Raw genomic sequence first — 90638 nt, forward strand, 5'->3', positions numbered from 1 at the left:
GCCGGCGTGATGCATCGCCGCTTTCCACTGGCCGAGACGCGCGACCGCGCCGAGCATGCGATGGAGCTGCTCGGCCTTGCCGGCAAGCGCAACAGGACCGCGGCGACGCTGTCGCATGGCGACCAGAAGCTGCTCGATATCGCGCTCGCGCTGGTGCTCGATCCCAAGGTGCTGCTGCTCGACGAGCCGACCGCGGGCATGGGTACCGAGGAGCGCTGGCGCATGATCGACAAGGTGCGCGAGCTCTGGGAGAAGCAGAAGATCACCGTCGTATTCATCGAGCACGACATGGATATCGTGTTCAAGATTGCACCTGAGATCGCCGTGCTGTGCTACGGGCGAATTCTCGCGACCGGAACGCCGGACGCGATCCGCAGGAACGAGGCCGTGATCGAAGCCTATCTCGGCAGCGACGACCACGCGGGAGCGGTGGCATGAGCGCGCTGCCGGTGGTGCAGGTCGAGGACCTCGATGTTTATTATGGCACCAGCCAGATCCTGTTCGGCGTCGGCCTCTCCGTGCGCAAGGGCGAGACCATGGCGCTGCTCGGCCGTAACGGCGCCGGCAAGTCGACCACCATGAAGGCGATCATGGGGCTGGCGCCGCGCGCCGGGGCAGGGTCACCTTGCGGGGCAATTTGGTCTCCGGGATGAGGCCGCATCATATCGCCCGCGCCGGGCTCGGCTTCGTGCCGGAAGACCGCCAGATCTTTCCAGAGCACACGGTCGAGGACAATCTCGTCATCGGCCAGAAGAAGGGGCCTGATGGCGAGGACGAGTGGTCGATCCGCCGGGTCTATGACGTGTTTCCGTTGCTGGAGCCGCTGCGGCACCGGACCGCCGGACGGCTGTCCGGCGGCGAGCAGCAGATGCTGGCGATCGCCCGTACGCTGATGGGCAATCCGGTGCTGCTGCTGCTGGACGAGCCGAGTGAGGGGCTGGCGCCGATCATCGTGCAGCGCATCGGCGAGTTGCTGCGGCAGCTCCGCGGTACCGGTGCTACAGTATTGATCGCCGAGCAGAACATGCATTTTTGCCTTGGCCTTGCGAGCCACGCGACGGTTATCGACAAGGGACAGATCGTCTACACATCCTCCATCGAAGAGCTGAAGGCCAACGACAACATCCGGCAGCGCTATCTGGCGCTGTAGGGCTCTTCGACAGAAGTGGGAGGACAAATGGCCGGCGAACGCAGGCTGACGCCGACGCACGAGGCGCCGTATCGTGGGCTGAAAGTGCTCGATTTCGGGCAGGGGATCGCCTCGCCCTATTGTGCGATGCTGCTCGGGGTCCATGGCGCCGATGTCATCAAGGTCGAACCGCCGGAAGGCGACTGGTCGCGTTATCTCGGTACGACCTACGGCAATCACACGACGCTGTCGGCGGTCTACAACCGAGGCAAGCGCAGCCTGTGCCTCGACATGAAGCACAAGGATGGCATCGCGGTCGCGCAGCGACTGGCGCGTGAGGCCGACGTGCTGATCGAAGGATTTCGCCCCGGTGTCGCTGAGCGGCTCGGGCTCGGCTATGAGAGCCTGTCGCGCGACAATCCGGGCCTGGTCTATCTGTCGGTCAGCGGCTTCGGGCAGAGCGGGCCCTATTCAAAGCGGCCCGGCTCGGATTCGGTGGCGCAGGCGTTCTCTGGGCTGGTCTCGGTCAATGTCGGCACCGATGGCGTGCCGCATCGGGTCGGCACCACGATCTCCGACGTGGTCACCGGCGTGTACGCATTCCAGGCCATTGCCACCACTCTGTTCGCGCGCGCGACGGTCGGCACCGGTCGCTGGATCGACGTCAATCTCTGTCAGTCGACGTCGGCGCTGCTCGGGCACAAGGTCGCGGAGTTCATCCTCGAGGGCGGCGCGCCGCGCGCACTCAATGTGCCGGCCGGAACCTACCAGACACGGGACGGCTGGATGATGGTGACGCTGGTGAACGAGCCGCAATACAAGCGGCTGTGCGGCGCGATCGACCGTGAGGATCTCGCCACCGATCCGCGCTTTGCCGACTTTGCCCGGCGCGCCGATGCGGCCGACACGTTGATCCCGCAGTTGCGCGAGATGTTCTTGACCGAGGCGACGGATGCCTGGCTGACGCGGCTCCATGCCGCCGATATCATCGCGGAGCGGATCCTCAATCCCGGCGAATGGCTGCGCAACGCCCATGTCGAGGCGACCGGGGCCTCGGTGCGCCAGGATACGCCCGGTGTCGGCGCGGTCTATTCGCCGCGGACGCCGGGGATCGCGAGCCGGTCCGAGGATCATCTTTGTCCCGCGCCGGATGTCGGGCAGGATAGCCGCGCCGTGCTGACTGAGGCTGGTTTTGGTTCGACCGAGATCGACGGCCTGCTGCTGTCGGGCGCTGTGCGTCAAGCCAAGGGATGATGGGAGACAGGACAATATGAGCAGGGACCTCGTTCGTTACTCGGTCAGCGATCAGATTGCGGAGATCGTGCTGGACCGCGCGCCGGTGAATGCGCTCAGCATTCCCTTGATCGACGCCTTGCTGGCGGCGCTGGCGAAAGCGCGCGACGACGATGCAGTGCGCGCCGTCATCATCAGCAGCGCCCACAAGGTGTTTTGCGCTGGCCTCGACCTCGACATCGTCAGGGGCAAGCCCGCGATCGAGACCAAGACATTCCTCGAGCGGCTGTATTTCGCACTGAACGACACGCAGTACCGCATGGGCAAGCCAACCATCGCGGCGATCGATGGCGCTGTGCGGGCCGGCGGCATGACGATCGCGATCTCCTGCGACATGATCATTGCCGGGGACAGCTCGACCTTCGGCTATCCCGAGATCGATGTCGGGCTGATCCCGGCGATCCACTTCGTGCAGCTGCCGCGGTTGGTCGGAAAGCACCAGGCGTTCGGCCCGCTGTTCCTCGGCGAGCCGTTCGATGCGGCAACCGCTTTCCGCATGGGGCTCCTCAGCGAAGTCGTGCCGAAGGGCACCGCGCTGGAGCGCGCCCGCGAGATTGCGCGCAAGCTGGCGGCAAAATCGCCCATCGTGATGAAGATCGGCCGCGACGCCTTCATGCGTGCGGTCGATGCGGATTTCCGTCGCTCGGTCGAAAACACCGCAGAAAGTTTCGTTGTGGTCGCCTCGACGGAGGACTGCCAGGAAGGTCTGAATGCGTTTGTCGAGAAGCGGACGCCAAACTACAAGGGACGATAAATGGCTGGATTGTATTTCGAAGAGTTTGAGGTCGGGCGGGAATTCCATCACGAGTTCAGCCGGACCGTGACGGAGATGGACAACACCATGTTCAGCCTGCTGACCATGAACCCGCAGCCGCTGCATCTCGACGCGCATTTCTCGGAGAAGACCGAGTTCGGCCAGCGGCTGTTCAACAGCCTCTATACGCTCGGTATCATGATCGGCATGAGCGTGTATGACACGACTCTGGGAACCACGGTCGGCAATCTCGGCATGACTGACGTCAAATTTCCAAAGCCGGTGTTCCACGGCGACACGCTGAAGGCGCACACCAAGATCATCGGCAAGCGTGCCAGCAAGTCGCGACCGACACAGGGCATCGTCGAGTTCGAGCACACCATGACCAATCAGCGCGGCGAGGTGGTGGCAAGCTGCCGCCGCACCGGCCTGATGCACTGCAAGCCGAAGGCATAGCCGATGCGATCGTTCCTGTTCGTTCCCGGCGACAGCACCCGGAAATATGAAAGCGCCAAGAAGACCGCGGCCGATGCACTGATCCTCGACCTCGAGGATTCCATTGCTCCGGACCAGAAGGTCGTCGCGCGCGGAATCACGCGCCAGATGCTCGATACGCACAATCCCGAGCAGAAGCTCTATATCCGCGTCAACGCGCTTGATACCGATCTGACGCTCGGCGACCTCGCGGCCGTGATGCCCGGCAAGCCTGATGGCATCGTGCTGCCGAAATGCGCCGGTGCCGCCGACGTCAACAAGCTCGCGCTCTATCTCGACGCATTCGAGGCCGCCTCCGGCATCGCGCAAGGGTCTACGCGGATCGTCACGGTCGCGACCGAGACGGCGCAGGCCGTCCTGAAAATCCTCGACTTCGAGAACATGAGCCCGCGGCTGTGGGGCATGATGTGGGGTGCGGAAGACCTCGCGGCTTCGCTTGGCGCAACCCGCAATCGCACTGACGGCCGCTATCATTCGCCTTTCATCCTGGCCCGCGATCTCTGCCTGATCGGCGCGGCCGCGGCCGGCGTGGTCGCGATCGACACCATCGCCACCGACATCAACGATCTCGATGCGTTGAAGGCGGAGGCGATCGCCGCACGGCAGGACGGCTTCCTGGCCAAGGCCGTGATCCATCCCAAGCATGTCGACGTCGTCAACGCGGCCTTCATGCCGACGGAGGAGGAGATCGCATGGTCGGAGCGGGTGATCGCGGCATTCGCCAACAATCCATCGGGTGTCGCCAAGATGGACGGCAAGATGCTGGATAAGCCGCATCTACGCGCTGCCGAGAAGATACTGGCGTCGCGCAGGAAATAGTCAGCAGGAACCGGGCTCGATCAGCGCGCCCTCCGCGATGAGGGCGGCAATCTCCGTTTCCGCAAGCCCGGCCTCGTGCAGGATTTCCCGGCCATGCTCGCCGAGGTTCGGCGGATAGGTCCGGATCGACGGTGGCGTCCGGCTCCAAGTCGCAGCCGGGCCTGCGACCCGCAGCGTGCCTTCGGTCGGATGCTCAAGCGACTGGATCAGCCCGACGGCCGCCAGGTGTGGATCGTCGATCAGGCCGTCGAGGTCGTGCAGCGGCGCGTGCGGAATGTCTGCCTCTTCGAAGAAGCGCATCCATTCTGCCGTGCTGCGGGTCTTCATCATCTGCGAGAACCAGTCGTAGACGAAGTCGTAGTTCCGGGTTCGCGCCGAAATACTGTTGAGCCGCGGGTCTCGGTCGGCTTCTTCGGCGAGGCCGATCTTGGCGAAGAACGCGTTCCACTGCTTGTCGGAATAAACCAGCGCGCAGATGTAACCGTCGCTGGTCTGGTACGGACGGCGATCCGGCGACAGCAGCCGGGAGTAGCCGGGCGGCCCGATCGGCGGCTCGAAGCTGCGGCCGGCCATGTGGTCGCCGAGCACGAACTGCGCCATGGTCTCGAACATCGGGATTTCGATCGCCTGGCCTTCGCCGGTGCGCTCGCGATGAAGCAGCGCCGCCAGGATGGCGTGGACGGCATTGAGGCCGACGATGCGGTCGGCCATGGTCGCCGGAGAGTAGCGCGGCTCGCCCGTGATGCTGCCGGTCAGCGCGGGCAGGGCCGTCAGTCCCTGGATCAGGTCGTCATAGGCGGCCGGCCCGCATAGGGCCCGGTCTCGCCGAAGCCGTGCAGGCTGGCATAGACGAGCCGCGGGTTGGTCGCGAGGAGATCGTCGGCGCCGAGCTTCAGCCGCGCCATCCCTGCGGGACGGACGTTGTGGACGAACACGTCGGCGGCTGCGGCCAGCCGAAGCACCGCCGCGCGGCCGCCCGCCTTCTTCAAGTCGAGCACGATCGAGCGCTTGTTGCGATTGCCTTGCAGGTACATCGCGCCCATCGCGGGATGGCGCATCGGAGCGGCGTGGCGCATCACGTCGCCATCAGGGCTCTCGACCTTGATCACTTCGGCGCCGTAGTCGCCGAGGATCATGGTCGCGTAGGGCCCCATCATCACGCTGGTGAGGTCGATGATCCTGACGCCGGCGAGCGGGCCCGCCGGCGCAGATGATTTGTTTCTCGTCGGTGCCTGGCTCAATGGGTGGCGGCCAGTGCTTCGGTGAAGGCCTTGAAGACGTCGGTGCCCGGCTTGCCGCGCTTGTCGACGTCCTTCACCCAATCCTGCGCCACCGACTTGAAGGCAGTGTCGAACACCTTCTTATCGTCGGCGCTGAAGTTGATGACCTTCATCCCCTGCGACTTGATCTTGTCGGCTGCGGCCTTCTCGCCGTCCTCGAACCGCTTGCAGGCCTCGCGCGTGGTCTGCTCGCCGGCCTCGATCAGCGCCTTGCGCACGTTCTCGGGCAACGATTTGAACTTCAGCTCACCCATCGAATAGGTGAAGATCGCGGTGCCGAAGTTCAGCCCTTCGGTGCCCGACTTCAGGATCTTGCCGAAGTCGTAGGACGCTGAGCTCTGGTAGGAGAAGATCAGTCCGTCGAGGGTGCCGCGGGTCAGCGATTCATAGATCTCGGGCGCGGCCATCCGCACCGGCACGCCGCCGATCGAGCGCATCATCAGGTCCATCGCGCCGCCGGTGGTGCGGATCTTCAGACCTTCGAGATCCTTTGCCGTCTTCACATCGCGGCTGGTCGCAAGCTGGACCTGGTAGGCGGGCAGCGCGAGCGTCACCAGCGGCCGGAGCTGGTTGGGCGCGAATTCCTTGGTCTCCAGGACGCCGCCATTGTGCGAGATCTTGTAGAAGGCGAGCGAGCCCTGGCATTCGCTGTCGAAAATGCCGGGCAATTCGGCAACGGCGGTCAGCGGAAACTTGTCAGAGGAGTAAGACGGCACGATGTAGGACACGTCGGCAACGCCAAGCGCAGTGAGCTGCGCCATGTCCTTGGCCTTGCCGAGCTGCTCGGCCGGGAAGTGCTGGAACGTGACCTGACCATTGGTCAGCTTGGTGACGAGCTCGGAAAACGGCTTGCCGACGAGTTCATGGATCACGTGGCCGGAAGGCAGGCTGTCGGCAAGCCGCAGGGTGATCTTCTCTTGGGCAAAGGCTGCTGATGCGGAAGCCGCCAGCAAGGCGGTGCCAAGGCCTGCGCCGGCGAGGAAACGGGAATAGAGATTCATAATGGTCTCCCAGAGATGGCCGTCTCGACCGACGGCTTCTTCAATGTTGCATGTGGTTCGGCAGCCAGAGGATGATCTCCGGAAATGCCACGAAAATGGCGATAGCGATCAGATGCGCGATGAAATGCGGGAATGTGCCGTGGAACACCTCGCCGACGGGGCGATGTGCGTAACGCGCCACGATGAAGCAGTTCAATCCGATCGGCGGCGTGATCATGCCGACCTCGGCGGTCACGATCTTGATGACACCGAACCAGATCGGATCGAAACCGAGCGACTTGATCAGCGGCAGCACTATCGGAACCGTCAGCACCAGGATCGCGATCTGATCCATGAACGAGCCGAGCACGATGTAGCCGCACAGGATCAGTGTGATGATGATCCAGCGCGAGACGTCGAGCCCGCCGACCCAGCCGACGATATTCTGCGTCACCTGGGTGAGGGTGAAGAAATAGCCGAAGATATGCGCGCACATGATGATCAGCACGATCATGCAGGTGCCCTGGGCGGCGTGCCGTAGCGTCGTATAGAGCGACGTCAGGTTGATCTTGCGCTTCCAGCAGGCGAGGCAGAAGGCACCGAATGCGCCGAAGGCCGAGGCTTCCGTCGGCGTCGCGATCCCGAGATAGATCGTGCCGGTCACGATCGAGAACAGGACCACCATCGGGCTGACCTGCCAAAGCAGGCTGAACCGTTCCGACCATGTCACCGCCGATATCGTCGGTGCGCGCGAGGGATCGAGCAACACCAGGATATAGATCGTCGACATAATGATAACGGTGACGAAGATCGCCGGGATGATGCCACTGATCAGGAGCTTTCCGATGTTCACCTCGGCGAGCAGGCCGAAGATGACCAGCGCCACCGAGGTCGGCAGCAGCATCGCAAGCGTGCCCGAGATCGCGACGACGCCGGCGGCCATTTTCGGCTCGTAACCCTGGCGGATCATCGCGGGAAGACTGGTCGAGGACAGCGTCGCGGCAGAGGCCGTGCTAGTGCCGCAGATCGAGCCGAAGCCGGCACCGGCCAGCGCGGTCGCCATGCCGAGACCGCCGGGGATGCGCCCGACCCAGGCCGCGGCGGTCTTGAACAGATCGTCGGCAACGCCTGACAGCAGCACCAGGTCTGCCATCAGCAGGAACATCGGGATCGTGATCAGCTCATAGGAGGTGACGGCCGAGAGCGGCGTCGTCTGCAGCACGCCGAGCAGGATCGGCAGGCCGCCGGTCAGATAGAGGCCGAGCCCGCCGGAGAAGGCCATGGCGAACGCGACCGGCGTTCCGATCGCCAGCAGGAAAAACAGCAGCGCGAGGATGAAAGTCGGGATCATTCGAAACCTCCGGCAGCCTTCTCCGAATGGCCGGAGATGGCCGGCAACGGCAACAGGTTTTCGCCGGTCAGGAGGCTCGCGACATTGGCAATGAGGTGCACGGCAAGGCGCAGCGCGAGAATTCCCGCACCGACCGGCACGAAGATCGAGGACGCCCAGGTCGGCCACGGGATCGCACCGGCCATGACGTCACCCGAGACATAATTGTCGAGCGCGCGCTGATAACCGAGCCAGGTGATTGGAACGAAGATGGCGAGGCCGACGATGTTGGAGATGATGACGCAAAGGCGTTGGATGATCGCCGAGAAGCGCGGCAGCAGGATATCGACGCTGATATGCCCGTTCACCGCGTAGGTGCCGGAGAGCGACAGGAAGAACACGCCGGCCATCACGTAGAGCGAGATCAGGTCATAGGCCCAGGAGAACGGCCGGTTGAAGACGTAGCGCATCACGACATCGGAAAAGACGATGATCATGATCGCAAACATCATGACCGCGGCAATGGCCGAGGTCACCTTCTCGATGGCAGTCAGAGCCTTCAGGCTTGTCTTGATCAATTTGGGCTCCGTCCTTGCTACTGGGCCGGCACCGCAGCAACGGCGGCGCTGAATTCCTTCAGGGCGTCACTGCCGTGCTTGCCGCGTCCGTCGAGCCCGTCGGCCCATGCCTTGCCTACGCCCTTCGTCAGCTCCTTGAGCTTTGCGACGACGTCGGGCTGCAGGGTGTCGAAGTGAACACCTGCGGTCTCCATCGACTTCATGGTCTCGCTGTCCTGCTTCTGCACTTCCTTGCAGGCGGACGGCAGGATCTCTTCGGCGACGTCGATCATCGCCTTCTGGATATCCGGCGACAGTTTTTTCCAGGCGGTCTCGCTGATCGAATAGGCGACCACGAAGCTCGCGAAGCCAAAGCCGTCGGTGGAATGCTTCACGAGCTTGTCGGCGCCATAGGCGACGACGCTTTCGAGCGGAAACAGCAGGCCGTCCATCGTGCCGCGCGACAGCGACTCATAGGCGTCAGGCGCCGCCATGCGTACCGGCACGGCGCCGATCGCGCGCAAGGTGAGGTCTTGCGCGCCGCCGGTCGATCGCAGCTTCAGTCCGTTGATGTCGGCCGTGTCCTTCACCGGCTGCTTCACGGTCAGGATGCGATAGGGCGGCAGGCTCACCGCGAGCAGCAGGCGTATGCCGTTCGCGGTATAATCCTGCTGCGCAATCACGCCGTTCCGCGCCGTCTTCCAATAAGCGAGCGTGCCTTGGCAGGAATGCTCGAACGCGCCGGGGAGCATCGCGACCTCGGAGACCGGCATCTTGTCGGAGACATAGGCGGGCGCGACATAGCCGATGTCGGCGACGCCGGTTTGCGTCAGCTTGAGCATGTCGGCGGCCTTGCCGAGCTGCTGGGCCGGATAATGCTCGAACGTCACTGCGTTGTTGGTGCGCTTCTGCACCTCGGCCATCCAGGGCTCGAGCACGAGGCGGACGAGGTAGTGTCCCTTCGGAAAGGAGTCGGCGACCCGCAGCTTGATCGGCTCCGCCGCTGCCGCGAGATTGATCGATGCGATGAGGAAGCCGTAACCGGCCAGCGCCTGCCGAAGCCCGCCCATATTTCCTGCCCCTGAGTAGCCTTGTTGTTTTAGGCAGCTGCGCACAAACGAATTTGCACGTCAAGCAGGGCTCGGCTGAGCATGCCTGATCGGACAACCGGAGAGCGCGCAGCGCCATGCGTCGACGCGATTGCGACGATGGTAGAGGCACGCGAGACGACGTCCTTGTGGGCCTGGATATTGAAGGCGAGAAGCGGGCGGCAACCGCTATCAAGGGGCGGGCACGTCGACGAAAGTCTTGTTCCGGTCTACCGCGAGAATGGAACGCCTGCGCTTTGTCCACCACGCGGGAAATTCCCTCAGGTGTGGGACCGGCGGCAGCGCCGGCGATCGTCATCGAGCCGATCCGACCCGATCAGATTGCGGGAAACTCCAGCGCGAACGCGACGTCCCGGCTGGAGGGCACGAGACGGATCGTGCCGCCATGGGTTGCCATGACGGCCTGCGCGATGGCTAGCCCCATTCCGGTGCCGCCGCTATCACGACGGGTGGTGAAGAAGGCGTCGAAGATCTTGTCGCTGTTGGCTTCGGAGACGGGGGCGCCGTCGTTGCTGACCGTCATTTTGACGGTGGAGACCTCGTCGGTCGCCTCGATCCGGACGGACGTCGCATTGTGACGGAACGCATTGTCGGCCAGATGCGCCAGAACGATCAGCGCCTTCTCGCCGGACATCCCGATCGGGCGGTCGAGGCAACCGCTGGCCACGATGAGCCGCCCGGGAAAGCGGCTCTTCAGGTTCTCGATGACGGCGGAGAGCGTGGTTTGCTCGTTCTGCGGAGCGCTTTCCGCGCGGGCCAGCTCGCGTAGCCGCTGGCTCATCGCATCGAGCCGCTCGACGTCACCAAGGATGTTCGAGATGAAGCTTTGTTGCTCGGATCGGGTCAGCGTATCCGATTTGCTTTGAAGCGAGTCCTGCAACAGCTCGGCTGCGCCCCGGATCGATGTCAGCGGCGATTTCAGTTCGTGCGTCAGGTGTGCCGAGAAGGTAGCGATGTAGTCGGAGCGGTGCGACAACTGCTGGGCCATGTCGAGAAAGCTGTCGGAGAGCTGGGCCAGCTCGCGGGTGCCATAGTGCTGCAGCGGCTTGAATGCATCGCGGTCGCCACGGCCAATCCGCACGGCGCGGTCGACCAGCTCGCGCATCGGCCGCGTGACGGTGCGCGAGAACACCAGGCCGATGGCGATTGTTGCCATGATGACGGCCATCGCGGCCAGCAGGAACTTGCCACGCTCCCGATAGAGATGCTCGAAGATATTGCTTGGCGTCCGCGACGCATAGATCACGCCGGCGACGCGGTCATTGACGATGACCGGCATTGCCGAGAAGACGTGAACGCCGACGCCGCGGCTGATCGAATAGATCGGAGGCGGAGGTTTGTCGGGGACGCGGATGCGCAACGCTGCGCTATACTGGCCGCGTAGCGCTGCGGCCACCTCTTCGATATGGGCCAGCGATTGTCCGGCTTCCTGGCGTCCCGCGATGACGACGCCCTGCGGATCGAGAATCCGGAAGCCCGCGAGCGTCACCTTCTGGGTGTCCAGCACAAGGGGCATCAGCCGCGCACCGATTGCGACATAGACCGGGTCTGCGGGCTTGGTCGCCGGCAGCGCGTCGGGCCGTCGCCTCAAGAGGTCGTTGCCGGCAAGATCGAGCTCGGGCCGGATTGGCGTCACCTGATCGCCAGGGTCCGGCAGCGCCTCCGTTGGAACTGCGGCGCCGAGCGGGATGTCATTGCGAAGCTGTGCGCGGACGTCCTGCGCATAGACCACGGCCAGCACACGACTTTGCGCGATCAATTCGGCCTGAGTTTGACGAATGAGTTGGTTGTCGTAGAGACGGAAGAAGAATAGCCCAAGTAACGGGAGGACCGCGACAAGGGCGAGCACGGCAAAGATGATGAAGCTGAGCGACGGTCGCCACTTCTGGCGGGCGCGGAAGGACGTCATGCCTAAGGCTCGCACCGGCCGAGCTTGAACCCGACGCCGTGCACCGTCTCGATGACACTGTCACAATTCACCGCGGCGAGCTTGGCTCTGATGTTGCGGATATGACTGTCGATGGTGCGGTCGGAGACCTGGATATTGAGCTGATAGGCGGCGCTCATGATCTGTTCACGGTTGAAGACTGCCACCGGTCGCGTCAGGAAGGTCCGTAGGATGCCGAACTCGATCGCGGTCAGGTGCAGTGGCATACCGGCGAATGTTGCGACGTGCTGCTCAGCATCGACCGAGAGCTGTCCTTTGGACAGCGCGCCAGGCTCCGGCGCGCCAGGTCGCGGCGTCAGCCGCCGTAGGATCACATTGACGCGTGCGACAAGCTCGCGCGGGCTGAACGGCTTGGTCACGTAGTCGTCGCCGCCGATCTCGAGCCCCAGAACGCGATCGATCTCATCGTCGCTGGCGGAGAGGAACAGGATCGGCACGTCGGATGATTTGCGAATCTCGCGGCAGATATCGAGGCCGTCGAATTCCGGCATGCCGATATCGAGGACGATCAGATCCGGCCGGTCATTTGAAAATCTGACCAGCGCTTCCTTGCCGTCGCGCGCCTCGACCACGTTCATACCCGCTTTCTTGAGTGCGACGCGGATGACCTCCCGGATATGCAGGTCATCGTCCACGATAAGAATGCGGTGGGTCACGCGTCCACTCCGAACCGAACGTAATCTAGCCTGCCGCCGCTCCTTGCTGACGATCCAGGAAGCGCTGGAGCCGCCAGCTGCGGAAGCCCCAGCTGCGCCATGAGGTCATCTGCTCGCGTTGCTCTTGTACAAGGCAATTGCGGCGGTAAACAAGGTTCGGATCGAAGGAGTGGAGCTGGAGCCCCCTGTCGATGGCCGGGAGCGCCTGCGGGCCGAGCCGGATCAGATAATCCATATCCAGGTTGACCCCGCTGCCCGAGGCTTCCCGGCTGTGACCTATGTTGTAGTCGGCAATAATAGCGGCAAAATTGGTCAAGGAGCAGGTGTAGAGGACGATCGCCAATGTGACCAGGTTGGCGTGGATCAGCCATTCGTTCGAGCGGCGCTGGACGATACGTACCAGGATCAGGACCAGCCCGAGCACGACCAGCAGCATCCAGACGAACGTCGCGATACGCCAATAGGTGAGCAGGTAGATCTGGACGTAGAGATCAAGCCGCAGCATCGCGGAGATGACCAGCAGGACATTCTGTCCGATCCAGAGGTAAACGAGCGATCGCATCACACGCGATCGCTCGGCAGGGCCGCCCGGTCGCATGGTCACCAGAACGAAACTCGCGGCGAGCAGCGCAGTGATGATCAGAGGATATGCGCCGCGATGTGCATAGGAGGCATAGGTGACGTCGGCGGGCAGCGTCCCATTGCCCCAGAGATAGATCAGGTCGAGGATGGTCTGGATCGAAAACAGCAGGTTGAACAGGATCAGCGAGCGCGAGATGGTGCCTGGGCCGAAGAAACTCAGGCCGGTCGAGCGGGGCGGATCGTTCGCGGTAGATCGGGGCCGTTCGTCCATCACCTCGATGTGGTTGCGCCATCGGATGTGGATGAACGGCCGGACCAGCGCCACTGCCGCGATCCAGAATAGCGCACGGCTGATGCTGAGATAGGAGGAGGGATCGCCCGGGTTCAGCTGACTGATCGAGATAAGGATTGGTCGTCAGCATGAGGGCTGCGCCGGGGGCAAGCGCGATGATGACGAGCGAGGCCGCGCTGAGATCCTCGAGCGCTGGCAGTAGCCCGGCGAACACGATCGTCCCGGCAAGCAGCAGTCGGCGATGCTCGAGATTGCCGAGGTTGACAATCAGCGACGAGCAGGTCAGCGCGATTGCGAAAATGACGACCGAGAAGCCGAGGCGCTGGTCGTAGAACAACCAATCGGCCAGTGCCGCGAGGGCAAATATCACCGCGATTTTCGCCGGCGGCAGGTTGCTGTCGATTGATTGGGGCTTGGTCTCTGGTGGCGCAAGGCTTGTCATGATGACCTCGGGATCGAAGGGATGTGCAGGTTGAAGCGGGCGGAGTTCCTTGCTCCGGTATGGGATCCGGCCCGCTGCTTGGCTGACCTTGACGCGTGCATGTGCAAACGGCTGGAGCGCGACGAGCAGGAGTTCAGGATTTTTATGCAGACGGCGTGCAGACGCGCCTTGTCGGCTCGCGCCGACGAATCTCGTCTGATAGGGACGAAGCCGTTCGGCCTCTTCAGTCCCTCGTGGTCCCCATGCAAGTCAGCAAATGCGTCGGCATTACCCTGCTCTGGATCGCAGGCCTCGTCTTCGTCTTCGCGGGCATCAACAACAACGATCCGTATCTGGTCCCCTTGCGTGGGACAGGCAATGTCCTCTTCGTCGTCACAAGCAGCGCAGTCGCGCTCCTGCTGGTTCGCCGCGGCGCGTGGCGCCGGCGGGCGTCGTCAGGGAAGTTACTGGTGATCCTGTGGTGCCTGCCGCCGCTCGCGATGCTGGCCGCGCACGGAGTGTTCGAGGTGCGGAAGCATCGCGTTCTCCAGACCGAACCGGTTCTCGCGCGGTCCCTCGGGCAGCATTTCATCGTGGGCTACCGATCGTTCGACGAGGTCGCGCAGCTGGCGGAGCAAGGATTCGTTGCGGGCATCTATGTGACCCGGCGCAACATTGCCGGCAGGACGGCTGACGCCTTGAAGGCGGAAATTGCAGCGCTGCAGGCCAGGCGCCGTGCGGCGGGGTTGCCGCCGCTGACGGTCGCGACGGATCAGGAGGGCGGCATCGTTTCGCACCTCGCACCGCCGTTGACGAGGCTACCCGCGCTTGCCTCGCTGGCCGAGCTGGCGCCGGACGAGCAAAGGGTAAAGGCCGAGGAGTTCGGCCGCATCCATGGACGGGAGCTGGCGTCGCTCGGCATCAACCTGAATTTTGCGCCGGTGCTCGATCTCCGGCCAGCGGCGAAGCGCAACCGGCTCGACTTCAATACGCTGATCAATCAGCGCGCGATCTCCGATGATCCGGCCAAGGTGAGCGCGATCACCGGCGCCTATATTCAGGGCCTCGAGTCTGCGGGCGTGGGTGCCACCGTGAAGCACTTCCCGGGATTAGGGCGCGTGCGTACCGACACGCATCATTTCACTGCCGATCTCGATACGCCGCTCGCCGAACTCGAGGCGTCCGACTGGCGTCCGTTCCGCGACGTGCTGGCAACGACCGGTGCTCGCCTGATGGTCGGGCACGTTGCGGTGAGTGCGCTCGATCCCGGACGGCCTGCGTCGCATTCGAAGGCCGTCGTCGATGGGCTGATCCGGAAGACCTGGAATTACCAGGGCATCGTCATGACGGATGATCTGGTGATGGGCGCGATCTATCAACACAATGTCTGCACCGCGGTCGTGGAGGCATTGAACGCAGGCGTCGATCTCCTGCTGGTTGCCTATGACGGCTTGCAGTTCGACCGCCTGTTCGCTTGCGCCACCGATGCAGCTGCGCGCGGGGACCTCGACGGTGCAATGTTGCACGACAGCGAGACGCGGCTGCGGCGCGCACTGCTGATCGATTAGGCTCCAGATTCAGGAATGGGCGCCGACGGCCGATTTGTTGTCCTGCTGCTTCGACCACGAGACGTAATAGGCGACGGCGGTCATAGCAGCGATACCGGCGATGCTGACGGCGACCTGCCTTGCCAGCGAGTACGGGCCGGTAATCAGGATCAGATGCGCGGCGAAGGAGAGGAACACGCCGGCGCAGAACACGGCCAGCCATTCTTCGCCGCATTTGACGACAGGCTGCAAGGCGTAAGACCGCAGGTATTCCCAGTCTCGCGGCACCAGCCAGGTGAAGAGGAATGTCAGGGTCAGGAAATGCAGGATGCGGTGAGGCGCAACATCCTCCCGGTCGTTCTGCAGGAGCATGTCGCTCAGCCCGCTCGGCACCATTTGGGCGAGTGCCGGAATCTCGCTGCTGGACACGATCGTCAGTGCGAACAGCAGGTACAGCAAGGCCGTGGCGCGCAGCGCGGGAATGGCCTGCATCGCGCGGATCGCGGGAGCATAGCGCGTGCCGATGAGCGCGAGCCAGCCGCCCATCACGAACAGCAATTGCCAGCAGAATGGATTAAGATACCAGGATCCGTACTGATCTGATGTCAGGTTCCAGTCGAGGAGGCGGGCGGTAGCGTAAAGCGCCACCGACGCGAGAAGCGTCGCATTCGGTACGTACAGCAGCCCGAATACGACAACCGGCTGGAAGGCCATCAGGGCGATGATGAGTTGCAGCACGTCGAGATTGAGCGGCTTGGCTTGCAGGAACAAGCCGTAGATCAGGGTCCGGACCGGGTGGTCGATGAAGCCCGTGATGTTGAATTCGCTGATGATCTCGGGTGCCGCCGTCCGCGCGGCGACATAGCTGATCAACTCGACATAGATCACGAACAAAACGATATAGGCAGCATAGAGCTGCCATACGCGTTTGAAGATGCGGGTTGCAGCCACCACGAAGCTGCGTTCCAGCGCCATCCTGGCGTAGATGAGCGTCACCGCGTAGCCGCCGATGAAGACGAAAAGGTCGGTCGCGCCGCTGAAGCCGAAATTGCGCATCGTCAGCGCGCTGACGAAATTGTGCGGAACATGGTCGAGGAACAGAAACCAGTTCGCGATGCCAAGCAGCAGCGCGATCCTGAGATCGCCATCGGCTCGCGCGATCTCGGGATTTAATGTCGAAGTCATCTGAAGCTGAAAACTGCCGGCCCGAGAAAACGAAACGCCAATCTAAGGGGAACCCGCGCCCGGTCCGAATAGACTCTGCGTGAACCCTATCTAGTCCGTTTCGGGTTCCGGCCAAGTGGCCGGTTCAAGAAAGATCACGTTTTCGCAATCACCAATTGAGCGACCTCAGACCGGCTCGTGCTTGCGCAGATCGCGGGCGTGATCCAGCGTATTTGCCTGCAGATTGGTGCCGGTCAGGGGGATTTCCGGCAGGGCAGCCTCGGCAAGGATGTCGTCGGTGACATCCTCAACCGAGCACTCCGCGACCTCGTGGATGAAGCTGATGTTGGTGTATTCCCCCGACGCAACGCGCGAGACGACCTCGCGCCGCGTCATTTCGGGATCGACGATCGCCTCGCGGCCACGGCGGCCATAGTCGATCATCACGACAAAATACTGCATTGCCTGATAGTTCGATGCGTTGACTTTCATCGACTAGTGTTTCCGATAATCGGAATTAAGTCAAGAGAAATTGCCGATAACCGGAAATTTCGGCGTGGGTGCTCTGACGATTCGGGCCGAAGGCATCCGAATCGGCCAGGCCGCCCCCCCCCCGACGCAGCCCCGCTATTTCTCGGACGACCGCCCGCCCTGTGACCGGCCAGATTTGCGGCCTTTCGCCGCCGTCTTGCCGCGCAGCCGTTCGATCTGACCGCGGGGCAGGGTGACGCAGATCTCGCCGATCCATTCGAGCTTTACGCCGTTGATCGGCTTGGCATTGAAGCTCTTGAGGTTGACGGTGCCGGAAGAACTGCCGCGTTCGATCGTCTTCAGATAGCGCTCGCCGCTCTTCAGCCGAACCGCGGCTTCCTCGCCGTAGAAGCTCGACAGCGGATAACGCTGCTCGCGGTACACCACAATGACGTCGCCGTTCTCGTATTTCGGCAGCATCGAATCGCCTGAAACCTCGAAGGCGACGGTCTCTTCCGTCATCGGAAACGGAAGCTCGATCTCGCCGAGCCCCTCCGGCGGGACCTGCTCAAGCTCCGGCTGGATCGAGGCACCGGCGCCGACCCGGCCCACGATCGGCACCGAGTTCAGCTCCAGATATTCCATGATCGGGGCGATTTCCGATGCCTTGATCAACCGTATTCCCGACAGGATTTCGGACACCGCCCCGGCCCGAACCCCCATTGCGCGGGCAAGCCCGCCTTTGCTCTTCCCGGTCTTTTCCAGTGCCCGTTCGATCAGTGCCGCGTCCAGCATGTTTCGTCCTTTCCAAACCCGGATACATTACTACCGTTACGATTATCAGAAATCAAGCTTGACTTTTTCTTCGGAATATCGGAAGGTATGCGAGGCGCCGGCGGAATGACAAAAATGGGAATTTGGAATGGAAATGATGAACTGGCTGCCGGAGCATTCGGCAGCCTTGCAGGACCTGCGCGCCCGCGGCTTGTCCTATTCGGAAATCGCTGACGCGATCAACGCAACCTTCAATACGGCCTACACACGCAATGCGGCCCTCAGCCGGGCGCAGCGCATGGGTTTGGTGGGGCTCGACCGGTTCGAGCCGTCCCTGCCTGGGCACCTCGATCCACCCAGGCCGTCCGTGCCGGAGCTTCCGTGGATTGGGCGACTGCGTGAAGGGCAGGCCGAGCTGAAGGCCGATCTGCTTCGCTGGCCAAAAAACTTCACTGAAATGGTGGAGATGCCGCAACTTCGTTGCGCTGCGGTCGCGCCGCGGCACCTTTCGCTGCACGATCTGAAACGCGGAGACTGCCGCTATCCCTATGGCGGGGATGTCGAAGGCGAGACCATGACCTTCTGTGGCCATCCATGTCGGCCGGGCTCGAGCTACTGCGCGCCGCATTTTGACTTGAGCAGGGATCCCGAGGCCTCGGCGAGGCCGGTCCTGAACGACGCCTGGCTTCAAGCCGTCGGGACTAGCTGAGGCAAGATCATCTCTCGATCGACGGGACTTCGGTCCGCAATCGCAACCGCGACCGCGCGGAAGATGCCGCGCGCTCATCATCAGACATTTTGGAGGTCACCAATGCCGCGCGCAAAACGCCGGAAGCCGTACGATCCCGCTGGAACGCACGATCGACGCTCCCAGGATCTGCCCTTTAATGCCGAGGTGGCGACAGTCGCGGTCGACGATCCCCTTGCGCTCGAGTCGGGCGAGAAGATCGTTGCGTTCCGCTCGATACGTAACGATCCGCTCGGCCGGTTGCACGCGCACCGACAGATCGACGACACACAGTATCGCAGCGGTCGGGCCTTCCAGAACGACTGGGAGAAAGCCGAGCGTGGCCCTCGTGCGGTGGACACGACACGGGAATACGTCGATGGCGGTCAGCAGCGTGAGCCGATCACTGAGGGGCAGCGCCAGGCGACCCTGCGCTTGAATCGCGCCGAGCATGAGCTCGGTGCCGATGGTTCGACGCTGGTGCATGACGTCCTGATTCTCGGCATGACCATGGAGCAGGTTGGGCAACGGCGCGGACTGCGCACGCAGCGCTGGCAGGACTATTTCGCGCGACGTCTCAAGGAATGTCTGGATCGGTTGGCGCTGATGTACGGGCTTGCGACGGCGAACCGGGTTCCCGCGAAGGACCGGCAATGCTGATCTGGAGTGATGTGCTCACGTGCCGGTTGCCGGGCAGGCATCCGGCACAGCTCGTCACATCGTATCACTGTGCTTTGCCTCACACGGAGCTCCATATCTGTCTGCAATGAGCGGTACGCCCGACCGCGTGTGTCGAAGGTGGTCGACAGCGGCGCGGACTCTCATGTAACTTCGCGCGCGTCGACGACCTGCCTGCATTCGAGCGCGGTGTGATTGCCTCCTGTGCGGGGATGGTCTGGTACGTCCACAAGGGAGTTCGCAGCGGCTACGCCCGCCTATGTCTTATCCTGCATCGCGAACATCACGAGTAACGTGGGTCGATGCCGGTGCGGAGCCCGATCAATTCACCCAAGGAGAAGCGACCGATGAATCACACTGGAAACTGCTTTTGTGGCGCCGTCGAACTCAAGGTCACGGGGGAGCCTGAGGCGATGGGCTACTGCCATTGCCGTTCGTGCCGTTCCTGGTCCGGCGGTCCGGTGAATGCGTTCAGCCTCTGGAAGCCCGAGGCGGTCGAGGTTACCAAGGGCGCCGGTCATATCGCGACATTCGAAAAGACCGCGATGAGCCAGCGCAAATATTGCACCAAATGCGGCGGTCACCTGATGACCAACCACCCGACTCTCGGGCTTGTCGACGTGTTCACTGCAACAATCCCGACGCTGAAATTCAGCCCCGGCGTTCACGTCAACTATTCCGAGGCGGTGCTACCGATACGCGATGGTTTGCCGAAGCTGAAGGATTTCCCGGCCGAGTTCGGCGGCTCCGGCGAAGTGATCGCCGAATAGAGCGACTGCTCCCGATGACGAAAGCGGGTAGCGACAGGGCGTCGCTACCCGCCGATGTACGTTCCTTTCAACGGCCGGCCTCGACAGATGTCCGGCGTTTCCCTGACGTGCCGGTCGTCCGACCCGTGCCGGTGCTGCTGGCACCGCCCGATCCTCATGGTCCCTGACAGCCATGTCAGACGAAGGTCCCGCCCTGCAAAATCCGGGTTTGGTTTTGGTGATAGCCTTCCGCTAAAAGGCGAACAGTGCCGGTCTTGCCAATGGCCGCGGTATTTCGCCTGACAAAATAACAGAGGAAGCGTCAGATCATGACCAGACCAGAATTGCCGGAGCGCGCGCCGCGCGGGGAGGGAGTTCCGACGGCGCTCGATGGCCTGCTGGTTGTCGATTTCACCCGCGTCGTCGCCGGCCCGGCCTGCACGCAAACGTTGGCCGACTTCGGGGCCGAGGTCATCAAGATCGAGAATCCCGACGGGGGTGACGACACGCGCGCCTACGAGCACGCCGAAATCGGTGGGGAGAGTGCGGCGTATCTGAGCCTCAACCGCAACAAGCGCGGCATTGCGCTTGATTTCAACAATCCGGCTGCGCTCGACGTTGCGCGCGCATTGATTGCCAAGGCCGACGTCGTAGTGGAGAATTTCTCCGGCGGCGTGATGAAGAAATTCGGTCTCGATTATGCGTCGGTGGCGCCGACCAATCCGCGGCTGATCTATTGCTCCATCTCGGCCTACGGCCGCAAAGGCGATTTCGCCCTACGACCAGGCTTCGACCCGATCACACAGGCTGAAAGCGGCTTCATGTCGCTCAACGGCTTTCCGGATGGCGAGCCGGTGCGTACCGGTCCGCCGATCGTGGACATGGCAACGGGCATGTCGGCCTGTAACGCCATCCTGCTGGCGCTGATTGCGCGCGACCGGCTTGGTCGCGGCCAGCAGGTCGAGGTCGCGTTGATCGACACCGCGGTGTCGATGACGGGCTTCTACGGTATGGCCTATCTCATTAACGGTAACAATCCCGGCCGTTTCGGCAACTCTCCGAACGGCTCGCCGACCGTCGGCGTCTACCGGGCGTCGGATGGTCCGCTTTACATGGCCTGCGCCAACGACCGGCTCTATCGCCGGCTCGTGACCGACGTATTGGAGCGCCCGGATCTCGTCACCGACCCCGAGTTTGCTCACCGCAAGAATCGCACCGCCAACAAGGAGAAGCTGCGCGCCATTATTGCCAGCGTGTTTGCGAGCGACACGCTCGAGAACTGGATGGCCAAGATGAAGAAGGCCAACATCCCGGTTGGCTATCTGCGCACGGTCGAGGAAGGATTCAACGCACCCGAGGTGCGCGATCGCGATCGCCTGAGCAACATCGCGCATCCAACCGCCGGCTCGGTTCCGAACATCGAGTCGCCGGTCAATATGAGCCTGACGCCGACGGTCGATCCCGTTGCGGCTCCGCTGCTCGGTCAGCACACACGCGATGTGTTGAGCAAGACGCTTGGCTACGACGATCGGCGCATTGCCGCATTGGCGGAGGCAGGCGCGTTCGGCAAAGCAGGGAATACCGGCTAGCGCGGCCATCCTGCACCGAAGTCAGATATTAGCGGAACCAACCCATAGCAGGCGAGAGGAAAGCCTCTCGCCTCGCCCGACGTCGTTCAGACGTCACAGTCCCCCGGCGCGTGCCGGCGGCGTGCGAGCCGGAACTGGCCCGTTTAGGGAGCTCAGTTCGGCTTGCTGCGCAAGTTGTTCCTTGGCATACTTTCAACTTCTTCGGGCTCCGCCCGATCAATCTCGAGGCGTGCCATTCTGAGTATCAGGGTTGCCGTGGTGAGGCCGAGGCGTTCGGCCTCTTGCGCTGCGGTGTCGACCTTCTGGGCCAAGCCTTCACGTTTACCTGGGTATGCCATTCGTAATCCTCACTTAAGGTGCGAGATGAAAAATCCCACATATGTTGCAGAGCTGCAGAAAAAGCTCGGAGCTCCATCGAGCGAAACACTGGAAAGCCTGCGACTGTTGAAGGCTTTCCTTCGACTTGCGCCCGACCAGCGTTCCGAGGTCATCGAGCTGGTCGAACGTTTGGCGGTTGACCCGCCGCGCGATCCTTCACTGTCCTGAGGTGTTCGCGTTTTCCCTGGATGTCAGTTGTTCATCGCTCTCGCAGGCGGCTGTGTCGCGATCACGTAAATTGCGCCACCCTCGAGCGCTTCGGATTGATGCCGGGTTCCGGCAGGCAGCATGATGGTGTCGCCGGCGCCGACCACCCGCTCACCGCCGTCCCAGATGAAGTTCAGCCGGCCACTGATGATCATCAGGATTTCATCGACCGGATGAGTATGGAAGTGATGCACCTTGCCGGCAGCATCATGCTGCAGCTCGACGGAGCCCTGGGCCGGGAGCAGGTTCAGGATCTCCCGGTCGATGGCAAATTCGGTCTTCGTGCTTGCGATGATCTGGGTCATGCTGCCTGTTCCTTGTTCGCGATAGCTGGCGTCTTGTTCTGCGCGAGCTTGGCGAAGGGGCAGCCACCGCTCGCGTTGTTGTCGTCATGCAGGAAATACTGCTTGTATTCGCGGCCGTCGGTCGCGCCGTAGCGGCCAAGCAGCGGAGAGGGGCTCGCGCTGTCATAAGGGATCAAACGCTTGCGCACCTCGGCGAACGCGGCGGCCGCCGCCTTTTCCGTCCCAAGTATCTTCTCGAACACCCAGCGCGGCTGGAACGTGAGCATGAAGGCGCTGGAGCGGCGGCTCTGTCGCATCACATGCGCAGGGGTCGTGCAGACCACGAAGATCGGCTCGCCCGCAAACGAGAATTCCCACATCGGGTGGTCGATCTGTTCCGGAATCTCTGATGGCCAGGGGTTCTTGTCCAGGCGCGCGAGCTGGTCGAGCGTCAGCCACATTTTGCGATAATAGGCGTCGAGCGTCTGCACCGGGCGGGGCCGCGTGAAAACGATCAACGAGGTGTTGGGGCCGAACGAGCGGGCCTCCGACACATACTGTGCGAGTTGATCGCCGAGCACCGCGACGTCATACGGGTCGAGGAACAGGTAGCGGAGCTGATCCTGGCGATGCCCGGTTACCCCGAATACGCAAGGAAACGGCCTAGCCTCGCTGCTCATCTGCGCTTCAAACTCGGAGAACATCACGCTTTGCCAGCTGCTGACCGGAAAGGTTGACGCAACTTCGCCTTTTCTCAAGAACAAGCGCTCCATAGCACCCCCTACACTCATAACGACACTAACGAGCTATCAACTTGCTTCTCATCAGCAGCGGCCCGGCAATGCCCGGCAGCGACATGAGAAGCAGAATGACAATCAATGCGCTGTATCCGCCGTCGCCGATCACGGCCTTGTTGTGCACGGCGTCCGTCCCGGAGGCGTGGCTCGCGGCAAGCATCGCGAAGCCGATGATGGGCTGTGAGATGCCGGCGAATATCCCCGCAGCCGTGGTGTTCACGGAAGCACCTACACCGATCAGGTCGGTGGTGTAGAGCTTCTTGACGCATTTCAGAACCAGCGGGACGGTGCCGCCGGCGACGAGGCCTAAGGCCGTGAACACGACGGTGACGTAGGCGAGGCCAAATGTCTGGGCGATCGGCGGCAGCAGCATCGCGATCAGCAGCATGCGCAACACGCAGATGCCGATCAACGCGCGGTCGAGCGCCGCTGCGGCACGATCGGCGGCATGACCGAGGAAGATCGAGCCGAGCGCGTTGCCGATCATAAAGGCGAGCAGGGGTGTGCCCGCAGCGGTCGGAGAGATATTGAATAAATGCGCGACCATCGGAATGCCCCAGACGCCCGACAGCGTCGTTACGACCGCGAAGTGCGATGCAAACGTCATCGCGCAACCCCAGTTCGCGATATGGGCCAGCACTTGCCGCGCAGCCGTCACGATGCCCTTCAGCGTCTTGTTGCTCTGCGAGGCCGGATCGGGCTTGAGCGCGAGCTTGGCGAAGGCGAGGTTGGCGAGGCCAATGCAGGCGATGAAGAGGAAGCAGGCGCGCCAGCCGAACCCGGAGACCGCGGCCGCGAGCGGCGTGGTTGCGATCACGCCTCCGACATAGCCGGAGACCTGCGAGATGCCCGACATCATGCCGAACCGCTCGTCCGCAAAGCTTTGCGCGACCAGCTTCAGCAGTGCGGTAAACACCAGCGCATCGCCGCAGGCGACGATCAGGCGCGCAGCAAAAACATCGAGCAGATTGGGTGCGAGCGCGAACGCAGCGCTGCCGAGCGACGAGGCGACCATGCTGACGAGAACGACGCGCTTGACACCGTAACGGTCGACCAGCAGGCCGGCCGGGATCTGCATGAAGGTGTAGCCCCAGAAGTAGCTCGAGGCGAGCATCGCAACACCGGCCGCATCGGTGTTGAAATCGTGCATGAAGCTGAGGCTTATCGATTGCGGCGACACGCGCTGCAGGAAGGCGATGGCATAGGCGATGGCGACCGCTGTCCAGGCGAGATAAGCGCGATCGGTGAAGCGCGACGTCGGGGCGTAAACTGCTTGTTGTCCGAGCACCGACATCAAACCCTCGCGTAGCCGACCGAGAAAAGGGCATCCGCTGAATTCGGAATCTTGCGCGACATCGCGGCATCGACCAGCGATGCGGTGCCATGATAGGCCTGCCGATGGTGCTTAATATGGCCGTAGGCGCCACGCATGATCATGTCGGGCAATTCTAGCGGCTTGCCAGGATAGAGCGAGGTGCACATCTCGATACAGGCGGCCTGCAACGCCGGATCCTGCGCATTGTCGAGCAACGATGGAGACACTTTTTCGCAAATCTTAGCGTTCGCCGCCCAGACGATCGGATTGCGGGTCCGCCAGCCGTAGAGCACGTTGCCGTCGGCTCTCTCGGCGGCGCCCGAACATTTCAGGACTTCCGATGTGAAGAAGCCGTAGAAGCCGCGGCCCTGGTGCGCTGGGAGCACTTCCGTGCCGCTGCGATAGATTCCAAGTCCGGCCGACATCTGCAGGATGCGGTAGACCGAGAACGCCACGAGGCCGGAGCCGTCATAGACGAGGATCAGGCTGTACTTCCGGTCGAACGGCGAGGAGGTTGCTGTCCAGTGCGGCTCGGTAGCCTGCCAGTTGACGGCAATGATGCCATTCATGGCGTCCATCAGCGGCTGACGGTCGCAGGCTTCGATCCGGGAGGCATCCGGTAGGCTGTAGATCGCGTAATCCGTCCACGGCGATTTGATTGCCTGATACCCGCTGCCCAGATTTCGCAACATGGCAGAACTCCAGAATTCCATAGCGAGCTATACAGGGCAGCCTCGAATGGCTTAAAGGACAATATGCCCTCGAAAACTGCCAAAGCGCCCCGGCCGGAGCCGCGCGACACGAAAGCGATGCGGTCTATCGCGATCGTTGCCTTTCCGGGCGTGACCTTGCTCGACATCTCGGGTCCGGCGCAGGTGTTCGCAGAGCTGGAGGCGATTGAGCTGCCCGGGCCCGGCTATTCGCTGTCCTATCTGTCGACCTCAGGCGGATTGGTGCCGACCGATGTCGGCATGATGATCGACACGGCGCCGATCGACAGTCTTGCGCCCGCCGAGGTCGACACGCTGGTGATCCCCGGCGGGCCGGGCATCTGGAAGATCCGCAACGACGCCAAGTTGATGAACTGGATCGCGGAGGCGCTGCCGAAGGCGCGCCGTATCGCGTCGGTATGTCTCGGCGCCTTTGCGCTGGCCTGGACAGGAATTCTGGACGGCAAGCGGGCTGCAACGCATTGGCGCTATTGTCCCCGTCTGCAGGACAGCTTCCCGAATATCCGCGTCGAGCCCAACGCCATCTTCGTCAAGGACGGACGGGTCTGGTCGTCAGCTGGCGTCAGCGCCGGCATCGATCTGGCGCTCGCCATGATCGAGGAGGATTTCGGCCACACCACCGCGCTCGATGTCGCGCGCAGGCTTGTCGTGTTCCTGAAGCGACCCGGCGGTCAGAGCCAGTTCTCGACCGTCCTTGCGGCCCAGGCGTCGGACATCGAGGGCCGCTTCAGCGCGCTGCATGCCTGGATCATCGAGAACATCACTGATGACCTCAAGGTCGAGACCCTTGCGGAGAAGGCCGGCATGACGCCACGCACGTTCGCCCGGACCTATGTCAGCCGCACCGGCATGACACCTGCGAGCGGCGTCGAGGCGCTGCGCGTGGAGACAGCGCGCCTGCTGCTCGAAAGTCGCCAGATCGGCGGCGTGGTCGAGGTCGCCAAGCGCGCGGGGTTCGGCGATGATGAACGAATGCGGCGGGCTTTCCTGCGCCACCTCGGCGTGTCGCCGACCGAGTACCGAAACCGGTTTTCGGGCAGTTAGCTCGCCTCAGGCGAGATTGGTTCTGATGCAGACCGCCTCGCGCCGAAAGCCGATCTATCTCACAAGCGAATAGCTGGCCTTCGCTGGCCGGATTCGTCGCTCAGGCGGTAGCTTTTCCGGTTTGTCTGCGGCTAATGTGCCGGCCAAATCGGGAGAAGAAACACCATGAATGACGGGACCCCCATTCGGCAGGCGCGCAATGTCGAACTCGGCGCCAGCGGCGAGGAATTCCAGAACCTGCACGAATTCGCGCAAAAGGCCCGGGCCAGGCTGAACCAGAACGCCTGGGACTACATCGTCGGCGCCTCCGAGACCGAGACCACGATGCGCCGCAACAGAATGGCGCTCGACGAGATCGCGTTCCGGCCGCGCGTCCTGCGCAACGTCATCAATGTCGATCCTTCCACCGAGCTATTCGGACGCAAGCTCCGAATTCCCGTGATGATCGCTCCGGTCGGTGCGCTCGAGATCTTTGATCCGGATGCGGGCGCGGCCGTCGCGCGCGGAGCGGGAACGTTCGGTGCCGCGCATATGCTGAGCTCGGTGTCCGAGCCTGGGCTGGAGAACACCGCGAAGGCGGCGCCTGACGCCTTGCGCATCTTCCAGCTCTATGTGCGGGGCGATGATGCCTTCGTCGAGGATGTGGTCAGCCGTACGATCGACAATGGTTACGCCGCGTTCTGCCTCACGGTGGACACCGCCCATTACAGCCGGCGCGAGCGCGACATCGCCAAGCGCTACGTCCGCGAAAGCCGCATCCGCGCCACCGGTGGCGATTTCCAGAAGGGTCTGGAATGGCGGACGGTGAAGTTGATCAAAGACAAGTTCAAGATTCCGCTGATACTCAAGGGAATCGCCACTGCCGAAGATGCAAGGATCGCCCTCGATCACGGGGTCGACTGGATCTATGTCTCAAATCATGGTGGGCGGCAGCTCGACCACGGCCGCGGGTCTATGCACGTCCTGCCCGAGATCGTTCAGGCGGTCGCCGGCCGTGCCAAGATCATGGTCGACGGTTCGATCTGCCGCGGCACCGACATCGTGAAGGCTATCGTCTCGGGCGCCGACCTGGTCGGAATCGGCCGCCTGCAATGCTGGGCGCTTGCCGCGGCCGGCGAGGCGGGCATCGTTCGGATGCTTGAGTTGCTTGAGGACGAGGTGATCCGTTGCCTTGGGCTGCTCGGCGTCACCAGCTTTGCCGAACTGGACAAGTCCTACCTGCATCCGGCGATGCCGACCAATCTGCCGAGCGTGTTCAGCGCATTCCCGCTGCTCGATATCGACCCCTATCGTTACTGAGCGGCTGCGAGAGAGGCATGATGCGTTCGGGGTGCGGGGCACCTCGATCGCGTGCGCCATCAACCTGTGGCGTCCACGAAGCCGCCGCGGCTCAGACAAAGTCTGATCCAAATGCCGCGTTAGTCGAAGCGAATGGCAAACAATCCATTCGCTGAATTTTCGCTTGAACGCGCGATCGGCTTGCGCTGGACCCTCCGCGATATCCAGGCTCGCAGGCTCAAATTGTCACCGGTCAGCGACGAGGATCTGCGCCTCCTCACGGAGCTCGGCCTGGTCGAACTGCACGACGACGAGCCTGCGCTGACCGAGGCGGGGGCCGCGGTGCTGGGCGACTGAACGGGCCGCAGCCTAGCGCGCGTTCAGGAAGCTTTCGCCGGCATTGCACGGCGTGCACTGATAGGTCAGCACATCGTAGACTTGGTCGCGCGGCTCGATCAGAGCGAGCCGCATTTGTGTGCCGCACTTCATGCACGGCATCTCTATGTTGGTCTTGAATCGGGTGCAGGTCGGTGTTGGACGAACGGCGCGCAGCATCGGATCCCCTTATTCCCCAAGAGACGCGAACGCGACCAACAACGAGGCCGAATCACTATGCCACAGTGCTGACATGATTGGAATCGGCCGCGGCGTGGTTTGGTCGTGGCTAGGTAATTTTTCCTCGATAGCCGAAACGAGTGAGGCCTGTCCTGGTCGGCGATACGGCGCTGACGGGGTCGCAATCTATGCTAACCTCACTGGACGCTTATTTCAGGGGGCGCGATCATGATTGAACCGAAGCTTGAAGTTCCCGCGGAGTTGCGCGATCTCGCGGAAAAGACCATCGACCAGGCCGAACAGGCGTTCAGCCTGTTCTTTGATGCCGCGAGCAAGTCGATGACGGCGATGCCGGGTACGGGTACCGAGCTTTCCAAGCAGGCGCTGTCGTTCACCGAGCAGAACATGAAGGCGGCGTTCGAGCATGCGCGCAAGCTCGTGCATGCGACCGATCTGCAGGAGGCGATGCGGATCCAGTCGGAATTCCTGCGCAGCCAGTTCACCAATGCCGGCGAACATATGCGACAGATCAGCGGAAGCGTGATGTCCGCGACCAAGGACGCGGCGAAGGGCAAGTTCTAGCGCCGCCTTCGCAGCGCATCGGCGGCTAGCGCCGGCGCGCGACAGCGACGCCGAGCAGAAACGCGACAAACAGGCTTGCGAGCGGCGCTTCGCGCGTGACCGCGCTCACCGTGGCCAGGGCTCCGCCCGGCCGGCGGGAGCTTGCGATCGCCTCGCTGAGGCGATCGGCGGCTGCTCGAAGTCCATCCGACACCTCTGTGATGGTGCGCGAAACGTCCGTCGCGGTGTCGATTGCTCGCTCACCGAGTGTGGGCTGAAGTGGGGATTCGGGTGTTTCGGAACTCATGTGCCGTGGTGCCGCCATTTCACTGAAGGCCAAGGTGACCATCGCCCCAAGGTGAGCATCGCCTCGGGTCATCCGCGCGTGCGCGCGTTTTGAACAACGGCTGACGGCCACATATCGTGGAAATTCAGCAGCTATCGATTGGTTCCACCGGCATGCCTCGCTTTCTCATCGGGGAACTGGAAACTTGCACGCGGGTCGCGGCTTGTCTCCACGGAGGAGACGATGATGACAGTGCATGCGTATGGCATAGCGGATGGCTATTCGGTCAAGCAGCGAAACCGGCATGGCGGCACGCCGCTGTTGATAGCAGCCGTGGTTGCGATCCTCGGTGTGTTGGGAATGCTCATCGTCGACCACGGTCCGTGGAGCAAGCCGAAGGTTCAGCCGGCCGCTTCCGCCAACTATTCAACGACCGGCGAGGCAGCACGCGCTGCCGGCGCAAGGGTGATGCCGACCGAGCCAAAGGCGCCCATTGAGCCGGCTCCACCGGGTCCCAAGCCCGCTCAACCGGCTAACCCGATCCCTGCGCAATGATGCGAGGCGTCGATGCACCCGGCACAAAGTGCGGAGATTGACTCGTCGGGCAAATCAGCGGCACAAAATCATCGTCGGCAATGCGCTGGTGATCAGCGAACGCTGACGAGCATGCGCCACGCCGCAGCGAACCCCGCGCCGACGAGTACGAGCACCGGACTGTCGCAGAAGATGCCACCATACTGGCACATGGTGGTACCCATCGAACCGATCTCATGATGGCCCGCGGCGTAGAACAGGCCGGACAGGACCGCGAGCACGGCAGCAACGAAATACATCGGCGCTTCCTCCTTGCAATCACACTACGGCGCGGGTCGACCGACGCGAGTCAAAACTGTCCTGATGTCGATCCAAATTGTAAGCTGCTCTGTCCCCTTGACGCGTCGGGCAACTCAGCGGCACATTGACATCATCGCAACAAGCATACGGCGATCGGCGCCGGTTCGTGTTGCGATTCCAAATCATGCGCAGACTTTTCGCTCAGGGCGGTTTCTCACCGTCGAAGCTGACGCATCACATTTTACCGATCGTATTCAGCTCGCAAAAAGGGTTTGACACGTCGGGCAACTCAGGGGCATAATCCGAAAATCAGAAATCGTTGAGCCCGCGCGGAGCAATCCGCGGCGGGCTTTTTCTTTGCCGTTTCACCAATCGGACGGCGGCCGCACCGTCACGACGCCACATCCTCCCAGCCCGTCGCCTGAGCGTCGCAAGCGAGCCGCCGTCCGAACCTCTTGAACAATCACGAATTGGCCGGTGCGCGCGAACGCGCCGGTCCTGTGGCGCGGCGCAAGCCGGCGCCGCCCGCGGCCCCACTCGTCAGGGATAAGGTTCGCGCCCCAAAGATCGCCGCCCGCTGCGCGATCTGCCGCACATTCATTCCATGGCCGTATTGCGCGGACGGCCCGTCAACGAGGTTTGCATGACCGCCTATTTGATATCGCTCGCGCTGGCGGGCCTAGTTGCCATTGCCGTGTGGGAGACCGCAGCATGAGCGCCGAAATCATTCAGTTCATCCCGCGTCGGCGTTCACGTCCCGACCTCGAGCGGACGGACTTTCCAACAATCGCATTTCGTTCGGCACTACCTGATCCCGAGACGGACTGCATCGATACCGCCCCGAGTGAATTTCTCCCGTCCGATTGGCAGGAGAAGTGAGTGGCCAAGACGATTACACAAATCCGTTCGCTTGCGAGGAGTCATACGAGAAGCGCGCTCAACGCTTTGGTCGGCGTCATGCGATCGACGAGCGCCACCCCGGCCGCTCGCGTCTCCGCTGCAAATGCCATCCTCGATCGCGGCTGGGGCAAAGCGCCGCAGGCGATCGAGAACGGGGACGGCGCGCTCCAACTTGTGCACCGCATCGAGCGGATCATTATCGAGCCGGAGGAGATCGACGGAGAAGATACGTAACAGTTGCGATGCTGGCTGCTTCGGAGCCGAAGCCGCTCTCGCCGTCACTGATTTCTGGGAGTGCTGTCGGTCCGGAGGTTGTGATATTGTTGTTGCCATGAAGCGCAAGCGAGCCCGGCATGAACGGTGGTAAATCGCTGCGAAGCGGGGGCAACGGTGCGAAAATTCGTTCTCTTGTTTGCAAGTCTCGTCGTTCTAATCGATGCGCCCATGCCAGCCTGTGCCGAGCAACTTTCTGGACAAACGGTTGCGCCGGCGTCGCGAGTCAAAAGCTGCAGCGAATCGTTTTCGTACGGCACTACCGCGGAGTTCAGCGAACGGTGCGTGGCGTTGGCGGGGCCGCTGGCCGCAATGCGAGGCAGCACTCTCGTTCTTCGCATGGATAGCGGCAGTCGGAAAGTATTCGACAACAAGAACGGATACGGAAGGAGTGAAGGAGGTTTCGGTTACGGCCTTGCCGACTTCTATCCATCGACGCGTATTTTCGTCGTGTGTGACCACGGACCGGACGGTGGTCAATGCACGGCTGTCGAGGGCAGAACAGGTCGCCAGCTCGATTTCGGAAATGCGTTTCCTCAATTTTCCCCGGACGGGAATTTAGTGCTCACCGAGGAAAGCGGCGAGGACGAAACAAGCTTCGCGATTCTTGACGTTCGAGGCAAAAAACAGCGTCTAGTTTGGAAGTCGAAAGACAGCAAGACTTCCTTACCTGCAAAAGCGACCTTCGTCGGGTGGATCGATGACAAGACGATTAAGCTTGAGAGCCCCGACAAAAAGCCCGTGGTCTTGACCCAAGGTTCGGACGGAACGTGGAGCGTCAATGCTGCGCCTTAGCCGCTGCAGGTCGGTTCAGTGGAGATGAGCGGACGCCGGCCGATCCGGCAGATATTTTCGGCCAATGTAGACCTCAAAACTTGTCAAATGGCCGCGATTGACGAGTCGTCTGCCAATTGCAGCTACCCGCGGTCCGTGCCGCTAACCTCACCGCAATGAGCGATCGGCGGCGCAATCCCGGGACTATGACGCAGATTGTCTGCGCGAGGGCGTTGCCGCCGTAGACGGGCTTACGGTCATCGTCAACAGTCCGCCGCGACCGTTGCGCCAATGACGACCAGGAGTACTTTACAAAGGAGACCTGAATTGAATTTGCGAGACATCATAAACATGATGCTGCCCCCGATTGATGGTCGCAACGGACATGTCACGGGACGATCGGGTGACTTTGGCGCCGGACGAGCGGAAGGTCGAGTGAAGCCACCGTCGTCAGACCCCCATGTCGGCGTCGACATAAATTATCTTGGAGGGTAGACGGGAATAAACCTTCAACATCCCCTGGTGCATTCGCCAGTGTCGGGCGTCGTGACTCGGGCGGGCAGCGGGAAGACAAATACCATTGCGATTAGGGATTACACCAGAAATTCTCACGAGATTCTTCATACTCAGAGTCAAAGTGTAGAGGAAGGCCAGAAGGTGTTCGCAGGTGACCTGATCGGCACGATGGGCAATGTGGGTACGAAAGATCAACACGCCCATTATCAGATTTGCGGTCCCAACGATCCAAATCGTCGGAATCCCATTAATCCGCATGTCTTCTGGAATCATCCGTTCTGTGCGGACCAACGCAGTGTTTTTGATCCACGCAGCTTGGCGCTGCGCCCAGATTCAGTTCCAAGCGATTCCGATTTCGCGAGTCGTTTCGACGCCAGCGGAAGGCATATGCCCGGATCGACTCCGTCGTCGCACCCGCGCTACGACACGCAGTCGTTCTCTGTGCCACCTGACGATGTCTCGCGGGAGGAGACTAGCAAAAGGACTGCTGTTCGGCGTCTCGTACGCGTTCCGGTCACGGGCGAGGACCAAACTGTGTTTGATGCAGGAGCGCCGGCCATGCCGTTCGTTGCGTCGACTTCGATCGCGCCTCCCGGCAGGCCCGCTACGTTCAACGAGCGGTTTCCCGCGTCCCCTCCGCCGGCGGGCACGCCTTCGGCTTCGATGCGATCGCCGGCCCCATTCAACGGACAGCCTATGCGATACCTGTCGCCGTCAGTGTTTGGCATTCCGGATAACTCCGTCGTTTCGGAGACGGAATCCAATGACTGGCTTGCCGGCCTGATGCGGCCGCGTCCTCGTCAATGACAGTCCGCGGCCGACGATCGCGGCAACGCAAAAACCCGGCGCGCGAGCGGCCTTGCCTTATCGAGAGCAGCCTTGTCGATCCTGAAAATTCCAACTGCAAAAGTGTTCGAGCCGCTGTTGCGTCCGGCGCGTTACAAGGGGGCGTTCGGCGGCCGCGGGTCGGGAAAATCGCACTTTTTCGGCGAGCTGTTGGTCGAGATGTGCCAGGCCGAGCGCGGCACGCTGGCGGTTTGCATTCGCGAGGCGCAGCGGACCTTGGCGCAATCGTCAAAGCGGCTGATCGAAGGCAAGATTGCGTCGCTCGGCGTCGGCAGGGGTTTCAAGCTCTACTCCGACAAGATCGCGACGCCTGGCGATGGCGTGATCATCTTCCGCGGCATGAATCATACGACGGTGATCCGATGCATGAAGCCGATGTCAAAGCAATCGTGATGGAAACGCTGATCGAGCAAGATCGGGTACGCCGGAGCGACATCGACGCCGTCGTGGTCAAAACCATCGCGACGGTCTTGACGTCATTCGGCTTCGAGGAGGGCGATCGACGGGAGCTGCGTGCGGATTTTCAGCACCTCCGGCGTTGGCGAAGGAGTGTGGAGCAGGCGCAGAGTTATACGTTCAAGGCGGTCATCACTGTGATCGCTACGGGCTTTCTCGGTGCCGTTTGGCTGGGGATCAAGGCTACGCTCGGAAAGTGAATTGCATCATCCCGAGCGCGAGCGGATTGATGCGCAGGCCGTAGATCTCAGCGTCTTGACTAATATGAAATTCTCGAGGTGCGGCAATGTATTGGATACGTGAGGTTGATGCGCAGGATGATGAGGTCGCGGAATCGCTCTCCGAGCTTCATCAGCTGATATTCTGCGACGGGACCCGTGTACCGGACTTCGAGCAGGGATACTGGTGGATTGCGCTCCGCGATCGAAAGCCAATCGCGTTCGCCGGCGTCATTCCCTCGACCCACGTTGCACATGCTGGATATCTCTGCCGCGTTGGCGTCGCGATGCCGCACTGCGGTCATGGTCTGCAAGTGCGGCTTACGCGCGCGCTCGAGGCGCGAGCGCGGCGCGCCGGCTGGAAAGCGATCGTCTCGGATACCACGGATAACATTCTCTCGGCCAATAACTTTATCCGACAAGGGTATCGGCTCTTCGAACCTGTCTCGCCCTGGGCATGGCAGCACACGCTGTATTGGCGGAAGGAGCTCGGCTAGATCCTGTGAGGCGGACGGGTTGATGCAAAAAAGCGACGACATAAAGCGCCCGGTGGCCGACTAGCCGCCGGGCGCTTTTTGCGTTTTTGAGCGGGTGATTGTAGTCCCCTATAGGCGCCCGTTCGCGGGAGCTTCGACCTCGCAACGAATCCTGGCGAGAGAGTTGCCAGGATCGCCGGACCCGAGCGAACAAAGCATCGCTGCGAGCGTTTCCTCAATGGGCCCGACGCAGCGGCTGCCGCGCTTTCCTGATCGTCGATTTCACCGGATCCAGCCCTGCCGTCTTGATCTCTGGTGATCGATCGATAAACTACCCCGCACGGCTCGATCGCACGCGCAAATGTCCTGGAGATCGAACGAAGGAAGAGACCATGGTTGAGGTTGGCCGCGGGCTCGACGCGAAGGTGCCGGCAGGCCCTGATATGGAACGCTATTCGGTCATGGTCGCACGGGCCAGGGCGCTTGCTCCGGCCTTGCGTGAGCGCGCGTCGCGGACCGAAGAGCTGCGCCGCTTGCCACCGGAGACCGAGCGGGATCTGCACGACAGCGGCCTCTTCCGGATCCTGCAGCCCAAGCGCGTCGGGGGCAGCGAACTCGACTATGTTGCCTTGGTCGACTGCGCCGATGCCCTGGGGCAGGGCGATGCTTCGGTTTCCTGGAACTTTGCCAATCTGGCAAGTCACCACTGGATGCTGGGCATGTTCGCGCCGGAGGCGCAGAACGCGGTGTGGGGCGAAGACCCGGCTACGTTGATCGCTTCTTCCTTCGTCTTCCCGGCAGGCCGTGCCAGGAAGGCAAGTGGCGGATATGTGCTGAGCGGTCATTGGCCGTTCTCGTCGGGAGTGGAAGCATGTGGATGGAACATGCTCGCGAGCGTCGTTGCCTCGGACGACGAGGCCGATGGTGTCGAGTATCGGCTATTCCTGCTGAACAGACGAGATTACAGCATCGACGACACCTGGAATGCGGCTGGTTTGCGCGGAACGGGGTCGAACGATGTGCGGGTGACTGACGCATTCGTTCCAGAGCATATGACGGTTGCCGTCAGCGATCTTGCGGGCGGTGCAACGCCGGGCAGTGTCGTCAATCCGAATGCGCTCTACATGCTACCGGTATTTTCGTTGTTTCCCTATGTGCTGTCCGGAGTCGGTCTGGGGAATGCCCAGGCTTGTCTTGACGACTATGTCGAGATCGCGCGGCATCGCGCCTCGACCTATAACCGGGCCAAGATCGGGGACCTGCAGAGTACCCAGATCAAGATCGCCGAGGCATCGGCGAAGATAGATGCCGCGCGGCTGATCATGCGCACGAACTGCGTTGAGGTGCTTGCGGAGGTCCGACGTGGCGATATCCCGGGTATTGCGGCGAAGACGAAGCTCCGGCGCGATGGCGCGTTTGCGGTCAATCTGTGCACGGAAGCGGTGTCTGTTCTATTTGCGGCGAGCGGCGCGCGCAGCCTGTTCACCTCGGGTGCATTGCAGCGCCAGTTCCGCGATGCGCATGCGGTGAACTCGCATCTCGCCTTAAATTTCGATGCGGCTGGCACCAATTACGGGCGGGTGGCTCTCGGGCTGCCGTCTGAAAACCTGACGCTTTGAGGTAGCCGGGATGTCCGACTCACCCAAGCACCCGCCGGATCCAGCCAGTGAGCTCGCGAGCGACAGCTCGACGATCGATCCTCGTGACTTCCGCAATGCGCTTGGAACGTTTGCGACCGGTGTGACGATCGTTACGGCGATGTCAGTCGAAGGGCGACCGTACGGGATTACTTGCAATTCGTTTGCGTCGGTGTCGCTCAATCCGCCGCTGGTTTTGTGGAGCCTGGGGACATTTTCGCAGGGGCTGGCGATCTTCCAAAATGCCAGCCATTTCACGGTGAATGTTCTTGACGCGTCGCAGCAGGCGCTGGCGATGCAGTTTGCCAAATCGTCGGGTGACAAGTTCGCGGGCGTGAGCTGGACGCCAGGTCTCGGAAATGCGCCTGTGCTTGCCGGCGTGGTCGCAAATTTCCAATGCCGTGCTGCCAACCGCTACTATGGCGGAGATCACGTCATTTTCCTCGGCGCTGTGGAAGCCTACGCCTATAACCGGAACGGTCCGCTGTTGTTCGCGCGGGGAGGCTTTGGCCGGTTCCTGGCTGACGATGGTGACAAGGCATCATGAATCGAAAGACGCCGGTCAAGCGCGTTCGTGCCAAGCAGAGGCGCCTATCAGCTGACGATCGTCGCAGTGAATTCGTCGCCAAGGCAACCGAGCTCTTTGCGGAGGAGGGATTTGGCGGTGGAACACGTGCGCTCGCTCGCAAGCTCGGTGTGACCCAGCCGCTGCTCTATCGCTACTTTCCGAGCAAGGACGATCTCATCAAAGAGGTCTACCGCAAGGTATATCTTGAGCCCCTTGAAATCGGTTGGGAGAAGTTGCTGTCGGATCGATCGCGCCCACTCCGCGCGCGGCTTCAGGAATTCTACGAGATCTATACGGATGCGATCTTCAACCGAAAATGGCTGAGAATCTATCTCTACTCGGGCCTGAAGGGCATCGATATCAACCGTTGGTATGTCGGCATGGTCAAGGACAAGATCCTGACCCGAATTCTCAGGGAATGCCGCCACGACGCCGGCCTTGCGACACAGAGCAGGCCCAGCGCCGTGGAACTGGAGCTGGCCTGGGTGTTTCACGGCGGCATTTTCTATTATGGCGTACGCAAGTACATCTACGAAGCGCCGGTCCTGGAGGACAAGGCGCAAATGATCAGCGATGCACTGGATATCTTCCTCGCTGGATTCGAGAGCATGGCGGAGAGCGCAACCGATCGTCGGCGGGCGCCGGTCAAGGTCGTCGGCTGAGCCGCGCTACCTTGTCGCCATCTGACCCCGATACCAGTCTCCGATCTCGCTCGCAGTCATCAGCGCCACGCCGTCGTGACTGATGACGTAATCGAGCAAGGCCTCCAGGTACTTGATTCGATGCGGCACTCCCGTGATGTAAGGATGCACCGAGATCGCCATGATCCGAGCGTTCTCCGCACCTTCGAGGTACAGCCGATCGAATTGGTCGGTGCAGCGCGTTAGGAACTGCTCCGATGGAAGGTGCTGTAGCGCGTGAATGACGATATCGTTGGTCTCGACGGAATAGGGAATCGTCGTCACCGTCCCGTGCGGCGTGGCGATGTCCTGAGGCAGATCGTCGATCACCCAATCGGCCACGTATTCGATCCCGTTGAGGCGCAGAAGATCGAGAGTCTCTTCAGTCTCGGTCAAGCCCGGGCTTTCCCATGATCGCGGTGGCTTGCCGGTAAATCCAGCAATGGTGTCGACCGCACGCTTGATTGCATCCGCCTGGTTTTCCAGCTTGTGCATCGGACCCTGCACAAACCCATGGCCCATGAACTCGAACCCCGCCTCGCGCGCCGCAGATGCCACGCGTGCATAGCTGTTGCAGACATTGGCGTTCGCAGCCAGCGTCACCGGTATCTTGCGATCGGTGAATGCCTTGAATTGCCGCCAGAAGCCGGCGCGCATGCCGTATTCATGCCACGACCAGTTCGGCACGTCAGGCAACAGCGGCTGGCCCATCGGTGGGCTCAGCACCGTGCGTGGCATCGCGTTTTCGATACGCCATTCCTCGACATTGAGGATGACCCAGACGGCAAGCTTCTTGCCATCAGGCAAGGTCAGTTTCGGTCGGTCAATCTGAGCCTGGTACGGAATGCGATCGGTGAAAGCCATGTCGAGACTCCCTGCTCACGCCGATGATCCGGCAGCAGCGGCATTGATCCGCGGCAGGACCTTCTCGGCCATCAGGATCATCGATTGACGGCCGAGCTCGCGGTCTTTCCAGTCCTTGCCGGCATACAGCAAGGTGCCGAAGGTGCCGGTCTCGTCCTGGAACGCCAGCACTTGATCGGCCACGCTTTCGGGGGTGCCGTAGATGACCAGCTTGTCGCAGATCGACTCCAGCGTAACCTCAGCATCAGGTTGGTCTCGCCGCGTCTTGAACAGCTCGAGCCGGCCGCTGCGCTTCAGCTTCGTGAACAGCTGATAATAATAGTAGACGTAGGGACTGTCGGACGACGTGGCATAGGCCTTCGCCGTTGCGGCGTCCTTTGCCACGAACACGCTTTTGGCCACGCGCCAATTGGCGGTGTCAACAGCCCGGTTCGCACGCTCGCAACCCTCGACATATTTGGGCCAGTGACTCTTTACCCAGGCAGGCATCAGGAAGTTTGCCGAGATCGGATCCCAGCCGCGTGCGGCGGCCTCCGTGACGCCTTTTGAGAACGGCGCGACCGCGGTCACCACGATCGGCGGGTGAGGGGCTTGCAAGGGGCGAGCTACGATCCCCTGGCCGATGTCCTCGATCAGAGTTCTCTTCACCGAGACGTTCCAGTATTTGCCCTGCAGATCATAAGGCGGTTTGCCGGCCCAGATATCGAGAACCTGATTGATCGCCTCGAGGAACATGGCATTGCGGTCGGCATCGAGATTGCCGAAAATTTCCGCGTCGGACAGCAATCCGCCGGGGCTTATGCCAAATATGAAGCGGCCATCAAGCATGTGATCAAGCATGGCGACAGATGCGGCGACCGCCGCCGGGTGAGTGTTCGGCATGTTGATGGTGCCGGTTCCAAGCTTGATCTGCTTGGTTGCGGCTGCGAGCCAGGCAATGAACGCGATGCTGGAGGTGATGTTCTCGGCCTTGTCGGTGACATGCTCGCCGACATACGCCTCGGTGAAACCGAGTTCATCCGCGAGCAGGAAGGCCTCCCGATCCTCGCGGAGCGATTGCCGCCAATCCTTGTCGAGGGGGTGGATCGGCATCGTAAAGAACCCGAGCTTCAAGATCCGCCTCCCTGCGCGTTGAACTTTAGTTGGCAGGAAACCTGCGTCCTTCCCAAGTCGAAGACAAGCCCGGCCACACAAATAATCACTCGATAAACAAACTTGACCTTTGACGAGGGCGGCCCTCTAATCGGGCAAACCAAAATTGGGCCCGGGAGGCCACGCCCACATGAAAGCTGCGGCTTTCGCCTACGCCCGCGCGACCAGCGTCGTGAATGCGCTGGAGTTGCTTGCCGCGCACGGTGACAAGGCGAAGGTTCTGTCGGGTGGCCAGAGCCTGATGCCGGCCATGAACCTGCGGCTCCTCTCCCCGGACATTCTGGTCGATATCGGTGGCCTCGCCGAGTTGCGCGGTATCGCTGTGAGGGGAGACGTGCTGGTCGTTGGCGCGTTGACCCGGCACGTCGACCTGCTCGGATCGCCGGAGATTGCGCTGCACGCGCCGCTGTTGCGGGATGCCGTTGCCCACGTCGCCCACCCCGCAATTCGCAATCGCGGAACGATTGGCGGTAGCCTTGCTCACGCCGATCCTGCATCGGAATTGCCTGCCTGTGTTCTGGCACTTGACGCCACGATCGTTGTTCGCGGCCCGGCCGGCGAGCGCCGGATTGCGGCGACTGAATTTTTCAAGGGAATCTACGAGACGGCGCTGTCGCCGGACGAGTTGCTGGTCGCGGTCGAGGTGCCAGTGGCAGGCCAAGGGGTAGCATTTTTCTTTCAGGAGTATGCCCGGCGGCATGGCGATTACGCCATCGTTGGTCTTGCCGCGTGTGCTGTCGTTGCCGCCGGTAGCTTTTCGGATCTTCGGCTCGGCTTCTTTGCGGTTGGCGACAGGCCGGTGCTTGCAGCGGCTGCTGGCAAGCTGATCAATGCATCGGTAACGCCGGCCTTGCTTGCGGAGGCTACGGCCGCGCTGGCCGATGAACTCGATCCGCAGGAAGACCAGCAGGCTACTGCGGCTATGCGACGACATCTCGCTGCCGTCTTGCTCCGGCGCTGTGCGGCCGCGTTACTTGCGCGGCCCGAACTGGAAAAGGGAGCGACGAGGTGAGTGCTCCGGTATCGGTCTCGCTTCTGGTCAACGGCGAACCCATCGATGCGGTTGTTTTGCCTCGGCTCAATCTCGCTGACTTCATCCGGGAGCATCTCAAGCTGACTGGAACCCACGTTGGTTGTGAGCACGGCGTCTGTGGCGCCTGCACCGTCAGGGTTGATGGCGAGATCGTTCGTTCCTGCCTGATGCTGACGGTGCAGGCGCAGGGCGCGTCAGTCGAGACGATCGAAGGGCTGTCTGACAGCGGTGAAATTGCCGATCTTCAGGCCGCATTTCGCGAACGCAATGCTTTGCAGTGTGGCTACTGCACGCCTGGCATGCTGATGACAGCGCAGGATCTGCTGAAGCATGTGTCCATGCCTGATCGTCCGGCGATCCGCGAGCATCTTTCCGGCAACTATTGCCGCTGCACCGGCTATCAGGCCATCGTGGACGCTGTCGAGGCGACGGCCAGGACGCGCGCGGAGCGGCGCGCATGACGGTGACCCGGCCGCTAGCAGGCACGCTTTCCGTGCTCGACCGCCCGAATTCCTATATCGGCAAGACGGTGCCGCGACCGAACCTCGACAGGTTGCTGCAAGGGCGCGGACAATATGTCAGCGACCTGGAATTGCCGCGGATGGCGCACGTGGTTTTTCTAAGGTCGCCGTACGCCCACGCCAAAATCGTGGCGATCGATGCCGACGTAGCGAAGCGCATGTCCGGCGTCATTGCCATCGTCACGGGGCGTGAACTTGAGGCTGTTATCACGCCGTGGGTCGGAGTGCTCTCGCATCTGAAGGGATTGAAGTCGGCGCCGCAGCATGCGATCGCGGTCGACCGGGCCTGCTGGCAAGGTGAGGCGGTTGCCGCGATTGTGGCAACAAGCCGTGCCGCAGCGGAAGATGCCATGGAGCATATTTCCGCCGACTACGAGGAGCTCGAGGCGATCACGGACATGCGCACTGCGCTCGATCCGGCAACGCATGTCATTCACCCCTCGCTCGGCGACAATCTTGCCTTTGAACGGACCCTCAATGCCGGAGACGTCGACCGTGCGTTGTTGGGGTCCGAGGTCGTCGAGGCCGACTTCGTATTCGGTCGCCACACCGGCGTGACGCTTGAACCGCGGGCGGTCGTTGCCGACTGGAATGCCGCCGAGGCGCGGCTCACGATCTATCAGGGCACGCAGGCACCTCACATGGTGCAGAACATCGCGGCCCTGCATCTCGGATTGAGGGAAGCGCAGGTCCGGGTGATCTGCAAGGACGTCGGCGGCTCGTTCGGCATCAAGGTTCATATCTACGCCGACGAGATGGCGACCTACGCGCTGTCCAAGCTGCTACGGCGGCCGATCAAGTTCGTGGCCGACCGCGTCGAAAGCTTCAACACCGACATTCACGCCCGCGATCATCGATGCAGGGGGCGGATCGGCGTCAGACCGGACGGTACGATCACGGTCTTCGAGATCGACGACTTGACGGGGATCGGTCCCTATTCGATGTATCCGCGCACCAGCGCCATCGAGGCAAATCAGGTGGTCAATCTGGTCGGTGGGCCCTATGTCACCCCGAACTATCGGGCGCGGGCGCGGGTCGTTTTCCAGAATAAGAATGTCATGTGCCAGTACCGGGCGGTCGGACACCCGATTGCTTGTTCGGTCACCGAAGGGCTGGTCGACCTTGCCGCAGCGAAGATCGGCATGGACCCTGTCGAGATCCGGCGGCGCAACTTGATCGCCGACGACGCCTATCCCTGTGCATCACCCTCGGGCATGAAATTCGAGCAGCTCTCGCATCACGCCTCGTTGGCCAAGCTGCTTCAGATGATGGACTACGATGCATTGCGCGCCGAGCAAGCGGCCTTGCGCGCCAGAAATGTCCACCGCGGTATCGGAATAGCCAGCTTCATCGAGGTGACCAATCCCAGCGCGGCCTTTTACGGCGTCGGCGGTGCGAAAATATCGTCGCAGGACGGCGTTGCGGTTCGGCTCGACGCGCAGGGGTCGGTGATCTGCCAGACCAGCATCACGGAGCAAGGACAGGGATCGGAATCGTCGACTGCCCAGATCGTGGGCAGCGTGCTCGGCGTTTCGATGGATCGGGTCCGCGTGACCTTGGGCGACACCGACAATACGCCCTACGGCGGCGGCACCTGGGCCTCGCGCGGTGCCGGCATTGGCGGCGAAGCCGCGTTGCAGGCTGCCAAGGCCTTGCGTCAGAATATTCTGGATCTCGCCGCGGCCATCCTGCAATCGACGCCGGCCGAGCTCGATATCGTCAACAACAGCATCATCAATGCCGGCGACGGCGCGCCACGCATGGAGCTGAACGAGCTGGCGCGGATCGTCTATTTCCGACCGGACACCCTCCCGCCAGGTATCCAGCCTGAGTTGATGGCGACCCGCCATTTCGTTCCGCGCCAATATCCCTTTGCGTTCACCAATGGGATTCAGGCCTCCTGGCTGGAGGTCGACCCCGAGACCGGGTTAGTGACGCTGCTGAAACATTGGGTTGTCGAAGACTGCGGCACCATCATCAACCCGCAGCTGGTCGACGAGCAGATCCGGGGCGGAGTGGTGCAGGGGCTCGGCGCGGCGCTGTTCGAGAAGTGCGTCTATGACGAGCGCGGTCAGTTGACCAACGCCAATATGGCGGACTACCTGGTCCCGATGTCCGGCGAGATGCCCGATATCGACATCGGTCACGTGGTGTCCCCGACGCGGGAATCGGAGTTGGGAGCCAAGGGAGCGGGCGAGGCGGGCACGGCTGGTGCGGCAGCTGCGGTTGCCAACGCGGTTAACGACGCGCTCCGTCCGTTTGGCACCATAATTACCGAGATTCCGCTGACGCCTCAGGTTATCCTGACGGCCTTGGGACGAATCTGAGGTGGAGACGTTCCTGGCAAAGACAATACGATAAGCAAAACACAGACAGTTCTTGGGGAGGAATAGTCATGACGAAGAAGGTTACCAAAGCTGGATCGATATCGCGGCGTCGTCTGCTGACGACGGCAAGCGCCGGCGCCGTTCTTGCCGTCTCGCCCTTTCGCATCAATCTGCTGCAGGCCGAGGAAGCGCCCATCAAGATCGGCTTCCCCGTTCCCTTGACCGGACCGTATGGCGCCGAGGCCCAGGACCAGGTGCGGGCGGGCCAGCTCGCCGTCGCCCAATTCAACGATGCCGGTGGTCTCAACGGCCGCAAGGCCGAGCTCGTCGTGCGCGACGACAAGCTCAATCCCGGCGAGGCGGCGACGCGGACGTTGGAGCTGGTCGAGAAGGAGAAGGTGAATTTCGTCGTCGGCAGTCTGTCCGCGGCGGTTCAGCTCGCGATCAACAACGTCACCAAAGAGCGCGGCGTCATCTTCAATTCGATCAGCCAGTCCGACGCCATCAACGAGGCGGCGGACTTCAGCAAATACACATTCCATGAAGCGTTGAACCCGCACATGACGTCGGGCGCGGTCGGTCGCTACGCCTTCACCAAATTCGGCAAGAAGGTTGCGTTTCTGACGGCAGATTACGCTTATGGCCACGAAATGGTTCGCGGCTTCCTCGAGGTCGGCAAGGAGTTCAACATCGAGAACCTCGGTGACATCCGCCATCCGCTGGGAACGACCGACTTCTCCACTTTGCTGCCCCGTCTCCAGGCGCTGAAGCCCGATATTCTCTGCATCAGCAATTTCGGCCGCGACCAGCAAATCGCGCTGAAGCAGGCGACCGACTTCGGCATCAAGAAATCTATCCAGATCATTGCACCGCTGCTCTCGCATGCCAGCCGCGTCGCAGCCGGGCCCCAGGCATTCGAAGGCGTTGTCGGCGGCTGCTCGTTCTACTGGGGCATCGAGGACAAATTCGCCTCGACCAAGGCGTTCAACGAAGCATTCCGCCAGATGTATGACGGCAAGCTGCCGACCGATTACGGCGCGCTCGGCTATGGTGGCGTTCGGGCCGTGCTCGAGGCGGTTAAGGGAGCCGGCAGCGTCGAGACCGATAAGGTCGTCGCTGCGCTGGAGGCGCTGAAGTACGACTACTACAAGGGACCGCAGTATTATCGCAAATGCGACCACCAGTCGGTGCAGTCGGTGCTCGTGATCAAGTCGAAGTCCAAGGACATGAAGAACGAGTCCGATGTGTTCGAGGTCCTGTCGACCGAAGAACCCAACGAGAAGTACCTGCGCTCGTGCGAGGCACTCGGTCATAAGAGCTGAGCCATGCGCCGACGCACGCCGCGGGGCGGTGCGCGTCGTGCTGAGGGGACAAATGGCGGGCCTGAGCTTTGACTTGATCGCGCTGCAATTGTTTGCCGGGCTCGCGCTTGGCGCAATCTACGTGCTGTTTGCGATCGGCCTCTCGCTGATCTTCGGGATGCTGACGGTCGTCAACTTCGCTCACGGCGCCTTCTATATGGTCGGCGCCTATGTTGGGCTCTATTTGATCTCGATCGGCGGTAATTTCTGGATCTGCCTCGTGGCTGTGCCGATCGTGATCGGACTGTCCGGCCTTGCCGTCGAGCGCGTGGTGATCCGGCCGCTCTACGGCCGCGGCATCGACTATCCGCTGCTGCTGACGTTCGGGCTCAGCTACGTGATGGTCGAATGCGTTCGCATTGCCTTTGGCAAGACTGGCTATCCTTTCGACACGCCCGAAGTCTTGCAGGGCGCCGTCGATATCGGAGTCGGCTATTTCCCGCTCTACCGCCTGTTCGTGATAGGCGCGACGGCCGTTGTGCTGCTGGCGCTCTGGCTGTTTCTGGAGAAGACGAGCTACGGGCTCATTATCCGCGCCGGGGCACGCGATCCGCAGATCGTCCGCGTCCTTGGGGTCGATGTTTCCAGGGTCTGGTTGATAGTGTTCGGAATAGGTACCGCGATTGCGGGCTTTGCCGGTCTGTTGGCGGCTCCGCTTCAGGGCGTCATCCCGGAGATGGGCGGCACGATCCTCGCCGAGGCTTTCGTCGTGACGGTCGTCGGAGGGATGGGTTCGATCGGCGGTGCTGTATTGGCAGGCCTGCTGGTCGGCGTGGTGGTCAGCATGACCTCGCTGTTCGCACCCGAGATGGCCAAGGTTTCGATCTTTGCCCTGATGGCGATCGTTCTGATCGTTCGTCCCCATGGCTTCTTCGGCCGCGCCGGATTGATGAGCTGAGACCGGCATGACGAAAGCTGCTCAATCGATCAAACCGCACCGTGCCACGACGGGAAGTTGGTACGAGTTCGCAACACGACACCGCGCCAGCATCGTGGCGGTGGTGATCCTGATTTTTCCGCTGGTGATGCCGTTCACGGCCTTGGCCGTGAATATCCTGATCTATGGGCTCTACGCTCTCGGTTTCAACCTTGTGTTTGGCTATCTTGGCCTTCTGTCGTTCGGTCATGCAGCGTTGTTCGGGACCGGCGCCTATCTCTGCGGCATTGCCATCGTGCACTTCGGCTGGCCGTGGTATGCGGCCATTGCGGCCGGGGTCGCCGGCGGCCTGTTGATGGCGCTGTTGATCGGCGTGCTTGCGATCAGGACCCGCGGTATCTACTTCGCGATGGTCACCATGGCGCTGTCGCAATGTGTCTATTACCTGTTCTATCAGGCCGTCGACTTGACCGGCGGCGAGAACGGGCTCCGCGGCATCAATGTCCGCACCATCGATCTGTTCGGCTTGCGGATCGACTTCATCAATCCGATGATCCGGTATTACGTCATTGCGGCTTTCGTGATCGCCGCATTCTTCGTGATGTCCCGCATTCTTGCCTCGCCCTTTGGCGCCGTCATCGAAGCGGTGCGGGAGAACGAGATGCGTGCCCGCGCATCTGGCTACGACGTGACCCTGACGCGCTTGCTGACTTTCGTTTTGTCGGGAGGTTTCTGCGGGCTCGCGGGTGCCTTGCAGGCCCTGCATCTGTCGATCGTTCCGATCGAGATCCTGCACTATGAGACGTCGGGCCTTGTCGTGATGATCGCTCTGCTAGGCGGGATGGGGACATTCTTCGGGCCGATGATCGGCGCGGCCGTCTTTCTGGTCCTGGAAAACATCGTCTCCGTGTGGACCGTTCACTGGCAGCTGATCGTAGGCGCCATCTTCATTGCATGCGTGCTGTTCTTCCCCGCCGGCATCTGGGGCACGTTGATCGCCCGGGGCAGACGATGAGCGCCGTAGCGGGCCAAGCCGGAGAAATCATTCTGCGCACCAGTGGCGTCGGCAAGACGTTCGGCAAGTTTGTCGCGCTCAACAATATCTCGGCCGAGTTTTCCAGAGGGGCGATCACCTCCATCATCGGTCCGAACGGCGCGGGGAAGAGCACCTATTTCAATTTGCTGTGCGGCGCCTTTCCACCCACCAAGGGCAGTGTCGAATTCGAGGGCAAGGACGTCACCGGTCTGCCGCAACATCGTTTTGCCCATATGGGGATCGCGAAATCCTTTCAGATCACCAGCGTGTTTCCGCAGCTCACGACGTGTGAGAACATCCGCGTCGGCCTGCAGGCGCTGGTGTCGCGATATGACATCTGGCGTCCGCGCGCACGCCTGACCGAGCTGGTGGAGCGGGCGGACGAATTGCTGGCCCTGGTCGGACTGTGGGATTCTCGGGAACGTGCCGCCAAGACGTTAGCCCATGGCGAGCAGCGGGCGCTGGAGATCGGGATGGCGCTTGCCAGCCAGCCTCGTTTGCTGCTGCTTGACGAACCGACGGCCGGCATGAGCCCGGAAGAAACCCGGACCATGATGGATCTGATCGTGAAACTCGCAAAGGAACGCACGGTCATCCTCGTCGAGCACAAGATGAAGCTGGTGCTCGGGATCAGCGACCGGATCCTCGTGCTGCACCACGGAGAGTTGCTTGCCGAGGGGACGCCCCAGGAGGTTCGGCAGAACGAGGCGGTGAAGCGTGTCTATCTCGGGCAGCGGGAGCATTGAGGTGATGCTGCAGGTCAGCCAGCTCAATGCCTGGTATGGCGCAAGCCACGCTTTGCAGGACATCAGCCTCGAGGTGACCAGGGGCGAAATCGTCTGCCTGATCGGCCGCAATGGCGCCGGCAAGACGACGACGTTGAAATCGATCATGGGGTTGATAGGGCGGGCGCGCGGCTCGGTTATCTTCAAGGGTGAGGAACTGTTGCGCCAGCCGGCGCATGTGCGTTTCGCGTTGGGGCTCGCCTATGTACCCGAAGAGCGGCGGATCGTGCAGGGACTGTCGGTGCGGGAAAACCTGCGGCTTGGGCTGGTCGCTTCGAAGCATAAGAAGCGGGAAGCCGAGCTGATCGACGAGATCGCCGTGATCTTCCCGCGACTGGCCGAGCGCATGGATCAAGAGGCGGTCACGATGTCCGGCGGAGAGCAGCAGATGCTGGCGATCGCGCGCGCGATGATCGCAAAGCCCGACCTGATCATGCTGGATGAACCGTCGGAGGGGATCATGCCGGTCCTGGTCGACGAGATGTTCGAGCTGTTCCGGAGCATGAAGGCGCAAGGAACGACGGTTTTGCTGGTCGAGCAGAACGTCGAGCTCGCGCTCGGCATCGCCGATCGGGCCTATGTGCTGGATCAAGGGTCCGTCGTGCACCAGGCCTCTGCGCAGGCGCTGCTGGCCGATGACGAGATCAAGGAGCGATACTGCTCGGTGTGAGCAGGCTCTCGGATCAGCCTGCGTGCCATCGTGTTGCGCGTGCCGGTCAGGATCACCGGGCTTGCGCCGAGCGCCTTGGCCACAGCAACTGCGAGAAGTCCGATCGGCCCTGGACCGATCACCACGACGCTCTCGCCGGCCACCAATCCCCCCAATTCCGTCAAGCCATACATCGATGTCCCGGCAGTCACCACGAGCGTCGCCTCCGCGTCGCTCATACTGTCCGGCACCCGCGCCAGCGTGTTGATGTGGTTGACCGCGTATTCGGCGAACCCGCCATCGGTCGTAAAGCCGTTGGCGCGATGACCCTTCTCGGGCTTTCCATAGTTGAGACAGGACGTGTACATGCCCTGGCGGCAGCGTTTGCATTGGCCGCAGCCGGCGTGCATCTCGACGCTGATCCTCTCGCCGATTTTGAACTCGTCGACATCAGGGCCGAGCGCGGCAACCGTTCCCATATATTCGTGGCCCGGTGTGAAGTTCTTGTTGAAGGGCGGGCCACCCTGAATGCTTGCCGGCGACCCGGCATGGATAATTTCGAGATCGGTGGCGCAGATCGCAACTGCGTCGATGCGAACCAGCACCTCGGCACGCGACGGGATCGGCGTTGGCTTTTCTCGAAGGAAGAGCTGGTCGGGGTCGCCAAGGACCCAGGCTTTCATCAGGTCGGGAACGGCAAGATCGGGCGATGTCTCGACCCCGGGCGGTTGGTACATGGGCGCCTCCTCTTTTGGCTGGCAGCCTAGCCCGAAACGACCGGCAGCGACGAGCCTCCCATCGTTGGCTTCGCATTTGCTGCACGGCAGCAAGCGCGTCGCAAAACCTTCATACGTGGCCTATACTTGGTCGCCCGGTTGATGTTGAAATCCTCATTGCATCCACTCCCAGACCGGAGCCTCCCATGAAGATCGTCCGCCTTGTCCTTGCGTTGCTGGCGCTGACACTGATCGCGCCCTGGCAATCCGCCAAGGCGGCCGACGTGATCTGCTACAACTGCCCGCCGGAATGGGCCGATTGGGCCTCGATGCTGAAGGCGATCAAGGCGGACCTCAACTACGACATCCCGCATGACAACAAGAATTCCGGCCAGGCGCTGGCCCAGATCCTGGCCGAGAAGAGCAATCCGGTCGGCGATATCGGCTATTTCGGCGTGACCTTCGGCATGAAAGCCAAGGCCCAGGACGCGCTCGAGCCCTACAAGCCGGCGCATTGGGATCAGGTCCCCGCCGGCCTCAAGGACCCGGATGGCTATTGGACCACGATCCACTCCGGCACGCTCGGTCTGTTCGTGAACAAGGACGCGCTCGGCGGCAAGCCGGTGCCGGCCTGCTGGAAGGACCTCCTGAAGCCCGACTACAAGGGCATGGTCGGCTATCTCGATCCGTCGTCGGCGGCGGTTGGCTATGTCGGCGCGGTTGCCGTCAATCTGGCGCTCGGCGGCTCGCCCGGCAATTTCGATCCGGCGATCAATTTCTTCAAGGAGCTGCGCAAGAACGATCCGATCGTACCCAAGCAGACGTCCTATGCCCGCGTCGTCTCCGGCGAGATGCCGATCCTGTTCGACTACGACTTCAATGCTTATCGCGCGAAATATTCGGAGAAGGGCAACTTCGAGTTTGTGATTCCCTGCGAGGGCTCGGTGGTGTTTCCCTATGTTGTTGGTCTCGTGAAGAACGCGCCCGACAAGGAGAAGGCCAAGAAGGTGATGGACTATCTCTTGTCCGACAAGGGGCAGGCGATCTGGACCAATGCCTATCTGCGTCCGGCCCGCCCGATCGAACTGCCGGCTTCCGTGAAGGGCAAATTCCTCCCCGACAGCGACTATGCCCGCGCCAAGAGCGTCGACTGGGGCGAGATGGAAAACGTGCAAAAAGCCTTCGTCGACCGCTATCTCGCCGAGGTTCGCTGAGGCAATATGGTGCCCCTCGCCGGGGCACCATTCTTCCGATGTCGCAAAAATCCTTCGTCTGGTTCTGCCTGTTGCCGCTCGCCGTCGTGACCACGGCATTCTTCCTGTTGCCGATGGCTCGCCTCGTGGTCGCGGGTGCCGAAGGGCCGCACGGGCTCGCCGGGTATCTCGCCATCCTGACGGAAGGCCGCTATCGCGCGACGTTGATCAACACCGTGCTGCTGGCGGCCGCAACGACGGTCGTCACGCTGATCGTGGCGACGATTGCCGGCATGTTTCTGCAGCGGCACCGCTTTCCCGGGCGTGCCGTGCTGATCGCGATGCTGACCTTTCCGTTGGCTTTTCCCGGCGTAGTGGTCGGCTTCATGATCATTCTGCTGGCGGGCCGGCAAGGGCTGATCGGCGATCTCTCGAACCGGATCTTCGGCGAGAAATTCGTCTTCGCTTATTCGATCTACGGGCTCTTCCTCGGTTATCTCTACTTCTCGATCCCGCGCGTGATCCTCACCATCATGGCGGCCGTGCAAAAGCTCGATATCGGTCTGGAGGAAGCCGCGCGTTCGCTCGGTGCCAGCCCCTGGGCGGTGCAGCGTGACGTCGTGCTGCCGGCGCTGGCGCCGGCCTTCGTTGCGTCCGGCGCGATCGCGTTTGCGACCGCGATGGGGGCCTTCGGGACGGCTTTCACGCTGGCGACGAACATCGACGTGTTGCCGATGCTGATCTACACCGAGTTCACGCTGGCCGCCAACTTCGCGACCTCGGCCGCGCTGTCGGTGGGGCTCGGCCTGATCACCTGGCTCATCCTTGCGCTCGCCCGCACGTTCAGCGGCAGCGCGGTTGCGGCGGCCGGGTGAACGCATGCGCGATCGCCTGATCTTCACCGGCCAGTTGATCTTCACGCTGCTCGTTGCGGCCTTCCTGGTGGTGCCCGCGGGGCTTTCCATCTCCGCCGGCGTGACTGTCAATTATTTCCGGGGCATCCAGTCCGGCGTGACGCTGCAATGGGTCGCGCAGGTCTGGGATCTCTATGCCGGCACAATTCTGCTCTCCTTCGTGATCGCATTCGCGACGCTTGCGGTCACCTTGCTTGCGGGTGTTCCCGCGGCCTATGCCCTGCATACGCGGGGAGGACCGCTTGCCCGCATCGTCGAGGAAATCATCACGCTGCCGCTCGCAATCCCCGGGCTTGCGATCGCGCTTGCATTGCTGCTCGCATATGGGAGCTTTGGTGGCTTCCGCCGTTCCTGGCTCTTCATCCTGGTCGGACACGTGATCTTCACCATGCCGTTCATGGTGCGGTCCGTCATGGCGGTGTTTGCAACCGTCGACGTCAAGACGCTGGATGAGGGCGCCGCCTCGCTGGGCGCATCGCCTTGGCGGCGCTTCTGCGATGTCATCGTGCCGAACGCGCTGCCCGGAATTCTTGCCGGCGCACTGATGGTGGTCACGCTCTCGCTCGGTGAATTCAATCTGACCTGGATGCTGCATACGCCGTTGACGAAGACGCTGCCGATCGGGCTCGCCGACAGCTACGCCTCGATGCGGCTCGAAGTGGCCTCGGCCTACACGCTGATCTTCTTCGTGATGATCATTCCACTCCTGGTCGCAATGCAACTGCTGGCTGACAGGGATCACAAGCGATGAGTACGGCGGGACACGGCGCTGCGGTGCGGATCGAGAGTTGCGGCAAGACATTTGCCGACGGCACGCGTGCGCTCGATCCCGCGACCCTCGATATCGCGCGCGGCGAGACGCTGGTACTGCTCGGCCCGTCCGGCTGCGGCAAGACCACGATGCTGCGCATCATCGCGGGCCTCGAACTGCCGGATACCGGCGGCAAGGTCCTGTTCGACGGCAAGGATATGACCTTGGTCCCGATCGAGCGGCGCAATGTCGGGATGGTGTTCCAGTCCTACGCCCTGTTTCCCAACATGACGGTGGCGGACAATATCGCCTATGGCTTGAAGATCCGCGGCGTTGCCAGGGACGAGCGTGCCGCACGCGTCGCCGAACTCGTGACTCTCACGAACATCACGGGATTGGAGAACCGCCGCATCGACCAGCTTTCGGGTGGCCAACGTCAGCGCGTTGCGCTGGCGCGCGCGGTCGCGATCCGGCCCGGCATCCTGCTGCTCGACGAGCCTTTGACCGCGCTTGACGCCGCCTTGCGCGACCGGTTGCGCGGTGAGCTCAACCGGCTGTTGCGAGCACTTGGTATCACGACGATCTATGTCACCCATGATCAGGCCGAGGCGATGGAATTGGGTGACCGGATTGTGGTGATGCGGAAGGGAGCGATCGCCCAGATCGGCACGCCGCGCGAAGTCTACTTCGCGCCGAAGGATCGGTTCGTGGCGGAATTCATCGGAGCGGCGAACATCATTGAAGCGCCGATCGAGAATGGTGCAATGATCCTTCCCGGCGGACGACTGCCGATCGACGGCGGTGCGACAATTGCGAACGCTACCGTGATGATCCGCCCTGAAACCATTCGCGTTGCGGACGCTGGGGCAGGGCAGCTCTCGGGAACTGTCGATTCCGTCAGCTTCATTGGCGACCGACAGAGAATTGTCGTGAGCGGCGCATCGGGCAAGCCGCTCAATGTCGACGCGTCCAACACCATTCAGGCCAAGGTCGGCGATCGGGTCGGACTTTCGATTGCGGCCGACGCTGTTCGTCTTCTGCCTTCCGAACCATGAGATTCATCGATGCCGTCGAAACCGGTCCTCATCGCCCAGATATCCGACCTCCACATCAAGCCGCCGGGAGCGTTGGCCTATGGCCGGGTCGATACCGCCAAGGCGCTCGAACGCTGTGTGGCGGCGCTCAACGCATTCGAGCCGGCGCCCGACTTCGTTGTCATCTCGGGCGACCTCGTCGATACGCCGTCGGTTGAAGAATACGACTATCTGAAGCGATTGCTCGCGCCGCTGCGCTTGCCGTTTGCCGGCATTCCCGGCAATCACGATTCGCGTGAGTGGATGCGTGCCGCGTTTCCTGTCGCGTCCTATGCTCACGCGACGGGCCCGCTCGATCAGAAGATCGAGGTGAATGGCCTCGATCTGCTGCTGCTTGATTCAAGCGTTGCCGGGAAGCCGCACGGCATGCTCGAACCCGCCACGCTGCAATGGCTGGATGCGACGCTGGCGGCGGCCGTCGATCGGCCGGCGCTGCTCTTCCTGCATCACCCGCCGTTCAAGGGCGGTATCTGGCATATGGACCGCCAAGACCTGTTCAATGCCGACGAACTGGCAGGAATCGTCAGGCGTCACCCGCGCGTGCGGTTGATCGGCTGCGGGCACGTCCACCGCGCCATGCTGACGGCCTTTGCCGGAATTCCCGTGACGCTGTGCCCCGCGCCGAACCATGCGGTCGATCTGGACCTCGGACAGCTCCGCGAACCGTCGTTCAAGGTGGAACCGCCCGCCTTTCACTTGCACACCTGGTTTCCCGGGCAGGATTTTGGGCAGTTGGTCACCCACCAGGTCCCGATCGGTCAGTTTGACGGACCGCACCCGTTCTTTGGGCCAGACGGCAAGCTGCTGTAAGTTGGCGGCGCAGACCCCGCAGGGACTGTTTTGCCGGGCGAGAGTGTCGAGACGGACTGGACATTCCGCGTCACGGACGGTCCGCTGTCCGCAATTGAGCGTTGCATAGGCACATATTTATTCCAAATTGTACCTTGGATGCCTTCTAGCCCAATGCCACCGGGGCGGACCTATTGTTGCTGTAGTGGCCCGGTGGGGTTATAGTCCTTTCCGCTTTCATTGATCGATGGCTTTGTCGGTGTCCGCTCCTGGTAGCGGGCCGATTGAACGCAACACAATCAGTCTGGATCACAATGACCGGTGCGCCGCACATAGAACGAACTGCCGGCGCGCCGTCGTTTTCGAACAACAAGCTGTCGGTGCTGCGCAAGCATCCTTACTTTGCCGATCTCGAGCCCGAAGCGTTCGATCAGCTCTGCCGTTACGCAAAGCACACCACGCTGAAGCGCGGCACGACGATCTTTTCCAAGGGCGATCCGGGCACCAGCCTGATTGCGGTGATTTCGGGCACGGTAAAGATCAGCATCTCGTCGCCGGATGGTCGCAACGCCATCCTGAACCTGATCGAGGCAGGAGAGATCTTCGGCGAGATCGCACTGCTCGACGGCTTGTCGCGCACCGCTGATGCCACCGCCAACACCAATTGCGAACTGTTCGTCATCGACCGGCGCGAGTTCATTCCCTTCGTGCGTAGCCAGCCGACGCTGGCGATGAAGTTCATCGAATTGCTTTGCGCAAGGTTGCGCTGGACCAGCGACCAGGTCGAGCAGGTCATCCTGCAGGACCTGCCCGGCCGTCTGGCGAGCGCGCTGCTGCGCCTGAGCGACAAGCACAAGCCACAGGGGCGAACCATCTCGATCACCCAGCAGGAGATCAGCGAGATGGTCGGTATGACCCGCGAGAGCATCAACAAGCAGCTCCGCGCGTGGGCGACGCGCGGTTGGGTCAGGCTCGAGCACGGCGCGATCGTCGTGCTGAAGCCCGAGTCGCTTCAAGAGCTGGTCGACGCCGGGGCTGACGACGGCGAGTAGCACTCCGGCTGCTCGCTCTATCCGGCATTTCACGAAACGGTGAACCCGACAAGGCCTGTGAAATCATTCACATCGGCCTTGCGTGCCCTGCGGTAAGTGACCCCTAGGTGGATCAGATCCGCACTGTGGAGGAATCCATGCAGGGCTCTTTCGACAACCGACAGCAAGATCCAGACAGCAGCCAGGATCCGGGGAGCAACTACGAGAGCTTCAGCATCAAGCTGATCGCCTTGCCGGTGCTTGTGATCGTTGCACTGATCGGGATGCTGGTCAGTCATCCGGCCGCGGTCAAATGGATATCGGACGCAGCGCAGGCGGAGTTCGCCGCAACTTACGCCGTCGACACCGATCCGCTGCCAAAAATTGCCCAGCCGGGGCCCACGCCTCAGCCGCGCAACGAGATACGGACGGTGAAGGCCTACTGATCTTCGATACCGTCGTCGCGCGTCGGTGCGCGACGCCGGCAATTCAGATTGTCCAAGGGCCTGCCGCAATCCTCACGCGGCAACACCGAGCAGCTTTGCTGCAGTCCGGCCGAGAATGTTGGCCTTGTCGTCGTCGCTCAGCGATTCGCAGGCGAAGATGTGATCCACCGGTGCCGGTTGCCATGGATAGGGATAGTCGCTTCCCAGCACAATCTGGCTGGCGCCAACCTGGGCGGCGAGATGCCGGATGGCTTCAGGTGTGAAGACGAGGGAGTCGAAGTAGATCTGCTTGAGATATTCCGTCGGCGCCTTCTGGAGCCTCATATCCGGATTGCATCCCTTGGGTCCGACCAGGCAGGGATGGTCGGAGCGATCGGCGTATGAGGGGAGATAGCCGCCGCCATGCGCGGCGATGATCTTCAATCCCGGGAAGCGATCGAGCGTACCCTCGAAGATCAGGTGAGAGAGCGCGATCGTGGTCTCGAGCGGATTGCCGATCGTGTTGCCAAGCCAACCATTGCCTGACAGTCGCTTGTTGAGCTCGGGCACGCCCTGCGGATGGATGAACAGGGGGACACCGAGTTCCTCAGCCTTTGCCCATACGGGATGAAATCTGGAATCGGAGAATTCGACGCCGTCGACGACACCGCCGATCGCCGCACCCTTCAGTCCCTGTTTCTTGACCGCCGTTTCCAGCTCCTGCACCGCAAGGTCCGGCGCCTGCAGCGTCAGCGAGGCGAAGGCTGCGAACCGCTCGGGCTTCGAGGCGCAGAGTTCGGCGAGCTTTTCGTTCTGGATCTTGACGATCTTCCCCGCAAGATCGCGGTCGCGGTCGTACCAGAACGGGTTGATCGAAAGCACTTCCATATCGACAACCTGCGCATCCATCGCAGCCAGACGTTTGTCGATCTCGACAAAGGCTTCAGTGGCGCCGTTGACCGGTGGCAGTTGCAGCTTTCCGGCGTCGGCACCGAGCAGGGCGCCCGCCTCGCGGAAGTGGCAATGCGAATGGATGTCGATGGTCTTGACGCGCTTGCCATCGACGGTGACCGGCAACTTCTGCCGCGGTTGCTGCGCATTAGCGTTGTGGACGAGCCCGCAGCTGCAGAACACGATGCCTGCCGCCGCCGACGCTCCCGATTTCAGGAAATTCCGCCTTGTGGTCATGACGATCGCCTCCCTGTCTTTTGTTATGGCGGGGAGCCTATGGATGCCGGCGAGCGATCGCAAGATCGCACGCTGTGCGTGTTGCGCAATGTTGATCTGCAAGATGCCGGTGCGCTCAGTGCAGGACCTGGAGCTGCCGCGGCAGCCACAGCGAGATCTCCGGGAGATACGTCACGCACATCAGGACAAAGAACATCACCGCGTAGAACGGCCAGATCTTGCGCATGACCTGCTCGATCGTGACCTTGCCGACCGCGCAGCCGACAAACAGAATGGCTCCGACCGGTGGGTGGCACAGGCCGATGCCGAGATTGAGCAGCATGATCATGCCGAAATGAACCGGATCGACGCCGAAGTTCTTCATGACCGGCAACAGGATCGGCGTTGCGATCAGGATCGATGGCGCCATGTCGACGAGCGTGCCGAGCACCAGCAGCAGCACGTTGATCAGGAGCAGGATGACGTACTTGTTGTCGGAGATCGACAGGAAGAACGCGGTCATCTTGGCCGGCATCTGCGTCAGCGCCATGATGTAGCCGACGCTGGAGGCGCAGGCGATCAGCGTCATCACCATCGCGACCGTGCGCAATGTGCGATGGAGCAGCACCGGCAAATCGCGCCAGCGATAGTCGCGATAGATGAACATCGTGACGAAGAACGCCCAGATGCAGGCGATCGCGCCGGCTTCGATGGCGGTGAAGATGCCGCCGAGAATCCCGCCCAGGATGATGACGAGGGTGATGAGGCCCCAGGCGGCATCGATGGCGATCCGGATCGCCTCTTTGGCCGGTACGGTCTGGCCATGCGGGTGCTTTTCGCGATAGGCGACGGCCAGGCACAGAATGATCAGCGAGAAGCCGAGCAGCAGCCCCGGGAACACGCCGGCCATGAAGAGCGCGCTGATCGAGATCGTTCCGCCCGTCGCAAGCGAGTAGAGCACCGCATTGTGGCTCGGCGGCACCAGCAGGGCCTGAACCGACGAGGTGATCGTCAGGTTGGTCGCGAACACGCGCGGATAGCCGTTCTTTTCCATCTGCGGGATCATCACCGAGCCGATGGCGGATGTATCGGCGACCGCCGATCCGGAAATGCCGCTCAGGAAGGTCGTCGCAAGCACGTTGACGATCGACAGGCCGCCGCGCAGACGGGTCAGTCCAACCAGCACGTCGGCAAACGCAACCAGCCGCCGCGCCATGCCGCCCTCCGCCATGATCGCGCCGGCCAGTACGAAGAACGGGATCGTCAGCATCGCGACCTTGCTGACGCCGTCGGAGATCTTCAGCATCACCGCTTCCAGGGGAATGCCGATCCACAAGGCGCCGATGATCGCCGCCATCGCCAGCGAGTAGGCGATCGGCATGCCGATCAGGAAGCAGAGCAGCATCGTCGCGAGCAGAATGAGGATGTCCATCGTAGGCCTCTCGCGATCAATCGGCGGATAAGTCGCGGTGTGGTGCGATCGGATCGGGCGGCGCACCCAGGAAAATCCGCTCGATGATGAACAGCAGCAGGCAGGCGCCGCCGATCGGAATTGGAAGATAGGTGACGCCGACCGAAAGCGACGGGAAGTCGGCGATCGTGTTGTGCCAGGTCACCTCGACGAGCCGACAACCCCAGATGACCATGAACAGGGCGATCAGCCCCATCAGCAGCTGGACGACGAGGTCGGCGAGGCTGCGCAATGGGTCAGGCAGCTTGTTGGCGAAATATGCGACGTTCATGTGCAGGTTGAGCCGATAGCCGGCGGCTGCACCGATGAACGTCACGACGATGGTGAGCAACACCGCGAGCGGCTCGGGCCAGGATGCGGCGCTATTCAGCACGTAGCGCGTGAACACCGCCCAGGGGATGACTGCTGAAATCAGCACCAGTGCTGCAGAGCCCGTGATGACGCAGGCAAGATACAGATAGTCCATCGCGCGGCGATATGATCCGGCCATGTCATTTCCTGTAGGATAACGATTTCCCGTGTGGTGCGGTGTCAGGCAGACTGGATACGTCCGATCATGTCCTGGTATTTCGGGCCATATTTGTCCCACACCGGCTTGACCGCGTTCTGGAATGGCGCCTTGTCGGCGATCTCGATGATCTCGCACCCGGCCGCTTTCGCTTTGTCCATGGCCTGCTGCTCGTAGGTGTTCCAGAGCCCGCGCTCTTCCATCTGCGCGTCGCGGGCAAGCTTCCTGATCAGCGTCTGGTCATCGGCTGACAGCGCGGACCAGGCCCGTTTCGAGAACACCAGCAGCTCGGGCACGATCAAATGCTCGGTGAGCGTAAAGTGCTTCGCCGCGGTGTAGTGATTGCTGAAGACATAGCTCGGCGGATTGTTCTCGGCGCCGTCGATGACGCCGGTCTGCAGCGCGCTGAACACCTGATCGTAGCCCATCGCGACGCCGTTGCCGCCAAGCGCATTCATCATGTCGATGAAGATCGGATTGCCGATGACGCGGAACTTGAGGCCCTTGATGTCGGCGATCGTCTTGATCGAATGCTTGGTGTTGTAGAGGCTGCGCGCTCCTGAATTCATCCAGCACAGGGCGACCAGGCCGGCATTGGGGCTCGCGGTGATCTTGTCCAGCAGCTCCTGGCCGATCGGGCCATCCATCATTCGCTCGGCGTGCGCCATGTTCTTGAACAGGAAGGGCATGTTGACGACGTTGATGTCGTCGACGATGGGGCCGATCGAGCCCGCGCTGACGCGCAACATCTGGATCGCGCCGATCTGGGTTTGCTCGATGGTTTCCTTCTCACCGCCGAGCTGCATCGAGGGGAACATCTGCAGCGACAGGCGGCCGTTGGTCGCCGCCGCGAGCTTCTTGCCGAGATTTTCTGTCGCGACCACGGTCGGGTAGCCCGGAGGCTGGACGTCGGATGCCTTGAAGACGGCTTTCGATTGGGCAACCGCTGTCTGCGCTGAGGTCGCCGCGATCGCGCCAAGGCCGGCGCCGATCTTGATGAGGTCGCGGCGGTTGAGCCCGGCGCCGCGGTGCTGCGATCGATCCGTACGGTTCATGTTGTTTCCTTCCAAAACTGCTGGCCGGAGTCCGGCCGCGGTCATGCCGGTTGGCCTTGCTCGTCGAAGAACTCCGGATTGTTGCGCTGGGTCGCCGAGATGTCGGCCAGGAGCCGTTCGAGATGTCTGGCCATCGCGATCCCGGCAGATGCCGGGTCGCGTGCCTCGATCGCGGCCATGACGGCTTCATGCTCGGCGATGACTTCGGCCATCCGTCCGCGCTGCGGCAGGGTGAGCCATCGGAAGCGGTCGACGTGAACCTTGACCTGCAGGATCAGCTTCCAGATGCCGGGGTGTCCGGCAACATCAGCGATGGCGGCGTGAAAGGCCTCGTCGGCCTGATGGAAGGCGTCGCGATCCCCGGCCGTCTCCGCCTCGCGTTGGCGTTCGAGAATCGCGCGCAGGCCAAGGATCTGGCTCGCGCTGGCGCGCTCGGTTGCCATCCGGGTCGTGGTTTCCTCCAGCGATCGGCGGACGATGATCGCTTCGGGGAGGGCGGCGAGCGGGATGCGCGATACGAAGATGCCGGATTGCGGGAAGATCTCGACCAGGCCTTCGTCCGACAGCCGCAGAATGGCTTCCCGCACCGGCGTCCGGCTGACGCCATATGCGCGTGCGATCTCGGTCTCGAGGATCGGGTCGCCTGGCTTGCGCTGCAACGCGACGAGTTCGGCGCGCAGCTCGGCATAGATCCGAGCCGCTGCCGTTGCAGTCCGCGGACGGCCCGTCCGCCTGTGGCCGGCGCGGTTGCGGAGCTCCGGCTTTTTCGGCGAGCGGGCGGCCATCGTTGCTCCCAAAACTAATATATTAGTATATGATGACAGCACGGAACGCAAACGAGCAGCGCGCGCGTCCCGGGAAGTCCGCGTCAGCCGGAGACAAAGCCGGCCTGGTTGCGTAGTTCGGACGTCTTCGCCGAGGTCAGCAGCGCGATCAGGCGGTGCGCCTGCGATGCAGCTGCTGCGTGCGTCGGAATGGCGGCCGTATACATGGTCGCGAGCCCGCATCCCGGCGGCAAGGTGCCCGACAGCACGACGCCTCCGGTGCTGATGATCTCGGTCGATTGCGTGCAGCCGATCGGCCGCCGGTCACGGGACTCGGCCAGATGCCGCATCGCCGTCGCGCCGTTCGGAAAGACTTTCAGCCGGTCAGCGACGATTTCGGCGATGTCGAGTTGCGCGAGCACTTTGGCAACGTGAATTCCGGCTGTCGACGCCCTGGTATCGGGCACGAAGATCGCGTCCGTCGCGAGCAGCGCCGCGCGCAGGCTGATCGCGTTGTTGGCGCTGACCAATGGATCGCCGGCACGAACTGCAAGAGCAGTTTCAACGCGACCGATGTCGGTGATCGACGACCGCACAACCAGTCCTTCGTCGGCAAGCTGCGCGATCAGGGCGGCGGTCAGGATGACGATGTCGGTCGGAACGCCGGCGCGCAGCCTGTCGGCCATGGCGCCGACCGCGCCGAAATCGCCGGCAATGCCGAGGTCGGTTTCGGTCTTGAACGCCGGCTCCAGGCTACGCACCAGGCCTTGCGCCGCGCCGCCACTCAAGATGTTCAACGTCTTCATGTCCGCAGTTCCATCGCCACATCTTGCCGCAGCTTGCTTATTGGGCTTTGTCCAGCCGCCTGACGACATCTGCCCACTTCACGATATCGGCGCGCAGGAATTGGTCGAACGCCTCCGGCGTCATTGTCATCGGCACCGCGCCCTGCGCGGCCCACAGCTTCTCGACATCCGGCCGCCTGATTGCGGCGTTCACGGCTGTGTTGAGCTTGTCGATGATCGGCTTAGGCGTACCCGCCGGGGCCATCAGGCCGAGCCAGATCGTCGCCTCGTATCCGGAAACGCCTGCCTCCGCCACAGTCGGAACATTGGGCAGGACCGCGGAACGTGTCTTGCCGGTTGTTGCGAGCGCGCGCACCTGGCTTTCGCCGACATTCGGTGCCATCGCCGGAACCGCATCGATCATCATCTGGACCTGGCCGCCGATGATGCCGCTGCGGGCCTCGCCGCTGTTGCGATAGGGCACGTGCACGAGGTCGATCCCGGCCGTGGCTTTGAACAATTCGCCGGCCATGTGGTAGGGCGTGCCCTGACCTGACGAGGCATAGTTCAGCTTCCCGGGTTGGGCTTTGGCAAGGGCGATGAATTCCTGCAGGGTCTTTGCCGGCACGTCGGGGTGGACCGCGATCACGAGATCCGAGGAGTTCAGGGGCGCGATCGGCGTCAGGTCCTGCATCAGCTCATATTTGCGTTGCGGCACCAGCGATTCATTTGCGGTCTGGGTGTTCGACATCATCAGAAGCGTGTAGCCATCGGCCGGTGCCTTGGCGACCTCGAGCGTGCCGATCACGCCGCCCGCACCCGTGCGGTTCTCGACCACGAAGGGCTGGCCGAGGCCTTCCTGCAAGATGTTGCCGATCTGTCGCGCGACGACATCGGCCGGACCGCCGGGACCGAAGGGAACGATGATCCTGACCGGTCGCGCGGGATAGTCTTCGGCATCCGCGTGTGAGGATGATATCGATACGATCAGCAACACAGCGACAAACACCAAGGCGTACCGCAAGCCCGCCATTGATGGCGCATCCGGGCTACAGTGGCACCATCATGACCGCGACCTATCAGATGCAGCGCGATCTCGGCTGGACCTTTTTCGAGCAGCTCGCCAGGCAGAACATCATGCAGGTGCAGTCCTCGACCGATCCGCCGAAGAAGCTCGATCTCGGCGAGCGCGCGGTGATGGCCGACGGCAACGAGTACAACATCTTTCAGATGAAGGAGATGGGCCGCCCGGTCGAGCCGGTCTACGCCACCGAGGGGTCGCCGATCATTGTTGGCCCGAATGGGATCTTCAAGGATTGTCCGCATCCGAATGCTGCCAGGCTGTTTCAGTCGTTCGCGCTCGGACGCGAAGGGCAGCAGCTCAATGTCGAGATCGGTGGCCTCAGGTCCGTCCACGCGCAGGCCCAGGAGAAGGCCGGGCGCAAGCCGCTGAAGGACATCAAGACGATGAAGGACGATCCCGTGGCGGTGGAGCGGGAAGGGGAATCGATCAAGGCGCGCTACACCCGCATCTTCCGCGTTTAATCGTCGGGGCGGGCGGTTAGCATTCCGGTCTCGGCGCTTGCCGCATGGCTCATGCACGGTTTTCGCCCGGACTGGGGCAATAATGCCCCTCGGCGGAGGGGATATTTGATGTTACCAATTTGGCATGAACCAGCATGCCAAGGTCGATATTCGTCATTCAACCTGTCCGCACGATTGCCCCTCGGCATGTGCGCTCGACGTCGAGGTGATCGACGGACGCTCGATCGGCAGGGTCCGCGGCTCCAAGCAACAGACCTATACGGCCGGCGTGGTCTGCGCCAAGGTCGCGCGCTACGCCGAGCGAATTCATCATGCGGAGCGGCTGATGCATCCGCTGCGCCGGACCGGGCCGAAGGGCTCCGGCCAGTTCGCGCGGATCTCATGGGACGAGGCGCTGGACGAGATCGCGGCGCGTTTCGACGCCGCGGAACGCGAGTTCGGCGCCGAGTCGGTCTGGCCCTATTACTACGCGGGCACCATGGGGCTCGTGATGCGCGACGGCCTCAACCGGCTGTCGCATGTGAAGAAGTATTCGCGCTTCTACGGCACGATCTGTTCAACCATCGCGCGCATCGGCTTTGCCGCCGGGACCGGCAAGATTGCCGGCGTCGACCCGCGCGAGATGGGCGTCTCCGACCTCGTCGTGATCTGGGGCACCAATCCGGTGAATACCCAGGTCAACGTGATGACGCATGCATCGCGTGCGCGGAAGGAGCGCGGCGCAAAGATCGCGGCGGTCGACGTCTACAACAACGAGACCATGAAGCAGGCCGATATCAAGATCCTGCTGCGGCCGGGGACCGATGGCGCCTTCGCCTGCGCCGTGATGCACGTGCTGTTCCGCGAGGGATTTGCCGATCGCGATTATCTGGCGCGCTATACCGATTGCCCCGATGAGCTGGAAGCGCATCTGAAGACCCGCACGCCGGAATGGGCGTCGGCGATCTCGGGCGTGCCGGTCGAGGAGATCGAGGCATTCGCGCGGCTGGTCGGGACCACCAAGCGCTCGTTCTTCCGTCTTGGCTACGGCTTCACCCGCAGCCGCAACGGTGCGGCGCAGATGCACGCTGCGACCTGCATTCCCGCGGTGACCGGCGCCTGGCAATACGAAGGCGGCGGCGCGTTCTTCAACAATGCCGGGATCTGGCGCTTCGACGAATCGATCATCGAAGGCCACGACGCGATCGATCCCACCACGCGGGTTCTCGATCAGTCGAAGATCGGCCGGATCCTGACCGGCGATACCGAAGCGCTGCGCGGCGGCGGGCCGGTCAAGGCGATGCTGATCCAGAACACCAATCCAATGACGGTGGCGCCCGAGCAGGCGCTGGTGCGGCACGGCTTTGCCCGCGAGGATCTGTTCGTTGCAGTGCACGAGCAGTTCATGACCGAGACGGCGCAGATGGCCGACATCGTGCTGCCGGCGACCATGTTCATGGAGCACGACGACCTCTATTACGGCGGCGGTCATCAGCACATCTCGGTCGGCCCGAAGCTGATCGATCCGCCCGGCGAGTGCCGTTCCAATCACGAAGTGATGCAGGGGCTCGGCCGCCGCCTCAATGCCGTGCATCCCGGCTTCGACATGGCGGCGCGCGAACTGATCGATGCGACGCTGAAGAAGAGCGGCCACGGCAACATCGAAGCGCTCGAGGCTGATATCTGGCGCGATCTGCAGCCGGACTTCCGCACCTCGCATTATCTCGACGGCTTCGCCCATGCCGACAAGAAATTCCACTTCAGGGTGGATTGGGGCAAGGTCCCGGTCGGCTCAGGCGGGCTGATGGGTGCATGGGACAAGATGCCCTCGCTGCCCGACCACTGGACCATCATCGAGGAGGCGGACGCGCAGCATCCGTTCCGGCTCGCGACGTCGCCGTCGCGCAGCTTCCTCAACACCAGCTTCAACGAAACGCCGTCGTCGCAGGCTCGCGAGGGCGTGCCGACCGTGATGATCCATCCCGACGATGCGGCCGGCCTGTCGATCGCCGACGGCGATGCCGTGACGCTCGGCAACATGCGTGGCGAGACGACGCTCACCGCGAAGCTGTTCGACGGCGTCCGCCGCGGCGTGCTGATCGCCGAGTCGATCCACCCCAACAAGTCCCATATCGGCGGGCGCGGCATCAACATGCTGACCGGCGCGGAGGCCGTCGCACCGCTCGGCGGCGCCGCGTTCCACGACAACAAGGTCTGGATCAGGAAGGCGCCCGCCGCCGCATAATCCTGCTTGCAGTCGGCGCCGATCCTGCCGCAAATGTCGACTGACAACAGCGCACGGCTAAGAAAACAGGCAGGAAACATGACCGACAACAGCGTTCTTCTCGAGAAGCGCGGGCAGGCCTTCTGGATCACGATCAACCGCCCGGACAAGCGCAACGCGCTCAATGCCGGTGTGATCGCGGGCATCGCGCGGGGCTATCGCGAGGCGCATGACGACAAGGACGTGCGCGTCATCGTGCTGACCGGCGCGGGCGACAAGGCGTTCTGCGCCGGCGCCGATCTGCAGAACAGCGGCGCGGCGTTCTCGATGGACTTTTCGCGTCCGAATGTCGACTACGCCGATCTGCTGCGGCTGTCGCAGAATGCGACCAAGCCCGCGATCGCGCGGGTCGGGGGGGTCTGCATGGCCGGCGGCATGGGGCTGCTGTGCATGACCGACATGGCGGTGGCCGCCGATGGCGTGATCTTCGGCCTGCCCGAGGTGAAGGTCGGTGTGTTTCCGATGCAGGTGCTGAGCCTGCTGCAATCGATCGCCCCCGCACGCCTCATCAACGAATGGGCGCTGACCGGCGAGCCGTTCGACGCCGCGACTGCCAAGGCTGCGGGCCTTCTCAACTACGTGGTGCCGGCGGCCGAACTCGACGCCAAGGTCGATTGGCTGATCGGCCGCATCGTCGACAAGTCACCGACCGCGATCCGCCGCGGCAAATACGCGATGCGCGCGATCGCCTCGATGTCGTTCGACGAAAGCATCGCCTACACCGAAAGCCAGATCGCGCTGCTTGCGATGACCGAGGACGCCAAGGAAGGCCTCAAGGCTTTTGGTGAGAAGCGCAAGCCGACCTGGACCGGACGCTGAGGCATCACCGGGCGTCTTCACCTCGCCCGCGTGCGGCCGCCGCAGGCGCGCACTGTCAAAATATCGAAAACAACCCCATGCAAAGGAGCCTATGGCGGCCGGCGTTCGACAAGACAGCTTGACACGTCGGGCAAATCAGTGCTCTATTTCCATTATTCCGAAATCGTGCTTGCTCGCTCCGGCCCGTCTGTGGGGAGAGTCGGAACGCATCGCGCGACGCGTTCCGGGTGAGAGGAGCCTCCGCGAACGCGGCCATTCGACCAAATCGGTCGCGTTCTAGCCCGCGTTGGCCTTCAGGCCGGCGGCTTCGATGCCGGCCACGGCGCAGGTCTCGTCATTGTCTGAGGTGTCGCCGCTGACGCCGACGGCGCCGAGCAGGGTCGAGCCGTCCATGATCAGCACGCCGCCGGGGACCGGCACCAGCCGGCCCTGCGCCAGCGTGTTCACGGAATCGATGAAATAGGCCTGCTCCTGCGCGCGCTGGTACAGCGCCCGCGATCCCATCCCCAGCGCCAGCGCGCCATAGGCCTTGCCATGGGCGATCTCGGCCCGCATCAGGCTGGTGCCGTCCTGCGCGGCCGTCACCTTCACGGCGCCGCGCGCGTCGAGGATGGTGACGACCAGCGGCTTCAGCTTCTTCTCGACGCCCTTGGCGAGAGCGGCATCCAGAATCTTGCGGGCAGTATCGAGAGTAAGCTCAGCCATGGGCCTCTTCCTTTTTCGGTAACAATTTGTCGGAATTCGATTTCGCACGTTTCAGGCTCATCGCCAATACGCTGGCGACATGCAGCGGCGTGCGGCCGCTGCCGTCCTTGATCTGGTGCCGGCACGAGGTGCCGTCGGCCACGATCAGCGTGTCCTGATCGGCGCTGCGGACCGCAGGGAGCAGCGAGAGCTCGGCCATCTCGATCGAGGCCTGATAGGTCTCCGCGCCATAGCCGAATGCGCCGGCCATGCCGCAGCAACTCGACTCGATGGTCTTGACCTCGAGGCCAGGCACCAGGCGCAGCACCTTCTCCACCGGCTTGAACGCACCAAAGGATTTTTGGTGGCAATGACCGTGCACGACCGCTTTTCCGGCGACCGCGCCAAGCGGGAGGGCGAGGCGTCCGGCCTCCGCTTCTCGCACCAGAAACTCCTCGAACAGCAAGGCGTGAGCGCTGACGGACTTCGCGGCCCCATCCGATCGCAGCGACAGCAGTTCGTCGCGCAACGTGAGAAGGCAGCTCGGCTCGAGGCCGATGATCGGCACGCCGCGCGCCGCGAACGGTGCGTAGGTCGAAACCAGCCGGTCGAGCTCGGCACGGGCCTGCTCGACCAGTCCGGCCGACAGGAACGTGCGTCCGCAGCACGGCGGCCGGACGCCATCCAACGGACTCGGCAGATGCACGCGATAACCGCCGGCGATCAGGACCTCAACCGCGGCGTCGAGATTCTCGCGCTCATAACCGCGGTTGAACGTGTCGGCGAACAGCACCACTTCACGTCCGTCCGGCGGACCCAGCACCTCGGCGTCGGGCCGGAAAGTGTCGCGACGAAATTCCGGCAGTGCGCGCTTGGCGCTGATCCCGGCGAGCGTCTCGAACAGGCCGCGCAGCAGCGGGCTGCGGTTGCGCCAGTTTGCGATCGGCGCAAAACGCGAGGCGAGATCGACATAGCGCGGCAGGTAGCCGACCAGCCGGTCGCGCAGCGACAGGCCATGCGTCGCGGCGCGCGCGGCCAGCACCTCGATCTTCATCTTGGCCATGTCGACGCCGGTCGGGCACTCATGGCGGCAGGCCTTGCAGGAGACGCAGAGTTTCAGCGTGTCCATCATCTCGTCGGAAGCGAGCGCGTCCGGCCCGAGCTGGCCCGAGATCGCGAGCCGCAGCGTGTTGGCGCGACCGCGGGTGACGTCCTTTTCATTGCGTGTCGCACGATAGGACGGGCACATCACGCCGCCTTCGAGCTTGCGGCAAGCGCCGTTGTTGTTGCACATCTCGACCGCGCCCTGGAAACCGCCGCCGGCGCCGGGATAGGCCGACCAGTCGAGCGCCGTCTTCAACTCGCCGACGCGATAATCCGGCGAAAATCGAAACAGCGATCGGTCGTCCATCCTGGGCGGATCGACGATCTTGCCCGGGTTGAGCGTGTTGGTCGGGTCGAAGCGCTGCTTGACCTCGCGGAAATCGGCGACGATGCGCTTACCGAACATGGTCTCGTGGAATTCCGAGCGCACCAGGCCGTCGCCATGCTCGCCGGAATGCGAGCCCTTGTATTCGCGCACCATGGCGAAGGCTTCCTCGGCAATGGCGCGCATTGCCTTGACGTCCTTCTCGAGCTTGAGATTGAGCACCGGGCGCACATGCAGGCAGCCCTCGGAGGCATGCGCATACATCGTGCCGCGGGTGCCGTGCCTGGCAAACACCGCGTTGAGCCGTTCGGTGTAGTCGGCGAGATGCGGCAACGGTACCGCGCAATCCTCGACGAACGAGACCGGCTTGCCCTCCTGCTTCATCGACATCATGACGTTGAGGCCGGCAGCGCGGAAATCGGCGATGCCGGATTGCAGCGCGGGCTCGACGATCTCGACCACGCCGCCCCATTTGCGCTGCGGCTTGTCCCAGCCGAAGCCGAGATCGCCCATCAGCTCGCCGAGCTGCCTGAGACGGGCGAGATTATCGGCCTGGTCCTCTTCCGCGAACTCGACCACCAGGATCGCGTCCGGATCGCCGCGCACGGCTGCCGAGATGATCGGCTGGAACATGGCGATCTCGCGGCCGAGCGCGATCATGGTGCGATCGACCAGCTCAACGGCAATGGGCCGCAGCTTCACCAGATGCTGGGCCGCATCCATTGCCTCGTAGAAGCTGCCGAAATGGCAGACGCCGAGCGCCTTGTTGCGGATCACAGGCCACAGCTTCAGCTCGACCTGCGTCGTGAAGGCGAGCGTGCCTTCCGAACCGACCAGCAGATGCGCCATGTTGTTCGGCGCGTTGCGTGGCACCAGCGCATCGAGGTTATAGCCGCCGACGCGGCGCTGCACCTTGGGGAATTTATCAGCGATCTCGGCGGCCTCGCGCTCGCCGAGATCGAGCATGTCGCGAAACAGCTTCGATCCGCTGTCGGGAGGATTGATCCGTGTCAGGTCGCGCGGCACCTCGCCGAAATGCAGCAGCGTGCCGTCGGCGAGCGCGGCATCCATCGCCAGCGTGTTGTCGCGCATCGTGCCGTAGCGCAGCGAGCGGCCGCCGCAGGAATTGTTGCCGGCCATGCCACCGATGGTGGCGCGCGACGCGGTCGAGACATCGACCGGAAACCACAGCCCGTGCTTCTTCAGTTGGCGGTTGAGGTCGTCGAGCACGATGCCCGGCTCGACCACGCACGTGCGATTCTCGACGTCGAGCGAGACGATCCGGTTCAGGTGCTTGGAGAGATCGACCACGATGCCGTCATTGACGGTCTGGCCGCATTGCGAGGTGCCGCCGCCGCGCGGGGTCACGATCCGCCCGGCGTCGCGCACGATCGAAAGCGTCCGCAGTGCCTCATCGACGGTGCGCGGCACCACCACGCCGGCCGGCATGATCTGGTAGAACGAGGCATCGGTCGCGTAGCGGCCGCGGTTGAAGGCATCGAAGAAGACGTCGCCGGTCAGTTCGGACCGCAGGCGCTGTTCGAGCGATGAGGCGTTCTTCATCCCAGATCCGATGTGATCCACGACGCGACGCGGGCGCCTGCTCATGGATTATGCATTCTCTCGATTTGAGAATTACATTATGAATTCAAAATGAGCAAGGATCGCGATCCGATCGCGACCCTCGGGCCCATCCATTAGTCGCCCTGAGGCGCCGTTTCCAGGCCGGCGTCCCGGCCTTCAGCGAGGTGATCGATCGCGGCGGATCGCTTGTTGCGCAGGTGCTGGAACAGGATGTCACTGAGCTCGCTTGCTGCGCGGCGGCGCAGCGCATCGAGGATCGCCTCGTGCTCGCGCATCGCCTCGCCCCAGCGCTGCCGCTTGCGGGCGAAATTGGCAGAATAGCGCACGCGCCGGATCCGACCCGCGAAATTGGCGTAGGTCGTCTTCAGCGTCTCGTTGCGCGCGGCCGCGACGATGCTCTCGTGGATCTGCTGATTGATCTGGAAATAGCCGTGCATGTCGCGGTGCAGATAGTGGCCGTACATCTCGTAATGCAACCGTTCGATCGCGGCGATTTCCTCGTCGGTGATCAGCTCGCAGGCCAGTCGTCCGGCGAGGCTCTCCAGCCCGGCCATCACGTCGAACAATTCCTCGAGGTCGCGCTGGCTGAGCTGGCGCACCCGCGCGCCGCGATTGGGCAGCAGCTCGATCAGGCCTTCGGCGGCCAGCACCTTGAGCGCCTCGCGGAGCGGCGTCCTGGAGATCCCCAGCATTTCACAGAGCTGCCGTTCCGGAACGCGGGCGCCCTCGGGAATGTTGCCTTCCACCACGTAGTCGCGGAGGCGCAGCAGCACCTCGCCGTGAAGCGAGGCTTCCTGGCGATCGCTGCCGTTGCCGGCGGCCGGTTGGGTGATCGGAACCCCGGTTTCGGGAATCGCAGATTTCATATTCTGAACAATAGTTTGTCGATGCGGTCGCGTCGATGTTCTCAATCGAATACCAAAATTGGATTGAAAATTCAAGAAATGAATGCAAAATAGGTTCTCGAAGGGTCAAAATCCGGCGATAGGGAGGTTCTCATGCATCAAGGGCGCCATTTTCTACAGATTCCAGGGCCGAGCCCGGTCCCGGATCGCATTCTTCGCGCGATGGACATGCCGGTCATCGACCACCGCAGCGCGGAGTTCGCCGCGCTTGGCCGGACGGTGCTGGAGGGCAGCGCCAGGATATTCCAGACCAAAGGCTCGGTGGTGATCTTCCCGTCGTCGGGGACCGGCGCCTGGGAAGCCGCGATCGTCAACACGCTGTCGCCCGGCGACAAGGTCCTGATGGTCGAGACCGGTCACTTCGCCACGCTGTGGCGGCAGCTGGCCGGCCGTTTCGGCATCGAGGTCGACTTCATTCCCGGCGACTGGCGCCGCGGCGCCGACCCCGCCCAGATCGAGGCCAAGCTCGCAGCCGACACCGCGCATAGCATCAAGGCGGTGATGGTCGTCCACAATGAGACCTCGACCGGCGCGACCAGCCGGATCGGTGACATCCGTGCCGCCATCGACCGCACCTCACATCCGGCGCTGTTGATGGTCGATACGATTTCCTCGCTGGGCTCGGTCGATTACCGGCACGACGAGTGGAAGGTCGATGTCAGCGTCAGCTGCTCCCAGAAGGGCTTCATGCTGCCGCCCGGCCTCGGCTTCAACGCCATCTCGGAAAAGGCCCGCGCCGCGTCGCGCAGCAACAAGATGCCGCGCTCCTATTTCGATTGGGAGGAGATGCTGAAGCCGAACGCCAAGGGCTTCTTCCCCTATACGCCGGCGACGAACCTGCTCTACGGGCTGCGCGAAGCGATCGCGATGCTGCTGGAGGAGGGGCTCGACAAGGTGTTCGCCCGCCATCAGCGGCTGGCCGCCGCCACGCGCGCCGCCGTCAATCAATGGGGGCTCGAAGTGCTGTGCCAGGAGCCCTCGGAGTTCTCGCCGGTGCTGACCGCGGTGTTGATGCCGCCCGGCCATGACGCGGATCAGTATCGCCAGGTCGTGCTCGACAATTTCAACATGTCGCTCGGGGCCGGCCTGTCGAAGGTCGCCGGCAAGGTGTTCCGCATCGGTCATCTCGGCGAGTGCAACGAGCTGACGCTGCTGGGCGCGCTCACCGGTGTCGAGATGGGGCTGTCGGTCGCCGGCGTGCCGCATCGCTCGGGCGGTGTCGAGGCCGCCATGCGGCTGCTGGAGCAGCGCGACCAGCGCAACGCGTCGCATCTGAAGGTGGTCGGCACCTAGCCGCTCACCCACAAGACAAACAGAAACGCAGATCAGGGAGGGGGATATGAGGCTTCGGTTCAAGGCCACCCATGTCGTGTTGGCCATGCTCTGCGTGATGTATTTCATCACCTATGTCGACCGGGTGAACATCGGCACCGCCGCCGGCGACATCCAGAAGGAGCTTGGTCTATCCAACACCCAGCTCGGCCTGGTGTTCTCGGCCTTCGCCTATCCCTATCTGCTGTTCCAGGTGATCGGCGGCTGGGTCGGCGATCGCTTCGGGCCACGCCAGACCCTGTTCTGGTGCGGCATGATCTGGGCCGCGGCAACCGTCATGACCGGCTTTGTCGATGGCCTTGCTGCGCTGTTCGTCGCGCGCTTCGCGCTGGGGTTCGGCGAAGGCGCGACGTTCCCGACCGCGACGCGCGCCATGCAGTATTGGACGCCGGCCAACCGCCGCGGCTTCGCGCAAGGTCTGACGCATTCGTTCGCGCGGCTCGGCAATGCCATCACCCCGCCCGTCGTCGCGCTCCTGATCCTCTGGTTGACATGGCGCGGCGCATTCGTCGTGCTCGGCATCGTCAGCCTCATCTGGGGTGTCGTGTGGGTCTGGTACTTCCGCAACGAGCCGCGGGACCATCGCTCGATCACCGCCGCCGAACTCGCGACATTGCCGCCGCGGCCGAAAGGCGAGCGGCCGAAGGTGCCGTGGGGACCGCTGTTGCAGCGAATGTGGCCGGTGACGCTGACCTATTTCTGCTACGGCTGGTGCCTGTGGCTCTACCTCAACTGGCTGCCGCTGTTCTTCAAGAACAACTACAGCCTCGATCTGAAGAACTCGGCGCTGTTCGCATCCGGCGTGTTCTTCGCCGGGGTGATCGGCGACAGCATCGGCGGCGTGATCTCCGACCGCATCCTGGAACGATCAGGCAATGTGCGTCTGGCGCGGCTCAGCGTGACGGTCGTGGGATTCGCGGGCGCGCTGCTGTCGCTGATGCCGATCCTGTTCGTTCACGACATCACGGTGGTCGCGCTCTGCCTGTCGGCCGGCTTCTTCTGCGCCGAGCTCGTGATCGGCCCGATGTGGTCGATCCCGATGGACATCGCACCAAAATATTCCGGCACCGCTGCGGGGATCATGAACACCGGCTCGGCTTTCGCGGCCATCGTCTCTCCGCTGGTCGCCGGCTTCGTCATCGACGCCACCGGGAACTGGTACCTGCCGTTTCTGATGTCGATGGGCCTGCTGCTGCTCGGCGGCTTCTCGGCGTTCCTGATGCACCCCGAGCGGCCGTTCGAGGAGGCGAGCGAACCGGTAGCCCCGGGCAAGGTGGTGGCCGCCGAATGAGCGGCTGTCGGCTCGCTCGGAGCGCCGTCAGATATGCATGACGGCCCCCCGCCGGGCCGAGGACAAAGCCTGCGAATAGTGATATGCGAGCGGCTTACCAAGACCAAGGCAAGACCGGGAAAGACGCTCATGACCGTGCATACTGGAAGGCATTTTCTGCAGATTCCGGGACCGACCAACGTGCCGGACCGGGTGCTGCGGGCGATGGACATGCCGACCATGGACCATCGCGGTGCCGAATTCGCCGAGATCGGCTTTGCCGTGATGTCGTCGATGCAGCGTGTGTTCCGCACCAAGCAGCCCGTGATCATCTATCCCTCGTCGGGGACCGGCGCCTGGGAAGCTGCGATCGTCAACACGCTGCAGCCCGGCGACAAGGTTTTGATGTGCGAGACCGGGCAGTTCGCCATGCTGTGGCATGGCATCGCCGACAAGTTCAAGCTCGACGTCGACTTCATTCCGGGCGACTGGCGCCACGGCGCCGACCTCGAGCAGATCGAGGCCAGGCTGTCTGCCGACAAGGCGCACAAGATCAAGGCCGTCTGCGTGGTCCATAACGAGACCTCGACCGCCTGCGTCACCTATCCGCGCGACGTCCGCAAGATCCTCGACACCCTCAAGCATCCGGCGCTGCTGATGGTCGACACCATCTCGGGCCTCGGCTCGCTCGAATATGAGCATGATGCCTGGGGCATCGACGTCTCGATCGCGGGCTCCCAGAAGGGTCTGATGCTGCCGCCCGGCCTCGGCTTCAACGCCGTGTCGGAGAAGGCGCTGGCGGTGGCCAAGGCCAATCCGGGCATGCGCTCCTATTGGGACTGGCAGGAGGTCATCAACATCAACAAGGCCGGCACCTGGCCGTACACGCCCGCGACCAACCTGCTGTTCGGCCTGCGCGAGGCGGTGAAGATGCTGGAAGAGGAAGGGCTGGACAACGTCTTCGCCCGCCACAAGCGCCACAGCGAAGCGACCCGTGCCGCCATCAAGGTCTGGGGTTTGGAGACGCAGTGTCAGGAACAGGGCGCGCATTCGCCGGCGTTGACCGCGGTGCGGGTGCCTGACGGCCACGATGCCGACCACTTCCGCAAGGTCGTGCTCGAGAATTTCGACATGTCGCTCGGCACCGGCCTCAACAAGGTCAAGGGCAAGGTGTTCCGGATCGGACATATCGGTCACTTCAACGATCTGATGCTGATGGGCACGCTGTCCGGTGTCGAGATGGGCCTCGATCTGGCCAAGGTGCCGCATCGTGGCGGCGGCGTGCTGGCGGCGATGGAAGTCCTGAAGGGCCGCGACGCCGCGCAGGCCTCCAAGGCCGTTGCTTAAAAAGGCCGTCGCCTGAAATCGAATCACAAAGAACAGAAAGAGCGAGACATGAACGCGCCCGTCGCACCGACTGAAGACCTGATCTATTCCGTCGAGGACGGGATCGCGCGCATCACGTTCAACCGGCCGCAGGCTCGCAATGCGCTGACCTTTGCGATGTATGAGCAGATGGCCTCGATCTGCGAGAACATCAATCAGGATCACTCGATCAAGGCGCTGATCATGACCGGCGCCGGCGACAAGGCGTTCGCTTCCGGCACCGACATCTCACAGTTCCGCGCGTTCAAGACCGCGCAGGATGCACTGGACTATGAGGCGCGGATCGACCGCGTGCTGGGAACACTCGAGCAGTGCCGCGTGCCTGTGATCGCGGCGATCGCCGGCGCGTGCACCGGCGGCGGCGCAGGCATCGCCGCATGCTGCGATATCCGCATCGGCACCGAGGCGACGCGGATCGGCTTCCCGATCGCGCGCACGCTCGGCAACTGCCTCTCGATGTCCAACATCTCGCGGCTGGTCTCGCTGATCGGTCCGGCGCGGACCAAGGATCTGATCTTCAAGGCGCGCCTCGTCGAGGCGCCGGAAGCGCTCGCGCTCGGGCTGTTGAACGAAGTCGTGCCCGACGTCGAGACCTTGCAGCGCCGCGCCACCGAGACCGCCAAGCTTGTCGCCGGCCATGCGCCGATCACACTCGAGGTGACCAAGGAAGCGGTGCGCCGCATTCGCCGTACGCTGTCGCGCGAGGAAGGCGAGGATCTGATCCTGCGCGCCTATATGAGCGACGATTTCCGCGAGGGCATGGACGCGTTCCTCAACAAGCGCGCGCCGAACTTCAAGGGCAAGTAACGGCGGCGAGAGGCTTGGGACGCGCAGGGCTGCGTGCGTCGCGGATCGCTTTCACAAATTCGGTGTCGTCCCGGGCAAGCCAACGGGTCGGCGCGAAGCGCCGCCCGATGACAGGCTCCGCGCGACCCGAGACCCATAACCATCAAAGGCCATTGTTGAATGGCGCTGGAGCCACAGCTCGCTTCAACAACGAACGCCTGTGGTTATGGGTCCCTGCTTTCGCAGGGACGACAGCGAATAGGCGGCGCGCCTTGGCTATCTTACGCGGCCTGCTCCTCGCAACGTTGCGCCCGCCTCATTCCAAAGTCATACGCCGTGCGGCAGTTCGGCGGCTTGAACTCACCGTCATTCTCGGCACAATGACGGCACCCGCCGCTTCGCAGGTTTTGCCAAGCCGAACAAATAGATAGGGAAGAAACACGTGGGACAGATTGTGAAAGCCACGGCTGCAATCGTGGCCCTCTTGCTGAGCACGCCGGCCTTCGCCGGCTGGGAGCCGAGCAAGCCGGTCGAGATCGTGGTTGCGGCCGGCGCCGGTGGTGCCTCCGACCAGATGGCGCGCATGATGCAGGCGGCGATCCAGAAGAACAATCTGATGAAGCAGCCGATGGTGGTCTCGCTGAAGGGCGGCGCGTCGGGTGCCGAAGCGCTGATGTACATGAAGTCCAGCGAGGGCGATCCCAACAAGGTGCTGATCGCCTATTCGCTGATCTACATGCTGCCGCTGTCGGCCAAGATTCCGTTCAACTGGCACGACCTCACGCCGGTTTCGGTGATCGCGCTCGACCAGTTCGTGTTGTGGGACAACGCATCCGGCCCGAAGTCCGTGAAGGAGTTCATCGATGCCGCCAAGGCGGCGAGCGCGCCGTTCAAGATGGGCGGCACCGGCTCCAAGCGCGAGGATCACGTGCTGACCGTGTTCATGGAGCAGAAGACCGGCGCGAAATTCTCCTATCTGCCGTACAAATCCGGCGGCGAGGCCGCGACCCAGCTGGTCGGCGGCCACACCGAGTCCAACGTCAACAATCCCAGCGAAAACCTCGAGGTCTGGCGCGCCGGACAGGTTCGCGCGCTCTGCGTGTTCGACAAGGAGCGCATCTCCTACAAGACCAAGGTCACCGACACGCAATCCTGGAACGATATCCCAACCTGCAAGGAAGAGGGGCTCGACGTGCAGTATCTGATGCTGCGCGCGATGTTCTTGCCCGGCAAGGTCACGCAGGAGCAGCAGGCGTTCTATGTCGACCTGTTCCAGAAAGTGACGCAGACGGCCGAATACAAGGACTACATGGAGAAGCAGGCGTTGAAGCCGATCTTCCTCACCGGCAAGGATATGGTCGAGTTCCTGCAGGATGACGACAAGCTCAATACCTCGCTGATGAATGCGGCGGGCTTCGTCGCGAAGTAGTGGTCGTGGTTTGCCGTCCACCCATGCTTCGTCATTCCGGGGCCCGCGAAGCGTGAACCCTAATTCGCAATTGCGAATTGTGGAATCTCGAGATTCCGGGCTCGATGCTTTCGCATCGCCCCGGAATGACGGAGCAAATGGCCGCCGGCGCTGGCTCGACGTGCGCTACGCATCCCTGGTTGCTTTACCTTCCGCTCGGAATCGCCTTGCATCGCGCGGTCACGCCATCGATATTGCGCCGCAGTAAGGCGCCGTTGCGGGAGCGTGAGGAGCAATCATGACCAAAGCCGTTCTCGGGATCATCGGCGGATCCGGCATCTACGACCTGCCGGGCCTGGAAAATGTCCGCGAAGAGGCGATCACGAGCCCGTGGGGCGAGCCGTCAGCGATGTTGCGCCGTGGCGAGATGGCCGGCCTGCCGATCGTGTTCCTGCCGCGACACGGCCCGGGACATGCGCTGTCTCCGCCCGACATCAACTATCGCGCCAATATCGACGTCCTGAAGCGGGCAGGGGTCACCGACCTCGTCGCGCTGTCCGCCTGCGGCTCGTTCAAGGAGGAGCTGCCGCCGGGCACCTTCGTGCTGGTCGACCAGTTCGTCGATCGCACCCACAAGCGCGAGAGCTCGTTCTTCGGCAGAGGCTGCGTCGCGCATGTGTCGATGGCGCATCCGGTGTCGCCGTTGCTGGTGAAACATCTCGCCGCCGCGGCCGAAGCGGAAGCGATCGCGTTCGCGCGCGGCGGCACGTATTTGTGCATGGAAGGTCCGCAATTCTCCTCGCTCGCGGAAAGCCTGACCTACAAGGCGCAGGGCTATTCGGTGATCGGCATGACCAACATGCCGGAAGCCAAGCTCGCCCGCGAGGCCGAGATCTGCTACGCCAGCGTGGCGATGGTCACCGATTTCGACTGCTGGCACCCGGCGCATGATGCGGTGACTGTGCAGGATATCATCCGCGTGCTGAATTCGAACGCCGAGAAGGCCAAGGCGCTGGTCGCGCGGCTGGCGCGGGATTTTCCGCGCGAGCACGAGCCGTGTCCGATCGGTTCGGACCGCGCGCTGGACACCGCGCTGATCACGGCGCCCACAGCGCGCGATCCCCAATTGCTTGCCAAACTCGATGCCGTGGCCGGAAGGGTCTTGCGCAAATGAAGGTCGATGGTCGGCATTTTCGCAGCATCTGGCTCGAGCCCGACGGCTGGTCGGTCGGCGCGATCGATCAGCGCCGGCTGCCGCATGAGTTCGTCGTCGCCAAACTCACCACCGCTGATGAGGCCGGCGAGGCGATCAGCTCGATGCTGGTCCGCGGCGCGCCGCTGATCGGCGCCACCGCGGCTTACGGCATGGCGCTGGCGATGCGTGCCGACGCGTCCGATGCCGCGCTCGACCGCGCCGGCAAGATGCTGATTGCGACCCGGCCCACCGCGATCAATCTGAAGTGGGCGATCGACGAGATGCAGCGCGCGCTCGCGCCGCTCGTCGCGTCAGCTCGCGTAGAGGCAGCCTATGCCCGCGCCCGCGAGATCGCCGATGAGGACGTCGAGATCAACCGCGCGATCGGCCGCCACGGGCTCGGCCTGATCGAGACGATCGCCGCGACTAAGAAGCCGGGCGAGCCGGTGAACGTGCTGACGCATTGCAATGCCGGCTGGCTTGCAACCGTTGATTGGGGGACGGCGACGTCACCGATCTATCAGGCGCATGATCGTGGCATTCCGGTCCATGTCTGGGTCGACGAGACGCGGCCGCGCAATCAGGGCGCCTCGCTCACAGCCTGGGAACTCGGTCACCACGGCGTGCCGCACACCGTGATCCCCGACAACACCGGCGGCCATTTGATGCAGCATCGCATGGTCGATCTGGCGATCGTCGGCACCGACCGCGTTGCCGCCAATGGCGACGTCTGCAACAAGATCGGGACCTATCTGAAAGCGCTCGCGGCACACGACAACGGCGTGCCGTTCTATGTTGCGCTGCCGTCGCCGACCATCGACTTTAGTATCGATGATGGCGTGAGGCAGATTCCGATCGAGCAGCGCGCGGCAAGCGAGGTTACGCACCTTACCGGGCGGACGGCGGATGGACGGATCGAGACCGTGCGCGTGGTTCCGGACGGCTCAACGGTCGCCAATTTCGGCTTCGATGTCACACCGGCGAGGCTGGTGACGGGATTGATCACCGAGCGTGGCGTCCTCGATGCGAATCGTGCTGCGCTTGCGCGCGCATTTCCCGAACGTTCCAGTTAGCTGAAGGCTGCATTGACGGCGATTGTATCTGCACGCTATCCCAATCGTTGCCCTTGCAACCCACACCGTCTCGTCCATGTCCAACACCGAACTTGAGATCGTCGTCGACGATCCGACCGCGCCTGAAGAAAATTCGCCTGCCGTCGTCTCGACCGGCGTCGTCGATGTCGTCGTCTCGCTGCTGTTGCTTGCGCTCGCCGCGGTGCTCGGCTGGGACAATTGGCGCACCGGCGCCTCGTGGGACTCGACCGGGCCGCAGCCGGGTTATTTTCCGTTCTATCTCTCGGTGATTCTCGGCGCCGCCAGCCTCTATGGCCTGGGCGCCGCCTTCGTCTCGCGCCGGGAGGCTGCCGAGACCTTCGTCACCCGGGCCCAGTTGCGCCGGGTGATGGCGGTGTTCGTGCCGACATTCCTGTTCTGCCTCGCCACCCAATATCTCGGCCTCTACGTCGCGAGCTTTCTCCTGATCGCAGGCTTCATGCGTCTCGTTGGCAAGATCGCGTTATGGAAGTCGCTGCTGACCGCCTTCGTCTTCACCGCCGCGATGTTCGTGACCTTCGACGTCGCGTTCGACGTCATTATGCCGAAGGGGCCGCTCGAAGCGGCTCTCGGCCGCTAGCTAGCCGACAGGATTTCGAGCCATGGAAGCCTTCGGTCTCCTGCTGCACGGCTTCGCCGTTCTGCTGACGTGGAAGACGCTGCTGTTGATGATGGTCGGGCTCGTGCTCGGCATCTTCGTCGGCGTGCTGCCCGGGCTTGGCGGTCCGAACGGCGTCGCGATCCTGCTGCCGCTGACCTTCACGATGGATCCGACATCGGCCATCGTGATGCTGTCCTGCATCTACTGGGGCGCGCTGTTCGGCGGCGCCATCACCTCGATCCTGTTCAACATCCCCGGCGAGGCCTGGTCGGTCGCGACCACGTTCGACGGCTACCCGATGGCGCAGCAGGGCAGGGCGGCGGAAGCGCTCACCGCCGCGTTCACTTCCTCCTTTATCGGTTCTCTGGTCGCGGTGCTCTTGATCACCTTCCTGGCGCCGATGATCTCGTCGTTCGCGCTGAAGTTCGGCCCGCCGGAATTCTTCGCGGTCTATCTGCTGACCTTCTGCTCGTTCGTCGGCCTCGGCCGCGAAGCCAAGCACAAGACCGTCATCTCGATGTCGCTCGGGCTGCTGCTCGCCGGCGTCGGCATGGATACGGTGTCCGGACAGTTGCGCATGACCTTCGGCTCTGCGGAGTTGCTGCGCGGCATCAACTTCCTCGTCGCCGTGATCGGCCTGTTCGGCATCAGCGAGATCCTGCTCACGATGGAAGAGCGCCTGGCGCTGCGCGGGCACGCCGCAGGCATCAGCCTGCGCGTGGTCCTCTCCGTGTGGAAGGACCTGCCGAAATACTGGGTGACGCTGCTGCGCTCGTCCGTGATCGGCTGCTGGCTCGGCATCACGCCGGGCGGCGCGATCGCGGCGTCGTTCATGGGCTACAACCTCGCCAAGCGCTTCGCCAAGGATCAGGAGAGTTTCGGCAAGGGCCGCATCGAAGGCGTGTTCGCGCCGGAGACCGCCGCCCACGCCTCGGGCACCTCGGCGCTGTTGCCGATGCTCGCGCTCGGCATTCCCGGTTCGGGGACTGCTGCGATCCTGCTTGGCGGCCTGATGGTCTGGGGCCTCAACCCGGGTCCGCTGCTGTTCGTCGAACACAAGGATTTCGTCTGGGGCCTGATCGCCTCGATGTATCTCGGTAACGTCGTCGGCCTCGTACTGGTGCTGACCACGGTGCCGATCTTCGCCTCGATCCTGCGCGTGCCGTTCGCGGCCGTGGCGCCGATGATCGTGGTGTCCTGCGCGATCGGCGCCTATGCGATCCAGAATGCGATGTTCGATATCTGGCTGATGCTGGGGTTCGGCGTGGTCGGCTACGTCTTCAAGAAGATCGGGATCCCGCTTGCGCCATCCACGCTTGCATTGGTGCTCGGTAGCCGGGCCGAGGACGCGTTCCGTCTCTCGATGATCGGCTCGGGCGGCGACATGAAGGTGTTCTGGTCGAACGGCCTTGTCGGCACCATCACGACGCTCGCGATCGTGCTGCTGTTCTGGCCGGTGATCGATCGGGCCTTTGCCGGCGCCGCGCGTCTGGTGCGGCCGGCAAAGGCGTGAGGTTCCAGAGCGTTTTCGAGCGAAGTGGACACCGGTTCGCGTGAAGAAAACGCGTCAAGACAAGAATCTGGAGCTCCGTTCCGATTTGATCGGAACGGAGCTCTAGACCACCTTGCGCTGCCGCAGCTCGGCGATCTCGTCCTGGCCGAAGCCGAATTCGGCGAGAAGTTCTTCGGTCTGCTCGCCGAATTCCGGCGGGCGGGCCGCCATCCTGCTCGGCGTCCGCGACAGCGTCACGGGCTGCGCGACCAGCTGAATATCGCGGTTCTCGTCATTGGGGACATGCTGGGCGATGCCGAGATGCTTGACCTGGGCATCCTCGAACATCTGGTCGATCGAGTAGATCGGCCCGCACGGCACGCCGGCGGCGTTCAGTTCCTGCACCCAGGTCTCGGTCGATTTCTTCGCGGTAAGCGCGTCGATCCTGGCATTCAGCGCGTCGCGATTCTTCGAGCGCGCCGGTGCGGTCGCATAGTCGGGATCGGTGATCAGGTCGGGCGCCCCGATCGCCTGGGCGCAGCGCTCCCAGATCCGCCCGCCGGTCGTGGCGATGTTGATGTAGCCGTCGGATGTCTTGAACACGCCGGTCGGGATCGAGGTCGGATGGTTGTTGCCGGCCTGCTTGGCCACTTCCTTCTCCATCAGCCAGCGCGCCGCCTGGAAATCCAGCATGAAGACCTGCGCTTGCAGCAGCGAGGTCTGCACCCATTGGCCTTCGCCGGAGACGTCGCGTTCCAGGAGCGCGGTGAGGATGCCGATCGCACAGAACAGCCCGGCGGTGAGGTCGGCGACGGGAATGCCGACTCGCATCGGTCCGCCGCCGGGCGCGCCGGTCACCGACATCAGGCCGCCCATGCCCTGTGCGATCTGATCGAATCCGGGGCGCTTGTGGTAGGGGCCGTCCTGGCCGAAACCGGAGATGCTGCCATAGACGATCTGCGGGTTGATCTTGCGGATGCTCTCATAGTCGATGCCGAGCTTGGCCTTGACGTCCGGCCGGAAGTTTTCGACCACGACGTCCGCCTGTTCGGCCAGCCGCTTGAACACCTCGAGCCCCTTGGGGTCCTTGAGGTTCAGCGTCATGGCGCGCTTGTTGCGGTGAAGGTTCTGGAAATCGGACCCGCCGCGCGGGCCGCCGGGCTGCTCGCCGCCGCCGTCCTCAAGGAGTGCATCGATCTTGACGACGTTGGCCCCCCAATCGGCGAGCTGGCGCACGCAGGTCGGCCCAGACCGGACCCGGGTCAAATCCAGCACGGTGAAACGGGACAGGGCTTGGGATGCGCGGGGAAAGGGCATTGAGACACCTTCTTGTTTGGCGGGCCGCTCTGGGGCTACAGCCCCTCTGCCTTAGACAATTTGGCAGGCCTTTCCAACTGTTACAGGGAGGACAAGCTGGGCAGGAAACAAACAGTCATGGTTCCGCGGAGACCGGCTCCTGCCTTGGCCGTCGTTTAGACCTGCCTTGCGCGGCCCGGCCGTCCGCCGACCCTCGACAATCACCCCGCCGGCTGCTAGCCCCTCGCCATGCCGAATGGGTTTTGCCCTTATGGAAGAGGCACTTGAGGCGTACCGAGGCGATGGACCAAAAGCGGGCATGGCGGTGAAGAAAGGTCCATCCCATCTGCTCGGTAATTCGGCATGGAACGCGATGGCCTTCGCGGTCGCGGTGCTGCTCAATCTCGCGATTCTCCCATTCGTGATTTTCCGTCTCGGCCTCGCCGCGTTCGGTGTTGCAGGGCTGGTGACGGCCTGCGTCGCGCCGGCGCTGATGTTCAGCAATGCGCTCGGCCTTTCGACCGCGCGCGAGCTCGCGCAACGGCTGGAACCCTCCGATCGCGACGAGGCGCGGCGTTTCTTCGCGACCGCCCTTGCGCTCGCCATCGTTGTGGGCTGCCTGATCGCAGCCCTGCTCAGCCTTGCTGGCGCGCCGCTCGCGCGCTTGGGATTTCACCTCGGCGGCCCGGCCGCCGACGACCTCGGGCTTGCCTTCGCCTTGGCCGGTGCCGGATGGCTGTGCCAGTGCGTGTTCGCGGTCTTCCTCTCGCTGTTCACGGCGCGTCAGGACTATCGGCGGATCGCGTCGATCAGCATCACGGGCACTGTGGTGACGACGATGTCGATGCTGCTGCTCATCCCGTACGCGCCGCGCGCCTCGACCTTCCTTGGCTGTCAGGCATTGGGCTTCGCAACGAATCTCCTGATGGCGTCCGCCTGGTCGCGGCATGCAATCAGTGACTGGCTGGCACGGCCGGCGCTCGATCGCAGTACGCTGCGCGCGTTGGTCAAGCTTGGCGGCTGGCAGGTTGCGGCACAAAGCGGCGCGCTGTTTGCCGGACAGGCGGACCGCTATCTGCTCGGCGCGCTGCTGCAACCGCAATTCGTCGGCTTCTACAGCGTCGCCCAGCGGCTGGAGGAGGCGGTCTATATCGGTGTGCTGAAGATCGGCGAGATCTTGTTCCCGTTCTTCAGCACGCTGCAGAAGGAGGATGACGATCGCAAGGTCGACCTCCTGCTTCGCTCGTCCTGGATTCTCAATGTACTGGCCGCGAGCGCGCTCGGCGGCCTGATCCCGGTCGCCGGCGCACTGCTGTATCGATGGACCGGCGCCGAGGTCGCCGCCGAGGCGCAGCTGGTGCTGGTGGTGCTCGCGATCAGCGGAATATTGGGGTCGAGCGCCAACGTGTTCGCGTTCTATCTTTTGTCGCAGGGGCGCTCCAGCTCCAATGCGCTGATCTCGCTCGTCACGGGCATCTTCACGTTGGCGACCAGCGCCATTGCGCTGCCGTATTTCGGCTGGCAGGCGGCTGGTTGGAGCTCCTGCGTCGGGATGGTCGCCCAGATGGTGGTCACGGTGCTGCTGTTGCGACGTACCTTCAGGCTTTCGGGGATGTGGTCACGGATGGTGCACTTCGTCTTGATCCCGCTTGGCACAGGGATAGCCATTGCGCTGGCGCTGCGCTCCCAGCTTGGCCATGTGGCGTTCGACCACGCGCCGTCATGGTGGTATGTGGTGTCGCTCTACGGCGTGTCGGCGGCGGCGATCTTTGTCGCGGCCGTCGCCGTGTCGCAGCTGGGTCCCTATCGCGCCGTCTGCTGGCGGGATCTCCGCATCATCATCACCCGCTTCTTGCCCTTCAAGGCCGTCTAGACATGTGCGGTATCGCAGGCATCGTCAATCTGCGCGGCGCCCCCGTGGAGCCGGCCGAGATCTCGCGGCTCACCGCTTTGATTGCGCATCGCGGTCCGTTCGGCGAGGGCACTTGGTTCAACGCGAAGCGAAACGTCGCCTTCGGCCATCGCCGGCTCGCCATCATCGATCCCGGCGAGGGTGGCTATCAGCCGATGGCATCAGGCGATGGCCGCCATGTGATCGTCTACAATGGCGAGATCTACAACTTCCTCGAGCTGCGCCGCGAGCTCGAGGCGAAGGGCGCGGTGTTCCGCAGCCAGTCCGACACCGAAGTGATCCTTGCCGCCTGGCAGGCGTGGGGCGAGGACATGCTGTTGCGCTTCAACGGCATGTGGGCGCTGGCGATCTACGACACGGTCACGGACGATCTGTTCCTTGCGCGCGATCGCTTCGGCATCAAGCCGATGCTGTACGCGCTGTCGTCCGAGCGGTTCGTGTTCGCGTCCGAGCAGCGCGCGCTGGCGCGGAGCGGGCTGGTCGAGACGTCGCTCGACGTCGACGTGGCGCGGCGGCTGTTGCTTGACCCGTTCGGCATCGAAGGCAGCGAGCGGACCCTGTTCACGCAATTGCGCCGCCTCCAGGGCGGCCACTGCATGTGGTTGCGTCAGGGGCGGGTGCAGGTGCGCCGCTGGTGGCGGACGGTGGATCACCTGCCTGATATCCCGAATAGCGAAGCCGAACGCGTCGCGCGCTTTCACGAGCTGTTCCAGGATTCCGTCGCGCTCCGCATGCGCAGCGACGTTCCGATCGGCACCTGCCTATCCGGCGGCTTTGACTCTTCGGCAGTGATCTGCGCCATGGCGAGCCATGAGAAGGCCGGCATGGGACCGCGTGACTCGACCGCCTGGCGACACGCTTTTGTCGCGACGTTTCCCGGCGCCAGCAATGACGAGCGGCCGATGGCGGAGGAAGCGGCCGCGTGGGCCGATGTGGCGCCGAGCTTTCTCGAGATCGGGCGCTCCGACGCGCTCACCGACCTCGACCGGATCCTCGACGATAATGACGACGTCTATATCGGGCTGCCGAGCGCGCCGTGGCTGATCTATCGCGAACTCCGACGCCAGAACGTCACCGTGTCGCTTGACGGCCACGGGGCGGACGAATTGATGGGCGCCTACCTGCAGGAGGGGCAGTCGACCGCATTCCGGATCCGCAACGCCGCCGCCGCGCTCGCGTCACGATCGCAGCTGGCGCAACGCGGCATCGACTTTCTGCGGGCGCAGATGATCAGGCGTCAAGGGCACTATTTCCTGCGGGGAGGCCTGACGGCGATGCCGGCGCCGCTGCCGCTGGTCGCCGAGGATGACGAGTTGCCTGATACGTGGGGTGCGCTGAACCGGCGTCTCTATCGGATGTTTCACTCGACCACGCTGCCAACCATTCTGCGCAATTTCGACCGGCTTTCGATGGCACACGGGATCGAGGTCCGCATGCCGTTCATGGACTGGCGGCTGGTGACCTATACGATGGCGCTGCCGGAAACGAGCAAGTCGGCCGATGGCATGACCAAGGTGGTGGCGCGGCAGGCGATGGCGAACCTGATGCCCGAAAGCATCCGCACCGCGCGCCGCAAGGTCGGATTCAACTCGCCGATGCCGGAATGGCTGAACGGGCCGTTGGCGGGCTGGACCACGGAATTGCTCGATCGGAATGTCCCGGCATTTGCCGAGTTCGTCGACGAAGCACCGCTTCGAACGGCGGTCGGCCGCTTGACGGCGTCGCAGGGTTGGGATTGGGAATCCGTCGGCCGGATCTGGCCATACCTGAACATGAAATGGATGTTGGCGAGGGCCGCGTAACCGATGCGTCTGTTCCAGAATAGCGGTCTCTATCCGTCTTATCTGCCGCGGCTGAATCAGCTGGCGGCAAAAGCCTCGACCTTCGCGGCGCGCCGCGACGTGTTCCTGCATGATCGCTTTGGCGCAGCGCATATTCTCGAGCCCGTGCTCGACGGGGCATCCGAAGCCTTCTTCACCAATGGCGACGACGAAGCGCTGCAGCGGCAGTGGGCGCATGAGCAAGGCATGCAGGGCACGCCGACGCTCGAGGCCATTCTGCTGGCGCAGATCGAGCATCACAGAACCGAGGTGTTCTACAATCTCGATCCGGTGCGCTATCCGAGTGCGTTCGTCGCCAAGCTTCCCGGCTGCGTGAAGAAGACACTGTGCTGGCGCGCGGCACCCTCCGGAAATGCCGACCTGACTGCCTATGGCGCGGTGCTTGGAAACTTTCCCTCGATCCTCGAGGCCTGGCGCAGCAAGGGCTGCCGGGCGGAGCTGTTCTTCCCCGCCACCGATCCAGTGATGGCGCAATACGGCCACGGCGAACGGCCGATCGACGTGGCGTTTGTCGGTGGATATTCGCGGCATCATAGCGCGCGGGGCAGGACCCTCGAACAGGTCGCGGCCCTGGCGGCCGATCGCAACATCGTGTTCTGTCTCGATGCGTCGCGGCTGACACGGCTCGCCGAAAGCGCGGTCGGTCGATTGCTGCCGCTCGCGAAACACCGGCGACCCGACGTCATCGCGCGAATCGCAAGGCCGCCCGTGTTCGGCCGGGACCTCTACGAACTGTTCGGATCAGCCAAGATCGTGCTCAACGGCGCGATCGACATGGCCGGTAACGATCGCGGCAATATGCGCTGCTTCGAGGCAATGGGCTGCGGGTCGCTGCTCGTGTCGGATGCCGGCAGATATCCGGACGGGATGGATCCCGGACAGACGATTGCGGTCTACGAGTCGGGCAATGATTGCCTCACCCAGATTGGGAATTGCCTGCGGGACTGGGATGACATGAAGGCGAAGGCCGAGCGGGGGCGGCGAGTGGTTGGAGATTTGTATAGCAAAGAGCGCCAGTGGGCCCTATTCCAAAACCTCTTGGAGCGCATCTAGGAGCAGGCATGCACGTTGACGGTCTGGTTTTCAGAATCAAGGAGATGGCTGACGCGGTTGCATTGCCTGTCTACTTCGCGAGAGGACGCCGGCCCTGGTCGGTTGGCTACTTTACGCGCAAGAGGGACTGCATTCAGACCGCGATCGACACAGCGGCCGTCCAATCGGGGCGTCCGCTGCCTGATGGATTCGGCATCGCCATCGATGAGAGGGTCGTCGAATATCCCTGGTTGTTCGACCGGTTGCGTCGCGATGGCGTCCGACTGGGACGGATGCTCGATGCGGGCTCGACACTGAATCACGACTACATTCTCGGTCGCGATCCACTGCGCAAGGCAGACCTGACGATCATGACATTGGCACCGGAAAAGCGGTGCTACTGGTATCAAGGCTACTCCTACGTCTTCGGTGATTTTCGCAAGACGAGGTTCGAGGATGGCGCTTTCGACACCATTGTCAGCATATCCACTCTGGAGCATGTCGGACTGGACAACACCATGCTCTACACGGATGATCCGGCCAAGTCGGAGACCAACAAGCACGGTTTTGCCGATGCGATGCGCGAGTTTCGGCGGATCACAGCTCCCGGCGGACGATGCCTGATCACGGTGCCATACGGGCGATATGACAATTTCGACTGGTTTCAGGTCTTCGACCGCGAGATGATCCAGGCCTTGATCGACGCTTTTGCGCCTTCGTCCTTCGATCTCGAGTTCTTCGGCTACGAAAAGACCGGCTGGCGTCGTGCAACGGAGGCCGACGTTGTGAATGCGACCGCATTCGACCCGCATAGCGGACGCGGCCGGCTCGACGATAGGGCCGGCTGCGCGCGTGCCGTTGCCTGCATCGAGTTGATCCGATGAATCTCGATTACTGGCTGCAACGGATGCTTGGGCGCGCGACCTGTCGCCTTGGGTCGCACGCCAGGCTGATGCCGACTGCACGCATCCGCAATATTCGTGGTGACAGTGACAGCATCGTCATTGGTGCGAACAGCATTATCCGGGGCGAGCTTTTGACGTTCGCGCATGGTGGCCGGATCGAAATCGGATCGTGGTGTTATCTCGGGGAGAATTCGCGGATATGGTCCGCCGGCTCGGTGCGAATTGGAGACCGGGTGCTGATCGCGCACGATGTGAACGTCTTCGACAATCTGACCCACCCTGTGGACCACGCGGCGCGTCACCGACAGATACAGGAGATGTTTACCAAGGGGCATCCGCGTCAACTGGATCTCGATGAGCGTCCTGTCACGATCAACGACGATGCGTGGATCGGGGCCGGCGTTTTCCTGATGCGGGGCGTTCAGATCGGCGCCCGCGCGATTGTGGCGGCCGGTTCGGTGGTTACCGGAGACGTCGCCGAAGACACAGTCGTCGCCGGAAACCCGGCGCGTGTTGTAAGATCAGTCCTCGAAACTTAGTTTGGCTGGGTCAATCGTATGATCGTCTGGGTTACCGGCGCGAACGGGTTCATCGGCCGCCATCTCGTGCATCAACTGGCGGGAGCGGGCCATGCGGTGCATGGCGTCGGTCACGGTGCGCTCGACGCAACGGAAGCCCGCCGGCTCGGCTTGCAGAGCTGGATCAACGGTGAGATCGATGCAGCCAATCTCAATGCGCTCGCGGCTGCCCAGGGGCTGCCGACGCATCTTTTTCACCTGGCCGGCGGATCGTCAGTCGGCGTCTCGATTGAACGGCCGTTCGAGGATTTTTCGCGGACTGTCGCGAGCACGGCGCGGCTGCTCGAATGGCTGCGCGGATCGGCGCCGAACTGCGCAGTGATCGCGGCGTCGAGTGCGGCCGTTTATGGAGCCGACCATTTCGGCCCGATCGCTGAAAGTGCCGTCCCAACTCCGATGTCGCCCTATGGGCAGCACAAGTCCATGATGGAGCAATTGTGCCGGAGCTATGCGCAGTCGTTCGGCATCCGCTGCACTGTCGTGCGGCTGTTCTCGGTCTATGGACCCAATCTGCGCAAGCAGTTGCTCTTCGACATTTGCTCGCGGCTGCAAGCCAAGGAGCAGGTGCTGACGCTCGGCGGGACGGGCAAGGAAATTCGCGACTGGACCGACGTTCGCGATGTCGCGCGGCTGCTTGCCAGCGTCGCGGAACCGTCGTCGCAGGAAACCTTCCGCATCATCAATGGCGGGTCAGGCCGCGGGACCAGCGTTGCCGACATCGCAGCCGGCCTCATCCGGCAGTGGGGCAGCAAGACCGTTGTGCGGTACTCGGGAATAAGCCGACCTGGTGATCCCGCGAGCCTGTTGGCCGACGATGCAATGCTGCGCCGTGTCGGGTTCGATTGGCGCATTCCGCTCGATCAGGGCCTTGCCGATTACGTGACCTGGTTCAAAGGGCAGGCTTCGTGACGTCCCGCCCATTGCGGTTCGCGTTCGGTCATATATCGCGGCGGCTTTGGGCCGGCGGGTACAATTATCAGCGCAATCTGTTCGCGGCACTCGCGCGGTTTCTGCCCGGCGAATTCGTTCCGGTCGTCTTTGCCGGGACTGGAGCCGACAAGAATGAACTCGCTGAGCTTGCCGCAATACCAGGTGTCGAGGCCGTCCGATCGCAAGCATTCGACGGGCAGCCAGGGTTGGCTGCGGCGCTCGGGCTTGGTCTGGACCGCGGAGCCGCGGCGGCGTTCCGCGCCGCGCGTGTCGATGTCGTTGTTGAAGCCGCGCGCTTCTTCGGCTGGCGGCTGGCTATCCCGGCGGTGGCGTGGATTCCGGACCTGCAGCACCGTTCGCTGCCTCAGCTGTTTCCAACGACGGCGCGTTGGCGCCGCGAGATCGGCTTTCGCGTTCAGATCGCGTCGGGGCGAACCATCATGCTGAGCAGCGAGAGCGCCTTCCGGGATTTCAAAGCCTACTATCCGCATGCAAGAAATCGCGTCAGCGTCGTGCGCTTTGCGACCCAGCCGCCGGCTGCGTTCCCGAACACGGCACCCTCGGAAGTAATCGCGAGCTACGGCCTGCCGGAAAGCTATTTCTATCTGCCCAATCAGTTCTACCGCCACAAGAACCACCAACTCGTGGTCGATGCGCTGACGATCCTGAAAGAACGCGGCACCAACGTGGTGGTCTGTGCCTCCGGCAGCACGGAGGATCGGCGCGAGCCGGGCTACTATGATCTGGTCAATTCCGTCGTCCAAAAGCGTGGCCTCGAAGCGCACTTCCGGCACCTCGGCGTGATCCCGTTGCCGCATGTCTACGCGTTGTTGCGGGCTTCAACCGCACTGCTCAACCCGTCGCGCTTCGAGGGATGGAGCACGACCGTCGAGGAGGCGAAATCGTTCGGCGTTCCCATGATCCTGTCGGATATCGACGTGCACCGCGAGCAGACTTCAGGAGCAGCCCGTTATTTCGGCGTCGATGATCCGGTCGCGCTGGCGGACCACCTGATGCAGGCTTCACGGGACGCCCACGGGCTTGTCGTTCGCGATGTCGTCGCGCACCAGGACGATCGCGTCGGCGCCTTCGCGGCAAACTTTGCAGCCACGATGCGACAGGCTGCCGGTGAACCGGTCCAAAGATAGAGGCGAGGGGCAAGCAGCGATCGGACAAGGCGTTCCCGGACGCGAAGACGGGCAGGGAGAAGTCTCTGGTGGCGGTCTGCGGATCGCAATGGGATGGTTGGGGCAGCTGCGTCTGCGTCCCTATTCTGGATCGACGTACCCGATCCCGTCCTTCACGCTGAACTTGCCACGGCAGGCCATGTGATGCTTGCGCCCGACGACAGGCAATTCGTCGCTCTTTGAAAACGACGGCACGTTGAGGACAAGCTCTCAATGCGCGTCCGTAGTCCTACGGGGGAGGAAGGCTGATCGCTTGAGGCCAAAGAGGGCCACCGCTGATCGAAGCAAGCCGGCACCCCGACCTCTCGCGATGCGGTTTCCGCGTGGCGTTGCTACTTGCGACCGTGCGGGGATAACGGCGTCGCGGAGCAGGCGCTGGTCAAATGTATACAAATGTTTCTGAGGGGCAAATTGGCTGCATTTGCGAGACATCTCTCTCAGCGCGTCAGGGGCAAAAGGGATGCTGGGAGTGCAAACGCCTTTCGGTTGGAAGCAGTTCCAGGGCTCGGAACCTCACGGGCACTCGGCTCAACGGCAGGTTGTGACGACCATGATCGAGCAGCGGATGTCTTACAGGTGCTCGCTATTGTGACGATTCAACAAAAGGTCTGACAGCTGTGTGGAGGTTGTTGACTCGGCTGTGAAGTTACTGGATGTTGCACGGGTTTTCATCGAAGTGATTTTAAAGGCGTGCTGGAATGAATATTGCTGTCCCGGTGCACAGCGCCGATCGCAAGATTGAGCTTGCTGGTGGGCCTTCGTCGCGCGATGAAAAGACTGCGCAAGGCCCGGATGCCCGCTCCGACGCCGAACCGGTAGACGGCAAGCCAAAGGAATCTGCGGCAACATCGGGAGAGCAAAAGCGCGCTTATCCGGCACCGGCGTCAACGCCGACGTTGGATGGCGCGAAGGGCGTGCGG

At 62.8% G+C, this 90638-nt stretch carries 94 protein-coding genes and 2 pseudogenes (1 of these 96 running past the window's edge); 63 read left to right on the forward strand and 33 right to left on the reverse strand.

Annotation, left to right across the window (positions count from 1 at the left end):
- The 6 genes and pseudogenes from H8A95_RS00585 to H8A95_RS00610 form a co-directional block, all read left to right on the forward strand.
- Positions 1-438, forward strand: partial view of an ABC transporter ATP-binding protein gene (locus H8A95_RS00585; protein WP_229181312.1) — the 3' portion only. The gene continues 321 nt to the left of window position 1, outside the view; the window shows 438 of its 759 coding nt (coding positions 322-759); its start codon lies beyond the left edge, outside the window; the stop codon is at positions 436-438.
- Positions 435-1150, forward strand: a pseudogene (locus tag H8A95_RS00590) (ABC transporter ATP-binding protein). Before H8A95_RS00585 ends, H8A95_RS00590 begins: the two are co-directional and overlap by 4 nt.
- A 27-nt stretch (positions 1151-1177) precedes the next feature.
- A complete protein-coding gene (locus H8A95_RS00595) occupies positions 1178-2383 on the forward strand; it encodes a CaiB/BaiF CoA transferase family protein (protein ID WP_229181313.1) in 1206 nt (401 codons plus the stop codon).
- Positions 2384-2399: 16 nt separating this feature from the next.
- A complete protein-coding gene (locus H8A95_RS00600; protein ID WP_229181314.1) occupies positions 2400-3176 on the forward strand; it encodes an enoyl-CoA hydratase/isomerase family protein in 777 nt (258 codons plus the stop codon).
- Positions 3177-3632, forward strand: a complete 456-nt coding sequence (locus tag H8A95_RS00605; protein WP_024582047.1) for a MaoC family dehydratase — start codon at positions 3177-3179, stop codon at positions 3630-3632.
- A 3-nt stretch (positions 3633-3635) separates the two neighbouring features.
- The gene (locus H8A95_RS00610) at positions 3636-4490 is read left to right on the forward strand and encodes an HpcH/HpaI aldolase/citrate lyase family protein (RefSeq protein ID WP_229181315.1); all 855 of its coding nucleotides are present in this window, start codon (positions 3636-3638) and stop codon (positions 4488-4490) included.
- Here the strand turns inward: H8A95_RS00610 and H8A95_RS00615 are convergent.
- From H8A95_RS00615 to H8A95_RS00650, 8 genes and pseudogenes are all read right to left on the reverse strand, one after another.
- Positions 4491-5647, reverse strand: a pseudogene (locus H8A95_RS00615) (CaiB/BaiF CoA transferase family protein).
- Between the two features lie 80 nt (positions 5648-5727).
- Entirely contained in the window at positions 5728-6771 is a 1044-nt protein-coding gene (locus H8A95_RS00620) for a TRAP transporter substrate-binding protein (protein WP_229181316.1), read from the reverse strand.
- Between the two features lie 40 nt (positions 6772-6811).
- Positions 6812-8101: a TRAP transporter large permease gene (locus H8A95_RS00625; protein WP_229181317.1), complete on the reverse strand. Its 1290-nt coding sequence runs from the start codon at positions 8099-8101 to the stop codon at positions 6812-6814.
- A complete protein-coding gene (locus tag H8A95_RS00630) occupies positions 8098-8658 on the reverse strand; it encodes a TRAP transporter small permease (RefSeq protein ID WP_229181318.1) in 561 nt (186 codons plus the stop codon). Before H8A95_RS00630 ends, H8A95_RS00625 begins: the two co-directional genes overlap by 4 nt.
- A 17-nt stretch (positions 8659-8675) precedes the next feature.
- Positions 8676-9707: a TRAP transporter substrate-binding protein gene (locus H8A95_RS00635; protein WP_229181319.1), complete on the reverse strand. Its 1032-nt coding sequence runs from the start codon at positions 9705-9707 to the stop codon at positions 8676-8678.
- Positions 9708-10062: 355 nt separating this feature from the next.
- Positions 10063-11655, reverse strand: a complete 1593-nt coding sequence (locus H8A95_RS00640) for an ATP-binding protein (protein WP_229181320.1) — start codon at positions 11653-11655, stop codon at positions 10063-10065.
- A gap of 2 nt (positions 11656-11657) precedes the next feature.
- Complete coding sequence (locus H8A95_RS00645) at positions 11658-12350, reverse strand: response regulator (RefSeq protein ID WP_229181321.1); 693 nt, start codon at positions 12348-12350, stop codon at positions 11658-11660.
- Positions 12351-12375: 25 nt separating this feature from the next.
- Positions 12376-13257: a DUF4153 domain-containing protein gene (locus H8A95_RS00650; protein WP_229181322.1), complete on the reverse strand. Its 882-nt coding sequence runs from the start codon at positions 13255-13257 to the stop codon at positions 12376-12378.
- Positions 13258-13465: 208 nt separating this feature from the next.
- On the opposite strand from H8A95_RS00650, the gene H8A95_RS00655 reads away from it, so the two are divergent.
- Both H8A95_RS00655 and H8A95_RS00660 read left to right on the forward strand, forming a co-directional pair.
- Positions 13466-13630, forward strand: coding sequence for a hypothetical protein (locus tag H8A95_RS00655; protein ID WP_229181323.1), 165 nt, complete (start codon positions 13466-13468; stop codon positions 13628-13630).
- Between the two features lie 278 nt (positions 13631-13908).
- Entirely contained in the window at positions 13909-15213 is a 1305-nt protein-coding gene (locus H8A95_RS00660; protein ID WP_229181324.1) for a glycoside hydrolase family 3 N-terminal domain-containing protein, read from the forward strand.
- Between the two features lie 9 nt (positions 15214-15222).
- Here H8A95_RS00660 and H8A95_RS00665 read toward each other — a convergent pair whose 3' ends face one another.
- The 3 genes from H8A95_RS00665 to H8A95_RS00675 all read right to left on the reverse strand — a co-directional run bounded on the left by H8A95_RS00665 (position 15223) and on the right by H8A95_RS00675 (position 17622).
- Positions 15223-16377: an OpgC domain-containing protein gene (locus H8A95_RS00665; protein WP_229181325.1), complete on the reverse strand. Its 1155-nt coding sequence runs from the start codon at positions 16375-16377 to the stop codon at positions 15223-15225.
- A 165-nt stretch (positions 16378-16542) separates the two neighbouring features.
- Complete coding sequence (locus H8A95_RS00670) at positions 16543-16818, reverse strand: hypothetical protein (RefSeq protein ID WP_229181399.1); 276 nt, start codon at positions 16816-16818, stop codon at positions 16543-16545.
- A gap of 165 nt (positions 16819-16983) precedes the next feature.
- Positions 16984-17622, reverse strand: a complete 639-nt coding sequence (locus tag H8A95_RS00675) for a LexA family transcriptional regulator (protein WP_163156165.1) — start codon at positions 17620-17622, stop codon at positions 16984-16986.
- Between the two features lie 127 nt (positions 17623-17749).
- Here H8A95_RS00675 and H8A95_RS00680 point away from each other — a divergent pair, with 127 nt between their 5' ends.
- The 4 genes from H8A95_RS00680 (at position 17750) to H8A95_RS00695 (ending at position 21344) form a co-directional block, all read left to right on the forward strand.
- The gene (locus H8A95_RS00680; RefSeq protein WP_229181326.1) at positions 17750-18310 is read left to right on the forward strand and encodes a GcrA family cell cycle regulator; all 561 of its coding nucleotides are present in this window, start codon (positions 17750-17752) and stop codon (positions 18308-18310) included.
- A gap of 102 nt (positions 18311-18412) precedes the next feature.
- On the forward strand, positions 18413-18988 hold the full coding sequence (locus H8A95_RS00685) for a DUF6456 domain-containing protein (protein ID WP_229181327.1): 576 nt from the start codon (positions 18413-18415) through the stop codon (positions 18986-18988).
- Between the two features lie 365 nt (positions 18989-19353).
- Positions 19354-19776, forward strand: a complete 423-nt coding sequence (locus H8A95_RS00690) for a GFA family protein (protein ID WP_229181328.1) — start codon at positions 19354-19356, stop codon at positions 19774-19776.
- A 305-nt stretch (positions 19777-20081) separates the two neighbouring features.
- Positions 20082-21344 carry a CaiB/BaiF CoA transferase family protein gene (locus H8A95_RS00695; protein ID WP_229181400.1) on the forward strand — a complete coding sequence of 421 codons (1263 nt, stop codon included), beginning with the start codon at positions 20082-20084 and terminating at the stop codon, positions 21342-21344.
- A gap of 152 nt (positions 21345-21496) precedes the next feature.
- Here H8A95_RS00695 and H8A95_RS00700 read toward each other — a convergent pair whose 3' ends face one another.
- Entirely contained in the window at positions 21497-21682 is a 186-nt protein-coding gene (locus H8A95_RS00700) for a hypothetical protein (RefSeq protein ID WP_016847356.1), read from the reverse strand.
- Positions 21683-21707: 25 nt separating this feature from the next.
- On the opposite strand from H8A95_RS00700, the gene H8A95_RS00705 reads away from it, so the two are divergent.
- A complete protein-coding gene (locus H8A95_RS00705) occupies positions 21708-21890 on the forward strand; it encodes a hypothetical protein (protein WP_163157983.1) in 183 nt (60 codons plus the stop codon).
- A 23-nt stretch (positions 21891-21913) separates the two neighbouring features.
- Here H8A95_RS00705 and H8A95_RS00710 read toward each other — a convergent pair whose 3' ends face one another.
- The 4 genes from H8A95_RS00710 to H8A95_RS00725 form a co-directional block, all read right to left on the reverse strand.
- On the reverse strand, positions 21914-22234 hold the full coding sequence (locus H8A95_RS00710; RefSeq protein WP_229181329.1) for a cupin domain-containing protein: 321 nt from the start codon (positions 22232-22234) through the stop codon (positions 21914-21916).
- Positions 22231-22893: a YqcI/YcgG family protein gene (locus tag H8A95_RS00715; RefSeq protein WP_229181330.1), complete on the reverse strand. Its 663-nt coding sequence runs from the start codon at positions 22891-22893 to the stop codon at positions 22231-22233. Before H8A95_RS00715 ends, H8A95_RS00710 begins: the two co-directional genes overlap by 4 nt.
- A 118-nt stretch (positions 22894-23011) precedes the next feature.
- Positions 23012-24304 carry an MFS transporter gene (locus H8A95_RS00720; protein ID WP_229181331.1) on the reverse strand — a complete coding sequence of 431 codons (1293 nt, stop codon included), beginning with the start codon at positions 24302-24304 and terminating at the stop codon, positions 23012-23014.
- Complete coding sequence (locus H8A95_RS00725; protein WP_229181332.1) at positions 24304-25017, reverse strand: hypothetical protein; 714 nt, start codon at positions 25015-25017, stop codon at positions 24304-24306. Before H8A95_RS00725 ends, H8A95_RS00720 begins: the two co-directional genes overlap by 1 nt.
- A 117-nt stretch (positions 25018-25134) precedes the next feature.
- Here H8A95_RS00725 and H8A95_RS00730 point away from each other — a divergent pair, with 117 nt between their 5' ends.
- The 4 genes from H8A95_RS00730 to H8A95_RS00745 all read left to right on the forward strand — a co-directional run bounded on the left by H8A95_RS00730 (position 25135) and on the right by H8A95_RS00745 (position 28515).
- Positions 25135-26100 (forward strand): GlxA family transcriptional regulator, encoded by a 966-nt coding sequence (locus tag H8A95_RS00730; protein WP_420839304.1) that lies wholly within the window; start codon positions 25135-25137, stop codon positions 26098-26100.
- A 165-nt stretch (positions 26101-26265) separates the two neighbouring features.
- A complete protein-coding gene (locus tag H8A95_RS00735) occupies positions 26266-27399 on the forward strand; it encodes an alpha-hydroxy acid oxidase (RefSeq protein ID WP_229181334.1) in 1134 nt (377 codons plus the stop codon).
- Positions 27400-27579: 180 nt separating this feature from the next.
- Entirely contained in the window at positions 27580-27735 is a 156-nt protein-coding gene (locus H8A95_RS00740) for a hypothetical protein (protein WP_338027760.1), read from the forward strand.
- A gap of 426 nt (positions 27736-28161) precedes the next feature.
- Complete coding sequence (locus tag H8A95_RS00745) at positions 28162-28515, forward strand: phasin (protein WP_229181336.1); 354 nt, start codon at positions 28162-28164, stop codon at positions 28513-28515.
- A 25-nt stretch (positions 28516-28540) separates the two neighbouring features.
- On the opposite strand, the gene H8A95_RS00750 is transcribed toward H8A95_RS00745, so the two are convergent.
- Positions 28541-28801 carry a hypothetical protein gene (locus H8A95_RS00750; RefSeq protein WP_095735563.1) on the reverse strand — a complete coding sequence of 87 codons (261 nt, stop codon included), beginning with the start codon at positions 28799-28801 and terminating at the stop codon, positions 28541-28543.
- Positions 28802-29026: 225 nt separating this feature from the next.
- On the opposite strand from H8A95_RS00750, the gene H8A95_RS00755 reads away from it, so the two are divergent.
- On the forward strand, positions 29027-29335 hold the full coding sequence (locus H8A95_RS00755) for a hypothetical protein (RefSeq protein ID WP_420839311.1): 309 nt from the start codon (positions 29027-29029) through the stop codon (positions 29333-29335).
- 92 nt (positions 29336-29427) lie between these two features.
- On the opposite strand, the gene H8A95_RS00760 is transcribed toward H8A95_RS00755, so the two are convergent.
- On the reverse strand, positions 29428-29613 hold the full coding sequence (locus H8A95_RS00760; protein ID WP_229181337.1) for a hypothetical protein: 186 nt from the start codon (positions 29611-29613) through the stop codon (positions 29428-29430).
- 712 nt (positions 29614-30325) lie between these two features.
- Between H8A95_RS00760 and H8A95_RS00765 the strand changes: the two genes are divergently transcribed.
- From H8A95_RS00765 to H8A95_RS00805, 10 genes are all read left to right on the forward strand, one after another.
- Positions 30326-30493: a hypothetical protein gene (locus H8A95_RS00765; protein WP_229181338.1), complete on the forward strand. Its 168-nt coding sequence runs from the start codon at positions 30326-30328 to the stop codon at positions 30491-30493.
- Complete coding sequence (locus H8A95_RS00770; protein ID WP_229181339.1) at positions 30494-30748, forward strand: hypothetical protein; 255 nt, start codon at positions 30494-30496, stop codon at positions 30746-30748.
- 156 nt (positions 30749-30904) lie between these two features.
- Positions 30905-31582 (forward strand): TolB-like translocation protein, encoded by a 678-nt coding sequence (locus H8A95_RS00775; protein WP_229181340.1) that lies wholly within the window; start codon positions 30905-30907, stop codon positions 31580-31582.
- Between the two features lie 501 nt (positions 31583-32083).
- Positions 32084-32884: a M23 family metallopeptidase gene (locus H8A95_RS44335; RefSeq protein ID WP_420839305.1), complete on the forward strand. Its 801-nt coding sequence runs from the start codon at positions 32084-32086 to the stop codon at positions 32882-32884.
- A 72-nt stretch (positions 32885-32956) separates the two neighbouring features.
- Positions 32957-33316: a phage terminase large subunit gene (locus H8A95_RS00780; RefSeq protein ID WP_229181341.1), complete on the forward strand. Its 360-nt coding sequence runs from the start codon at positions 32957-32959 to the stop codon at positions 33314-33316.
- On the forward strand, positions 33286-33579 hold the full coding sequence (locus H8A95_RS00785) for a hypothetical protein (protein WP_196238905.1): 294 nt from the start codon (positions 33286-33288) through the stop codon (positions 33577-33579). Before H8A95_RS00780 ends, H8A95_RS00785 begins: the two co-directional genes overlap by 31 nt.
- 86 nt (positions 33580-33665) lie before the next feature.
- On the forward strand, positions 33666-34094 hold the full coding sequence (locus H8A95_RS00790) for a GNAT family N-acetyltransferase (RefSeq protein ID WP_229181342.1): 429 nt from the start codon (positions 33666-33668) through the stop codon (positions 34092-34094).
- 422 nt (positions 34095-34516) lie between these two features.
- On the forward strand, positions 34517-35692 hold the full coding sequence (locus H8A95_RS00795; protein ID WP_420839312.1) for an acyl-CoA dehydrogenase family protein: 1176 nt from the start codon (positions 34517-34519) through the stop codon (positions 35690-35692).
- A 10-nt stretch (positions 35693-35702) separates the two neighbouring features.
- The gene (locus H8A95_RS00800) at positions 35703-36257 is read left to right on the forward strand and encodes a flavin reductase family protein (protein WP_229181344.1); all 555 of its coding nucleotides are present in this window, start codon (positions 35703-35705) and stop codon (positions 36255-36257) included.
- A complete protein-coding gene (locus H8A95_RS00805; RefSeq protein WP_229181345.1) occupies positions 36254-36940 on the forward strand; it encodes a TetR/AcrR family transcriptional regulator in 687 nt (228 codons plus the stop codon). Before H8A95_RS00800 ends, H8A95_RS00805 begins: the two co-directional genes overlap by 4 nt.
- Before the next feature lie 6 nt (positions 36941-36946).
- Here the strand turns inward: H8A95_RS00805 and H8A95_RS00810 are convergent, their stop codons facing one another.
- The gene (locus H8A95_RS00810; protein ID WP_229181346.1) at positions 36947-37822 is read right to left on the reverse strand and encodes a polysaccharide deacetylase family protein; all 876 of its coding nucleotides are present in this window, start codon (positions 37820-37822) and stop codon (positions 36947-36949) included.
- Positions 37823-37837: 15 nt separating this feature from the next.
- A complete protein-coding gene (locus H8A95_RS00815; RefSeq protein ID WP_229181347.1) occupies positions 37838-38935 on the reverse strand; it encodes an LLM class flavin-dependent oxidoreductase in 1098 nt (365 codons plus the stop codon).
- Positions 38936-39104: 169 nt separating this feature from the next.
- Between H8A95_RS00815 and H8A95_RS00820 the strand changes: the two genes are divergently transcribed.
- From H8A95_RS00820 to H8A95_RS00855, 8 genes are all read left to right on the forward strand, one after another.
- Positions 39105-39986, forward strand: coding sequence for an FAD binding domain-containing protein (locus H8A95_RS00820; RefSeq protein WP_229181348.1), 882 nt, complete (start codon positions 39105-39107; stop codon positions 39984-39986).
- Positions 39983-40468, forward strand: coding sequence for a (2Fe-2S)-binding protein (locus H8A95_RS00825; protein ID WP_229181349.1), 486 nt, complete (start codon positions 39983-39985; stop codon positions 40466-40468). Before H8A95_RS00820 ends, H8A95_RS00825 begins: the two co-directional genes overlap by 4 nt.
- Positions 40465-42855 carry a xanthine dehydrogenase family protein molybdopterin-binding subunit gene (locus H8A95_RS00830; protein ID WP_229181350.1) on the forward strand — a complete coding sequence of 797 codons (2391 nt, stop codon included), beginning with the start codon at positions 40465-40467 and terminating at the stop codon, positions 42853-42855. Before H8A95_RS00825 ends, H8A95_RS00830 begins: the two co-directional genes overlap by 4 nt.
- Positions 42856-42923: 68 nt before the next feature.
- Positions 42924-44177: an ABC transporter substrate-binding protein gene (locus H8A95_RS00835; RefSeq protein ID WP_229181351.1), complete on the forward strand. Its 1254-nt coding sequence runs from the start codon at positions 42924-42926 to the stop codon at positions 44175-44177.
- A gap of 52 nt (positions 44178-44229) precedes the next feature.
- A complete protein-coding gene (locus tag H8A95_RS00840; protein WP_229181352.1) occupies positions 44230-45114 on the forward strand; it encodes a branched-chain amino acid ABC transporter permease in 885 nt (294 codons plus the stop codon).
- A gap of 7 nt (positions 45115-45121) precedes the next feature.
- Entirely contained in the window at positions 45122-46108 is a 987-nt protein-coding gene (locus tag H8A95_RS00845) for a branched-chain amino acid ABC transporter permease (RefSeq protein ID WP_229181353.1), read from the forward strand.
- A complete protein-coding gene (locus H8A95_RS00850; protein WP_229181354.1) occupies positions 46105-46875 on the forward strand; it encodes an ABC transporter ATP-binding protein in 771 nt (256 codons plus the stop codon). The genes H8A95_RS00845 and H8A95_RS00850 overlap by 4 nt, the downstream gene beginning before the upstream one ends.
- A gap of 4 nt (positions 46876-46879) precedes the next feature.
- A complete protein-coding gene (locus tag H8A95_RS00855) occupies positions 46880-47584 on the forward strand; it encodes an ABC transporter ATP-binding protein (protein ID WP_229181402.1) in 705 nt (234 codons plus the stop codon).
- On the opposite strand, the gene H8A95_RS00860 is transcribed toward H8A95_RS00855, so the two are convergent.
- Positions 47503-48300 (reverse strand): zinc-dependent alcohol dehydrogenase, encoded by a 798-nt coding sequence (locus H8A95_RS00860; protein WP_229181355.1) that lies wholly within the window; start codon positions 48298-48300, stop codon positions 47503-47505. The two genes, H8A95_RS00855 and H8A95_RS00860, sit on opposite strands and share 82 nt — an antisense overlap.
- Positions 48301-48485: 185 nt before the next feature.
- Between H8A95_RS00860 and H8A95_RS00865 the strand changes: the two genes are divergently transcribed.
- The 7 genes from H8A95_RS00865 (at position 48486) to H8A95_RS00895 (ending at position 54497) form a co-directional block, all read left to right on the forward strand.
- A complete protein-coding gene (locus H8A95_RS00865) occupies positions 48486-49493 on the forward strand; it encodes an ABC transporter substrate-binding protein (RefSeq protein WP_229181356.1) in 1008 nt (335 codons plus the stop codon).
- A 38-nt stretch (positions 49494-49531) separates the two neighbouring features.
- On the forward strand, positions 49532-50347 hold the full coding sequence (locus H8A95_RS00870) for an ABC transporter permease (protein WP_229181357.1): 816 nt from the start codon (positions 49532-49534) through the stop codon (positions 50345-50347).
- 4 nt (positions 50348-50351) lie between these two features.
- On the forward strand, positions 50352-51137 hold the full coding sequence (locus H8A95_RS00875) for an ABC transporter permease (protein WP_229181358.1): 786 nt from the start codon (positions 50352-50354) through the stop codon (positions 51135-51137).
- The gene (locus H8A95_RS00880) at positions 51134-52192 is read left to right on the forward strand and encodes an ABC transporter ATP-binding protein (RefSeq protein ID WP_229181359.1); all 1059 of its coding nucleotides are present in this window, start codon (positions 51134-51136) and stop codon (positions 52190-52192) included. Before H8A95_RS00875 ends, H8A95_RS00880 begins: the two co-directional genes overlap by 4 nt.
- A gap of 9 nt (positions 52193-52201) precedes the next feature.
- On the forward strand, positions 52202-53041 hold the full coding sequence (locus tag H8A95_RS00885; protein ID WP_229181360.1) for a phosphodiesterase: 840 nt from the start codon (positions 52202-52204) through the stop codon (positions 53039-53041).
- A 293-nt stretch (positions 53042-53334) separates the two neighbouring features.
- Positions 53335-54072, forward strand: a complete 738-nt coding sequence (locus H8A95_RS00890) for a Crp/Fnr family transcriptional regulator (RefSeq protein WP_229181361.1) — start codon at positions 53335-53337, stop codon at positions 54070-54072.
- 137 nt (positions 54073-54209) lie between these two features.
- Positions 54210-54497 carry a hypothetical protein gene (locus tag H8A95_RS00895; protein ID WP_229181362.1) on the forward strand — a complete coding sequence of 96 codons (288 nt, stop codon included), beginning with the start codon at positions 54210-54212 and terminating at the stop codon, positions 54495-54497.
- Between the two features lie 72 nt (positions 54498-54569).
- Here H8A95_RS00895 and H8A95_RS00900 read toward each other — a convergent pair whose 3' ends face one another.
- From H8A95_RS00900 to H8A95_RS00930, 7 genes are all read right to left on the reverse strand, one after another.
- Positions 54570-55664: an amidohydrolase family protein gene (locus H8A95_RS00900; protein WP_229181363.1), complete on the reverse strand. Its 1095-nt coding sequence runs from the start codon at positions 55662-55664 to the stop codon at positions 54570-54572.
- 115 nt (positions 55665-55779) lie between these two features.
- Positions 55780-57075 carry a TRAP transporter large permease gene (locus H8A95_RS00905; RefSeq protein ID WP_229181364.1) on the reverse strand — a complete coding sequence of 432 codons (1296 nt, stop codon included), beginning with the start codon at positions 57073-57075 and terminating at the stop codon, positions 55780-55782.
- 16 nt (positions 57076-57091) lie between these two features.
- Positions 57092-57604, reverse strand: coding sequence for a TRAP transporter small permease (locus tag H8A95_RS00910; protein WP_229181365.1), 513 nt, complete (start codon positions 57602-57604; stop codon positions 57092-57094).
- 41 nt (positions 57605-57645) lie between these two features.
- Positions 57646-58677 (reverse strand): TRAP transporter substrate-binding protein, encoded by a 1032-nt coding sequence (locus H8A95_RS00915; RefSeq protein ID WP_229181366.1) that lies wholly within the window; start codon positions 58675-58677, stop codon positions 57646-57648.
- Positions 58678-58718: 41 nt separating this feature from the next.
- The gene (locus H8A95_RS00920) at positions 58719-59462 is read right to left on the reverse strand and encodes a GntR family transcriptional regulator (protein ID WP_229181367.1); all 744 of its coding nucleotides are present in this window, start codon (positions 59460-59462) and stop codon (positions 58719-58721) included.
- Positions 59463-59545: 83 nt separating this feature from the next.
- Positions 59546-60247, reverse strand: a complete 702-nt coding sequence (locus H8A95_RS00925) for a molybdate ABC transporter substrate-binding protein (RefSeq protein ID WP_229181368.1) — start codon at positions 60245-60247, stop codon at positions 59546-59548.
- A gap of 37 nt (positions 60248-60284) precedes the next feature.
- Positions 60285-61259: a tripartite tricarboxylate transporter substrate binding protein gene (locus H8A95_RS00930; protein WP_229181369.1), complete on the reverse strand. Its 975-nt coding sequence runs from the start codon at positions 61257-61259 to the stop codon at positions 60285-60287.
- A 2-nt stretch (positions 61260-61261) separates the two neighbouring features.
- Between H8A95_RS00930 and H8A95_RS00935 the strand changes: the two genes are divergently transcribed.
- From H8A95_RS00935 to H8A95_RS00945, 3 genes are all read left to right on the forward strand, one after another.
- On the forward strand, positions 61262-61771 hold the full coding sequence (locus H8A95_RS00935; RefSeq protein WP_229181370.1) for an ABC transporter substrate-binding protein: 510 nt from the start codon (positions 61262-61264) through the stop codon (positions 61769-61771).
- Between the two features lie 124 nt (positions 61772-61895).
- Positions 61896-63995, forward strand: a complete 2100-nt coding sequence (locus H8A95_RS00940; protein ID WP_229181371.1) for a molybdopterin oxidoreductase family protein — start codon at positions 61896-61898, stop codon at positions 63993-63995.
- A gap of 78 nt (positions 63996-64073) precedes the next feature.
- Entirely contained in the window at positions 64074-64853 is a 780-nt protein-coding gene (locus H8A95_RS00945) for an enoyl-CoA hydratase/isomerase family protein (RefSeq protein WP_229181372.1), read from the forward strand.
- A gap of 276 nt (positions 64854-65129) precedes the next feature.
- Here H8A95_RS00945 and H8A95_RS00950 read toward each other — a convergent pair whose 3' ends face one another.
- The 3 genes from H8A95_RS00950 to H8A95_RS00960 all read right to left on the reverse strand — a co-directional run bounded on the left by H8A95_RS00950 (position 65130) and on the right by H8A95_RS00960 (position 69416).
- Positions 65130-65558, reverse strand: a complete 429-nt coding sequence (locus H8A95_RS00950; protein WP_229181373.1) for a GlcG/HbpS family heme-binding protein — start codon at positions 65556-65558, stop codon at positions 65130-65132.
- A complete protein-coding gene (locus H8A95_RS00955) occupies positions 65551-68529 on the reverse strand; it encodes an FAD-binding and (Fe-S)-binding domain-containing protein (protein WP_229181374.1) in 2979 nt (992 codons plus the stop codon). The genes H8A95_RS00950 and H8A95_RS00955 overlap by 8 nt, the downstream gene beginning before the upstream one ends.
- 134 nt (positions 68530-68663) lie before the next feature.
- Complete coding sequence (locus H8A95_RS00960; RefSeq protein WP_229181375.1) at positions 68664-69416, reverse strand: GntR family transcriptional regulator; 753 nt, start codon at positions 69414-69416, stop codon at positions 68664-68666.
- 132 nt (positions 69417-69548) lie between these two features.
- On the opposite strand from H8A95_RS00960, the gene H8A95_RS00965 reads away from it, so the two are divergent.
- From H8A95_RS00965 to H8A95_RS01005, 9 genes are all read left to right on the forward strand, one after another.
- Entirely contained in the window at positions 69549-70748 is a 1200-nt protein-coding gene (locus tag H8A95_RS00965) for a pyridoxal-phosphate-dependent aminotransferase family protein (protein WP_229181376.1), read from the forward strand.
- A gap of 46 nt (positions 70749-70794) precedes the next feature.
- Positions 70795-72078 carry an MFS transporter gene (locus tag H8A95_RS00970; RefSeq protein WP_229181377.1) on the forward strand — a complete coding sequence of 428 codons (1284 nt, stop codon included), beginning with the start codon at positions 70795-70797 and terminating at the stop codon, positions 72076-72078.
- Positions 72079-72207: 129 nt separating this feature from the next.
- The gene (locus H8A95_RS00975; protein WP_229181378.1) at positions 72208-73404 is read left to right on the forward strand and encodes a pyridoxal-phosphate-dependent aminotransferase family protein; all 1197 of its coding nucleotides are present in this window, start codon (positions 72208-72210) and stop codon (positions 73402-73404) included.
- Between the two features lie 48 nt (positions 73405-73452).
- Entirely contained in the window at positions 73453-74250 is a 798-nt protein-coding gene (locus H8A95_RS00980) for an enoyl-CoA hydratase/isomerase family protein (RefSeq protein ID WP_229181379.1), read from the forward strand.
- Between the two features lie 421 nt (positions 74251-74671).
- Entirely contained in the window at positions 74672-75658 is a 987-nt protein-coding gene (locus H8A95_RS00985; protein WP_229181380.1) for a Bug family tripartite tricarboxylate transporter substrate binding protein, read from the forward strand.
- Between the two features lie 277 nt (positions 75659-75935).
- Positions 75936-76811, forward strand: a complete 876-nt coding sequence (locus H8A95_RS00990) for an S-methyl-5'-thioadenosine phosphorylase (RefSeq protein WP_229181381.1) — start codon at positions 75936-75938, stop codon at positions 76809-76811.
- The gene (gene mtnA / locus H8A95_RS00995; RefSeq protein ID WP_229181382.1) at positions 76808-77905 is read left to right on the forward strand and encodes an S-methyl-5-thioribose-1-phosphate isomerase; all 1098 of its coding nucleotides are present in this window, start codon (positions 76808-76810) and stop codon (positions 77903-77905) included. Before H8A95_RS00990 ends, mtnA begins: the two co-directional genes overlap by 4 nt.
- A gap of 76 nt (positions 77906-77981) precedes the next feature.
- The gene (locus tag H8A95_RS01000; protein ID WP_229181383.1) at positions 77982-78524 is read left to right on the forward strand and encodes a tripartite tricarboxylate transporter TctB family protein; all 543 of its coding nucleotides are present in this window, start codon (positions 77982-77984) and stop codon (positions 78522-78524) included.
- Positions 78525-78546: 22 nt separating this feature from the next.
- On the forward strand, positions 78547-80058 hold the full coding sequence (locus H8A95_RS01005) for a tripartite tricarboxylate transporter permease (RefSeq protein WP_229181384.1): 1512 nt from the start codon (positions 78547-78549) through the stop codon (positions 80056-80058).
- Between the two features lie 102 nt (positions 80059-80160).
- On the opposite strand, the gene H8A95_RS01010 is transcribed toward H8A95_RS01005, so the two are convergent.
- Positions 80161-81354: a CaiB/BaiF CoA transferase family protein gene (locus tag H8A95_RS01010; protein ID WP_229181385.1), complete on the reverse strand. Its 1194-nt coding sequence runs from the start codon at positions 81352-81354 to the stop codon at positions 80161-80163.
- Between the two features lie 298 nt (positions 81355-81652).
- Here H8A95_RS01010 and H8A95_RS01015 point away from each other — a divergent pair, with 298 nt between their 5' ends.
- Genes H8A95_RS01015 through H8A95_RS01040 form a run of 6 tightly spaced genes read left to right on the forward strand, consistent with a single transcriptional unit; the run spans position 81653 to position 88510 of the window.
- Positions 81653-83206, forward strand: coding sequence for a lipopolysaccharide biosynthesis protein (locus H8A95_RS01015; protein WP_229181386.1), 1554 nt, complete (start codon positions 81653-81655; stop codon positions 83204-83206).
- 2 nt (positions 83207-83208) lie between these two features.
- Positions 83209-85047 carry an asparagine synthase (glutamine-hydrolyzing) gene (gene asnB, locus H8A95_RS01020; RefSeq protein ID WP_229181387.1) on the forward strand — a complete coding sequence of 613 codons (1839 nt, stop codon included), beginning with the start codon at positions 83209-83211 and terminating at the stop codon, positions 85045-85047.
- A 3-nt stretch (positions 85048-85050) separates the two neighbouring features.
- Positions 85051-86139, forward strand: coding sequence for a glycosyltransferase family protein (locus tag H8A95_RS01025; protein WP_229181388.1), 1089 nt, complete (start codon positions 85051-85053; stop codon positions 86137-86139).
- Complete coding sequence (locus tag H8A95_RS44045; RefSeq protein WP_229181389.1) at positions 86103-87002, forward strand: methyltransferase domain-containing protein; 900 nt, start codon at positions 86103-86105, stop codon at positions 87000-87002. Before H8A95_RS01025 ends, H8A95_RS44045 begins: the two co-directional genes overlap by 37 nt.
- On the forward strand, positions 86999-87562 hold the full coding sequence (locus tag H8A95_RS01035; RefSeq protein ID WP_229181390.1) for an acyltransferase: 564 nt from the start codon (positions 86999-87001) through the stop codon (positions 87560-87562). The genes H8A95_RS44045 and H8A95_RS01035 overlap by 4 nt, the downstream gene beginning before the upstream one ends.
- Before the next feature lie 18 nt (positions 87563-87580).
- Positions 87581-88510: an NAD-dependent epimerase/dehydratase family protein gene (locus tag H8A95_RS01040; protein WP_229181391.1), complete on the forward strand. Its 930-nt coding sequence runs from the start codon at positions 87581-87583 to the stop codon at positions 88508-88510.
- On the opposite strand, the gene H8A95_RS01045 is transcribed toward H8A95_RS01040, so the two are convergent.
- Complete coding sequence (locus tag H8A95_RS01045; protein ID WP_229181392.1) at positions 88477-88884, reverse strand: hypothetical protein; 408 nt, start codon at positions 88882-88884, stop codon at positions 88477-88479. The genes H8A95_RS01040 and H8A95_RS01045 overlap by 34 nt on opposite strands.
- Before the next feature lie 87 nt (positions 88885-88971).
- Between H8A95_RS01045 and H8A95_RS01050 the strand changes: the two genes are divergently transcribed.
- Positions 88972-89679, forward strand: coding sequence for a glycosyltransferase (locus H8A95_RS01050; RefSeq protein ID WP_229181393.1), 708 nt, complete (start codon positions 88972-88974; stop codon positions 89677-89679).
- A 737-nt stretch (positions 89680-90416) separates the two neighbouring features.
- A partial coding sequence (locus H8A95_RS01055; protein ID WP_229181394.1) for a hypothetical protein occupies positions 90417-90638 on the forward strand: 222 nt, incomplete at its 3' end.

This window comes from Bradyrhizobium oropedii (assembly GCF_020889685.1).
Lineage (GTDB): Bacteria > Pseudomonadota > Alphaproteobacteria > Rhizobiales > Xanthobacteraceae > Bradyrhizobium > Bradyrhizobium oropedii.

Bases quoted from the DNA above. Each gene is read 5' to 3' on its own strand.
- H8A95_RS00980 (WP_229181379.1), top strand. From the start codon at position 73,453: ATGAACGCGCCCGTCGCACCGACTGAAGACCTGATCTATTCCGTCGAG.
- H8A95_RS00990 (WP_229181381.1), top strand. From the start codon at position 75,936: ATGACCAAAGCCGTTCTCGGGATCATCGGCGGATCCGGCATCTACGAC.
- H8A95_RS00900 (WP_229181363.1), bottom strand. From the start codon at position 55,664: ATGACCACAAGGCGGAATTTCCTGAAATCGGGAGCGTCGGCGGCGGCA.
- H8A95_RS00840 (WP_229181352.1), top strand. From the start codon at position 44,230: ATGGCGGGCCTGAGCTTTGACTTGATCGCGCTGCAATTGTTTGCCGGG.
- H8A95_RS01010 (WP_229181385.1), bottom strand. From the start codon at position 81,354: ATGCCCTTTCCCCGCGCATCCCAAGCCCTGTCCCGTTTCACCGTGCTG.
- H8A95_RS00890 (WP_229181361.1), top strand. From the start codon at position 53,335: ATGACCGGTGCGCCGCACATAGAACGAACTGCCGGCGCGCCGTCGTTT.
- H8A95_RS00605 (WP_024582047.1), top strand. From the start codon at position 3,177: ATGGCTGGATTGTATTTCGAAGAGTTTGAGGTCGGGCGGGAATTCCAT.
- H8A95_RS00850 (WP_229181354.1), top strand. From the start codon at position 46,105: ATGAGCGCCGTAGCGGGCCAAGCCGGAGAAATCATTCTGCGCACCAGT.
- H8A95_RS00700 (WP_016847356.1), bottom strand. From the start codon at position 21,682: ATGGCATACCCAGGTAAACGTGAAGGCTTGGCCCAGAAGGTCGACACC.
- H8A95_RS01015 (WP_229181386.1), top strand. From the start codon at position 81,653: ATGGCGGTGAAGAAAGGTCCATCCCATCTGCTCGGTAATTCGGCATGG.
- H8A95_RS00895 (WP_229181362.1), top strand. From the start codon at position 54,210: ATGCAGGGCTCTTTCGACAACCGACAGCAAGATCCAGACAGCAGCCAG.
- H8A95_RS00820 (WP_229181348.1), top strand. From the start codon at position 39,105: ATGAAAGCTGCGGCTTTCGCCTACGCCCGCGCGACCAGCGTCGTGAAT.
- H8A95_RS00845 (WP_229181353.1), top strand. From the start codon at position 45,122: ATGACGAAAGCTGCTCAATCGATCAAACCGCACCGTGCCACGACGGGA.
- H8A95_RS00930 (WP_229181369.1), bottom strand. From the start codon at position 61,259: ATGGCGGGCTTGCGGTACGCCTTGGTGTTTGTCGCTGTGTTGCTGATC.
- H8A95_RS00950 (WP_229181373.1), bottom strand. From the start codon at position 65,558: ATGGCTGAGCTTACTCTCGATACTGCCCGCAAGATTCTGGATGCCGCT.
- H8A95_RS01025 (WP_229181388.1), top strand. From the start codon at position 85,051: ATGCGTCTGTTCCAGAATAGCGGTCTCTATCCGTCTTATCTGCCGCGG.
- H8A95_RS00720 (WP_229181331.1), bottom strand. From the start codon at position 24,304: ATGTCGGTGCTCGGACAACAAGCAGTTTACGCCCCGACGTCGCGCTTC.
- H8A95_RS00655 (WP_229181323.1), top strand. From the start codon at position 13,466: ATGCTCGAGATTGCCGAGGTTGACAATCAGCGACGAGCAGGTCAGCGC.
- H8A95_RS00635 (WP_229181319.1), bottom strand. From the start codon at position 9,707: ATGGGCGGGCTTCGGCAGGCGCTGGCCGGTTACGGCTTCCTCATCGCA.
- H8A95_RS00680 (WP_229181326.1), top strand. From the start codon at position 17,750: ATGGAAATGATGAACTGGCTGCCGGAGCATTCGGCAGCCTTGCAGGAC.
- H8A95_RS00805 (WP_229181345.1), top strand. From the start codon at position 36,254: ATGAATCGAAAGACGCCGGTCAAGCGCGTTCGTGCCAAGCAGAGGCGC.
- H8A95_RS00830 (WP_229181350.1), top strand. From the start codon at position 40,465: ATGACGGTGACCCGGCCGCTAGCAGGCACGCTTTCCGTGCTCGACCGC.
- mtnA (WP_229181382.1), top strand. From the start codon at position 76,808: ATGAAGGTCGATGGTCGGCATTTTCGCAGCATCTGGCTCGAGCCCGAC.
- H8A95_RS01005 (WP_229181384.1), top strand. From the start codon at position 78,547: ATGGAAGCCTTCGGTCTCCTGCTGCACGGCTTCGCCGTTCTGCTGACG.
- H8A95_RS01050 (WP_229181393.1), top strand. From the start codon at position 88,972: ATGCTGAGCAGCGAGAGCGCCTTCCGGGATTTCAAAGCCTACTATCCG.
- H8A95_RS00625 (WP_229181317.1), bottom strand. From the start codon at position 8,101: ATGATCCCGACTTTCATCCTCGCGCTGCTGTTTTTCCTGCTGGCGATC.
- H8A95_RS00965 (WP_229181376.1), top strand. From the start codon at position 69,549: ATGCATCAAGGGCGCCATTTTCTACAGATTCCAGGGCCGAGCCCGGTC.
- H8A95_RS01000 (WP_229181383.1), top strand. From the start codon at position 77,982: ATGTCCAACACCGAACTTGAGATCGTCGTCGACGATCCGACCGCGCCT.
- H8A95_RS00600 (WP_229181314.1), top strand. From the start codon at position 2,400: ATGAGCAGGGACCTCGTTCGTTACTCGGTCAGCGATCAGATTGCGGAG.
- H8A95_RS00785 (WP_196238905.1), top strand. From the start codon at position 33,286: ATGCATGAAGCCGATGTCAAAGCAATCGTGATGGAAACGCTGATCGAG.
- H8A95_RS00610 (WP_229181315.1), top strand. From the start codon at position 3,636: ATGCGATCGTTCCTGTTCGTTCCCGGCGACAGCACCCGGAAATATGAA.
- H8A95_RS00920 (WP_229181367.1), bottom strand. From the start codon at position 59,462: ATGGCCGCCCGCTCGCCGAAAAAGCCGGAGCTCCGCAACCGCGCCGGC.
- H8A95_RS00940 (WP_229181371.1), top strand. From the start codon at position 61,896: ATGAACCAGCATGCCAAGGTCGATATTCGTCATTCAACCTGTCCGCAC.
- H8A95_RS00975 (WP_229181378.1), top strand. From the start codon at position 72,208: ATGACCGTGCATACTGGAAGGCATTTTCTGCAGATTCCGGGACCGACC.
- H8A95_RS00715 (WP_229181330.1), bottom strand. From the start codon at position 22,893: ATGAGCAGCGAGGCTAGGCCGTTTCCTTGCGTATTCGGGGTAACCGGG.
- H8A95_RS00925 (WP_229181368.1), bottom strand. From the start codon at position 60,247: ATGAAGACGTTGAACATCTTGAGTGGCGGCGCGGCGCAAGGCCTGGTG.
- H8A95_RS00760 (WP_229181337.1), bottom strand. From the start codon at position 29,613: ATGTATTTCGTTGCTGCCGTGCTCGCGGTCCTGTCCGGCCTGTTCTAC.
- H8A95_RS00640 (WP_229181320.1), bottom strand. From the start codon at position 11,655: ATGACGTCCTTCCGCGCCCGCCAGAAGTGGCGACCGTCGCTCAGCTTC.
- H8A95_RS00880 (WP_229181359.1), top strand. From the start codon at position 51,134: ATGAGTACGGCGGGACACGGCGCTGCGGTGCGGATCGAGAGTTGCGGC.
- H8A95_RS00620 (WP_229181316.1), bottom strand. From the start codon at position 6,771: ATGAATCTCTATTCCCGTTTCCTCGCCGGCGCAGGCCTTGGCACCGCC.
- H8A95_RS00735 (WP_229181334.1), top strand. From the start codon at position 26,266: ATGAATGACGGGACCCCCATTCGGCAGGCGCGCAATGTCGAACTCGGC.
- H8A95_RS00915 (WP_229181366.1), bottom strand. From the start codon at position 58,677: ATGAACCGTACGGATCGATCGCAGCACCGCGGCGCCGGGCTCAACCGC.
- H8A95_RS00595 (WP_229181313.1), top strand. From the start codon at position 1,178: ATGGCCGGCGAACGCAGGCTGACGCCGACGCACGAGGCGCCGTATCGT.
- H8A95_RS00855 (WP_229181402.1), top strand. From the start codon at position 46,880: ATGCTGCAGGTCAGCCAGCTCAATGCCTGGTATGGCGCAAGCCACGCT.
- H8A95_RS00705 (WP_163157983.1), top strand. From the start codon at position 21,708: ATGAAAAATCCCACATATGTTGCAGAGCTGCAGAAAAAGCTCGGAGCT.
- H8A95_RS01040 (WP_229181391.1), top strand. From the start codon at position 87,581: ATGATCGTCTGGGTTACCGGCGCGAACGGGTTCATCGGCCGCCATCTC.
- H8A95_RS00795 (WP_420839312.1), top strand. From the start codon at position 34,517: ATGGAACGCTATTCGGTCATGGTCGCACGGGCCAGGGCGCTTGCTCCG.
- H8A95_RS00665 (WP_229181325.1), bottom strand. From the start codon at position 16,377: ATGACTTCGACATTAAATCCCGAGATCGCGCGAGCCGATGGCGATCTC.
- H8A95_RS00800 (WP_229181344.1), top strand. From the start codon at position 35,703: ATGTCCGACTCACCCAAGCACCCGCCGGATCCAGCCAGTGAGCTCGCG.
- H8A95_RS00690 (WP_229181328.1), top strand. From the start codon at position 19,354: ATGAATCACACTGGAAACTGCTTTTGTGGCGCCGTCGAACTCAAGGTC.
- H8A95_RS00670 (WP_229181399.1), bottom strand. From the start codon at position 16,818: ATGCAGTATTTTGTCGTGATGATCGACTATGGCCGCCGTGGCCGCGAG.
- H8A95_RS00810 (WP_229181346.1), bottom strand. From the start codon at position 37,822: ATGGCTTTCACCGATCGCATTCCGTACCAGGCTCAGATTGACCGACCG.
- H8A95_RS00910 (WP_229181365.1), bottom strand. From the start codon at position 57,604: ATGGCCGGATCATATCGCCGCGCGATGGACTATCTGTATCTTGCCTGC.
- H8A95_RS00870 (WP_229181357.1), top strand. From the start codon at position 49,532: ATGTCGCAAAAATCCTTCGTCTGGTTCTGCCTGTTGCCGCTCGCCGTC.
- H8A95_RS00865 (WP_229181356.1), top strand. From the start codon at position 48,486: ATGAAGATCGTCCGCCTTGTCCTTGCGTTGCTGGCGCTGACACTGATC.
- H8A95_RS00710 (WP_229181329.1), bottom strand. From the start codon at position 22,234: ATGACCCAGATCATCGCAAGCACGAAGACCGAATTTGCCATCGACCGG.
- H8A95_RS00905 (WP_229181364.1), bottom strand. From the start codon at position 57,075: ATGGACATCCTCATTCTGCTCGCGACGATGCTGCTCTGCTTCCTGATC.
- H8A95_RS00790 (WP_229181342.1), top strand. From the start codon at position 33,666: ATGTATTGGATACGTGAGGTTGATGCGCAGGATGATGAGGTCGCGGAA.
- H8A95_RS00885 (WP_229181360.1), top strand. From the start codon at position 52,202: ATGCCGTCGAAACCGGTCCTCATCGCCCAGATATCCGACCTCCACATC.
- H8A95_RS00935 (WP_229181370.1), top strand. From the start codon at position 61,262: ATGGCGCATCCGGGCTACAGTGGCACCATCATGACCGCGACCTATCAG.
- H8A95_RS00970 (WP_229181377.1), top strand. From the start codon at position 70,795: ATGAGGCTTCGGTTCAAGGCCACCCATGTCGTGTTGGCCATGCTCTGC.
- asnB (WP_229181387.1), top strand. From the start codon at position 83,209: ATGTGCGGTATCGCAGGCATCGTCAATCTGCGCGGCGCCCCCGTGGAG.
- H8A95_RS00685 (WP_229181327.1), top strand. From the start codon at position 18,413: ATGCCGCGCGCAAAACGCCGGAAGCCGTACGATCCCGCTGGAACGCAC.
- H8A95_RS01035 (WP_229181390.1), top strand. From the start codon at position 86,999: ATGAATCTCGATTACTGGCTGCAACGGATGCTTGGGCGCGCGACCTGT.
- H8A95_RS00875 (WP_229181358.1), top strand. From the start codon at position 50,352: ATGCGCGATCGCCTGATCTTCACCGGCCAGTTGATCTTCACGCTGCTC.
- H8A95_RS00960 (WP_229181375.1), bottom strand. From the start codon at position 69,416: ATGAAATCTGCGATTCCCGAAACCGGGGTTCCGATCACCCAACCGGCC.
- H8A95_RS00955 (WP_229181374.1), bottom strand. From the start codon at position 68,529: ATGAAGAACGCCTCATCGCTCGAACAGCGCCTGCGGTCCGAACTGACC.
- H8A95_RS00835 (WP_229181351.1), top strand. From the start codon at position 42,924: ATGACGAAGAAGGTTACCAAAGCTGGATCGATATCGCGGCGTCGTCTG.
- H8A95_RS00745 (WP_229181336.1), top strand. From the start codon at position 28,162: ATGATTGAACCGAAGCTTGAAGTTCCCGCGGAGTTGCGCGATCTCGCG.
- H8A95_RS00675 (WP_163156165.1), bottom strand. From the start codon at position 17,622: ATGCTGGACGCGGCACTGATCGAACGGGCACTGGAAAAGACCGGGAAG.
- H8A95_RS00750 (WP_095735563.1), bottom strand. From the start codon at position 28,801: ATGAGTTCCGAAACACCCGAATCCCCACTTCAGCCCACACTCGGTGAG.
- H8A95_RS00945 (WP_229181372.1), top strand. From the start codon at position 64,074: ATGACCGACAACAGCGTTCTTCTCGAGAAGCGCGGGCAGGCCTTCTGG.
- H8A95_RS00660 (WP_229181324.1), top strand. From the start codon at position 13,909: ATGCAAGTCAGCAAATGCGTCGGCATTACCCTGCTCTGGATCGCAGGC.
- H8A95_RS00725 (WP_229181332.1), bottom strand. From the start codon at position 25,017: ATGTTGCGAAATCTGGGCAGCGGGTATCAGGCAATCAAATCGCCGTGG.
- H8A95_RS00730 (WP_420839304.1), top strand. From the start codon at position 25,135: ATGCGGTCTATCGCGATCGTTGCCTTTCCGGGCGTGACCTTGCTCGAC.
- H8A95_RS00755 (WP_420839311.1), top strand. From the start codon at position 29,027: ATGACAGTGCATGCGTATGGCATAGCGGATGGCTATTCGGTCAAGCAG.
- H8A95_RS00765 (WP_229181338.1), top strand. From the start codon at position 30,326: ATGAGCGCCGAAATCATTCAGTTCATCCCGCGTCGGCGTTCACGTCCC.
- H8A95_RS00860 (WP_229181355.1), bottom strand. From the start codon at position 48,300: ATGTACCAACCGCCCGGGGTCGAGACATCGCCCGATCTTGCCGTTCCC.